This is a genomic window from Tractidigestivibacter sp. (assembly GCF_057241865.1).
The window spans coordinates 1-110,288 of sequence record NZ_DBHHPX010000002.1 but is presented as its reverse complement, the minus strand read 5'-3'; the positions used below and the strand labels follow the sequence as shown (position 1 = coordinate 110,288).

Annotated in this window: 91 protein-coding genes, 1 tRNA gene, 3 rRNA genes and 1 CRISPR repeat array; of the genes, 23 read left to right on the top strand and 72 right to left on the bottom strand. The window is 62.5% G+C overall.

Annotated elements, in window-relative coordinates; all coding sequences use genetic code 11:
* Positions 1–56: 56 nt before the first annotated feature.
* From rrf to ACO59D_RS01280, 28 genes are all read right to left on the bottom strand, one after another.
* Positions 57–172 (bottom strand): 5S ribosomal RNA (gene rrf, locus ACO59D_RS01415).
* Between the two features lie 101 nt (positions 173–273).
* A 23S ribosomal RNA gene (locus tag ACO59D_RS01410) occupies positions 274–3,210 on the bottom strand.
* 230 nt (positions 3,211–3,440) lie between these two features.
* A 16S ribosomal RNA gene (locus ACO59D_RS01405) occupies positions 3,441–4,954 on the bottom strand.
* Together the 16S, 23S and 5S rRNA genes form the textbook arrangement of a ribosomal RNA operon.
* A 294-nt stretch (positions 4,955–5,248) precedes the next feature.
* Positions 5,249–6,652: a phosphohexomutase domain-containing protein gene (locus ACO59D_RS01400; RefSeq protein WP_485125451.1), complete on the bottom strand. Its 1,404-nt coding sequence runs from the start codon at positions 6,650–6,652 to the stop codon at positions 5,249–5,251.
* The gene (locus ACO59D_RS01395; RefSeq protein WP_130811615.1) at positions 6,645–7,541 is read right to left on the bottom strand and encodes a UTP--glucose-1-phosphate uridylyltransferase; all 897 of its coding nucleotides are present in this window, start codon (positions 7,539–7,541) and stop codon (positions 6,645–6,647) included. The genes ACO59D_RS01400 and ACO59D_RS01395 overlap by 8 nt, the downstream gene beginning before the upstream one ends.
* A 181-nt stretch (positions 7,542–7,722) precedes the next feature.
* Positions 7,723–8,151: a metal-dependent transcriptional regulator gene (locus ACO59D_RS01390; protein ID WP_130811614.1), complete on the bottom strand. Its 429-nt coding sequence runs from the start codon at positions 8,149–8,151 to the stop codon at positions 7,723–7,725.
* 113 nt (positions 8,152–8,264) lie between these two features.
* Complete coding sequence (locus ACO59D_RS01385; protein ID WP_130811613.1) at positions 8,265–9,431, bottom strand: LCP family protein; 1,167 nt, start codon at positions 9,429–9,431, stop codon at positions 8,265–8,267.
* A 31-nt stretch (positions 9,432–9,462) separates the two neighbouring features.
* Entirely contained in the window at positions 9,463–10,749 is a 1,287-nt protein-coding gene (gene murA / locus ACO59D_RS01380; protein ID WP_130811612.1) for a UDP-N-acetylglucosamine 1-carboxyvinyltransferase, read from the bottom strand.
* A 51-nt stretch (positions 10,750–10,800) separates the two neighbouring features.
* On the bottom strand, positions 10,801–11,226 hold the full coding sequence (gene atpC, locus ACO59D_RS01375) for an ATP synthase F1 subunit epsilon (RefSeq protein ID WP_130811611.1): 426 nt from the start codon (positions 11,224–11,226) through the stop codon (positions 10,801–10,803).
* A gap of 8 nt (positions 11,227–11,234) precedes the next feature.
* Positions 11,235–12,725 carry a F0F1 ATP synthase subunit beta gene (gene atpD, locus ACO59D_RS01370; protein ID WP_130811610.1) on the bottom strand — a complete coding sequence of 497 codons (1,491 nt, stop codon included), beginning with the start codon at positions 12,723–12,725 and terminating at the stop codon, positions 11,235–11,237.
* Positions 12,725–13,642 carry an ATP synthase F1 subunit gamma gene (gene atpG, locus ACO59D_RS01365; RefSeq protein ID WP_130811609.1) on the bottom strand — a complete coding sequence of 306 codons (918 nt, stop codon included), beginning with the start codon at positions 13,640–13,642 and terminating at the stop codon, positions 12,725–12,727. The genes atpD and atpG overlap by 1 nt, the downstream gene beginning before the upstream one ends.
* 6 nt (positions 13,643–13,648) lie before the next feature.
* Positions 13,649–15,289 (bottom strand): F0F1 ATP synthase subunit alpha, encoded by a 1,641-nt coding sequence (gene atpA, locus ACO59D_RS01360; protein ID WP_371683379.1) that lies wholly within the window; start codon positions 15,287–15,289, stop codon positions 13,649–13,651.
* Positions 15,290–15,339: 50 nt separating this feature from the next.
* On the bottom strand, positions 15,340–15,813 hold the full coding sequence (locus ACO59D_RS01355) for a F0F1 ATP synthase subunit delta (RefSeq protein WP_130811608.1): 474 nt from the start codon (positions 15,811–15,813) through the stop codon (positions 15,340–15,342).
* Positions 15,803–16,414 carry a F0F1 ATP synthase subunit B gene (atpF, locus tag ACO59D_RS01350; RefSeq protein WP_130811607.1) on the bottom strand — a complete coding sequence of 204 codons (612 nt, stop codon included), beginning with the start codon at positions 16,412–16,414 and terminating at the stop codon, positions 15,803–15,805. The genes ACO59D_RS01355 and atpF overlap by 11 nt, the downstream gene beginning before the upstream one ends.
* A gap of 40 nt (positions 16,415–16,454) precedes the next feature.
* On the bottom strand, positions 16,455–16,649 hold the full coding sequence (atpE, locus tag ACO59D_RS01345) for an ATP synthase F0 subunit C (RefSeq protein WP_091005940.1): 195 nt from the start codon (positions 16,647–16,649) through the stop codon (positions 16,455–16,457).
* A gap of 88 nt (positions 16,650–16,737) precedes the next feature.
* Positions 16,738–17,538, bottom strand: coding sequence for a F0F1 ATP synthase subunit A (gene atpB / locus ACO59D_RS01340; protein WP_130811694.1), 801 nt, complete (start codon positions 17,536–17,538; stop codon positions 16,738–16,740).
* 426 nt (positions 17,539–17,964) lie between these two features.
* Positions 17,965–18,219, bottom strand: a complete 255-nt coding sequence (locus ACO59D_RS01335) for a hypothetical protein (protein WP_485125450.1) — start codon at positions 18,217–18,219, stop codon at positions 17,965–17,967.
* A gap of 25 nt (positions 18,220–18,244) precedes the next feature.
* A complete protein-coding gene (upp, locus tag ACO59D_RS01330; protein WP_485125449.1) occupies positions 18,245–18,889 on the bottom strand; it encodes a uracil phosphoribosyltransferase in 645 nt (214 codons plus the stop codon).
* Between the two features lie 61 nt (positions 18,890–18,950).
* Positions 18,951–20,204, bottom strand: a complete 1,254-nt coding sequence (gene glyA, locus ACO59D_RS01325) for a serine hydroxymethyltransferase (protein WP_130811605.1) — start codon at positions 20,202–20,204, stop codon at positions 18,951–18,953.
* Between the two features lie 66 nt (positions 20,205–20,270).
* Positions 20,271–20,744, bottom strand: coding sequence for a ribose 5-phosphate isomerase B (rpiB, locus tag ACO59D_RS01320; RefSeq protein WP_130811604.1), 474 nt, complete (start codon positions 20,742–20,744; stop codon positions 20,271–20,273).
* A gap of 157 nt (positions 20,745–20,901) precedes the next feature.
* Positions 20,902–21,537, bottom strand: coding sequence for an L-threonylcarbamoyladenylate synthase (locus ACO59D_RS01315; protein WP_485125448.1), 636 nt, complete (start codon positions 21,535–21,537; stop codon positions 20,902–20,904).
* Between the two features lie 113 nt (positions 21,538–21,650).
* Positions 21,651–22,670, bottom strand: coding sequence for a N5-glutamine methyltransferase family protein (locus ACO59D_RS01310; RefSeq protein ID WP_485125447.1), 1,020 nt, complete (start codon positions 22,668–22,670; stop codon positions 21,651–21,653).
* A 9-nt stretch (positions 22,671–22,679) separates the two neighbouring features.
* Complete coding sequence (gene prfA, locus ACO59D_RS01305; protein WP_485125446.1) at positions 22,680–23,747, bottom strand: peptide chain release factor 1; 1,068 nt, start codon at positions 23,745–23,747, stop codon at positions 22,680–22,682.
* Positions 23,748–23,928: 181 nt separating this feature from the next.
* Positions 23,929–25,542, bottom strand: coding sequence for a hypothetical protein (locus ACO59D_RS01300; protein WP_485125445.1), 1,614 nt, complete (start codon positions 25,540–25,542; stop codon positions 23,929–23,931).
* Positions 25,543–25,699: 157 nt separating this feature from the next.
* Positions 25,700–25,822, bottom strand: coding sequence for a hypothetical protein (locus ACO59D_RS01295; protein ID WP_485125444.1), 123 nt, complete (start codon positions 25,820–25,822; stop codon positions 25,700–25,702).
* Positions 25,809–26,699 carry an ABC transporter ATP-binding protein gene (locus ACO59D_RS01290; protein WP_485125443.1) on the bottom strand — a complete coding sequence of 297 codons (891 nt, stop codon included), beginning with the start codon at positions 26,697–26,699 and terminating at the stop codon, positions 25,809–25,811. The genes ACO59D_RS01295 and ACO59D_RS01290 overlap by 14 nt, the downstream gene beginning before the upstream one ends.
* A complete protein-coding gene (locus ACO59D_RS01285) occupies positions 26,699–27,058 on the bottom strand; it encodes a GntR family transcriptional regulator (RefSeq protein ID WP_485125442.1) in 360 nt (119 codons plus the stop codon). Before ACO59D_RS01285 ends, ACO59D_RS01290 begins: the two co-directional genes overlap by 1 nt.
* Positions 27,059–27,239: 181 nt before the next feature.
* Entirely contained in the window at positions 27,240–28,658 is a 1,419-nt protein-coding gene (locus tag ACO59D_RS01280) for an NAD(P)/FAD-dependent oxidoreductase (protein WP_485125441.1), read from the bottom strand.
* Between the two features lie 269 nt (positions 28,659–28,927).
* On the opposite strand from ACO59D_RS01280, the gene cas9 reads away from it, so the two are divergent.
* Complete coding sequence (gene cas9 / locus ACO59D_RS01275; RefSeq protein WP_485125440.1) at positions 28,928–31,948, top strand: type II CRISPR RNA-guided endonuclease Cas9; 3,021 nt, start codon at positions 28,928–28,930, stop codon at positions 31,946–31,948.
* Between the two features lie 48 nt (positions 31,949–31,996).
* Here cas9 and ACO59D_RS01270 read toward each other — a convergent pair whose 3' ends face one another.
* Genes ACO59D_RS01270 through cas1 form a run of 4 tightly spaced genes read right to left on the bottom strand, consistent with a single transcriptional unit; the run spans position 31,997 to position 33,795 of the window.
* The gene (locus ACO59D_RS01270; protein WP_485125439.1) at positions 31,997–32,215 is read right to left on the bottom strand and encodes a type II toxin-antitoxin system RelE family toxin; all 219 of its coding nucleotides are present in this window, start codon (positions 32,213–32,215) and stop codon (positions 31,997–31,999) included.
* Positions 32,215–32,511: a type II toxin-antitoxin system RelB family antitoxin gene (gene relB, locus ACO59D_RS01265; protein ID WP_485125438.1), complete on the bottom strand. Its 297-nt coding sequence runs from the start codon at positions 32,509–32,511 to the stop codon at positions 32,215–32,217. Before relB ends, ACO59D_RS01270 begins: the two co-directional genes overlap by 1 nt.
* A 57-nt stretch (positions 32,512–32,568) precedes the next feature.
* Positions 32,569–32,892, bottom strand: coding sequence for a CRISPR-associated endonuclease Cas2 (cas2, locus tag ACO59D_RS01260; RefSeq protein WP_485125437.1), 324 nt, complete (start codon positions 32,890–32,892; stop codon positions 32,569–32,571).
* Positions 32,893–32,901: 9 nt separating this feature from the next.
* Positions 32,902–33,795: a type II CRISPR-associated endonuclease Cas1 gene (gene cas1, locus ACO59D_RS01255; protein WP_485125436.1), complete on the bottom strand. Its 894-nt coding sequence runs from the start codon at positions 33,793–33,795 to the stop codon at positions 32,902–32,904.
* A gap of 278 nt (positions 33,796–34,073) precedes the next feature.
* Positions 34,074–35,693: a CRISPR direct-repeat array (repeat unit 36 nt; unit sequence ATTGTACCAACTGGGGAGTTGGAGGGCCGGCAAGAC).
* Between the two features lie 150 nt (positions 35,694–35,843).
* Here cas1 and ACO59D_RS01250 point away from each other — a divergent pair.
* Entirely contained in the window at positions 35,844–36,689 is an 846-nt protein-coding gene (locus tag ACO59D_RS01250; protein WP_485125435.1) for a trigger factor, read from the top strand.
* A gap of 107 nt (positions 36,690–36,796) precedes the next feature.
* Here the strand turns inward: ACO59D_RS01250 and rpmE are convergent, their stop codons facing one another.
* Positions 36,797–37,234 (bottom strand): 50S ribosomal protein L31, encoded by a 438-nt coding sequence (gene rpmE, locus ACO59D_RS01245; RefSeq protein WP_485125434.1) that lies wholly within the window; start codon positions 37,232–37,234, stop codon positions 36,797–36,799.
* A 529-nt stretch (positions 37,235–37,763) separates the two neighbouring features.
* On the opposite strand from rpmE, the gene ACO59D_RS01240 reads away from it, so the two are divergent.
* Positions 37,764–38,537 carry a type III pantothenate kinase gene (locus ACO59D_RS01240; protein ID WP_130811594.1) on the top strand — a complete coding sequence of 258 codons (774 nt, stop codon included), beginning with the start codon at positions 37,764–37,766 and terminating at the stop codon, positions 38,535–38,537.
* A gap of 81 nt (positions 38,538–38,618) precedes the next feature.
* On the opposite strand, the gene arcC is transcribed toward ACO59D_RS01240, so the two are convergent.
* The 5 genes from arcC to ACO59D_RS01215 form a co-directional block, all read right to left on the bottom strand.
* On the bottom strand, positions 38,619–39,584 hold the full coding sequence (arcC, locus tag ACO59D_RS01235) for a carbamate kinase (protein ID WP_485125433.1): 966 nt from the start codon (positions 39,582–39,584) through the stop codon (positions 38,619–38,621).
* A gap of 115 nt (positions 39,585–39,699) precedes the next feature.
* A complete protein-coding gene (locus tag ACO59D_RS01230) occupies positions 39,700–40,947 on the bottom strand; it encodes a dicarboxylate/amino acid:cation symporter (protein WP_485125432.1) in 1,248 nt (415 codons plus the stop codon).
* A 100-nt stretch (positions 40,948–41,047) separates the two neighbouring features.
* Positions 41,048–42,301 (bottom strand): dicarboxylate/amino acid:cation symporter, encoded by a 1,254-nt coding sequence (locus ACO59D_RS01225; protein WP_485125431.1) that lies wholly within the window; start codon positions 42,299–42,301, stop codon positions 41,048–41,050.
* Between the two features lie 40 nt (positions 42,302–42,341).
* On the bottom strand, positions 42,342–43,202 hold the full coding sequence (locus tag ACO59D_RS01220; RefSeq protein WP_485125430.1) for an oxamate carbamoyltransferase subunit AllH family protein: 861 nt from the start codon (positions 43,200–43,202) through the stop codon (positions 42,342–42,344).
* Between the two features lie 3 nt (positions 43,203–43,205).
* Positions 43,206–46,244 carry a bifunctional FdrA/YlbE family protein gene (locus ACO59D_RS01215; RefSeq protein WP_485125429.1) on the bottom strand — a complete coding sequence of 1,013 codons (3,039 nt, stop codon included), beginning with the start codon at positions 46,242–46,244 and terminating at the stop codon, positions 43,206–43,208.
* Between the two features lie 236 nt (positions 46,245–46,480).
* On the opposite strand from ACO59D_RS01215, the gene ACO59D_RS01210 reads away from it, so the two are divergent.
* On the top strand, positions 46,481–48,088 hold the full coding sequence (locus ACO59D_RS01210; protein WP_165443573.1) for a PucR family transcriptional regulator: 1,608 nt from the start codon (positions 46,481–46,483) through the stop codon (positions 48,086–48,088).
* A gap of 36 nt (positions 48,089–48,124) precedes the next feature.
* A complete protein-coding gene (locus ACO59D_RS01205) occupies positions 48,125–49,009 on the top strand; it encodes an alpha/beta hydrolase (protein ID WP_130811587.1) in 885 nt (294 codons plus the stop codon).
* A 35-nt stretch (positions 49,010–49,044) separates the two neighbouring features.
* On the opposite strand, the gene ACO59D_RS01200 is transcribed toward ACO59D_RS01205, so the two are convergent.
* From ACO59D_RS01200 to ACO59D_RS01190, 3 genes are all read right to left on the bottom strand, one after another.
* Positions 49,045–49,698: a hypothetical protein gene (locus ACO59D_RS01200; RefSeq protein ID WP_485125428.1), complete on the bottom strand. Its 654-nt coding sequence runs from the start codon at positions 49,696–49,698 to the stop codon at positions 49,045–49,047.
* A complete protein-coding gene (gene folK, locus ACO59D_RS01195) occupies positions 49,689–51,125 on the bottom strand; it encodes a 2-amino-4-hydroxy-6-hydroxymethyldihydropteridine diphosphokinase (RefSeq protein ID WP_485125452.1) in 1,437 nt (478 codons plus the stop codon). The genes ACO59D_RS01200 and folK overlap by 10 nt, the downstream gene beginning before the upstream one ends.
* Positions 51,126–51,287: 162 nt before the next feature.
* Positions 51,288–52,016 carry an NAD-dependent protein deacylase gene (locus tag ACO59D_RS01190; RefSeq protein WP_485125427.1) on the bottom strand — a complete coding sequence of 243 codons (729 nt, stop codon included), beginning with the start codon at positions 52,014–52,016 and terminating at the stop codon, positions 51,288–51,290.
* 81 nt (positions 52,017–52,097) lie between these two features.
* Between ACO59D_RS01190 and ACO59D_RS01185 the strand changes: the two genes are divergently transcribed.
* Positions 52,098–53,156, top strand: coding sequence for a patatin-like phospholipase family protein (locus ACO59D_RS01185; RefSeq protein WP_485125426.1), 1,059 nt, complete (start codon positions 52,098–52,100; stop codon positions 53,154–53,156).
* 69 nt (positions 53,157–53,225) lie between these two features.
* Here the strand turns inward: ACO59D_RS01185 and ACO59D_RS01180 are convergent, their stop codons facing one another.
* Both ACO59D_RS01180 and ACO59D_RS01175 read right to left on the bottom strand, forming a co-directional pair.
* Positions 53,226–56,276: an FtsX-like permease family protein gene (locus ACO59D_RS01180; protein ID WP_485125425.1), complete on the bottom strand. Its 3,051-nt coding sequence runs from the start codon at positions 56,274–56,276 to the stop codon at positions 53,226–53,228.
* Between the two features lie 9 nt (positions 56,277–56,285).
* Positions 56,286–56,990, bottom strand: coding sequence for an ABC transporter ATP-binding protein (locus ACO59D_RS01175; RefSeq protein WP_485125424.1), 705 nt, complete (start codon positions 56,988–56,990; stop codon positions 56,286–56,288).
* Between the two features lie 183 nt (positions 56,991–57,173).
* Here ACO59D_RS01175 and ACO59D_RS01170 point away from each other — a divergent pair, with 183 nt between their 5' ends.
* Complete coding sequence (locus tag ACO59D_RS01170) at positions 57,174–58,064, top strand: patatin-like phospholipase family protein (RefSeq protein WP_130811582.1); 891 nt, start codon at positions 57,174–57,176, stop codon at positions 58,062–58,064.
* A gap of 61 nt (positions 58,065–58,125) precedes the next feature.
* On the opposite strand, the gene ACO59D_RS01165 is transcribed toward ACO59D_RS01170, so the two are convergent.
* Complete coding sequence (locus ACO59D_RS01165; RefSeq protein ID WP_485125423.1) at positions 58,126–58,623, bottom strand: type II toxin-antitoxin system VapC family toxin; 498 nt, start codon at positions 58,621–58,623, stop codon at positions 58,126–58,128.
* Positions 58,620–59,000, bottom strand: coding sequence for a hypothetical protein (locus tag ACO59D_RS01160; RefSeq protein ID WP_165443571.1), 381 nt, complete (start codon positions 58,998–59,000; stop codon positions 58,620–58,622). Before ACO59D_RS01160 ends, ACO59D_RS01165 begins: the two co-directional genes overlap by 4 nt.
* Before the next feature lie 154 nt (positions 59,001–59,154).
* Here ACO59D_RS01160 and ACO59D_RS01155 point away from each other — a divergent pair, with 154 nt between their 5' ends.
* Entirely contained in the window at positions 59,155–59,937 is a 783-nt protein-coding gene (locus ACO59D_RS01155; RefSeq protein ID WP_485125422.1) for an exodeoxyribonuclease III, read from the top strand.
* A 19-nt stretch (positions 59,938–59,956) separates the two neighbouring features.
* Here the strand turns inward: ACO59D_RS01155 and feoB are convergent, their stop codons facing one another.
* The 6 genes from feoB to tilS form a co-directional block, all read right to left on the bottom strand.
* Positions 59,957–62,314: a ferrous iron transport protein B gene (feoB, locus tag ACO59D_RS01150; protein ID WP_485125421.1), complete on the bottom strand. Its 2,358-nt coding sequence runs from the start codon at positions 62,312–62,314 to the stop codon at positions 59,957–59,959.
* 185 nt (positions 62,315–62,499) lie between these two features.
* Positions 62,500–63,543, bottom strand: a complete 1,044-nt coding sequence (locus ACO59D_RS01145) for a phosphatase (protein ID WP_242622140.1) — start codon at positions 63,541–63,543, stop codon at positions 62,500–62,502.
* 12 nt (positions 63,544–63,555) lie between these two features.
* Positions 63,556–64,740: a pyridoxal phosphate-dependent aminotransferase gene (locus ACO59D_RS01140; RefSeq protein ID WP_130811578.1), complete on the bottom strand. Its 1,185-nt coding sequence runs from the start codon at positions 64,738–64,740 to the stop codon at positions 63,556–63,558.
* Positions 64,730–66,787, bottom strand: coding sequence for an ATP-dependent zinc metalloprotease FtsH (gene ftsH / locus ACO59D_RS01135; RefSeq protein ID WP_485125420.1), 2,058 nt, complete (start codon positions 66,785–66,787; stop codon positions 64,730–64,732). The genes ACO59D_RS01140 and ftsH overlap by 11 nt, the downstream gene beginning before the upstream one ends.
* Positions 66,788–66,820: 33 nt before the next feature.
* Positions 66,821–67,372 carry a hypoxanthine phosphoribosyltransferase gene (gene hpt, locus ACO59D_RS01130; RefSeq protein ID WP_485125419.1) on the bottom strand — a complete coding sequence of 184 codons (552 nt, stop codon included), beginning with the start codon at positions 67,370–67,372 and terminating at the stop codon, positions 66,821–66,823.
* Positions 67,373–67,427: 55 nt separating this feature from the next.
* On the bottom strand, positions 67,428–68,948 hold the full coding sequence (tilS, locus tag ACO59D_RS01125) for a tRNA lysidine(34) synthetase TilS (RefSeq protein ID WP_485125418.1): 1,521 nt from the start codon (positions 68,946–68,948) through the stop codon (positions 67,428–67,430).
* Between the two features lie 712 nt (positions 68,949–69,660).
* Between tilS and ACO59D_RS01120 the strand changes: the two genes are divergently transcribed.
* The 6 genes from ACO59D_RS01120 (at position 69,661) to ACO59D_RS01095 (ending at position 77,535) form a co-directional block, all read left to right on the top strand.
* Entirely contained in the window at positions 69,661–70,839 is a 1,179-nt protein-coding gene (locus ACO59D_RS01120; RefSeq protein WP_485125417.1) for a hypothetical protein, read from the top strand.
* 427 nt (positions 70,840–71,266) lie between these two features.
* Positions 71,267–72,091 (top strand): MBL fold metallo-hydrolase, encoded by an 825-nt coding sequence (locus ACO59D_RS01115; protein ID WP_485125416.1) that lies wholly within the window; start codon positions 71,267–71,269, stop codon positions 72,089–72,091.
* Positions 72,092–72,184: 93 nt separating this feature from the next.
* Positions 72,185–72,862 (top strand): response regulator transcription factor, encoded by a 678-nt coding sequence (locus ACO59D_RS01110; protein WP_130811572.1) that lies wholly within the window; start codon positions 72,185–72,187, stop codon positions 72,860–72,862.
* Positions 72,863–72,866: 4 nt separating this feature from the next.
* Entirely contained in the window at positions 72,867–73,898 is a 1,032-nt protein-coding gene (locus ACO59D_RS01105) for a sensor histidine kinase (protein ID WP_485125415.1), read from the top strand.
* A gap of 74 nt (positions 73,899–73,972) precedes the next feature.
* On the top strand, positions 73,973–74,653 hold the full coding sequence (locus tag ACO59D_RS01100; protein WP_130811570.1) for an ABC transporter ATP-binding protein: 681 nt from the start codon (positions 73,973–73,975) through the stop codon (positions 74,651–74,653).
* Between the two features lie 5 nt (positions 74,654–74,658).
* Positions 74,659–77,535, top strand: a complete 2,877-nt coding sequence (locus ACO59D_RS01095; RefSeq protein ID WP_485125414.1) for an ABC transporter permease — start codon at positions 74,659–74,661, stop codon at positions 77,533–77,535.
* A gap of 107 nt (positions 77,536–77,642) precedes the next feature.
* On the opposite strand, the gene ACO59D_RS01090 is transcribed toward ACO59D_RS01095, so the two are convergent.
* Entirely contained in the window at positions 77,643–78,068 is a 426-nt protein-coding gene (locus ACO59D_RS01090) for an Hsp20/alpha crystallin family protein (protein ID WP_485125413.1), read from the bottom strand.
* Positions 78,069–78,388: 320 nt separating this feature from the next.
* Between ACO59D_RS01090 and ACO59D_RS01085 the strand changes: the two genes are divergently transcribed.
* Positions 78,389–78,883, top strand: coding sequence for a hypothetical protein (locus tag ACO59D_RS01085; protein WP_485125412.1), 495 nt, complete (start codon positions 78,389–78,391; stop codon positions 78,881–78,883).
* A 53-nt stretch (positions 78,884–78,936) separates the two neighbouring features.
* Here the strand turns inward: ACO59D_RS01085 and ACO59D_RS01080 are convergent, their stop codons facing one another.
* The 7 genes from ACO59D_RS01080 to dnaK form a co-directional block, all read right to left on the bottom strand.
* On the bottom strand, positions 78,937–79,146 hold the full coding sequence (locus tag ACO59D_RS01080; protein ID WP_485125411.1) for a hypothetical protein: 210 nt from the start codon (positions 79,144–79,146) through the stop codon (positions 78,937–78,939).
* 5 nt (positions 79,147–79,151) lie between these two features.
* The gene (locus ACO59D_RS01075) at positions 79,152–80,762 is read right to left on the bottom strand and encodes a PASTA domain-containing protein (protein WP_485125410.1); all 1,611 of its coding nucleotides are present in this window, start codon (positions 80,760–80,762) and stop codon (positions 79,152–79,154) included.
* 446 nt (positions 80,763–81,208) lie between these two features.
* Positions 81,209–83,899, bottom strand: coding sequence for an ATP-dependent chaperone ClpB (clpB, locus tag ACO59D_RS01070; protein WP_485125409.1), 2,691 nt, complete (start codon positions 83,897–83,899; stop codon positions 81,209–81,211).
* A 230-nt stretch (positions 83,900–84,129) separates the two neighbouring features.
* On the bottom strand, positions 84,130–84,558 hold the full coding sequence (locus ACO59D_RS01065; protein WP_485125408.1) for a heat shock protein transcriptional repressor HspR: 429 nt from the start codon (positions 84,556–84,558) through the stop codon (positions 84,130–84,132).
* The gene (locus ACO59D_RS01060) at positions 84,548–85,510 is read right to left on the bottom strand and encodes a DnaJ C-terminal domain-containing protein (protein ID WP_485125407.1); all 963 of its coding nucleotides are present in this window, start codon (positions 85,508–85,510) and stop codon (positions 84,548–84,550) included. The genes ACO59D_RS01065 and ACO59D_RS01060 overlap by 11 nt, the downstream gene beginning before the upstream one ends.
* 63 nt (positions 85,511–85,573) lie before the next feature.
* A complete protein-coding gene (locus ACO59D_RS01055; protein WP_485125406.1) occupies positions 85,574–86,425 on the bottom strand; it encodes a nucleotide exchange factor GrpE in 852 nt (283 codons plus the stop codon).
* Positions 86,426–86,535: 110 nt separating this feature from the next.
* Positions 86,536–88,443 (bottom strand): molecular chaperone DnaK, encoded by a 1,908-nt coding sequence (gene dnaK, locus ACO59D_RS01050; RefSeq protein WP_485125405.1) that lies wholly within the window; start codon positions 88,441–88,443, stop codon positions 86,536–86,538.
* A gap of 602 nt (positions 88,444–89,045) precedes the next feature.
* Between dnaK and yfcE the strand changes: the two genes are divergently transcribed.
* Positions 89,046–89,606, top strand: coding sequence for a phosphodiesterase (gene yfcE / locus ACO59D_RS01045; protein ID WP_485125404.1), 561 nt, complete (start codon positions 89,046–89,048; stop codon positions 89,604–89,606).
* 290 nt (positions 89,607–89,896) lie between these two features.
* Here yfcE and ACO59D_RS01040 read toward each other — a convergent pair whose 3' ends face one another.
* The 5 genes from ACO59D_RS01040 to ACO59D_RS01020 form a co-directional block, all read right to left on the bottom strand.
* Complete coding sequence (locus ACO59D_RS01040) at positions 89,897–90,436, bottom strand: Ltp family lipoprotein (RefSeq protein WP_485125403.1); 540 nt, start codon at positions 90,434–90,436, stop codon at positions 89,897–89,899.
* A gap of 89 nt (positions 90,437–90,525) precedes the next feature.
* Positions 90,526–90,975: an XRE family transcriptional regulator gene (locus tag ACO59D_RS01035; protein WP_130811558.1), complete on the bottom strand. Its 450-nt coding sequence runs from the start codon at positions 90,973–90,975 to the stop codon at positions 90,526–90,528.
* Positions 90,976–91,071: 96 nt separating this feature from the next.
* Positions 91,072–92,310 carry a serine/threonine-protein kinase gene (locus ACO59D_RS01030; RefSeq protein ID WP_485125402.1) on the bottom strand — a complete coding sequence of 413 codons (1,239 nt, stop codon included), beginning with the start codon at positions 92,308–92,310 and terminating at the stop codon, positions 91,072–91,074.
* Entirely contained in the window at positions 92,311–92,763 is a 453-nt protein-coding gene (locus tag ACO59D_RS01025; protein ID WP_130811556.1) for an XRE family transcriptional regulator, read from the bottom strand.
* Positions 92,763–93,728 (bottom strand): homoserine O-succinyltransferase, encoded by a 966-nt coding sequence (locus ACO59D_RS01020; RefSeq protein WP_130811555.1) that lies wholly within the window; start codon positions 93,726–93,728, stop codon positions 92,763–92,765. Before ACO59D_RS01020 ends, ACO59D_RS01025 begins: the two co-directional genes overlap by 1 nt.
* Before the next feature lie 244 nt (positions 93,729–93,972).
* Between ACO59D_RS01020 and ACO59D_RS01015 the strand changes: the two genes are divergently transcribed.
* The 3 genes from ACO59D_RS01015 (at position 93,973) to ACO59D_RS01005 (ending at position 97,089) form a co-directional block, all read left to right on the top strand.
* Positions 93,973–95,241 (top strand): DEAD/DEAH box helicase, encoded by a 1,269-nt coding sequence (locus ACO59D_RS01015; protein WP_485125401.1) that lies wholly within the window; start codon positions 93,973–93,975, stop codon positions 95,239–95,241.
* Between the two features lie 171 nt (positions 95,242–95,412).
* The gene (locus ACO59D_RS01010) at positions 95,413–95,541 is read left to right on the top strand and encodes a hypothetical protein (protein WP_485125400.1); all 129 of its coding nucleotides are present in this window, start codon (positions 95,413–95,415) and stop codon (positions 95,539–95,541) included.
* 258 nt (positions 95,542–95,799) lie between these two features.
* On the top strand, positions 95,800–97,089 hold the full coding sequence (locus ACO59D_RS01005; RefSeq protein ID WP_485125399.1) for a class I SAM-dependent rRNA methyltransferase: 1,290 nt from the start codon (positions 95,800–95,802) through the stop codon (positions 97,087–97,089).
* 19 nt (positions 97,090–97,108) lie between these two features.
* Here ACO59D_RS01005 and ACO59D_RS01000 read toward each other — a convergent pair whose 3' ends face one another.
* Both ACO59D_RS01000 and tadA read right to left on the bottom strand, forming a co-directional pair.
* A complete protein-coding gene (locus ACO59D_RS01000) occupies positions 97,109–98,239 on the bottom strand; it encodes an AAA family ATPase (protein WP_485125398.1) in 1,131 nt (376 codons plus the stop codon).
* Between the two features lie 133 nt (positions 98,240–98,372).
* The gene (gene tadA / locus ACO59D_RS00995) at positions 98,373–98,870 is read right to left on the bottom strand and encodes a tRNA adenosine(34) deaminase TadA (RefSeq protein WP_485125397.1); all 498 of its coding nucleotides are present in this window, start codon (positions 98,868–98,870) and stop codon (positions 98,373–98,375) included.
* Positions 98,871–98,942: 72 nt separating this feature from the next.
* On the opposite strand from tadA, the gene ACO59D_RS00990 reads away from it, so the two are divergent.
* The 4 genes from ACO59D_RS00990 to ACO59D_RS00975 all read left to right on the top strand — a co-directional run bounded on the left by ACO59D_RS00990 (position 98,943) and on the right by ACO59D_RS00975 (position 103,174).
* A tRNA-Ser gene (locus ACO59D_RS00990) sits at positions 98,943–99,028 on the top strand.
* Between the two features lie 85 nt (positions 99,029–99,113).
* The gene (locus tag ACO59D_RS00985; RefSeq protein ID WP_485125396.1) at positions 99,114–99,665 is read left to right on the top strand and encodes a LemA family protein; all 552 of its coding nucleotides are present in this window, start codon (positions 99,114–99,116) and stop codon (positions 99,663–99,665) included.
* Positions 99,666–100,053: 388 nt separating this feature from the next.
* On the top strand, positions 100,054–101,907 hold the full coding sequence (locus ACO59D_RS00980; protein WP_485125395.1) for a magnesium transporter: 1,854 nt from the start codon (positions 100,054–100,056) through the stop codon (positions 101,905–101,907).
* Positions 101,908–101,914: 7 nt separating this feature from the next.
* The gene (locus tag ACO59D_RS00975) at positions 101,915–103,174 is read left to right on the top strand and encodes an Nramp family divalent metal transporter (protein WP_485125394.1); all 1,260 of its coding nucleotides are present in this window, start codon (positions 101,915–101,917) and stop codon (positions 103,172–103,174) included.
* Between the two features lie 66 nt (positions 103,175–103,240).
* On the opposite strand, the gene mtnA is transcribed toward ACO59D_RS00975, so the two are convergent.
* The 6 genes from mtnA to ACO59D_RS00945 all read right to left on the bottom strand — a co-directional run bounded on the left by mtnA (position 103,241) and on the right by ACO59D_RS00945 (position 109,806).
* Positions 103,241–104,314 (bottom strand): S-methyl-5-thioribose-1-phosphate isomerase, encoded by a 1,074-nt coding sequence (mtnA, locus tag ACO59D_RS00970; RefSeq protein ID WP_485125393.1) that lies wholly within the window; start codon positions 104,312–104,314, stop codon positions 103,241–103,243.
* A gap of 82 nt (positions 104,315–104,396) precedes the next feature.
* Positions 104,397–105,506 carry a PRC-barrel domain-containing protein gene (locus tag ACO59D_RS00965; protein ID WP_485125392.1) on the bottom strand — a complete coding sequence of 370 codons (1,110 nt, stop codon included), beginning with the start codon at positions 105,504–105,506 and terminating at the stop codon, positions 104,397–104,399.
* A 155-nt stretch (positions 105,507–105,661) separates the two neighbouring features.
* Complete coding sequence (locus ACO59D_RS00960; RefSeq protein ID WP_130811545.1) at positions 105,662–106,108, bottom strand: YtxH domain-containing protein; 447 nt, start codon at positions 106,106–106,108, stop codon at positions 105,662–105,664.
* A 99-nt stretch (positions 106,109–106,207) separates the two neighbouring features.
* The gene (locus tag ACO59D_RS00955) at positions 106,208–107,026 is read right to left on the bottom strand and encodes a cyanophycin synthetase family protein (protein ID WP_485125391.1); all 819 of its coding nucleotides are present in this window, start codon (positions 107,024–107,026) and stop codon (positions 106,208–106,210) included.
* A gap of 161 nt (positions 107,027–107,187) precedes the next feature.
* Positions 107,188–108,690 carry a hemolysin family protein gene (locus ACO59D_RS00950; RefSeq protein ID WP_485125390.1) on the bottom strand — a complete coding sequence of 501 codons (1,503 nt, stop codon included), beginning with the start codon at positions 108,688–108,690 and terminating at the stop codon, positions 107,188–107,190.
* Positions 108,691–109,245: 555 nt separating this feature from the next.
* A complete protein-coding gene (locus ACO59D_RS00945) occupies positions 109,246–109,806 on the bottom strand; it encodes a DUF559 domain-containing protein (RefSeq protein ID WP_485125389.1) in 561 nt (186 codons plus the stop codon).
* Positions 109,807–110,288: the final 482 nt, after the last annotated feature.

Genomic DNA, 110,288 nt, shown 5'->3' with positions numbered 1-110,288 from the left:
AAGAGGGCCCCCGCGCGTCGCGCGGGGGCCCTCCCCTGGCGGAAACGCCCCCTGCCGGCCGGCGACGACCTGGTCTCCCACGGGCTCTCCCCGCAGTACGCTCGGCGCTCGGGGGCTTAACTTCCGGGTTCGGGATGGGACCGGGTGTGCCCCCCCTGCCATGGCCGCCGGCCGGCACGGGGCGTTTCGCCTCCGGGGGGAGCCCGTGCCGGGCCCTCAGGGCCGCACAGCGCGCGCAGGCGTGCTCTCCGGCGGACCGCCCTGCGAGGGGCAATGCGGAGGAGCTCGGCCGATTAGTGCCGCTCGGCTGAGGCGGTCGCCCGCCTTGCACCTGCGGCCTATCGAACTCGTGGTCTACGAGTGGCCTTACCGAAGGGAGATCTCATCTCGGGACGGGCTTCCCGCTTAGATGCCTTCAGCGGTTATCCCGACCGGACTCGGCTACCGGGCAGTGCCATTGGTTGACAACCCGCGCACCGGAGGTCCGTCCACCCCGGTCCTCTCGTACTGGGGGCAGCCTCCCTCAGATCTCCTGCGCCCGCAGAGGATAGGGACCGAACTGTCTCACGACGTTCTGAACCCAGCTCGCGTACCGCTTTGAATGGCGAACAGCCATACCCTTGGGACCTGCTCCAGCCCCAGGATGCGATGAGCCGACATCGAGGTGCCAAACCTTCCCGTCGATGTGGACTCTTGGGGAAGATCAGCCTGTTATCCCCGGAGTACCTTTTATCCGTTGAGCGACGGCCGTCCCACGCCGGGCCGCCGGATCACTAGAGCCTGGTTTCCCACCTGCTCGACCTGTCCGTCTCGCAGTCAGGCCTGCTTGCGCTCTTGCACTCTCGCGGGCGGTTGCCGACCGCCCAGAGCAGACCTTCGCGCGCCTCCGTTACTCTTTGGGAGGCGACCGCCCCAGTCAAACTACCCACCTGGCACGGTCCCCGCGCCGGCTCACGGCCGCGGGTTAGGACGCCAGCTCGTCGGGGGTGGTATTCCAAGGGCGACTCCCCCGGGACTGGCGTCCCGGGCTCACGGTCTCCCACCTATCCTCTACGCGACGGACCGGCGGCCAATGCCAAGCTGCAGTAAAGGTTCACGGGGTCTCTCCGTCCTTCTGCGGGTAAGTCGCATCTTCACGACTAGTGCAATTTCGCCGGGGCCATGGTTGAGACAGCGTCCAAGTCGTTGCGCCTTTCGTGCAGGTCGGAACTTACCCGACAAGGAATTTCGCTACCTTAGGACCGTTATAGTTACGGCCGCCGTTTACCGGGGCTTGGATTCGCCGCTTCGCCGGAGCTGACGGCTCCTCGTGACCTTCCGGCACCGGGCAGGCGTCAGACCCTATGCGTCGCCTTACGGCTTCGGCAGGGTCCTGTGTTTTTGGTAAACAGTCGCTTGGACCGTTCCGCTGCGGCCGCCCCGGGCTCCGGGAGCCGGTCCCATCACCCGAGGCGGCACCCCTTCTCCCGAAGTTACGGGGTGGTTTTGCCGAGTTCCTTAACCATGGTTCTCCCGATCGCCTTGGTATTCTCTACCCACCCACCTGTGTCGGTCTGCGGTACGGGCCCCGGGCGGCTGCCTAGGGGTTTTTCTCGGGAGCATGGGCTCACTCGCTTCGCTCGGTCGCTTCGTCCGGCGCCTCGGGCACCCGGCACCCGCGCTTCGCCGGGTGCCGCCCTACGCGCCATCGCGGGGACGTCCAGAACCCCGCCGAGCTACCCTCCTCCGTCGCCCCATCGGTCGTAGCGCCACCACGGGGGTGCAGGAATGTCGGCCTGCTGTGCGTCGGCTACGCCTCCCGGCCTCGCCTTAGCCCCCGACTGACCCTGGGAGGACTAGCCTCGCCCAGGAAACCTTGGGTTCACGGCGGCGGCGTTTCGCCACGCCGCTCTCGCTACTCATGCCAGCATCCTCACTCCCGGCGGGTCCACCGGGCGTCGTCGCCCGGCTTCGCCCCCGACGGGAAGCTCCCCTACCGCCGGACTCGGTCCGGCCCGCCGCTTCGGCGCCGTGCTTAGCCCCGTGTATTGTCGGCGCGTGTCCACTCGACCAGTGAGCTGTTACGCACTCTTCGAATGGGTGGCTGCCTCTGAGCCAACATCCTGGTTGTCTGGGCAGACGCACATCCTTTGCCACTCGGCACGGACTTGGGGGCCTTGGCGGGCGGTCTGGGCTGTTTCCCTCTCGAGCGCGCGGCTTAGCCCACGCGCTCTGACTCCCGGGCTCCGGGCCCTGGGTATTCGGAGTTCGGTTGGCTTTGGCAGGCGGTGAGGCCCCCGCGGCCATCCGGTGCTCTACCCCCCAGGGTGAGCGCCCGAGGCTAGCCCTAAAGCTATTTCGGGGAGAACGAGATATCTCCGGGTCTGATAGGCCTTTCACCCCTACCCGCGGGTCATCCCCCCAGTTTTCAACCTAGGTGGGTTCGGCCCTCCACGGGGTCTTACCCCCGCTTCAGCCTGCCCGTGGGTAGCTCACCCGGCTTCGCGTCTGCGGCGCGCGACTGCTCGCCCTGTTCGGACTCGCTCTCGCTACGGCTCGCTTCGCGGCTTGGCCTCGCCGCGCACCGCAACTCGCTGGCTCATTCTACAAAAGGCACGCCGTCACGGCCGCGAGCGGCCGCTCCGACTGCTTGTGGGCACGCGGTTTCAGGTGCTGTTTCACTCCCCTCCCGGGGTGCTTTTCACCTTTCCCTCGCGGTACTGGTCCACTATCGGTCACAGGAGAGTGTTCAGGCTTGGAGGGTGGTCCCCCCGGCTTCCCACCGGGTCTCACGTGCCCGGCGGTACTCGGGTGCCCACCGGCAGGGCGCGGGGCTTCGCGTACGGGGCTGTGACCCTGTCTCGCCGGCCCTCCCAGGCCGTTCCGCTGCCTCTCGCCTTTCTGACTGCCGTGTGGCGGGCCCCACAACCCCGGCGGCGGCCTCCCGCGCGCCGGTTTGGCCTGGTCCCCTTTCGCTCGCCGCTACTCGGGGAATCTCGTTTGATTTCTCTTCCTCGGGGTACTTAGATGTTTCAGTTCCCCCGGTCGCCCCCCGCCACCATATGTGTTCCGGAGGCGGGCGCCGGGCCTCAAGTCCCGGCGGGTTCTCCCATTCGGAGACCCACGGCTCGTGCGGGCATGTGCCCCTGGCCGTGGACTATCGCGGCTTGTCGCGTCCTTCGTCGGCTTCCTGTGCCAAGGCATCCACCTCGTGCCCTTGGTATCCTTCGCGCCGGCACTCGGCCGGCGCCCCTCTTTCACGTATCCAATCGTGCATGATGCGATCCACTAATGGAGAATCTTCTTGCTTGCGTCACGCTATGCGGCTCTCAGGGTGCGGCGGGGGCTGGCCCCGGGGACCGGACGCCGTGCGCCTCGCGGCGCGGCGAAGGTGGCAGGCCGGCGGGCGTGGTCGGCGGGACCCGTCCGTCTCTGTCTTTCTCTCTGGGGTGTCTCCCTAGAAAGGAGGTGATCCAGCCGCACCTTCCGGTACGGCTACCTTGTTACGACTTCACCCCCCTCACCCTCCACACCTTCGACGCCTCCCCCCCTTACGGGTTGGGCCGGCGACTTCGGGTGCAGACGACTCGGGTGGTGTGACGGGCGGTGTGTACAAGGCCCGGGAACGCATTCACCGCGGCGTGCTGATCCGCGATTACTAGCAACTCCGGCTTCGCGGGGGCGGGTTGCAGCCCCCGGTCCGAACTGGGGCCGGCTTTGGGGATTCGCTCGGCGTCGCCGCCTGGCAGCCCGCTGTGCCGGCCATTGTAGCACGTGTGCAGCCCAGGGCATGGGGGGCATGATGACTTGACGTCGTCCCCGCCCTCCTCCGGCTTGGCGCCGGCGGTCTCGCATGGGTGCCCGGCCGGACCGCTGGCAACATGCGACGGGGGTTGCGCTCGTTGCGGGACTTAACCCAACATCTCACGACACGAGCTGACGACAGCCATGCACCACCTGTCCCGGCTCCTCTCGGCCACGGCGTCTCCGCCGCTTCACCGGGATGTCAAGCCCTGGTAAGGTTCTTCGCGTTGCTTCGAATTGAGCCACATGCTCCGCTGCTTGTGCGGGCCCCCGTCAATTCCTTTGAGTTTCAGCCTTGCGGCCGTACTCCCCAGGCGGGACACTTAATGCGTTGGCTGCGGCACGGAGGGGCGTCCCCCCCACACCTAGTGTCCATCGTTTACGGCTGGGACTACCAGGGTATCTAATCCTGTTCGCTCCCCCAGCTTTCGCTCCTCAGCGTCAGTGGTGGCCCAGAAGGCCGCCTTCGCCACCGGTGTTCCTCCCGATATCTGCGCATTCCACCGCTACACCGGGAGTTCCGCCTTCCCCTACCACACTCAAGCCCGCCGGTATCGGGAGCGGCCGGGGGTTGGGCCCCCGCATTTGACTCCCGACCAGACGGGCCGCCTACGAGCGCTTTACGCCCAATGAATCCGGATAACGCTCGCCCCCTACGTGTTACCGCGGCTGCTGGCACGTAGTTAGCCGGGGCTTCTTCTGCAGGTACCGTCACCTCGCGGCCTCGTCCCTGCTGAAAGCGGTTTACGACCCGAAGGCCTCCTTCCCGCACGCGGCGTCGCTGCGTCAGGCTTCCGCCCATTGCGCAAGATTCCCCACTGCTGCCTCCCGTAGGAGTCTGGGCCGTGTCTCAGTCCCAATCTGGCTGGTCGGTCTCTCAACCCAGCTACCCATGATCGCCTTGGTGGGCCGTTGCCCCGCCAACTGGCTAACAGGCCGCGGGCCCATCCCCCCCCGCCGGAGCTTTCCCGCCCCTCCCATGCGGAGGGGGCGGCCCATCCGGTATCACCCACGGTTTCCCGAGGCTGTCCCGGGGAGGGGGGCAGGTTGCCCACGTGTTACTCAGCCGTTCGCCACTGCCTCGCCCCCCGGGGGGGTCCGGCCGTTCGACTTGCATGTGTTAGGCGCGCCGCCAGCGTTCATCCTGAGCCAGGATCGAACTCTCCGTTCGGAGCGCCGCCCGGGGGCGGCGTCTGTCTCCTTCGCGACGGATGTCCGGGTCCCGCTCCAAGACCACGCCGGTCTCGGACTTCACTGGAATCGACTCGGCGCCGGGGTCGCCCCCGGCATTCGAGCATCGCTAGTCTGTCCTTCGTCGTCCGATCTCTCGGACACGGTATCCGGTTCTCAGGGTGCCCCGCGGCGCCTCCCGCTTGGGGCGCGCCGCGCGAGGAAGTAATATACGCCCCCCGCGGGGCGGGGGGAAGGGGGAGGGGGGACATCCATGGTTTGCACACAAACGGACTCAAGCGCCGGCGCGGACAATTCCACACGAGGCGTCAAGCAGCCTGTCGCGCTCCCCTTCTGTAGGTGCCTCCGAGTAAACCCTCACCACGGGATCGGACCTCGAAGGGCGTATGAGAACCCATGAACCATCGTCGAACTGAAGGCGTAACCCATCGGCATGGCTGACCTCAACGGGGAGGCGACCTGCGACGGACTCCGGGTTGAGTCCCGGCAGCACATTACGGAACGCCTGGGTTGCGGCCGGGTCGAGACGCACATCCCGACGGGTGTAGCGCATATGGCCGATCTTGTCGCCCATGTCGCGCACCAGCTGGCGAACTGTCCTGCCGCTCTTTGCCACAAGCTCGGCTACCAAAAGACAGGACAGGAGGCCATCTCGCTCGAGGAGGTGAGACGGGAACGCAAGGCCGCCGTACTCCTCTGCGCCCAGCACTACATCACCTTCACGCATTTCTCTATATATGCGTGAAAAACCAACGGGAACGGAAGTGAGCTGGCAGCCAAGGCGCTCTGCCTGACGCGCGATTCGCGCAGAGCACGTGAGCGTGACCACAACGCGGCCGGTTTCGTTGCGATTCTCAACAAGGTGGCCCAGCACCAGCGGAGACAATTCGTGTGGCAGCAGTATGTTGCCGTCCTCGTCGACAACGCCCGCACGGTCGCCATCGCAATCGAGAAGGAAACCAAGGCTGGCCCTCGTGGAGGAGACCCTCTCTTCGCACTCGTCTGCCCAGGGGTCAGCTGGCTCGGGGTGAAGCCCGCAGAAGTCCTCGCGGACATCTGCGTGAATCTCGGTCACCTCGCAGCCAAGACGTTCAAGCGCCTGGGCGAGCACGCCCGCACCGGCACCGTACATGGGATCAACCACAACGCTGAGCCCGGCACCCGCAATCGCGACACCGTCCACCAACGTGACGAGGTCATCGAGATAGGGCGCGATGAAGTTCTCCACCTGGTACTCACCGGTGTCAGACGTTGGCTCAAGCGAGATGTGCTGCTCGACGGCATCAAGAAACTCACGTGAAACCGGTCCGCCGTCCGCACCGCGCACGATAAGGCCACCGTACTCGCAGGAGCGCTCGCTTGCCGTAAGCATGACGACACCGATGGCGTCGCTCCTTCTCGAGCAGAACCACGAAGCGACAGGCGTGGGACAGGGCCTGTCCGAGACAACAGCCCGCAGGCCAAAGGATGCGAGCACGCCCGCTGCGACACATGCGTAGTCGGCAGAGTTGTGACGAGTGTCATAACCGACAACGACCTCAGCACCAGGATGGGCATCCGCCCAAAGAAGACCTAACGCATCAGCCGCGCGCCTGACGCCGGCTTCGTCAAAACCATCGTCCAGACGTGCCTGCCAGCCATCGGCGCCAAAGCGGATTATGTTGGGACGCCTATCCAAGGACCTTGTCACCAAACGCCTCGCGGAAGGCCTCGGCAGTATGGGGGTTCTTGAGCGCCATACGTGCGTTAGTCGCAGCCCAGGCAGCGGGAGTACCAGTATCACACCCCTCAGCGGGGTCCACTACCAGCGCGTACATCTCTTCCTCGTCAAGCAGGCGCTGCATTGCGTCGGTAAGCTGAATTTCGCTGCCAGCACCCGGCGCCTGGGTGGCCAGAAGCTCCATGATGCGGGGCGAGAGGAGATAGCGGCCAACAATAAAGAGGTGCGAGGGCGCGTCCTCGGGCTTGGGCTTCTCGACAAGGCCCGCCACCTTCCACACGGCACCCTCGTCCTCCTCGCCTCCCGCGGCACCATCGAGATGTCCCATGCACTGGCCGGCGATGATGCCGTAGCGGCTCACCTGGTCGGCAGGAACCGGAGCAACGGCGATAACGGAAGCGCCGTTGTGCTCGCGCGATACCTGCGCCATGCGCACGCACATCTGCTTGTCGGGAACGAAGTAGTCACCGAGAAGCACGAAGAACGGCTCCCCGCCAATCTTGTCTGCAGCGCAATGGACGGCATGGCCGAGGCCGCGCGGACTGTCCTGATAGACGAAAGAGACCGGAAGCGTTGAGGCCTCGTGGACAAGGCTTGCCGCCTCACCCTTGCCACGTGTGCGAAGCATGCCCTCGAATTCCTCGTCCACCGAGAAGTACTGCTCTATCTGCGGCTTCTCGTGCGAGTTCACAATCACTACGCCATCGACGCCCTCGGGCTCAAGTGCCTCCTCGACAACGTATTGGAGAATGGGCTTGTCCAGAACGGGCAGGAGCTCCTTGGGCATGCATCTCGTTGCGGGCAGAAAACGCGTACCAAGACCTGCTGCCGGGATAATTGCCTTCATTGTGCTTGTGTTCCCTTCAATAGTGGGCAGTTGCGGCATGAGGATGCCAGACACACCATACCCCCGTGCATGCACCATCTACCCCGCCTTCTCCTAGCGGCAGACCTCCACCGGTCGCACGGCCACAAACCCTGCCGTCATCACATGGCGCACACACGGGACGCATCAAACGGCCATGAGCCTAATCCGGAATGGTTACGCCCTGCGTCGCAAGGTAATCGATAAGACGCGACATCGTGTCGGCAGAGAGGACATGTTCCATGAGACATGCCTCCTCGTCGGCACGCTCGGCATTTACGCCCAGGTCGGTCTCGAGGAATGCCCGTAGGGCACGATGCGCGCGCCACACAATCGCGGCATACTCCTTGCCCTCGGGAGTCAGGGTCACACGGCCATAGCGGCTCTGGTTGACCATGCCCTCTTCCTTGAGCATCGAGAGCGCCTTGTTGACGCTTGCCTTCGATACATCGAGCTGCTCGGCAACGTCAACGGAGCGCACGCTCCCGCCAGGTTCATCTGATGCCACAGACAGCCTATAGATAGATTCGAGGTAGTCCTCGCCTGCCCTTGTTAGGGCGTGATCGTGATTTCCGTCACTCGTAAGAGTCATGAGCAGTCTCCAAATCCTGCAATGCACCTTTGGCGCGTGTCCTGGAATCATTATCCCCAAGTCGGGGGCCCTGTGACCCCCGGCACCAACGCGGAAGACGTGGATTTGGCAGATTACGTGGCAGATTTCGGCGACGAAGCGCTCACCGTGCCGGCAGAGCTCGTGGCATCTGCGGAGGTGGGGCCTGCATTCTCGGACGAAGAGCCTCCGTCCGTGTAGCCATGCTGGTCGGCATTGAACGACGAAGGGTCCTTGCCTGCATCGATGACCTTCATCACCTCGGCGAGGGCATCCCAGTCTGCCACGACATACGAGACGCCGTTGACGTCCTTTGGCTCGGAGGGGGCATAGGCAGCGTAGATGTCATTCTCCGTATCCATGCCTACCATCTCTGAGGCCAAGGAGACAATCTCAGAGACCGAAAGATCGGTGGTGATAACGTCTGCGGTAGCGTCGACCAGGTTGACGATCTTGGTTGGATCGTTGGTCGAAAGCAATTGGTTGAGCATGGCCTTAATGAAGGAGCGCTGATGGTGCATGCGCGTGTAGTCGCCATCCGGGAAGTGGCGGCATCTGCAGTAGAAGAGCGCCTCTTCGCCATCGAGCGTCTGAACCCCCGGCTGAAGCTCCGTGACTACATCGAAGTTCTCGGTATCCTTCATGGACTGGTCAACGTCGACCGTCACGCCACCCATAGCGTTGGTGAGAGTCGCAAGGCCATCGAAGGAAATCTCGGCATAGTGCGAAATGGGAACGCCGCACTTCTCGCTCACGATTTGCACCATACCGGCAGCCCCATCATACGTGTGGACGCCGTTGATCTTCATGGTCGTACCCTTCCATTCGACCATGGTGTCACGCGGTATCGAGAGAAGCGTCACACGCTTGTTGGGCGGGTCGATGCGAGCAAGGATGATGGTGTCAGCACGGTAGTCCGTCTCGCCAGGGCGGCCGTCGGTACCAAGGAGCAGCACGTAGTAAGGGTCATTCGGCGTGGAGGGCTCGTTGCCATCCGTCGCGGCAGACAGGCTCTGCTCAAGCTCGGGGGTGATGACCTGGCCGTTGTTCATGCGACTCTGCACGCTGCTGATCCAGCGCGCAAATGCCACGCCACCGCCGACAAGCATCACCACCAGGGCGGCAACGACACCACGCGCCACACTTCGGCGCAGCCTGTGCCTGCGGCACCTCTTGCTGTAGCGCTCGACGTTGTTGCGGCTGTACTTGTCAGACGCATCGATATCGGAGCCACTACCCTCGGCTTTCATATGCTTGCTCATCGGCTACCCTACATCCCATCCGCGCGAGGGGCTAGTCCCTAATCGCATCCTCATCATCAGGAACCGTGTCGCGCTCTGCCTTGGCACCAAGCGAGACGAGCTTGCTCACGAAGCCCTCGTAGCCACGTTCGATGTGGTGGATGGCAGACACCGTGGTAACGCCATCAGCCACAAGGCCAGCTATGACAAGAGCCGCGCCACCACGTAGGTCCGGGGACTTTACCTGCGTGCCCGAGAAGCCCGGCACGCCATGCACGATGGCGTGGTGCCCCTCGATGGTAATGTCTGCACCCATGCGCTGCAGCTCGCTTGCAAACATGAAGCGGTTCTCAAAGACGTTCTCGGTAATCACACACGAGCCCTTAGCCAAGGCGAGGAGGCACATGACCTGTGCCTGCATGTCAGTGGGAAAGCCGGGGAACGGGAGCGTCTGGATGTCGGTGGGAAGGATTGGGCCTTCGCGCCAGACGGTGCAGCCACGCGAACCACGCTGGACGGAGATGCCCATCTTCTCGAGCTTCTTGAGAACAAGTCCCAGATGAATGGGGTCGAAACCGTTAACCGTTACCGGCTCGCCGCAGAGCCCGCCAATGGCGAGGAAGGTTCCGGCCTCGATGCGGTCGCCTACGACGCTGTGCGTGACGGGATGGAGCTCTTCCACGCCCTCGATCTCAATAACGGGAGAGCCCGCACCGCAGACCTTGGCACCCATCTCGTTGAGCATCATTGCCAAGTCGACAATTTCGGGCTCGCGCGCCGCATTGTCGATGATGGTCGTGCCCTTGGCGTGCACGGAGGCCATCATGAGGTTCTCGGTGGCTCCGACGCTTGCGAAGGCCAATGTGACCGTGTTGCCCGTAATGCCATTGGGAGTAGTGGCGTGAATGTTGCCATGCTTGACGTCAAACTGGACACCCAGCTCTTCAAGACCAAGGATGTGCATGTCAATCTTACGGGCACCAATGTTGCACCCGCCAGGCATGGCAACAACGGCCTTGCCAAAGCGCGAGATAAGCGGGCCAAGCACGGCCGTGGAGGCGCGCATCTGAGCAACCAGCTCGTAGGGCGTCTCCCACTTGTCGACGTTCGAGGTGTCGATGACCAGCGTGTGCTTGTCCAACACGTCGATGGTTGCACCAAGGCGCTTGAGCACCTTGCCCATGACGTGGACGTCAGCGATGTTGGGGACGTTCCTCAAGGTAGTGACACCTGGCGCCATGATGGTTGCCGCCATGAGCTTGAGCGCCGAGTTCTTGGCTCCCTCGACGGTGACCTCACCCGTAATGGGATGCCCGCCCTCAATTTTGATGACGTCCATGTTCCTCCTGCATACAGCAGGCGACCCCGCTTTCGCGGGGCCACCTGGGTCTTAGCTCTGCTTGTGCTCCGCCGCTTGTCTGAGCAGTAGATTACACCACTTTACCTTGTTCTCCCAGTATGCACGGCGCCCGTCGGACTCGCCGAGCGAATCCAAGGTGTCGAGGGCGGTGTCGCGGGTCTCGCGCACCACGTCCGGCTCGATATCGTTAACGGAACGGGCGTGGTCGGCAAGGATGATGACGCCCTTGTCATCAATCTGGGCATAGCCGCCTGAGATGACGACCCTGCCAACGCCACCGCCATCCTCCTCGCGGAGGTTGAGACGAACCACGCCATCGCCAAGCGAGCAGATCTCGGGTGCGTGGCCAGGCCACACACCCAGCTCACCCGAGTGGGCAACCAGGACGAGGCTCGCAACGGGCCCCTCGTAGAGAAGCCTGTCCGGACGGACGAACTGACAATTGAGCTCGGCCATATGACTTCCTAGCCCTCGGACTTCTCGCCAGCGTCCTGCTGCATCTTCTTAGCGCGAGCACGAACGTCGTCGATGTTGCCTGCAAAGCGGAATGCCTGCTCGGGAATCTCATCGCACTTGCCATCAATGATCTGCGCAAAGGAGCGCACGGTCTCGTCGACGGTGCAGTACACGCCGGGGACGCCGGTGAACTTCTGCGCCACGTGGAAGTTCTGCGAGAGGAACTGCTGGACCTTGCGGGCACGAGCAACCGTAAGCTGCTGCTCCTCGGAAAGCTCGTCCATGCCCAGAATGGCAATGATGTCCTGGAGGTCGGAGTACTCCTGCAAAATCTCCTGCACCTTCATGGCCACACGGTAGTGCTCCTCGCCCACGATTGACGGGTCAAGGGCGGAGCTAGAGCTTGCCAGCGGGTCAACGGCCGGGTAGATACCCAGCTCGGTGATGGCGCGGGAAAGAACCGTGGTGGCGTCGAGGTGCGTAAACGTGGTTGCAGGGGCTGGGTCGGTGAGGTCGTCGGCAGGGACGTAGACGGCCTGGACCGAGGTGATGGAACCCTCCTTGGTGGAGGTGATGCGCTCCTGCAGCTCGCCCATCTCGGTTGCCAGCGTGGGCTGGTAACCAACGGCAGACGGCATGCGGCCGAGAAGGGCCGAAACCTCGGAACCTGCCTGTGAGAAGCGGAAGATGTTGTCGATGAAGAGCAGGACGTCCTGGCCCTGGTCGCGGAAATACTCGGCGGTGGTGAGGCCGGCGAGGGCGACACGCATGCGTGCTCCAGGCGGCTCGTTCATCTGACCGTAGACGAGGCAGGTCTTGCTGATGACGCCAGACTCGCTCATCTCGAGATAGAGGTCGGTGCCCTCGCGGGTGCGCTCGCCAACGCCCGTGAACACGGAAGTGCCGCCATGCTGCTGGGCGAGGTTGTTGATGAGCTCCTGGATGAGGACCGTCTTGCCGACGCCAGCACCGCCAAAGAGGCCAGTCTTGCCACCGCGGACGTATGGCTCGAGAAGATCGATGGCCTTGATGCCGGTCTCGAAGATCTCGGTTTGAGTGGTGAGCTCGTCAAATGCCGGCGCAGGATGGTGGATGGGGTAATACAGCACGTCGTTGGGAATGGGCTTGCCGTCGACCGGCTCGCCCATGACGTTCCAGACGCGGCCCAGAGTCGAAGGACCCGCCGGCATCATCATGGGGTGGCCGGTATCCTTGACGCGCAGCCCGCGCTGTAGCCCATCGGTCGAGGACATGGCGACGGTACGGACGACGCCACCAGTGAGCTGGGACTCGACCTCGAGAACCGTCTTCACGCGACCAATCGGCGTCTCGTCGTCGACGGTAAGCGCCGTGTAGATCGCAGGGACCTGATCGTCGAACTTGACGTCGACAACAGGACCAACAATACGGACGATGCGCCCTTCGCCGACGCTCTTGTTGATTTTGTTGTAGGCGGCCTCCTCGAGAGGGGTGCGCACCTGTTCGGTGGTTTCTGCCATTAGTAGCTGTCCTCCAATGCAGCCGCACCGCCAATAATCTCGGTCAGCTCGGTGGTGATGGCGCCCTGGCGCTCGCGGTTATAGGTGCGGCCGAGCGAGCTCAGGACCTCTTTCGCGTTATCGGTGGCCGACTGCATAGCACGACGACGGGCGGCGTGCTCGGCGGCAGCCGAATCGAGAAGCGCGTGGAAGATGACTGTCTTGATATAGGCGGGCATCAGATACCCCAAGACCTCCTGCGCAGAGGGCTCGAAGGTGTAGTCGGAATAGTGCTTGTGACCGACCTCAGAGAGGGCCTCCTTGGTGCGCGGGGCATTGGGCATTATGAGCCTTTCCTGCGAGACGGGCAGGAGCTGCTCTGTGACTTGGGTCTGATCGACGCGGTTCTTAGCGTGCCAGTAGCACAGTACGGCGCGGTCGATGCGACCCGAGGAGTAGGCGTCCATCACGTACGTGGCGATGCGGTCGGCCTCGTCATGGTTGGGCTCGGACGAGATGCCCACGAAAGACATTACCGGCTTCACCTTGCGGAAGGTGAAGTACTCAGTGGGCTTCCTGCCACAGGTGATGATCTCGGACGAGATGCCCCTCTCTTTAAGGGCGGCCATCTCGTGCTCGACAGCACGCTGCTGCAGCAGGTTGAAGCCGCCCGCAAGGCCGCGGTCAGACGCCACGAGAATGAACAGGACGTTCTTCTCGGTAGTGCGCCCACGGAGCAGGGGCTGAGAGTCATCAAACCCTGCCGATGCAACGTTGGCGAGCATGTTGGTGATGGCGTCCTTGTATGGGGTGGCCTCCTCGGCCCTCTGGAGCGCCGAGCGGATGCGCGCAGTGGAGATCATCTCCATGGTACGCGTGATCTGCATGGTGCTCTTGATGGAGGACATGCGCCGCTGTATTTCCCGAAGGTTGGCCATAGGTTGCTACTCCTGGCCCTTCTCCGCACCGTCACCGCTCTTGCCATCGCCCTCCGGGACCTCGGTCTTCTCCGCGGCGTGCTCGACGTCGTGCGCCTTGGCCCTGTTGGGGTGCTCCAGCATGAACTGTGCCTTGTAGTGTTCGATGTGCTCCTTGAGGCGGCGCTCCTGGTCATCGGAGATCTTGCCCTCGAGCAGCAAGGCACGCAGCGCGGGGTGCTTCTCGGCCATGTACTTTGCAAGCCCGTCGCGGAACAGGCCCACGTGGTCGAGGTCGATGTCCTCAAGGAAATCCTCCTTGCCGGCAAAGACCGAGATGATCTCGTCGGGTGCAGCAAGTGCCGAGAAGCGGCCCTGCTTGAGGAGCTCCATCATGTGCGCACCGTGACTGAGCTGGTACTGCGTGGTGGCGTCAAGATCTGAGCCAAACTGCGCGAACGCCTGCTTGTCACGGTAGGCGGCGAGGTCTAGGCGCAGCGTACCGGCAACCTGCTTCATTGCCTTGTACTGCGCGTCTCCGCCAACCCGCGAAACCGAGATGCCAACGTCGACAGCGGGGCGCTGACCCTGGAAGAAGAGGTTTGTCTGCAGGTAGATCTGGCCGTCAGTGATCGAAATCACGTTGGTCGGGATGTATGCAGAGACGTCGCCTTCCTGCGTCTCGATGATGGGGAGCGCCGTGAGCGAACCACCGCCGTTCTCGTCGGACAGCTTGCATGCACGTTCGAGGAGGCGAGAGTGCAGGTAGAAGATGTCGCCAGGGTATGCCTCGCGTCCAGGCGGGCGGTGCAGCGTCAGCGACATCTGACGGTAGGCCACGGCCTGCTTGGAGAGGTCATCGTAGACCACAAGCACGTGCGCGCCGGGGTGCGTAGCGTCTGCGGGATTGCCGTTGGCATCGTTGTACATGAAGTACTCGCCGATGGCCGCGCCGGCCATGGGGGCGATGTACTGCAGCGGCGCGGCGTCTGCAGCGGTGGCGGCAACAATGACCGTCTTGTCGAGGACACCGCGCTTGGCCAGGGACTCCCTAATCGCGGCGACCGTCGAGGCCTTCTGGCCGATGGCCACGTAGATGCAGAGCATGTCCGTGTCGCGCTGGTTCACGATGGTATCGATCGCAATGGCGGTCTTGCCCGTCTTGCGGTCACCAATGATGAGCTCGCGCTGGCCGCGGCCAATGGGGACCATGGCGTCGATGGCGAGGAGACCCGTGAGCACGGGCTCGCAGACCGGCTGGCGCGCCATGATGCCAGGGGCCTTGAACTCGATGGGGCGACGGTGTGAGGAATCGATGGGGCCAAGGCCGTCGATGGGCTGGCCCAGAGGGTTCACCACGCGACCGAGCATTGCGTGACCCACGGGGATGTCCATGACGCGGCCGGTTGTACGGCACTCGTCACCCTCCTTGATGGAGCCAACGTCGCCGAAGAGGACGGCACCAACCCTGTCCTCCTCGAGGTTCTGCGCAAGGCCATAGACGCTGCGGCCCGTTGCGGAGCTCGTGAACTGCAGGAGCTCGCCGGCCATGGCGGTCCTGAGGCCGGAGATATATGCGATGCCATCGCCCACCTGCGTAACGACCGACGCCTCCTGGCGGTCGACCGTAGCGTTGATGGCGGAAAGCTGCTCACGCAGCGTGCTCATGATGCGCTCGGAGTTGATTGGCGCGTCGATGGTAGCATGCTCGTTCTCTGTCACTGCTCTTCACCTCCGATGAATGCTGAGGAGAGCGTCTTCCTGATGTGCGCAAGCTGGGCACGCACCGAGGCGTCCATGCGCTTCCCACGCGCCTCGAGAAGAATGCCGCCCAGGATGCTGGGGTCAACGCGCTCAACGAGATAGACGGGTGCGTTCAGCAGCTGCTCAGTCCGGCTGCGAATCTTGCCACGCAGCTCGTCGTCTAGAGGGACGGCCGTCGTGACAGTAACCGAGACGGTTCTGTCTTCGCTGTCAAGGAGCTTCTTGTACTGCTTGGCGACTTGGTCGATAAGGCCAGCATCGTCCTCGGCCTGCATGGCGGAAAGAGTCTCCAGCACCTCAGGTGAGAACTTCTTGGCATGCTGCCACTGCACCAGGTCTGCGTTCTCGCGGCCCTCTTGACGGGCAGCCTCGAGCAGGGCCCTGGTGTAGGCCTCCACCTTCTCTTCGCCGGCTCGCTTATTGCTCATTGGGGGCGCTCACTTCCGCGAGGTATTTCTCAGCAAGCTTGCGCTGCTGCCCCTCGGTAAGGTCGTTGCCAATGATCTTGCTCGCAATCTCGACGGAGAGGTCGACCACAGAGCTCGAGAGCTCGATCGTGGCCTTGCGGCGCTCGGACTCCACGGCACCATGAGCCTTGGCGATGATGTCGGACGCCTCGGTCTGTGCCTTTGCGAGAATCTGGGAGCGCTCCTCCTCGGCCTCCTTCTTGGCCGCAGAGATAATCTCCTCTGCCTGCCGATTTGCATCGACAAGCCTGTCCTCGTAGCTCTGTGCCTCGGCGGCAGCCCTTGCCTTGGACTTCTCGGCGGAGTCGAGGTCGTCTTGGATCTTCTGCTGGCGCTTCTCCATCATCCCGAGAACCGAAGGCCAAGCGAGCTTGGCCATGACAAACCAGATGACGAGGAAGGCGATGAGCGCGGGGATGAACTCCGCGGGCTTGGGCAGCAGGATGTCCGGGCCGCTGATGGACGACGCCGCCAGAGCCTGGGTGGGCACGGCGAGGGCCGCCCCGCCGACCGCGAGCGCCGCAGCCAGCTTATTGCCAAGCTCCTCAGTGTTCCTGTTCATATTGCCTCCAACTCGGTGTTCGCTGTGAGTGCCGCGCCCACTAGGATGCGATCAGCGTCACGACGAAGCCGATGAGGGCGAGTGCCTCGACGAATGCGGAGCCCAGGATGAAGACAGTGAACAGACGACCCTGGACCTCGGGCTGACGGGCCATCGAAGTGGTTGCGCCGTAAGCGGCGAGGCCGATGCCGATGCCGGCGCCGATAACACCGAGACCATAACCAATGACTCCCACGATTCCTCCTTTGTCACTCGCCTGACCTTCAGGCGATTTTGACGTCACACTATGCAGAAGCGGCGCTCGCCGCTAGTTGCCCTGTTTGCTACTCTTTCTCTTCGACGAGCTGGATGTAGACGGCAGAGAGCAGCGTGAAGACGTACGCCTGGATGACCGCGACCAGAATCTCGACCAGGTAGATGACTATGAGGATGAGAACCCAGAAGATAGACGCGCCGGCGCTGCCGATCGCCGCGAGCGAGATGCCCTGCAGCAGCGGCTCGAAGAAGAGCGACGCGAGGATGGCGAAGGTGCCCATGACCACGTGGCCGGCGAACATGTTGCAGAAAAGACGGACGGCCAACGTGATGAGGCGCAGGAACGTGGAGAACAGCTCAATGACCCACACCATGGCGGCCATGACCGGGTTCAGGCCCTTGGGCGCCAGGCTCTTGAGGTAGCCCAGGACGCCCATACGCTTGATGCCCACGGCGATGAAGTAGACGAAGGAGCACAGGGCGAGGGCGCCCGTCACGCCCATGGTGCCGGTGCCGGGGTGGCAGCCGGGGATGATGCCCACGATGTTGTTGAAGAGGATGAAGAAGAAGAGCGCTGCGATGAACGGGAAGTGCTTCTTCCAGGTGTCGCCCAAGATTGACTTGCACATGTCGTCGCGGGCGAACTCGACGAGGGACTCCATGCCGTTCACGAAGAAGCCCTGCGGGACGAGGCTCTTCGCCTGCTTCTTCTTGAAGACGAACATCACGATGCAGAGCAGCGCGATGGCGACGAGCATCCAGAAGATGTACTGGGTGAGGCCGACTGTGGTATCCCCGACGACCGCATGAGACATGAAGCCATCGAGCAGCTCATCCATCGCGTCGGGCAACTTGGAAAGCGCGTCCACTATTCGTCCTTCCTTCCACACTTCGCCTCCACGTGACCGAGAGGCAGTCCCTCTGCGGGTGCCCGCAGATGCGCGCACGGGTCCTATTCTACCCGCTCCATGCCAAAGGCCATTCGTGGCTCTTTTGCACGGCAACAGTCGGGAGCCCGCACTTGCTGCAGCCACGATCACGTCTTCCCAAGGCGAGAGGCCGGATGACCGAAATGCAAAAAGGGATGTTAGCACTTTGGTGGGACGCAAAGGCCAAATTCGTACCAATTTTTGAACATGGTTCAACAGGCAACAATGATACCCTATTTTAACTGGTAAAACGATGACAATCGCGGCAACACCCGCGATGCTCGCGCCACCGCGCCACCTCACCAAATTCGCATGGTTGACACATTTCAGACATGCTTGAAGACGGGCAGCGTTGGGAGCAGCGCCCTAGCCTCGAGACTGCCATCTCCATGCGTTGACCCCCGCGACGGTCGCTACGGCGAGAAAAGAAGATGCAGACGCCACGCCAAACGACAGGGTAACGGTTGAATCCATCAGGTGAACGGCAAGGATGAGGAGCTGGATGCCCAAGAATGACGCAAGGATGCTGCCCAGCCCTGCGGCCAGGGACGGCCTGTTCCCTCTCGCCGCGTGCCAGAGAACATATAGAACGGGCGTGGCAGCGAGGAGTCCTGCTGCCACGCCCAAGGCAATCCAGAGTGCCATGTTACTTGGTGCCGTAGATGCGGTCACCCGCGTCGCCCAGGCCCGGCAGGATGTAGGCATTCTCGTTAAGGCACCTATCGACCGAGCAGGTGTAGAGACGCACCTCGGGATCGTAGTCCAGAACCGTCTTGACGCCCTCCGGGCAGGACACGATCGTGAGGCAACGGATGTCCTTCACGCCGGCATCACGCAGGAACTGGATTGCCGCAGTGAGCGAACCGCCCGTGGCGAGCATGGGGTCAACCACGAGGCAGGTGCGGTTCTCGACGTCAGACGGGAACTTGCAGTAGTACTGATGGGGAACGTGGGTTTCGGGGTCGCGGTACATGCCCACGTGTCCCACGCGCGCAGACGGGACGAGCGTCAGGATGCCATCGACCATGCCCAGGCCAGCACGGAGGATGGGGATTATGGCAACCTTCTTGCCGGCAATCCGCTTGCAGGTGGTCTTCTCAAGCGGGGTCTCGACCTCGACGTCCTCGAGGGGAAAGTCGCGCATGGCCTCGTAGCCCTCAAAGATTGCCAGTTCCGTCACGAGCTCGCGGAACTGCTTGGTGCCCGTGTCCTTGTCCCTCAGGATGCTGAGCTTGTGCTGGACCAGGGGATGGTCGACGACCGTGAGCCTGCTCTCGTCATAATCCGCCATGTGCTTCCCTTCTCGCTAGCCATTCTGATCAAGGCCTTCCCGCAGGGCCTACTCCCATAGCTTAAAGCTCGGGGTAGAGGGGGTGTATCTGAAGGAGCTCCTTCACCTCGCCGGCAACGCGCTCCTGAATGGCATCATCGCCGAGGTTGGTCACAACATCGCCAATGAGCTCGCCGACGCGCTCGCACTCCGACTCGCCAAAGCCACGCGTCGTGGCTGCCGCGGAACCCACGCGAATGCCGCTTGTCACAAAGGGCGAGCGCCGCTCGCCGGGGATGGTGTTCTTGTTGACGGTGATGCCAACGGCGTCGAGAGCAGCCTCGGCATCGCGGCCGGTCACGTCACCGACGGGTGTGAGATCGACGAGCAGCAGGTGGTTATCGGTGCCACCGGTCACGAGCCTCAGGCCGCGCGACTCCATGCCGCGGCCGAGCGCCTTGGCGTTGGCGAGGATGGCGTCGGTGTAGGTGGCAAACTCGGGGCGCAGCGCCTCGCCGAAGGCGACGGCCTTGCCGGCAATAACGTGCTCGAGCGGACCACCCTGTGAGCCCGGGAAGACCGCGGAGTTGACCTTCTTGGAGACGGCGGGGTCATTGGTGAGGATGATGCCCCCGCGGGGACCGCGCAGGGTCTTGTGCGTGGTGGAGGTGACCGCGTCGGCGTAGGGGACAGGCGAGGGGTGACGGCCCGTGGCCACGAGGCCAGCGATGTGGGCCATATCGACCATGAGCGCGGCGCCGTTATCGTGCGCGATCTGAGCAAAGCGCTCGAAGTCGATGACGCGCGGATAGGCCGAGGCACCCGCAATGATGAGCTTGGGCTGGTGCTTTTCGGCCTTTGCCGCAACGTCGTCGAAGTCGATGCGCTCGGTCTCGGGGTCAAGGCCGTAGGAGACCGCGTTGTAGAGCTTACCCGAGAAGTTCGCAGGCGAGCCGTGGGTGAGGTGGCCGCCGTTGTCAAGGGCCATGCCCATGACGGTGTCGCCGGGTCTTACGAAGGCTGCCTCGGCAGCGTAGTTGGCCTGGGCTCCCGAATGGGGCTGGACGTTGGCGAAGGCCGCGCCAAAGAGCTTCTTCACGCGGTCGAGCGCGAGGTTCTCCACCTCGTCGACGGCCCAGCACCCACCGTAGTAGCGGTGTCCCGGAAGACCCTCGGCGTACTTGTTGGTGAGTGGGGACCCCACGGCCTCCATCACAGAAAGCGAGACGAAGTTCTCTGAGGCGATGAGCTCGATGGAGTTGCGCTCTCGCGTGAGCTCGTCGCCAATGGCGGAGGCGACCGCGGGATCGGTGTCGCTCAAGTGCTCAAGGTACATTGCATTCTCCTTTTTGGGCCCGCTCGGCAGCCCGTGGTGACGCTGACAGGATGGTGTGCTGGCGCATTACAAGCCGAACTCCTCGGGGACGCCGACAAACGACGGATCGTCCTCGCGCATGATCTTCTCGACACGGCCTTCATGGCGGCCGCCGGCAAACTCCGTGGTGAGGAAGGTGTCGACGATCTGCTCGTTTGTCTCGAGAGGCACAAACCGGCCCGAGAGGCCAATGACATTGGCGTTGTTGTGCTCACGCGCGAGCTGGGCAAACTGGACCGTCTGGACGGGAGTCGCGCGGATGCCGGGAACCTTGTCGGCGGTCATCGAAATGCCAAGGCCGGTTCCGCAAATGACAACGCCGCGGTCGGCCTTGCCGGACGCGACGTAGCGACCAACCTTGTCGCCAAAATCGGGATAATCGCAGCGTTCGCCCGAAACGGGACCCAGGTCGACAACGTCATAGCCCTCTTCGCGAAGATGCTTGACGATAGGACCCTTCTGGTCGAAACCGGCGTGGTCCGAGGCGATGGCAACGCGCATGTGGGCTCCTCTCTGCTTGGTGCGGGCGCCTGCGTCAGCACCCTATCAAGAGGATAGCGCGTGAGGGCGTGCGTTGCGGTTACCATTCGCTCATGCGGGCGTGTCTTTGCGAAACGGCAACCAAAAAGGCAACCTCTCAGTGCTCTGGCGAGAAGAGCTAGGCAGCGGCTATGCGCTTGATGTCCCGCTCGGTTATGGCACCCTCACGCAGGATGCGCGGGGTGGGGCCGGTACAGTCCACGATGGTGGAGGCAATGGCTATGGGCGCAGGGCCGCCATCCAGCGTGAGGTCAACGGCATCGACAATGTGGGAATCGACCGACACGCCCGTGGTTGCCGAGGGCTTGCCGTGCGTGTTTGCGCTGGTCTGGGCCAGAGGCCCCACACGACGCGCCAGCTCTCGGACGAGCTCCGAGTTGGGGCAGCGCAGCGCCACGGTTCCCGTGGGCGCGAGGTACTCGGCGGGAAGCGCAGCCGTGGCGGTAACAACCAGCGTGAGCGCACCGGGCCAGTACGTGCGGACAAGGGCGTGTGCCCAGGCGGGGACACCCGCTGCGTAGCGGGGGAGGTCCTCCGGGTCTGCTACGAAGAGGGGCAGCGTCTGGGTGCGGGGGCGCTGCTTGATGGCGAAGATGCTCTGGTGGGCGGGGTTTCCCGACGTTGCCGCGCACACGAGGCCATAGACGGAGTCCGTGGGCGAGACGATGACGCCGCCGGACTTGAGGACCTCGGCTGCTGCGTCGAGTGCCTCCGGCGATGGGCTGTCCTGATTCACGTGCATCACACGAGCCATGGTTCCTCCCATGAACGCTGGTGCGGGATCCCTGGGTTCTATCATGGGCTGCTGAGGCGTCTTCGGAGACCACAGCACCGCCCAGGGAGCAAAGGGTGTCCGAAAACGTCTCGTCAGCCCATGGCGCGTATGGCAACAAGGACGCGCGGGCGGTGCGTGAGGTCTTCTCGTACCTCGGCGCTGGCCCAACCGCCCTGTGCATGCACGAGCTCCGCGGCAGCCCCCACATTGTCCTCGAAAAGCTCGCAGCAGAGCATGCCCCCCGGCGCAAGCGCCTGGGGCGCCAGCTCGAGGATGCGGCGAAAGACGTCCAGTCCGTCCTCCCCACCATCGAGCGCCAAGCCCGGCTCGTAGCCAGTGACCTCCTGTGGCAGGGTGGGCACTACCGCCGAAGGGATGTAGGGCGGATTGGAGACAAGCACCGAGAACGTGCCCATGAGCTCCGGGTCCACGGCAGAGGCAAGATCCCCCTCGACCACGGCGACCGCATGCCCAAGTCCCAACGCGTCACGGTTGCGCGTGGCGAGTGCCACGGCCTGTGGCGAGAGGTCCGTTGCCACCACGCGAGTCCCGGGACGCTCGCTTGCGATAGAAAGCGCAATGCAGCCGGTACCGGTGCCAACCTCCAGCACGCGGCAGCCGGGCCCCACCAATACGGGCGGCTCCTCCGGCTCGGCGGCCTTCTCGCCAGGTCCTTCGCCCTCGGGCGAGTCGTCCTGATCGGAAGGTCTGGCTCTCTCCGCGGGCCCGGGCGCTTCGCCCAGAATGGCCGGGAAGCTGAGAGGGGCTGCGCCCACGCCCTCGAGGGCAGCGTCGACCAGCACTTCTGTCTCGGGCCGGGGGATGAGTACGCCTCGCTCGCAGTGCAGGACGATGTGGCGAAAGGGCATCTCGCCGGTCACGTACTGCAGGGGCTCGCCGCGACCACGGCGCACCACCACATCGTGCATGGCATCAAGCTCTGACGGCGCAAGCGGCTTGTCGAAGTTCGTGTAGACCTGGACCCTGGAGAGCCCGGTGACATTGCTCAACAGCCACTCCGCAGAGAGCCGCGGATGCTCGTCACCCTTGCGCTCGAGGTAGCCACGGGTCCAGTCGAGAATGCGCTTGATGGTCCATGTTTGGTTGGACATGCCGCCCGCCTACACCGCCTGCGCAAGCTTCTCGGCGCGATCTGCCGCAGCCAAGGCGTCAATCACGGTACCCAGCTGGTCGCCGAGAAGCACGCCGTTGTACGTGGAATTGAAGCCGATGCGGTGATCCGTAACGCGATCCTGCGGCTGGTTGTACGTGCGAATCTTCTCAGAGCGGTTGCCGTGACCGATCTGCGAGAGGCGCTCGGCGCCCTGCTCGGCCTGCTGCTTCTCGAGCTCGGCCTCGTAGAGGCGAGCGCGCAGCATCTGCATGCAGACCTCGCGGTTCTGGATCTGGGAGCGCTGCTCCTGCGACTGCACCACCGTGTTGGTGGGAATGTGGGTGATGCGCACGGCAGAGTAGGTCGTGTTGACGCCCTGGCCGCCGGGACCGGAGGAGCAGTACGTATCGATGCGCAGGTCCTCGGGCTTAATTTCGATATCGATCTCATCGGCCTCGGGCAGCACCGCGACGGTGGCCGTGGAGGTCTGGATGCGACCCTGGCTCTCGGTCTTGGGCACGCGCTGGACGCGATGAACGCCGCTCTCGTACTTCATGACGGAGTAGACCTTCTCGCCCGTGACCTTGAACTCGATGGTCTTGAAGCCGCCGGCCTCGCCGGGGCTGGCATCAAGCACCTCGGTCTTCCAGCCGCGCAACTGCGCAAAGCGCTGGTACATGTTGAAGAGGTCGCCGGCAAAGATGGCGGCCTCATCGCCGCCCACACCGGCGCGAATCTCGACGATGGTGTCCTTCTCGTCGTTGGGGTCACCGGGGATGAGCATGTACTTGACGTCTTCCTCGAGGGCGGGGACCTTGGCCTCGTTCTCGGAGATGTCGGCCTGGAGCATCTCCTTCTCCTCGGCGTCGGACGCCTCGTGGAGCATCTCCTTGGCTGCCTCGATGTCATCGAGGGCCTGGAGGTACTCGCGGGCCTTGGCCACGAGGGCGGCCTGGTCGGCGTGTTCCTTGGCGATGCGCGCGTACTCCTTGGGGTCGGAGACAACGGCCGGATCGACCATCTTCTGCTCCAGCTCCTCGTACGCGGCAATGATCTTCTCGAGCTTGTCGCGCATAGCAGTTCTCCTTGCGAGTGGGCCGCGGCGTACGGAATGCCGTGCGGTGACGCGGCATGACTAGTCAGCATTGCAAAGTCTACCACCGCAGGGGTGTTTCGACTCAGGCGGCAGCGCCCCACACGCGCGGTCCACGTAACCGCACGTGCGGGGCGCTATGCGAGACGAGAGTTTGAGTTGCTCACCACTCGGCAAACTCGAGGCCGTAGCGGGAGCGCAGCCAGGCAACGGTGTGGGGCGTCGCGCCCTCGCTGAGGTAGATGGTCGTGCCAACGGAGTCCTCGTCGGGCGTCGCCGTTGGGTAGAGGCTAACGTTGGCGAGGTAGGGGGTCTCAACCGAAGTCCCCAAGAGGTCTCCCGTGGCTGTCTGGTACCGAAAAGCGCCAGCGGAGTCATAGAAGCCGGCCGTCAACTGATATAGCGGCACCACGCACGCTGCACCATGCTCGTCGATGTCTTGGTTGAGCGCCTCGCGGAGGGCCTCGTAATCCCCAGAGGAGATTGCTTCGCTATGCCAGGGTGCATCATCCTGGGGGTCTTTCGAATACTCCTGGTAGTCCAGCATCACGTACGATGAGCTTGCGTCGAGAAGAGCGGCGTCGACCTGGGCGCGAAGCGTCCTCTCGGTTGCGGGGTCGTCAACGAAGTCCTCGAGGGCCTGCGTCACTTCGCTGCTGACAACCAGCTCGCCATCATCGTTGAGGGGGATGACGTATTGGCGGGATAGGCTGGTACCGTCCTTTATCCAGTACGTAATCGTTTCTGTGCTGGTGCTCGTTGAGACAGGCTTGTCGCCAGCGGGAGCAGAACTCATCAACACGCGGTGCAGCTGGCACACGCGCCCTACATTCTCCTCACCCTCAAAGGGCATGGCAACGTAGGAGATAGTTGCGCGCTGAACGTCTGTGGGGTTGGGCACGTAGGTCGCAGCATCTACGGCAGACCCCACGCAGGCAACGCTCGCCACAAGGGCGACGCCCGCTGTTGCCGCAATTGCCGGGAGGCGCCTGTGCAGCGCTTTGATGCCGCGGCCTATAATTACTTCAGCAATCGCAAAGACCAGCACCGAGAAGGCAACCGGCAACAGGCACGCCAGCTGAGGGGAGACGCCATAGAGCATCGAGGCCACATGAGCGGGAATGCCATAGCCATTCGAGAGTGACATCGCGAGCACAAGGTCAGTGGCAGCAAACCCAATGAGGACGCTGACAAGCGCATTCACCACGGTACGCACGACGGGGCTCACGTATGCGTCGCCAGCCCGCTCCAAGTTGCGGCGGGAAAAGGCAAGCACCCCCAGCGCCGTGCAGGCAAGACCGACGACTGCGTAGATGACAAGGACCTGCGTCAGAGCGACTTCAAGTTTGGGGACGGGAAAGGGATAGGTGCTTGCCCACATGGCGACAGCCTGCATGAGCCGCACGAACGGACTTGCCCAGTCAATTTCCTCGATGGACGCCCACGACACCGATGGCGCAACGATGCTGTAGAGGGTCTCAGCAAACTGCCGCGCCGCATACGCGTAGAAGTTTGCAAGGAGATAACACAGCAGGGCAAAGGCAGGCCGGCCCGCCAACTGCAGACACAGGGCAGAAATGCCACCAAAGGCCACGATGAGCAGGGCATGTCTTGTCATCCAAGGCAGTATCGCGGCCGCGTCCTGCCCAAAGCCGAGTATCGCGGCAAACACAAAGCCCGAAATGCCCACCGCGACGAGGAGAGGAATCACACCCGCCAGGGCAACTGCCAGGAAGACCGCCTCTCTCCGCACCGGAAGCATGCCATAGAGCTGCACCGCCCTGCGGTCAAAGATCCACGAGAAGGCTCCATTTTTCAGCCGCGAACGAGACGGCTGCGGAGAGAACCAGTACACCCACGCCGGACTGCGCAAGCTCCTGCGTGGGGTCTGCGGGCGGTGTATGCCCAGCAATTCTCAGCGCCAGACCGACCAGTCAGAAGAGCCAGACGATAAGGTAGCCCACCCCCAAGTATGCATACCGCTGGCAGGTGTCGAGAAAGAGCCCGACCACCGGTGAGGGAGCGCGATGCCCCTCGTACATCTCACATGATGCCATCATCATCGCCTCCAAGCTCGCAGATGAACCGCTCCTCAAGCGAGAGCGGAAGAACCTCGAGATAGGGCGGGTGCAGGGCGGCAAGCGCCTCTCGCACCTCGCCCGCGCTTCCGTGGACGAGCAGCGTGAGTACGCGCCCCTCGTTGGACTTCTTGATAACGTTGAAGCCGGCAGGCAGGGATGCGCCTCCGGGTAGAACCACCTGCACCTTTGCGACGCTCTCCGAAGGCTGGGAGAGGTCGACCTCCTCGCGCATGGAGCCTTTGTCCATGATGCCCAGGTGGTCGCAGATGCCCTCGAGCTCGCGCAGGTTGTGGCTGGTCACGAGCACCGTAAGGCCTCGCTCGGCAACGTCGTCGAGCACCAGGCGCCACATGCGCCTCCTGGCGAGGGGGTCGATGCCATCCATGGGCTCGTCAAGAAGCAGGACGTCCGCGCGAATGGAGAGCGCAAGCCAGATGGCTGCCCGCGCGCGCATGCCACGGCTGAGCTTGCGGAGCGGCTTTTTGTGGTCGACCTCGAAGTTCTTCTCCAGCTTAAAGTAGCGCGCGAGGTCAAAGCTAGGAAAGACCGCACGACAGAAGTCCGCCATGCCGTCCGCGCTCTCGGAGCCTATGAAGTAGGGCTCACTGGGGACGCAGGCGACGCGCGCCTTGACCACGGGGTTCTCAAAGACCTTCTCGCCCAGGACAAGAACGTCGCCAGAGGTAGGACGCATGACGCCGCACAGGTGCGAGATGAGCGTGGACTTGCCGCAGCCGTTTGGCCCCACAAGCCCATAGACCGCGCCCTCGGGAACAGTGAGGCTCACCCCGTCGAGTGCGGGCGTGCCGTCGAAGACCTTCCGCAGGTTTCTGACCTCAATGGCCGATGCCATCACCTCTCGCCTCCCCCGACTCTTTGCCCAAGCTCCTCGGGCGTCACGCCCAGAGACTCGAGCTCTTGGACAAGCTGGTCGAACTGTTCCAGAAGCTCTCGGCGACGTGCCTCCGCGACGCCCGAGACGTCTGCGACGAAGCTTCCCTTGCCCCGCACCGACGAGATGCAGCCCTCCTGCTCCAATTCGCGGTAAGCACGTTGGATGGTGTTTGGGTTCACGGCGAGACGCGACGAGAGTTCGCGGACCGAGGGAAGCTGATCTCCCGGCGCGAGCACGCCGGCGAGGATCTGCTGGCGGTACGCGTCGCGCACCTGCTCGTAGATGGAACGTGGGTCCTGGTAGCTTATCTGGATCACGACACCTCCCACCCCTTGGTGAACGGCCGGGCCTGCTGCCCGGATGGCTGGATAGCGATTATCCGTCCTAACTGTACCATTTAGTTTAATACAGTTAAGACAGAGAGAAAACCTGCCGCGTTGTCCGTCGGCAAGCGGTAGCAACGTGGCGGCGAATACAGCGAGGGCCCTACGCCCTACCCTACTTGCCCCTGTCGGTAAGCCTCTCGCCCATGAGCAGGCCCATCACCGAAGCCATCATGAGGCCGCGGGTCCAGCCGGAAGAGTCGCCCAGGCAGTGGAGGTGCTGTACGTTGGTGTCGAAGTTTTCGTCCATCTGGACGCGGTTGCTGTAGAACTTGACCTCGGGTGCGTAGAGCAGCGTCTCGTAGGAGGCAAATCCCGGAACCACGCGGTCGACGGCCTTGATGAACTCGATGATCTCGACCATGGGGCGCATGGGCATGGCGGCGGTGATGTCTCCGGCCTCGGCATCGGGCAGGGTGGGCACCACGTTGGATTGCGAGAGCTCCTTGGGCCAGGTACGCTTGCCGTCGAGAATGTCGCCGAAGCGCTGCACCAGGATGTGGCCGGCCCCCAGCATGTTGACGAGTTCGCTCACGCGCTGCGCGTAGAGGATGGGCTTGTCGAAGGGGCTTTTGAAGTTGAGCGTGCAGAGCACGGCCACGTTGGTGTTGGGGCTCTTGCGGTCCTTGAACGAATGGCCGTTCACCACCGCAAGGCCTTCGTCGTAGTTCTCCTGGCTCACAAAGCCACCGGGGTTCTGGCAGAACGTGCGAACCTTGTTCTTGTAGGGATTGGGGTAGCCGATGAGCTTGGACTCGTAGAGCACGTCGTTCATACGCTCCATGACCTCGTTGCGCACCTCCACGCGCACGCCCACGTCCACAGGGCCGGCCACGTGACCAATGCCGTGCTCGTCACACATGGTGCCAAACCAGCTCGCGCCACGGCGCCCCGTGGCGACGATCGTCTCGCCAGCCACAATGCGCCGTTCTCCGTCGCGACTACGCACCACAAGGCCATGGCATACGCCGCCCTCGACCACGACCTCCTCGCACTCGGTCTCGAAGAGGACGTTCACGCCGGCATCGAGCAGGTGCTTCTCGATGCGTGCGTAGAGCTGCTGGGCCTTCTCGGTGCCAAGGTGGCGGATGGGGCAGTCCACGAGCTTGAGGCCCGCGCTTATCGTGCGGCGACGAATCTCGACAACGTCATCTGCATGTCCGAGGCCCTCGACGTGCGGATCGGCGCCAAAGTCGAGGTACATCTGGTCGACGCGATCGATGGTGTCCTGCGCGAACTGGTGACCGATAAGGTCGGGCAGGTCGCCGCCCACCTCGCGCGAGAGCGAGAGCTTGCCGTCCGAGAAGGCGCCGGCACCCGAGAAGCCCGTGGTGATGCGGCACGGCTGACAGTGGACGCAGTGGCCCACCTTGGCCTTGGGACAGCTGCGCTTCTCGACGGGCAGTCCCTTCTCGACGATGGTAATGGAGCGCGTGTCCCCTTTGCCGATAAGTCCCAGCGCCGTGAATATGCCCGCCGGTCCCGCGCCGACAATCGCAACGTCCGTGTGGATGGTGGTGGTTGTGTCTGCCATGCTCCCCTTGTTCCTCTCCGCGAGGTGCGCCGCACCGTGGGCGCGTCCTTCTCGCGTGCTTCATTGTGCCCCATTTTTGTGCGAGAAGTCTTCGCGGTGGCGCCGTTCTGGCGAACCGCGGCTTCGCTCGGCAACTCCACCTCTTCCAAAGCGAAGTCTCCCGCCAATGGGCCATCTGCCGAGAAGCCCGAATTAATGTCTGGTGCGCTTTTATACTTTTCAATCGTCAAGCATACTTTTCCAATCGTCAAACTATCAGAGGAGCGCCCATGGAAACCAGCCGTCCCTATTTGGTTCTCGGCCTTGATCCCGGCATTGCCAGCTGTGGTTTTTGCCTCCTGGACATGACGAACCACAAGATTCTCGAGATGGGCTCCCACCTCTTTGACGCACCGCAAGAGGCTAAAACCAAGACGAGCCTTGCCGTCACGCGGCGCAACGCCCGCAGCGCCAGGCGCAACACGCTTCGCACCGCAATGCGCATGAAGCACTGCCTGGCACTTCTTGAGGGCGCAGGCCTCATTCCGGAGGGCGCAGATAAAACCTGGCTCCAAAGCAAGAAGGGCGACAAGCCCATCCTCAAGCTCCGTGCCAACGGCCTCGACCGCCAGCTCACGGACCGGGAGTTTGCCCAAGTGCTTTATTCGCTCTGCGGACGCCGTGGATACATCCCACACGGCGAGGGGCGCCTGGGCGAGACAGACGACGGAGAAGGCAAGAAGGTCCTCAGTGCCATCAAGGCAAACGAGGCAACCATGAAGAGGGGGAACTACCGCACCGTCGGCGAGATGCTCTATACCAACGACGGAAAGTCGCGCAACCGTGGCGGTGACTATTCCCTCTGCGTCTACAACTCGCAAATCAAAGACGAAGTTCGTAAGCTCTTTGCCGCGCAACGCGCCCTGGGGAACTCCAAGGCTTCGGAAACCTTTGAACGGAACTACGTCAACTGCCTCGAATGGGAGAAGAAGACCGTCGATCACGACGCTCGCGTCTATGAGCTTGTCGGGTCTTGCTCCTACTTCCCCGAAGAGAAGCGTGCTGCCGACACGGACGTCTCTTCCGAGCTCTGTCGCGCTTACGAGAGGCTGGGGCACCTTGTTATCGTGCATGAGGACGGCTCCGAGCAGAGCCTCACCGCCAACCAGATTGACGGCTACCTCAACGTGCTCTTCTCCCCCTCACCGCTCAAGGGAAACAAGGGGTGCAAGGTCACGTACGGCACGATTCGCAAGGACCTTGACCTCAGCGGGAAGGACGTCTTCAAAGGCGTATCACAGGACAAGGAGAAGGACGAGCCATTCTCCCCAAAATCCTGGCGCTGCCTGCGCGAGGCGCTGTGCGAGGACCACGAGAACCTGCTCGCCCGAATGCTCGAGGACCGCGAGTTGGGAGATGACATCTGCGAGGCGCTGACCTTCGCCAGCACCGAGGCGAGCCTCAACGAGCGACTTGACCAACTTGACATTACCGAGGAGGAACGCACGGCACTGTGTAGCAGCGTGCCGTTTACGAGCAAGTTCTTCAAGGGCTACGGAAGCCGCAGCCGCAAAGCCCTGGGAATACTCCTCGGCGCCTTCGAGGAGCCGGAGATTCGAATCCTCACGGACGCGGAGAAGGCAACTGGCCTTCTCGACCTGCGCCTTGCCGACCGGGGCATTCGCGCCGAGCTGCTCCCTCCCTACAACAAGTATGACCCGACTTGCCGCAACCCCGTAGTCCTGCGCGCCATGGGTCGCATGCGCCACATAGTCAATGCAGTCATTCGCATCCACGGCGTACCAGACGAGATTCACATTGAGCTCGGACGTGACCTCAAGATGTCCAAACGGGAGAAGCTCACCGTCAGCAAGAACCAGCGCGCAAACGAGGCGGCCAACAAGAAGTGGGCCGCAAAGGCCGCAGGCATTCTTGGCTGCTCCCCTGAGGAAGTTCCGGGACGCATCGTGCGAAAGCTCGCCATGCGAGAAGACCAGGGCGAGAAGGATGCATACACCGGGGCGACCATCGATCTTGAGCACCTCGTACGCGACGACCGCTACTGCGAGATTGACCACATCCTCCCCTACTCGAGGACGTGCGATGACAGCCGGGCCAACAAGGTTCTCGTGCTCTCCAAGAGCAACCAGGACAAGCGCGGGCGCACACCGTACGAGTGGATGACATCCGGAGAGCCAAGCGCGCCGGATTGGGACGAGTATCGCAATCGAGTCATGGCCACGGTCAAGTACGCACGCAAGCGTGCCAACCTTCTCAACACCGACCTCGGCCCTGAGGTGCAGGCTCAGTTCCTTGCCCGCAACCTCAACGACGACCGCTACATGTCCGTAGCCGTGAAGAACTATCTGGAAGACTGCCTTCTGTTCCCCGAGGACGGTCGCAAGAAGCACGTCACTGCCGTCGCCGGGGGCGCGACCGGCAACCTTCGCTGGGTCTGGGGCCTCAACTTTGGACAAGGAAACACCAAAGACCGAGACGACGACAGGCACCACGCCGTCGACGCGGCGATAATAGCCGCCTGCTCGGAGGGCACCGTCAAGAAAGTCGCCGAGGCAAGCTCAAAGGGTCGCGAGACGTTCAAGCAGCTGCGCAAGTCTCGCCTTGCTGACACCCAGCCTTGGCCCACCTTCGCCGAAGAGGTCATCGCGCGTCGTACCTTCGTAGTACCCGTTCGTATGGCCAACCACAGTGTCACCGGACGCGTCTTTGAGGACACACTCTACCACCTGGAGGGCTTTACCGATGACAAGGGCAGATATCCGCTAGTCAGGGCAGGCGAAAAGACCGTCAAGAAAGGTAACGTCCGCATCAGCCCCGACGGTTCGGTCAAGCTCATCGACGGAATGGCCTTCCTGCGGCTTTGGCTTGATCCGGACGCCCGGCCCAACGGCAAGGTCAAGGGCAAGTGGTACGCAGAGCCAGTCTACTATGCGGATATTCCTGCTATAAAGGCAGGGACGCATGTGCCGAGGGCATGCACCATCCATGTGGCGAGAAACGCGTGGGAGCCGGTACCGGGATCAGCGATGCGACAGAGGCCGGTAGTTCTGTTCTTCGGTGACGTGTTGATTGCAGGCGGGCATGTCGGTAGGTTCGCGGGAATCAACATCAACAGTTGTCGACTATGTATCACCAGTCTATTGACCAAAGACGAAGTGACCGATTGGCCCTCTCTTGGTTCCTGGGGTCAAGACACCCAAGTTCGCGTCCTCCAAGAGGATTGCCTCGGCCACTGCTATGACGGCCTTGTCATCAATCCGGACGATTCAACATTCCGTCTGCGCGAATAAACCAAACGAGTCGGGGGCTATGCCCAACCAGGCACGGCTCCCGACTCGTCACATTTCCTTAGGCAGATTCTTGTACACGCCCTGCCTATACCCCACCCGAACGACCTCGATGAGCAGCTTGCCCTCGTTGATTGTCGCTAGAATCCTGTAGCTACCGACCCTGTATCTCCACCCGTTCTTAGTTCCCTTGAGCGCTTTGGAGCCAGGAATGGACTTGGGATTCTCCTCGCTATTCGCGAGGTTCTCTTCCACCCATTTGAGAATCATCAACCGTTGCTTCTTCTCGATGGAAAGCAGCTCTTTTGTCGCAGCGCGCGACCATTCGACCTCGTAGCTCGTTCGGCTTCCATTGCCATGTGCTTGACTTCATCCATCGAGTAGCGTACGCCGTCGTCTACGGCCAAGGTGTCCTCGTACTCCTGACGGTCAGCTGCGTCTTCGACCATTTCGAGCGCAGCCTCACGGACCACATCGGAGAACGTCCTACCAACGAAGTCGGCATATGCCTGAATCCAGGACTTCTCCTCCAGCTCGAAGCGGATGGTCGTTGCTTCCATCGCCATTATCGTTCTCCTCAAATCGTATTTCGTCGTAATACGATTATACTCAGATGCACTTTTCTAAAACGCGAGAGTGAGCTGAGGCCCAGGGTCGTTTGCCCGGCTGGCATTCGGCCGACTATCTACGAGCACCTCTCGCCCCTCATATTGCTTCTCGGTGAGCGTAAGGACGGTAACCGCGCCGGCGATGGGCAGGTTGGCCTTCAGCCTCTTGAGATGGGCGTCAGCGCTGTCGCGAGAGAGCAGCACGCGAGAGTAGACACTGAACTGCTCCATGTGGTAACCGTCCTTGATGAGAAACTTCCGGAACTCCGCATATGACTTGCGCTCCTTCTTGCTGCCCGTAGGCAGGTCAAACAGCACTAGCATTCTCATGATTCTCATCATCGCCCCCTATTCCAGACCCGCCTTCTCAAGCGGGATCACCGCAGGTAGCTCAAGTAGAGACACATCGTTTGCCTTCACCGCTGCCTTAAGCGCCTCAAGTTCGTTCTCTATGGCAACTTGAACGGGAACTCTTCCCAGCGGAATTCTGACGAGGTACTCAAAAACCGATGCGAGTTCCCTCTTGCTCTCTGACGTCAAGGTCCCGCCGAGGCCCTTCTGGATAACGAGCAGATCAACGACTGGCCGGAACGGCTCGATAAGGTCGTCAACCAAATTGAAGGCGTTGAGATTGTTGCAATGGTGGATGCCCCGCGAAACGAGCCATCCTCCACTCACGGCCGTACGGCCAATGCCCGCTCTAAGGACTGTGTAGCCATAGTCAAGAGCTGCGGTAAAGGGGCCGTTACGACGACCACCTTCCGTAAGAGCCTTTTTGAAATAGGCGCTTGCGGCAACGGATTCCCTGTTTGACGTATCTCCCGAGAGGACGTCCTTGGCTATTGCCCTAACGGAAGAGCCATCCAGACCCAAAAGATCGAGAACCGCTGCCTGATTCAATATCTTCGCTTGAACGATTCTCTGCCAAAGGCGCTTCTGTATTGGCTTTGAGATGGCCAGCTGGTCATCAACAATCGCTGCGTGCCTTGAATGCGCGCCCAGCGGGAGAAGGAGTCCGTTGGGCATATGGTCGTCGCCGCAAAACATGACACCAATGCCAGCATCCGAGAACTTGGAGAGTGCAGCCGTGGTTATCTGGGCCTGGTGGGTTTCTATGACAAGGACCCAGATGTCTTCGAGAGGTATAAGCCCGCGAAGCTCTCCATGCTGGCAAATTGCAAGTGCATCATTTTTTATGGAGAGTGACGCAGCGTTCTGAATACAAACAGTCCTCTTTGGCATGGATTCTCACCTCACCGTTGAGCTATAATGTCCTCGTCTAGCAAGGTTTGTATCAACTGGGGAGTTGGAAGGAATCACGGCTAGACAAGGGAATCGCTTTTCCGATTACCCGCAAGGTAAGCCCGTCAGCATCTCTGGTGCCGGCGGGCGATCCTTTTTTTCTGCGAACGGTTTTCAGAAAAAGGTCTTCGGAGGAAGCATTTGACTACTCCAAACGCCATTTTTATTTCACCCCAAACCAAAACACCCCCTGCTCACAGGGGGTGTTTTGGTTTGGAATTGTACCAACTGGGGAGTTGGAGGGCCGGCAAGACTCGAGCTGCTCCAGCTTGTCTATGAGCACAATTGTACCAACTGGGGAGTTGGAGGGCCGGCAAGACTACCTGCCGGGCACCATGTCGAGCCTGTTCATTGTACCAACTGGGGAGTTGGAGGGCCGGCAAGACCCGCCCTGTCTCGCTCTAGCGCATCGACCAATTGTACCAACTGGGGAGTTGGAGGGCCGGCAAGACTGTGCTCCCGGATGGCCCGCTGGCGCTCCGATTGTACCAACTGGGGAGTTGGAGGGCCGGCAAGACCTGTCTGGTGCGCGGACGGCTTCATGACGCATTGTACCAACTGGGGAGTTGGAGGGCCGGCAAGACCGTCAAGCGGTGGGAGTCCGCGGCGTACCCATTGTACCAACTGGGGAGTTGGAGGGCCGGCAAGACTTCACGTCGTCATGCCTTCTCCGTCTCGTTATTGTACCAACTGGGGAGTTGGAGGGCCGGCAAGACCGAGGGGAAGTGGGGGTTGTACGGGACCAAATTGTACCAACTGGGGAGTTGGAGGGCCGGCAAGACTGATTAATGTATCCACTAATTGGTGACTTAATTGTACCAACTGGGGAGTTGGAGGGCCGGCAAGACCACCCACGTTCACAATGCCAGACGAGCTCGATTGTACCAACTGGGGAGTTGGAGGGCCGGCAAGACTGCCGCGCTTGAACTGTGCAAGTGGGTTAGATTGTACCAACTGGGGAGTTGGAGGGCCGGCAAGACCGCCACCCCTCGCGGTCCCACACGTCGCGGATTGTACCAACTGGGGAGTTGGAGGGCCGGCAAGACCTCCTCGCAGAGCTCTATCGTGACGCCGAAATTGTACCAACTGGGGAGTTGGAGGGCCGGCAAGACTCCCTCACCGTCGCGCTGCTGGACGGCGTGATTGTACCAACTGGGGAGTTGGAGGGCCGGCAAGACGGTCCTGTGCACGCCGATGAGGGCACGGCGATTGTACCAACTGGGGAGTTGGAGGGCCGGCAAGACCTGTGCGCCTGCTACGGGCTCGGCCGGCCTATTGTACCAACTGGGGAGTTGGAGGGCCGGCAAGACTGAGGCAGCGCGAGGCTGACGAGAGGGCCGATTGTACCAACTGGGGAGTTGGAGGGCCGGCAAGACTCTTGATACACATACTATAGTCCCCACTGGATTGTACCAACTGGGGAGTTGGAGGGCCGGCAAGACTCTTGATACACATACTATAGTCCCCACTGGATTGTACCAACTGGGGAGTTGGAGGGCCGGCAAGACCTCTGGTCCTCGTACTCGCCAATGAGCACGATTGTACCAACTGGGGAGTTGGAGGGCCGGCAAGACTGGCAGTATTGCAGTGATGGGCGAATCCCAATTGTACCAACTGGGGAGTTGGAGGGCCGGCAAGACCTCCGCGATGCTCTGCTGGATGAGCCACCAATTGTACCAACTGGGAAGTTGGAGGGCCGGCAAGACTAGAGGACATGGACATCACGCGCGTCTCGGATTGTACCAACTGGGGAGTTGGAGGGCCGGCAAGACCTCCGCCGCGCGCTCCCTTGCCTGCGCCGAATTGTACCAACTGGGGAGTTGGAGGGCCGGCAAGACCTGTCTGGCTTTACAGGCGAGTATGACGAAATTGTACCAACTGGGGAGTTGGAGCTCGATGGCGCATTATCGCAGCGGCACCCAAGAAGTTGGGCATACTGCCCTGAAGTCAGTTGCGCGCATGAGCCAGCCGCGCAGTCAGGAGGATTCATGACCATCCAGAAGCCCGAGCCGCTTGTCATTGGGAACAGGGCGTTCTACACCCTCACCTCGTATGGACCGGTTGACGTGCAGGTGCACGTTGTCCACACCACGGACGAGGAGGTCGAGCTTGCCGTACGAAGCCTGGTGCGAGAGGCCGGCGGAACCGAGAAGGACCTCGCCGATCCCGCATGGGTAGCCGACAAGTTCGATGGCATCGAGAACGAGCAGCGCCTGCGCGAGCAGACCCGCGCGTATCTCAGCTCCCTGAGCGAGGACTCTGCCGAGGAGCAGAAGGCCGACGCGTGTCTCGACGCGCTCGCCGAGCGCCTGTGCCAGTCGGTCCCGGCATCCCAGGTGGCGCAGGTGAAAGACACGCTGTTCCAGGACATCGCGCAGAAAATCGCCACGACCGGCCAGCCCATGGAAGCCGTTCTCGCGCAGATGGGCGTGCGGTCCGACCAGCTCGATGCGATGCTCCAGGCCGAGGCCACGAAGGAGGTCGAGCACGAGGCGGCGCTTGACGCCTATGCAAGCGAGAAGAACATCAAGGTCGACGAGACCGAGCTGCCACACCTGCTGCAGCTCTCCCCCACCGACGCGCAGGCCCTCATCGCCCGCGCGAAGGCGGTGAGCCAGATGGATCAGCTGTTTGAGGCGGCCCGTCGTACGAAGGCTCTCGAGGCAGTGGTTGCCGAGTGCAACTGCACCTACGTGCAGGAGACCGAAGACGAGGCCAAGAAGCGCATGGAGGAGGTCGTGGAGGTCATGCGCAAGGCTGCGAACGCAGCGGCTTCTGGCGGAACTGACGCTGGCGTCGATGCCGGCACGGATTCGGGCCTCAAACTGGTCTGACAGCCTTGTGTAGGATGCAGCGGGCGCCATCGCACAGGACGACAACGCAACGGGGAGGCCGACCGGTGTCGACCTCCCCGTTTTTGTGCCTTTTCTATGAGCGAGCGTTACTCGGCTGCGGGAGTCTCGGCTACGGCCTCGGTGGCCTCGGGCTCAGCGGGAGCCTCGGCGGCCTTCTCGGCAACCTTAGCAGCCTTTGCCTCGGCCTTCTTGGCGTACTCGGCGGCACGCTTGGCCTTCTCGGCAGCCTTGGCCTCCTTGGTGGCCTTGCGGGCGGCCTCCTGCTCTGCGGCCTTAGCGGCCTTGGCAGCCTTCTCGGCCTTGGCTGCATCGAGCCTGGCCTGAGCGGCGCCACCGAACTTGTTGGCGAAGCGCTGGACGCGGCCGCCAGTGTCGACGAGCTTCTGCTGGCCAGTGTAGAACGGGTGGCACTTGTCGCAGAGATCGATGACAAGCTCGGGCTTGGTGGAACGCGTCTTGAACGTGTTCCCGCAGGTGCAGCGGACGGTGCACTCCACGTAGTTAGGGTGAATTCCTTGCTTCATTGCAGGGCTCCTTTTGTCGGTCCTGGTTTCCGACCAGGACAGGGGTGGTGATGTCTTGGCGTGGGTTGCCCCACCCCAAGACGGTCAAGCTCTCGGAGTATAGCAAATTGGCTGCAGGCGGTGTGTGGAGAATCGCTAGGTGTGTCGAGACGTGCACGGGAACGATGCGGAGCGACCCCGCCACGGGTCCGACCGGCCCCGAGCGACCCCGGGCCAGCTCCGAGACCAATCCAAAAAGTGAACACGTTTTCAATCGGGGCAGCCATCTTGGCCACGTTTTCCAAGCAGCTGGTTGCTACCAGTCGAATTCGTGTTCACTTTTGTGCGTGGGGACAGGTGGTTCGCAGCCCAGACGACACGGGCGAGAAGCCCGACGGCCCGTGACGAGCGTCCACCCGACGTACCACGAACGTCCACGGATGTCGCCTGCGCACCAGCGGCGCGTATGTTCTAATGAACACGCGGGTCGCGGGCGAGCCAAGCGCGCTTCCGTCCTATCCCCCGTTTTCTCGACATGGAAGGATCGCCCATGTTTCTCGCTGTAGACGTTGGCAACACCCAAACCACGCTCGGCCTCTTCGATGAGGACGGTAGCGTAGCGCATGGATGGCGCATGGCGACAAACCGCACGGACACCCCCGACATGATCGATGCCCGCCTGCACGGCTACTTCAACAAGGACGGTTTTGACCAGGCGCGCGTCACGACTGCGGGAATCGCCTGCGTGGTACCCGTGCTTACGCAGGCATGGCACAGGTGCCTGCTCGACCGCACCGGCACAGAGCCCCTGGTAATAACCCCGCAGGCAGACTCCGGGATACGCATCGACATGCCCAATCCCACCCAGGTGGGCGCAGACCGCATTGCCAACGCCGTGGCCGCACGGCACTCCTACGGCGCGCCGGTCATCGTCGTTGACTTTGGGACCGCAACCAACATCGACGTCATCGACGCCACGGGCGCCTACCGCGGCGGCGCAATCTCCCCCGGCCTCATGCTCTCGGCGTCGGCGCTCTTCTCGAGGGCGGCAAAGCTCGCAAGCGTGCCCATCGAAGCCCCAGCCCACGCGCTAGGCGAGACAACCGAGGAGGCCGTACAGTCTGGCATTGTCATAGGAGCGGCAGCTCAGGCGGAAGGCCTTGTCGCCCGTATCAAGCGCGAGCTGGGCATAGAGAATGCGCCTGTGGTGGGAACTGGTGGCCTCGCCCGTACCGTGAGCGCGGCAACCGACCTCTTCTGTACTGTGGACCCCGGCCTCACGCTGCGTGGCATCCGTGAAATCTGGCTGCACCAGCAGTGCTAATGATGAATAGAGCGCTCGTGGGAGCTCATATCCCGCGAGCGCTCATGCTCCCAAGATGGCTAAAACGGAGGTGGGATCAGCCTATGCGTGAATGCGAGTGCCAGACAAGCCTGCCATTGCCTCTGCGGCGTGCTCGAGCGAACCGATAATGCAAGTTCGACCCTGCCTGCTCTCTGCAAACTTTACTGCAGCGCGTACCTTAGGCTCCATTGAACCCTTGCCAAACTGCCCTTTCTCGAGGTATCGATTTGCCTCTTCGACAGAGATGTCAACAAGGTCTTCCTGGTTAGGCTTACCAAAGTTGATTGCCACGTGGTCCACGGCAGTCAGCAAGACCAACCTGTCTGCATGGCAATCCTCAGCAAGCAGCTCGCCGCCCATATCCTTGTCGATAACCGCCGCAACACCCTTGTAGGCGCCCTTGTCGGAATAGTCCCTGACAACGGGGATGCCGCCACCCCCGCAGGCAATCACGATGAACTCATTATCCAGCAGGTTCAGAATGCTCTCACTCTCGACGATCTTCTTCGGAACGGGAGAGGCAACCACCCTTCGCCAACCACGCCCTGAGTCCTCGATAAACGTCCAGTCCGGATGTTTCGCATTTTCGGCCACGGCCTCCTCACGGGTGAGGAATGCGCCGATGGGCTTAGTTGGATTCTCGAAAGCCGGGTCCTCGGGATCGACCTCTATTTGGGTGACGACCGTCGCAACATGCCATCGCTTGTACGCTTTGTGCATCGCGGCGCCAATTGCCTGCTGAAGCTGATACCCAATGTAACCCTGACTCATTGCGCCGCACTCTGGCAGATCCATGTCTGGAATCTTCTGCGGATTGACCTTGTGTGCCAGCTCGAACGCGCTCTCTATCATCCCGACTTGAGGACCGTTCCCGTGGGTGATAATGATTTCGTTTCCCTGTTCAATTACACGAAGCAGCGTTGGTGCGGCATCGCGAAGGCGAGTCATCTGTTCTTCTGGCGTATTGCCAAGCGCGTTGCCACCCAATGCAATGACTACACGGTTGACCGGCAGGTTCCAATTCATCTCAATCCTTCCCTTCCGGGACGCCCGTCTGAAGATCCCACCCCCCGATGGACTCCTCCGGGACAAATGCTGTATTTGCAAACTAATGAACTAAAGCTAGATGCCAGCCTGAGACTCAGTTGTCAGCATCGAAAATGGCGCGGTCTATGCCGTCGCTATAGTCAGCCGCAACCATCAGAGCGCAGTACACGTCCGAGTTCACGTTGAGAATCGTACGTATGGCACCCACCGGGTAGGTAAGGCCCGCAAAGATTCCAATGCTGTTGAGCGGCAGCCCGAGCTGCGGAACAATCATAGTCAGCGAGACAAGGTCGGCACCAGGCGCAACGGCATTGGCAAGCGAGAGGAGCGTGCAGATCACCGTCAGCGAAACCAATTCTGCTCCAGCATAGGTGACCCCATAAATCTGCGCGATTGTTAGCGACGTCACAGCAAGATGGATGGAAGCGCCATTGGAGTTGAGCGGCATACCAAGCGGAAGCACGAGGTCAGCGATGTCTTCGCGCAGACCGAGTCTCTCCTTGGCATCCTGCATCTCAACGGGAAGGGTCACAGCGCTCGACGTGGTAGAGAGCGCCATCACGCTCATGCGCCACATCTTGCGAATCAGGCGCGCGGGGTACAGCCCGCAGCGCACGCACACGACAACAATCCATAGAACCATGAACAAGAGAACTGTGCTGCCGAGAACGAGCAGGTACTTCAAGAGTGGCACGACGACCTCGGCGCCCATGGAACCAACCGTCGCGGAGACATAGCAGAAGATGCCGACGGGAGCGACCTTCATGACCGCACGGATGATATTGAGGATAAGCGCCGCAAGCTCAACGCAGAAATCGTAGACCACGCACTTGTTGTCATACGCCTGCCTCCAACCAGAGCAGACCAGACCCAGGACGATTGCAAAGACGATACAGGGGACTATGGCACCGGCGCTCATCGATGCCACGATGTTTGAACCAAAGAAGCCCAAGACGGTATCCTGCCAAATCCCATTCGATACCTCCACCGTTGTTGTTGCGTTCTGCACGAGAACAGAGTTGGCGAGGCCGACACCGGGCTGAAAGACGAGAGTGCAAACGATGCCGAAGGCGGACGCGAGAATTGAGGACGCGGCAAACCAGATGATACCCTTGATTCCGATGTTAGAGAGGTCCTTAGCAGTAAGGCCACCAATGGCCTCGATGATGGTGCACATGACAAATGGCACGATGCCCATCTGAACCAGGTGGAAGAAGATGTCACCGATGAACTTAACGTTGTTCGTCGACTCACCAACAGTGGCACCCACAATGAAACCCGCAACCATTGAGATAACGATGAGCATTGTCGGGGATGTATTCCTGGTCTTTCCTGCAGTCATGTTTCACTCCTTCTTGGAATTGAAGGAAAGGGGTGCGATGCCCCATCGCACCCCTCCGCAACACGTTTCCTTCCGTCCTCGCAGAACCCCTTGGGCCCGTCTATGCTTCGACCTCGGGCTTGGGGGTCTCTTTGTCGTAGAAAACCTCCGAATGGAGCTTGCCCTCGCTTGCAGAGACCATCAGACAGGTGTACACGTCGCCATCGACGTTGAGGATGGTACGGAGCGCACCGGTGGGATACTCGAGGCCGGCAAAGATGGCGATGGACTCCATGGGCAGACCGAGCTGGGGAACGATCATGGTCATAGAGACCAGCGACGCGCCAGGCGAAACGGCGTTGGCCAGGGAGAGCAGGAAGGAGATGATCCACACGTAGACGAGCTGGCCACCACTGAAGGCGACACCGTAAATCTGAGCAATCGTCAGAGCCGTCACGGCAAGGTGGATGGCAGCACCGTTGGAATTGAGTGGCATGCCGAGGACCATGAGAAGGTCAGCGATTTCGGGGTCAGCGCCGAGCTTGGACTTGGTGTCCTCAAGGGCGGTCGGCAGCGTAACGGCGGAGGAGATGGTGCCCAGCGCAAGAGCACTCATCGGCCACATCTTCCGAATCAGGCGGATGGGGTTGTACTTACAGCGCACCGACACAAGGGCAATCCAGATGACAAACATTATCGCAACGGCAATGGCCATAACGACAAGGTACATTGCGACAGGGATAAGGACCGCAAGGCCAAGGCTGCCAATCATTGCGCTCACATAGCAAAAAATGCCAATGGGGGCAATCTTCATCACCGCACGGATGATGTTGAGGATGAGCTTGGAGAGCTGGCTGCAGAAGTCATAGACGAGGCACTCGTTGTCATGGGTCCTGCGCCAAGCGGAGCAGGCGAGGCCAAGTGCGATAGCGAACACGATGCACTGAACCATTGATCCATTGCTCATGGAAGAAACGATGTTCGAGCCGAAGAATCCGCTGATTGTATCCTGGAAGGTAACGCTGGTGGATTGGTAATCGACAGAGGCCGTTGAGGCTTCGATGCCTGCGCCGGGCTGAATGTTGACCGCAAGAACAAGGCCGATGCCGGCAGCAAGCAGAGACGATGCCGCAAACCAGCCAATACCTTTCAGGCCGTACCCGGAGAACGCCTTTGCATCAAGGGCGCCGACCGCTTCAATGATGGTGCACATAACAAAGGGAATGATGCCCATCTGTACGAGATGGAAGAAAATGTCGCCAATGAACTTAACGTTATTCATGGGCTCACCGACAATGAAACCGACAACGACCCCGAGCACCATGGAGATGACAATCAGCGTCGTTGAACTTACTCCCTTTTTCTTATCTGTCATTTGTCTCACTTTCCCTTTCATCCGGCCTGTCGTACTTGCCTTATGTGCCAAATGCGCCTTTGTGCCGGACACTCTCCCCCCCCAGCTCGAATCTCAACGCAAGGCTCAGACCCCAAAGCCCATCTGCACCAGAAGTGTGTCCAACTGCAAGGAGCCTCCTGAGCGCTCCATCGACCAGCTCTCCGTTCCTCAGCCCATCGGTCAAGTCGACAAAGCCTCGGTTCGCGTATCCCTTACTCATCGCGCCAAGATAAGCCGCACTGACATCCGTCGTTATCTCGAGATTCTCCTTGGCTATCGCATCGCAAAACTCTGTGCCAACCCCTCCCATTTGAAGGCCGATGCCATAACCCACAAGCACGTCATCCCCCGAAGGAGTGAGCCCGATTCCACGTCCAAGCAGATACGAGATGCAGGCCTTGCGGCACTCGCTTGTATCCAACCCCCTCGACATGAGTTCTGCCACACGTTCCAGCGCCCCATCCGCGGGCAAGCCGAGCCGTCCCTCGAGCGAAAGCCCGTCCAGCATGCAGAGAAGATCGCCCCTCTGACAGGCATTCAGACGTGGAATGCCACAGGCGGAAATCCGAAACGCACCAAGATGCACCTGGATGACAAGCCCCACCCCATACACCCGAAGAACACCGTCACGGACCTGTGCCCTGCCGCCAACCCGCACGCTTTCCAGCAGGGGCCGCAGACAATCCTCTGGCAAAGCGATGCCAAGAACCGACAGCCCGTCCCCCTCAAGCCCGATGTGCAGAAGCACACTCGGCAACCGCACGTTGAGGCTCGAAGAGAACACACTGTGGACAACTCCCGTGGCGTTGCCTCTCGTGCGGGCGAGGGCGAAATCGCTAATGACGCCCCCGCCCGTCCAGTCTATAAGCCCACCACCCACGCGCTACTCGATGCCAAGCTTGACGCAATATGTCTCGAGTGCCTTCTCGAAGCACGCGAGAGGGGCCCTCACGGTACCCGCGCCAACCTGTCCGACGCCGGCCTTCTTGTGGGCAATGCCCGTGTTGATAAGAGGAGTAATCCCGGTCGCAACGACCTTTCGGATGTCAATGCCGAGGCACGTGCCCTTGAAGTCCCAAGTGGGAATCGTCCAGTTGGGGTTGTGGGTCACGCAGATGCGCTCCATCTCGTTAGAGATGTTCAGCGCGTCCTCAAACCCGCCTGCACCAACGAACCGGGTCACGCCTGGCGCAGCAACCATTGCCATACCGCCCACACCCACGGTCTCGGTAATCGACGAGTCACCGTTGTCAGGGCAGCCGTCTTCCTCGCTAAACCCGGCAAAGTAGAGACCGCGCGGCGTATTGACCGGCGCCGTGAACCACTCGTCGCCACATGCGCCAATGCGCACACCGAACTCGTAGCCATTGCGAGTCATCGTAGTGACAATGCAACTCTCCTCATCCTTGCGTGCGTAATCCACGATGGCCTTGCCGGTGGCCATCATCACGTTGAGGAAGAACTGGTCCGTATCCGCAAGGAACTGAATCACTCGCTCTTTGGCGCCCTCGGAAGCGTCGGTCCTGACGATGAGCGGCGCCACTTCCTTTAGGAAGTTAAGGGATGCCGCCATATTGCGCTGATGGAACTCGTCTCCCTGCGTAATGGCGCGCGCGATAAGAGCGCTTAGGTTGATGCCGCCGTCCTTGAGCTTGAGCGCCTTGGAGAGAACCGGGCCAAGCTCATCCGCCATCCAGTGGAGCCTGTCGACAACCTCCTGACTATACGCGCCAAAGCGGAGAACCTTGCCTATGCCCTCGTTCATGGTGCAGTATGCAACCGTGTCATCAACCACGTTGCGGACGACGAGGACAGCCATATTCGCTGAGGTGATACCGCCCATCGGGCCAACGGCGTGAACGTGATGGCAGGGCATGAACTCAACCTCACCGGACTCGAGGAGTCTGAGCACCTCGTCCTCGGTCTGCGCCCAGCCCTCGAACAGCGCCGCACCGATGCAGGAGCCCCTCATCGGCCCCATCATGTGCTCCCAGGTGATGGGAGGACCGGAGTGCAGCAGTGTCTTCTTCTCTCGGTTTAGCTCCGGTATCACAGTCTTAGCGGGGACTACGTCTACGAGGAACGGTTGAGAGTTCTTGAACCTCTCGACCATACGAGCGTTCGCTGCGTCAATCTCATCGCGACGCTTGTCGAGTTCATCGAGCAGATGGATCATTCGCTTGTTTCCGCCGGCGAGAGGCTTCCAGTCAAACTGCACCGTCTTCGCGCCATACGCACGCAGCGATTCGTTGAAGCTCTTGACGCCAACGTTGATAATGCGAGGGGTGGTGTTGAGAAGCTCGGTCACTTGAGCGCTGGGCTGTGGCAAGGGTGACTGGTCCTTGATTTCATAGGGAATGACGTCACGGTCCTTCTCGGCGAAATGAATGCCCTTGAGCTCAAGGGCCAGACGAATGGCGCGCGCATTCGAGGTCTCCATGATGGCGCCGGCATCGCGGAGTTCCTCGAATGACTTGTGGTAATCCTGCGGGTCGTTCTCGGTCCCAGTGACAGAGCCCACGAAGTAGAACTCTCTACCCTCAGCCTTTGCCTTCTCCAACTGCTCGCTAATCACAGGAGCGAGAGCGCCTGCCATGTCCGGATGGCATCCATAGCCAAGCATGCAATCGAAGAGGATGACGCCGGTGGACTCCATGGGGGCGTACTTGCGAATGTAATTGATGCGAACCTCGGGGTCAATCATGGGATGTGGCTTGCCCTGCGTATAGATGTCGTCACCGAGGTCAATAACATCATAACCCTTGGCGTGCAGTATGTAGCCATCCTCTTTGACGACGCCGCCCAGGTCAAGCGCCTCGGAAACGAGCATGCCTGCCTCGTTCGCAAGGGTTCCGCCAGAGTAGAGGCCGATGACCGTCTTGTCTTCGGGAAGGGGCTTGTCGCACGTAAAGTCCAGAGGCTCGAGGTAGTTCTTCTTTACGGGGTTGCCGTTTGCAAGGTCAACCGCAATGCGGGCGGTCTCCTCGAGTGTGTGGGCGAGATAGACTTTGCCGAGATGATGCTCAGGCTTCTCGCCAAGGAAGATGGCCACAACGGGCTTCGTGCACTTCTCCAAAAGGTCAATGACTTCGTCGCGGACCTCTGGCGCAGGCGGCTTCGAGATGACGCAGATGACATCGGTAGGCTCGTGGTTCTCGAGGCCCACGACGGCGTCCTTCACCGTAGTTGCCCCAACCTCAGCGCTAAGGTCACGGCCACCGGTGCCAATGGCGTGGATGAGGCCTCCGCCAAGGCGATCGATGATGGCAGCGACCTCCTGGATGCCAGTCCCCGACGCCCCCACGATACCGATGTTGCCCGGCTTGGAGACGTTAGTGAATGCGACAGGAATAGATGAGATGACACCCGTGCCGCAATCCGGCCCCATGAGCATGAGGCCCTTCTCATGTGCCTTGTGCTTGAGACGCACCTCATCGTCAAGTGAGATGTTGTCCGAGAACGAGAACACGTTGAGTCCGCGGTCAAGTGCCTTCTCAATCTCAGGCGTGGTGTACTCACCAGGCGTAGAGAAGAGGGCGAGGTTAGCGTCGGGAAGCGCCTTCAGGGCATCATCCCAGTTGGTAACCTCCTTCAAATCGGGCTCGCTCTTCTTGACGGACAAATCCGATAGGAACTCCTCCGTCTTTGCGAGAACCGCATCGAGAACGTTTGGGTCCTCGGAGTCGACCACGACAACCATATCGCTCGGGCTGGCAGCTTCGGCCTCCGGCGTGAGCAAACCGGCGTTTCTAAAAATGTCTTTGTTGGCTTCCGTCCCCATCATGATCTGACTCTTCGTCACACCTTCAAGGGCATTAATCCTGTTGGTAAGGAGCATCAGGTTGATGGAATCCTGATAGCTGTTCTTCTTGACCACCGTTTGGAGCATGAGGACCTCCCTGAAATAGCGGTTCTTCATCATGCTGAGGTCATGGCCCGGCCGGAACCCATAACCTCCCTTGACGTGATGGCTCAAGTTTCTCGTTGGCAGTCATAATGGTCTTGTGCTATGGGGGATAAGTTTTTGCGGTTTCTTTTTTCATATTTGGAAAAGCTCTGATAAACACCCCCGACTATTCTGCACATAAGAAGAACTAGCCCAACTGTTTACCGGGAGGCTATATGGCGGAATCCGCCCTGCCACAGAGTGAACGACAGATGATTATGAAGGATATCCTGTGTCTACCTTCTCTGGAGGGAGCCGTGGTCCTCGCCGGTGCTTCTGGACTAGACCGCGAGGTCACAAACGCGATGGTCATGGAAGGCCCTGATGTTGAGAAGTGGGGAAGGCCGGGCCTCGTCCTCGTTACGAGCCTCTTCGCTCTCATTCCTTTGGGCCCCAGCGATCGCCTCGAGTTCTATGACAAAGTCGCCGGCATCGGCATAGCCGGAATAATCTACAAGCCGGGCAGAACGCCAGCAGAGTTACTCCAGCCTTCTCTCGATGCCTGCGAGGCGCGGTCGATACCATTTGTTCAGATGAAATCTACGATCAACTTCGAGGCAGTCCTCATGGATGTCATGGGCACCGTAATCGATTCCAATGCACAACTCCTCGACAGTTTCTATGAGACCCACCGGAAGACCATGCGCTTGGCACTGCAGCAGCCGAGCATCTACGAAGTGGTTTCCCAGTTGAAGGAGCGCATGGGATGCGAGGTCAGCTTCTTCGACAGGGCAGACGATGCCCACGTGGGAACTGACGAAGATGCAAGCGCGTTCGAGTCGGCAACGCTCTCGGAATTTCGCTACCAGAAATACCAGACAAACCACTACTACAATGCAACGCTTCGTTACTGGGACACGCATTCCGAGCCAGCACTGGCGGTCAACATTCCAAGCCAGTCGCATGGCTCTTGTTATCTCATTGTGCATACCATTCCAGAGGATGTATCGGCCTTCCAGCGCATGACAATAGACAACTACGTGAACCTCCTCTCGATCGAGCTCCTCAAGCAGGAGGCAATAGACCAACAGCTATACAACCGGAACAACATGCTCGTCCACGACCTCCTCCAAGGTCGCTATGTTTCGAATGAGGAGGTCGATGAGGCCATAGATGAGCTTAGCATTGGAGCCCACGCCCTCTACCAGGTAATGCTGCTGAGATTTTCGGTGCTTGACCCCTCTCAGACGGACAGGGTGCGGGACCTGCTTAATACTTTCCAGCGCAGGGTCCGCCGATTGTATCCCAATTCCGTTTTCTTCGAGAGCAACAACCGCCTCTCGTTCCTTCGCAACCACACATCCGGTTCTATTGGATTTGACAAAGACGAGATGGCGACCATTCTTGACAACATGCATGGTGATGACTCTCTGCCGCGCTTTTCTCATCTGTTAGTGCTCTCAAGCCATGTCAGCCGCTACGACATCCCCCGGGCAAACACGGAGGTTCTCTCCATCTACAAGTTGTTCGATGCGAGCCAGCTCGCCGACCGCTACATCAGATACGAGGACCTTGGACTCTTGAAGTTCTTCATTGACATCGGGGACTCCTCGAAGCTCGCGTCGTATCTCGATCCGCGATTGGATCGGCTCAGGCAAGAGAACCCGGAGGGCTTCCGGACTCTTGCAACGCTCTGCGCTAATGAATGCAGCTACAGTGCGGCGGCAAGCCAACTCTACGTGCATCCCAAGACGGTCCGCTATCGCGTCGAGCGCATACGCGATGAGTACGGGGTTGACGTTCACAACACCGATGATCTGATGCAGGTACTACTTGCAGAGAAAATCTTCGCGCTGCTTGGCCCCAACTGGAAGTCGTAAGTGGAAAGTCTCGGACTAAATTGATTGGAAGTTCTCATGACTCGTGAGGAAGTATTCACATGGGACGGGATTCGTGCTGGGATTACGATTCACGAGCCCGGCGAAGGTTTAGACGGTTCACGGTCTCTCCCCCTCTCCCGCTCGCTCACCCTTTACCTTCACGGCGGAGGGCTACTTTATGGCGAGCGAGATGACTTGCCCAAGCCATACGTAGACGCCTTCGTCGCACGTGGATGCAAGCTTATGCTTGCGGACTATCCTCTTGCGCCCGAGACCCCCATCAGGGGCATCAATGCCTTTGTCGATGGACTCTGGCAGTGGGTGGCGGGCACCATGGCATCACTTCTTGGGGCAGAACGGATTTTCGTATTTGGGAGGTCCGCAGGAGCATACCTTGCGCTCACTCTCTCTTCTCGGATAGCGCAGTCTGGGTCGCCCGTTCGACCAACGGGAGTCATCGATTTCTATGGCTACGGTGACATGTGCGATGAGCGGCTTACCGTTGCCTCAAAGCACTACCAGCAGTATTCGCCAGTTTCGTCAGATTCAATTCGTGACATTGTGAGCGACGCGCCCGTAACGTCCGGCCCCATGAGCGAACGGTACTCACTCTACGTATACGCGAGACAGAACGGATGCTGGCAATCCATGCTTGGCCTTCAGCCGGATGAAAGGGATCCGAATGCACTCACCCCATCCAGACAGTCCGGCATGCCCCCGGTCTTCTACGCCGCATCCACCGCTGACGAGGATGTGCCATACGCTGTATCTAAGTCACTCGCACGGGCGCTTCACGCAAAAATGTTCACTGCATATGGCCTTGAGCACGATTTTGATCGGGATATCGATAACCCCGCAGGACTCGAAGCCTATGAGAAGTGTCTGGACTGGATGGAAGGGCTAGTACAAGACAAGGCGTAGGCGTGCGGACTCACGTCCGGCCGAGAAGCCCGCACCTACTTCGCCGCGCGGATCGACGCCTGCTCGGGCGAGACCTCAACCTCGCCGCCCAGCTCGTTTCTCACCGTGGCGCGACCCCACACGTCAACGCCCGCAAGGGTGCCTCGCATGGCCACACGACCGTTGGGATACACCAGCTCGACCGGCTTGCCTATAAGCACCATGCGGTCAAAGTAGTCCGAGAGGATTGGCGCAAGCGGACCCGCCATGGTGCCACCCGCCCCCACGGCTCTCGCCCACGCATCGACGCGGGCGAGAATGGCGCCGCACACGGCATCTGCGACCCGATCGCCTCCGGGCAACTCCGCAGCGTGCGCACCGCCCTCCACGTCAAACGCCAGCGAGCAGACCACGAACATCCCCCCAGCGTAACCGGCGCTCGCGCGCACGCGTGCCACCAGCCCCGTGCCGTCTTCGCTCACGACATCCGCTGGCCAGCCCACGCCCACACCAGAGGCGCCAAGCTGCTCGAGGCCCTCGCAGGCACCAAGGGCAGCAACGTAGGGCACGCCCGAGAGGCTCCCCATGCCCACCTGCGGCCGCAGTATGCAGGCAAGCTCAAGCTCCCCATCCTCGCGATGCGAGAAGAGCCCGCCGTGCGCGCCTCCCTCTCGCGCACGCTCGATGGCCCACTCAGCAGCTACTCCCATACGATCTCTCCGAGGTCGGCCATGACGTGGCCAACACGATCATCCGGGTCGACCACGTTCACGCCGGAGTGCCGCAGGAAGCGCACGGGGTCGTGCATGAGGTCCTCCATGGGCACCAGCACAAAGTCGCGCTCGCCAAGACCCGGGTGGGGCAGCGTAAGGCGTCTGCCCGCGTGGGCCTCGTCCTCAACCCATGCCAGGTCGCAGTCGATGGTGCGCGGACCGTGGCCAGCCTGTCCGGGGTCACGCTCTCGACCCAGCGCATCCTCCACGGCAAGCAGCTGTCCCAGGAGCACCAGGGGGTGAAGCTCGGTGCGAATCTCGGCTACGGCGTCGGCAACCGGCGTCACAATGCCGTAGGCAGGCTCTGTCTCGTACGCGTGGCTCACCGAGACCACACAGGTAAGCGGGATGTCGTCAATCATCTGGACGGCGCGCGTGATGTTGGCGAGGCGGTCGCCCACGTTGGAGCCAAGCGCCACGAAACCTTGGCGAGAGTCCTTGTGCGAGACGGCCCAGAAGGCGTTCACGGCCTGCGCTGTGCCAGCGACGTTGTGAACGCGCAGGATGCGGGCACCGTTTTGGATCGAGGAGATGCATGCGCCATACGCAGCGGGGTCCGCCTCGCCCGCCGTACCCACGCCCGCGACAGCACCCACGAAGCCCCTACGCGAGACGGCTGCCAGCAGCGGATATCCCATCGAAGCCATGGAGCGCGTGGCGCGCTGGATGACCACGTCCTCATCGGCATACTTGTCGAAGCCCGCCCCGGGATCGAGACAGATGCGATTGTGCGCAACGCCGGCCTGCATGAGGGTGCGTGCCTGGTCACCGAGAAAGCCCATCACCTGGCGCATGATGGGTGCCTCGTCAGGCAGCGTGAAGCGGTGCTGAGAAGTCATGGGGCGCGCTGCCGGCGAGCGCGTAGGGCGGGAGTCGTCAAGAAGAACCTCTCGCCTGGGCGTGTGGGAGCCAAGCCCCTCATGCTCCCAGTGCATGACCACGCAACCACAGCCCGTATCGGCAGCGACCTCGACCATTTTGGGGTTGGTAAAGCCGGCGGCGTCGTTCACGATGGAGGCCCCAAGGCGCACGCACATCTTGGCAACGTCCGGGTGGGACGTGTTCACCGAGACAATCGCGCCCTCGGCAACCAGGGCACGGATCACAGGCACCACGCGCTCGGCCTCCTCGTTGGAGGCAAGGGGCTCCCGGCCGGGCGCCACGGGCACGGCACACACGTCGATGATGTCTGCGCCCTCGTCGAGCATCTCAAGGCCGCGCTCGGCAGCGGCTTTGGTGTCGATGCCACCCTTGCCATCCGGGAAGGCCTCCGGCATCACTTCGAGGATGCCCATGATGCGGGGCCGCGCGAGCGAGAGCTCGTGCGAGCCGACGAGCCAGGTTGCGTAGTTCTCTCGGAGCACAGACATCGACCTCCCGTTGACGGTGCCACGCGCAGGCGCGGCGGGGGACGGCATGTGCCCGCCCCGGATTCTGAACATTGTAGCGTGTGCCCTTGGGACCTAGCGGTCGAGCCGCCCAGACGCAACCGAGCGTCCCGCCGTACGACCCGAACGCGCCGGCGACTAGAAGGCGAACGCTTTCGCGATGTCGCAGGCGCACACGAGATCGGCGGCGCTGTCCTGCGGCGTGGGCAGCCTGTTGACAATCACGAGGTCATCGCCCTGGAAGTACCGCACGAGACCTGCCGCCGGGTAGACCACGAGCGAAGTCCCGCCGATGATGAGCATGTCGCAGGACTGGATGGCTTCCGCCGCGCCAGCCAAGGTCTTCTCGTCCAGCGATTCCCCATAGAGCACGACGTCTGGCTTGATGCGCCCGCCGCACTTCTCGCAGCGCGGAATGCCGGTCGTGCCCATAATCCACTCCGCCGGGTACACGTGTCCGCAGCGCTGGCATATGTTGCGATGCACCGAGCCATGCAGCTCAAAGACGCACTTCGAGCCCGCCGCCTGGTGCAGCCCATCGATGTTCTGCGTCACAACGGCAGCGAGCTTGCCCTCGCGTTCGAGCTCTGCCAGCTTGTGGTGGGCCTGATTGGGCTTGGCCCCAAGGGCAATCATCCGCGTGCGGTAGAAGTCGAAGAACTCCTCCGCGTGGGTGAGATAGAACTCGTGGCTCAGCATCTCCTCGGGTGGATATTTGAACTTTTGGTGATACAGGCCATCCTCGCTCCGGAAGTCCGGAATGCCGCTGGCCGTTGAGACGCCCGCCCCGCCAAAGAAAACCACACTCTTGGCGCACCCGACTCTCTCGGCAAGCTCTCGTGCCGCTTCAGGCGCGTCCGAGACCACCTTCGCACCAGATATGGCGCACCCCCTCGACGAATGGGTAAAAGAACTATTCCGATGCTAGCACCGAGAGGAGTGGTTTCCATGACCGACCAGTCCCAGCGCAAGGACGACATGACCGAGCACATGGACGAGAAGCCCAACGCCACCCAACCCGAGAGCACGTCCGAAGAGACCAGGGAGACGGCGAGCGAGGAGAGCCCAGAGAACTCGCAGGCCCCGGCGACACCGCAGGCCCAGCCGGCCCCCATTGCACCACTCGAGAACAACGTGCACGGCTGCGCCCTGGTCATTGAGGGCGGCGCCATGCGCGCAAGCTACGTCTCGGGCCTGGTGAACGTCCTGCTCGAGCAAGGCATCTACTTTGACTACGTCTGCGGCATCTCCGCGGGGTCGGTCATCGCTACGAACTACGTCTCACGCGACATGGCGCGCACCAAGCGCTCCTTCGTCGACTCTGCCGCAAACCTCCAGGCAGGCGGTGTGAAGACGCTTCTCAACAGGCGTGGCCTTTTCAACGCCGGCTACGATTACCTGGGCTGCATCGAAGACGACTCGACGCCCTTTGACTGGGAGGCCTTCCAGGCCAACCCGGCGCGCGTGCGCATCCAGGCGTTCCAGCGCGACACCGGGCGCACCGTTGTATGGGGACGCGACCACATGCAGACGCCCGAGGATCTCATGACTTGCGTGCGGGCAAGCTCGGCTATGCCAGGCATCGTGGAGCCCATCGAGGTGGATGGTCAGCTCATGATTGACGGGTCTTTGGGCGCGGGCGCGGGCCTTCCCAACCACATTGCCGAGGATGACGGCGTTGAGCGGCTCTTCGTGATCACCTCTCGACCTGCGGGCTACCGCAAACAGGAACTCTCGGCCATGAGGCGTCGCGCCGTCATCCGCATGATGAAGGACTTCCCTTACGCGAGAAATGCCATGCTCACGCGGCCCGAGCGCTACAACGAGGAACTTCTGCGCCTGGAGGAGCTCGAGGAGTCTGGCAGGGCACTCGTGGTGAGGCCACGCGAGATGCCCGTCACAAATACCACCCGCGACGTCAAAGAGCTTGAGCATGCCTTCCTGCTTGGGCACGAGCAGGGCATCGCCGAGCTGCCAAGGTGGCGCGAGTTCCTGTTTGGCGCATAGGGCACGCGACGAGCGCAAGAGACGGGGCAGCCGACTGACGCCGGTTGCCCCCAACGTTTCACGCGTGCCCTACTCCTGCGCCTTGAGGGCAAGCGAAAGCGGGACCCGGCTGATGCGGCGCATGTGGAGCAGCGCGACGACAACGTAGGTAGCGAAGCCTATGGCAAGGTCCTCCACGATAACCTGCGGCGTGTAGGTGACGACGAAGTTGCCCGGATAGGAGAGCATCATCGCCTCGAAGGTCGCGCTGGCGCCCCACATTGCCAGGGGCAACCCCACGACAAGCGAAATGGCGACGGCCAGCGTGACCGAGGAGAGATAGAGCCTTCGGACCTCGCGGTTGCGGTACCCGAACACCTTCATGAGCGAGATGGACCGAGCGCTGCGGTCGAGGACGGTCTTTGTGAGCAGGTACATCACGACAAAGAAGACGAGCGCAGCAGCCACGAGGATGAGCTGCACCGTATCCGAGAACGTGTCGATCATCTGGTTTGCAAGGTCCCGCATGTCCTGTGGCGTAATGTCCGACGAGAGGTAGTCGGGGTCGATGGCGAGCTCCTCGTTGCTCGCATAGGCGTTAAACCAGTCGTCGGCATAGCCAAACGCCTCCTGGAAGGTGCCGCGAGCCATGTACACGTTCAGGTCTGCGCTGTCCCCCGTCGCCGCGTCAATCGTGAAGGCGTAGCTCTTGTCGGAAAACTTGTCGTAGAGCACGATGGTGTCGCCAACCTGGAGTCCGCACTTGTCGAGAAGACCGCAGCCAACCAGGACGCGACCGTCCGAGACATCAAGGCCATCCCAGTAGCGTGAGCCTTCCTGGATGCCATAGACCGAGACGTCCTCCTCCCCCTTGCCCGTCTTGCGCGCGGCCTCCAGCGAGGCGACGCAGACCTTCTCCGCCTGACCGATGGTCTCCTGGGAGAAGGTCCCCTCCTCGGCTACGGGATGGATGTCCGAGACGAGGTCCTCGGCCATGTCCGAGAGCCCCAGCTCGCTGGCGGCGTCGAGAAGCTCGTCGACGCCCGTCGAGTAGTCCTCGATTCCGCCCGAGAGCCTCGCGTAGCCGTCCTCGAACTCGCCCATGCCAGAGCTGAGCGCGCCCGCCCCCGATGAGAGCGCGTCCACGCCTTCTGCCAGGCTACTTGTGCCATCCAGGAGCTGCTGGTAGCTCGTCCGTGCCTGCTCGAGTGCGGTTGCCGCGCCAAGGCAGCCGCCCTTCTCGCCCGCTGCCTGGAGCAGCGAGGTGAGACTCGCGGCAAGGGCCTGCTGGGCCTCAAGAACATCGGGGTCCTGCGAAATATGGGCGGTGACCAGCGACGGATCCCCGCCCGAGGACAGGTGGCCCTGGTAGGCCGCAAGGCAGGCCGCAACATAGGCCTCGAGCGAGCTTTGGTAGGCAGCCTGAAGCGCGTCAAGGTCAACGGCATCTGCCGCGGACCTCTGCCCCGAAGCGGCGGAGGTGAGACCGTCCGAGTATGTCTGCGACCCCGAAGCCAGGGCATCCGCTCCGCCCGCAAGCTCACTCGCCCCGTCAGCAAGCTGGCTTGCCCCACTGGCCGCCGAGTCCACGCCGTCCCCGAGCGTGCCAGCCCCCTCGCGCAACCCCTCGCTTGCTCCCCCCAGCGCCTCGGCACCGCAGTCGATGCCCACGAGTCGCGCGAGCTGGTCGCGCAGCTCCTGCTGGTGGTCGGTCATCTCCAACTCGTAGGGCGCCTTCAAGACGTAGACGTGTTCGGCGGGCATCAGGTTGGCCATGCGGTCGGCGTAGTCCTTGAACGTGGGCAGTGTGTCCAGCGAAAACAGCACAAGGAAGCTGCCTGCAAGAACTCCGACGAACAGCGTGACGAAGGTCGAGGCGTTCCGCACAAGAAAGCGCAGGCGGAAGCACGCCACATAGCCAAGCCGTTCCGGCAGGCGCAGGTTGTGGCGCCTCTTCCCGCGAGTGACCTCGTGGCGCAGGAACGCAAGCGGAGTCGCACCGAGCTTGCGCGCCAGCCCGACGAGCGTGATGCCCACAAGCAGGGCGTACGGGAGGACCGAGGTGAGCAGGAACGTCTCGACATCGAACGTCGCATGGAAGGGCGGGAGGCTGTAGGAGTCATAGTAGAGACCCTGCGCAACCTCCGAAACCACGGTGTATCCCAAGACGTTGCCAACCACGACACCGACAAGCCCGGCGAAGGCCGGCAGGAACAGGTAGTGGCGGACAATCTCGCCCTTGCGCCATCCAGACGCCCGCAGCGTGCCGATGACCGAGGACTCCTGCTCGACCGTCGCGTTGGTGAGAACGACGAAGATGAACGCCATGATGGCTACGAGCACGTAGAGGAGGACCATGTACATGGAGCTGTCGCGATCCACGTCGGCCGCAAGGTAGCTCATGCACTGGTTCTGCTCGCGGTCCAGCAGGTTGGTGACCGTGGCTCCGTGCTCGTCAAGCGCCTTGGCGACGTCCGTCTCCTTCTCGACGCGCCCCGAGAGGGAGAGCGCGCTGTCGTCGAAGGCGAGGGAGTAGGTGTACGCCGTCGAGAGGCCCGAGAGCCTCTCGAATCCCTCGTCGCTCGCCAGGGCCACAGAGAAGGCTTGGACGTCCATCACGAAGTCGGAGTTCGAGCGCAAGAGCGTGTTGTAGTCCGGCAGGACCATGATGCCGCAGATGACGAAGGACTTCCCGTCCAGGTCGATGGAGTCCCCCACCGAGAGGCCGTGGTACGAGCAGAACGTATCGTCGAGGGCTATCTCATCATCGGCCTCGGGCGCACGCCCGGAGAAGTAGCTCGGGATGTCCACGCTCGTGCGATTGCGATAGGTGCGGATGGTCGCTTCCGTCCCGTCTACCGTGGAGCTGGCGTCACGGCTCCAGTTGTCGTAGAGCGTCGCGCCAAGGTCCTCGGCCGCTCGCCTTGCGTCGTCGTCGATCGGCTCAGAGGTCTCGACACGCGCGTCCTCGATGGCACTCGATGCCTGCTGCTCGGCGAGAACCCCCTGAATGGACGAGATGGTGGCGAGAAACCCCGAGGTCACGGATATCGTGACCACCAGCAGGACGAAGATGCCAATGTAGCGGCCCGCATCGTGGACGAGCTGGCGGGCGTAGCGCTTGTGCAGGGGGTTGTGCATCGCGGCCCCCTACCACTCGAGCTCTGAGGCGGGGACGGGATTGGCATTGACCTCGTTCTCGACGAGCGCCCCCTCGCGCAACCTGAGCCGTCGCGTCGCCATTTGGCCGATGGCGTTGTTGTGGGTCACGATGATGGTCGTGCACCCGTGGTCGCGGCAGACCCGCTCGATGAGGGCGAGTATCTCCTTGGACGTCTCGTAGTCCAGGGCGCCCGTGGGCTCGTCGCAGAGCAGAAGGCGCGGCTTCTTCACGAGGGCGCGCCCGATGGAGCAGCGCTGCTGCTGGCCGCCGGAGACCTGCGCGGGGAACTTGTCGCGCTGCTCCCAGAGGCCGAGCGAGCACAGGAGGTCGTCCACGTCGAGCGGGTCTCCCGCCAGGTAGGCGCAGACCTCGATGTTCTCCCGGATCGTGAGGTCTTCCACGAGGTTGTAGAACTGGAAGACGAAGCCGAGTGAGTCGCGCCGGTACTCGTCGAGGCCGCGGCCCGAGAGCTCGGTGAGACTCGTACCGCCGACCTCTATCGTGCCGCCGTCCGGCTGCTCGAGCCCGCCCACCAGGTTGAGGAAGGTGGACTTGCCCGAGCCGGACGGGCCGAGCAGCGCGCACAGCTCGCCGGCACCAACGTCGATGTCAATCCCCTCGAGGACCTCGATGCGGGCACCCCCTTCCCCGTAGCCCTTCCGAAGATCGCGCACCCTGAGGAAGTCGTCCATGAAGGCCTCCGCCGTCTGGTATCTATCAGTAAGGAAAGGCTAACACTTTTATGGGCCCGTGTTAGCCTTTCATAACTTTAGGTGGTCAAAATTTGCCTCGAAGTACTTGCTTCACCAGGGGACATATAATTTCAATGTCGGCCACGCGGGATACGAGGCACATGCGCCAGTCGGGGGGCTTCCATGGAGCTTGAGAGCAACGTCTTCGATTGTGCGCTGTGCTTCGAGGGAGGTGGCTACCGCGCAAGCTACACGGCGGGCTTCGCCAACGTCCTGCTCGAGAATGGCGTGTACTTCGACTTTGTCTGCGGCATCTCGGCGGGCGCAAGCCACACCGCCGACTACCTGAGTCGCGACCAGGCACGCGTTCGCAACGCCTTTACCGCCTTGGCAGACCAGCGCCCCCAGGCAGGCGGCATGCGCTCGCTCCTCACGGGGCATGGCTACTTCAATGCCGACTATGACTACGTGGGTGCGGCGCTCGACGGCTACATGCCCTTCGACTTTGCCACCTTCGCAGCAAACCCCGCACGCCTGGCAATCCAGGGCTTCGAGGCGGACACCGGCAAAACCGTTGTCTGGGACAAGGCTGTCATGGGTGCCACCATCCCCATGATGGAGCATATTCGCGCCAGCTCCACGCTTCCTGGCATCATGAAGCCCATCAAGGTTGACGGCCACGTGATGTACGACGGTGGCCTGGGCGAGGGCGCGGGGCTCCCCACGCACATGGCCGAGGACGCAGGCTTTGGTCGGCTGGTTGTGGTGTGCACGAGGCCGGCGGGCTACCGCAAGACGGCACCAACGGGCCGAGACCTCAGAATCTATCACGCCGTCTCCCGCGGCAACGAGGCAGTGGAGGCCGCGCTCGCCACGCGCTGGGAGCGCTACAACGACGCGATGGGCCACCTGGATAGCTTGGAGCGGGAGGGTCGTGCGTGGGTCTTCCGGCCCGACGTGATGCCCGTGCGCTCCACCACCATCGACAGGCCCAAGCTCGAGGAGTCCTACGCCATGGGTTACGAGCAGGCCGAGAGGGACTTCCCGCGCATGATGGAATGGCTCCACGGGTAGCGTGGCTCGTTGGCGCAGAGCGTGATCCGCCGGCACTGCGGGTCCGTCCGCACAAGCGGCCTTAGGCGCCCTCCGCGCCGACCAGGGCGAGCAGGTCTGACGGACACAGTGCGGGCATAGGGGCATGACGGAGCAGCGCCTCGTCCGAGGTCACCAGCCAGTCCGCCTTCGAACGGGCTGCCGCTGCCATGACCAGGCAGTCCTCGACGTCGTGATGTACGCGCAGGTAGCGCTCGGCGAGCCAGAGATCGGACTCGTCCGCTCCCACCGCAGTGGCAATAACCCGCAGGTTGGCTAGGCAGTCCAGCGAGAAGTCCCTGGCCACCGCTGCCACCTGCTGGTCCACCTGCCTGCCTAGGCGTCTGAACTCCTCCTTTGCGCTTGCCCGCAGGGCGTAGGCAAGGCCCTGGCAAGAACCCATGGCGTAAAGCAGACGGACATCAGACTTCTGCGCATATTCGAGCAGATGCGTGGCCGCGTCATGGCCCACCCTAAATGGCAGGTAGTTGTCGAGCCAGACGTTGGTGTCCAGCAGCAGCGCATGTGGCGTTACGCTCATCGATGCCCGCCCCCAAAGCGCGCAAGAAGCTCGCGCTCGAGCAGCTCCGCGTCCGAGCCACCCGGGACGGAGGCAGCGTCCCTCTCGGCAGCGCTCGCATCGAGACCCAGGCGATCGCATGCGGCCGAGAAGAGATCCCATCCCTGACGGAGGGGGTTCTCGTCAGAGCTTGCATCTGCCCCAGAAGCCGGTACGTCCGCAGCGAAGAGCCGCTCAAGGGCATCGATGCCCGCCGGACCTGCCGCCGCAAGCCGCCATACGGCACGCACGGCCTGGGTTGGACTCACACCCATAGCGGCAAGACCGGCATCGCCAGCGTCTCTCAGCGCCTTGTCCATACGAACATTTACCTGCACGGATGCCGGAGCGTTTGGCATGTGCCACCTCCTCGCTCTATGTTGCTATACAGTATAGCACAATCGAGGCGGACGTTGCCTGGCCTCCATATGTGCTACGCTCTGAGAAGCAATTACGACTACCAGGCAACCCGCGCGACCGGAGCGCCGCGCATTTCAAGAAGAGGGGCGCATCATGGCAGACACTACCCGCAGCCTGCGCTTTATTTCGTGGAACGTAAACGGACTGCGTGCCGTTCTCAAAAAGGAGCCGAGTTTCACCCAGATTTTTGACACGCTGAACGCCGACGTCTTTGCCCTGCAGGAGACCAAACTACAGGAGGGGCAGGTGGAGCTCGACCTTCCTGGCTACCACCAGTACTGGAGCTGCGCCGAGCGCAAGGGCTACTCTGGCACGGCCGTGTTTACGCGAGAGAAGCCGCTGCAGGTCGTACGCACGATCGGCTCGTCCGTCGCTGACAACGAGGGCCGCATATGCGCGCTCGAGTTTCCCGGCTTCTGGTTCGTCGACGTGTACACGCCCAACTCGAAGGCAGGCCTTACGCGCCTGGACGAGCGCATGGTGTGGGACGAGCGCTACCGCGACTTCCTAGCTGGGCTTGCCTGCGAAAAGCCGATTGTGACCTGCGGCGATTTCAATGTGGCGCACGAGGAGATCGATCTTGCCCGCCCGGATGACAACCACGAGAGCGCAGGCTTCTCGGACGAGGAGCGCGAGAGCTTCACCAGGCTGCTGGAGAGCGGCCTGGTGGACACGTTCCGCGAGCGCCATCCCGACCTTGGCGGGGCGTACAGCTGGTGGAGCTACCGTATGCGCGCCCGCGAGCGGGGCATCGGCTGGCGCATCGACTACTTCCTGGTTTCTCCGCAACTCATGCCCAAGGTGACCGGCACGGCGATTCTCGATGACGTGTACGGCTCCGACCACTGCCCGGTCGAGCTGGAACTGGAGCTGTAGTCGCGCGAGGGGACCGCACCTATGCCAACCCGAACAGCATCCCTACGGCGTGTACAATAAACGCGACCACCCAGGCCACGCCGCACTGGAGCAGCACGATGCCAAGCGCGTATCGGCTGTTGAGTTCGTTGCGCACGGCGGTGATTGCCGCCACGCACGGCGTGTAGAGCAGCACAAACACCAGAAACACGAAGGCCGTAAACGGAGTGAAGGCCGTAGCCAGCGCGGCGGGCGTGTCGCCCACGAGCACGGTGAGCGTAGCCACGACGGATTCCTTGGCGGCAAACCCGGTCACGAGGGCCGTCGAGGCGCGCCAATCGCCAAAGCCCAGGGGCGCAAAGACAGGCGAGATGGCCGAGCCCATGATGGCAAGCAGGCTCTGCGACTGGTCAGACACCATGTCGAGGCGCACGTCGAAGGTCTGCAGGAACCAGATGGCCACGCTCGCCAGAAAGATGATCGTAAACGCCCTGGTGAGAAAGTCTTTGGCCTTGTCCCACGCCAGCCGCATCGTGGTGCCCGCGCTGGGCATGCGGTAGTTCGGCAGCTCCATCACAAAGGGCACCGGCTCGCCCCTGAACGCCGTGTGCTTCAGGACCAGCGCCACCAGCACGCCCACGACCATGCCAATCACGTAGAGCGACACCATCACGAGCGGCGCCTCCTTAGCGAAGAACGCGGCGCACAGCAGCGTGTAGACGGGAAGCTTGGCCGAGCAGCTCATGAACGGCGTGAGCATGATGGTCATCTTGCGGTCGTGCTCCGACGGCAGCGTACGCGTTGCCATGATGGCCGGCACCGAGCAGCCAAAGCCCACCAGCATGGGGACAAAGCTCCGACCCGAAAGGCCAATCTTTCTCAGCAGCTTGTCCATCACAAATGCCACACGGGCCATGTAGCCGGAGTCCTCAAGTATGGAGAGCAGGATGAACAGCGTCACGATGATGGGCAAAAACGAGATAACCGTTCCTACACCGGCTAGGATACCGTCGATGACCAGCGAGTGAACAACCGGATTAACGTCTGAAGCGGTGAGCGCGGCGTCAATTGCTCCGGAGGCTGCCTCCACCCCCATGGCCATGAGGTTCGAGAGGTTGCCACCCACAAGGTCGAAGGTGAGCCAAAAGACCACGGCCATGATGCCGAGAAAGCACGGGATGGCCGTAAAGCGCCCGGTGAGCACGCGATCGATGCGCATCGAGCGCTCGTGCTCGCGGCTCTCTTGTGGCTTCTTGACGCAACGGGCGCATATGGCCTCGATGAACGAGAAGCGCATGTCGGCAAGGGCGGCAAGGCGGTCGGAGCCAGACTCCTCCTCCATCTGGGAGATGATGTGCTCGACGGCGTCGAGCTCGTTCTTCTCGAGGCCGAGGGCATTGATGACCAGCTCGTCGCCCTCGATGAGCTTGGTTGCGGCATAGCGGCCGGGCAGGCCCGCGCGCTTGGCGTGGTCGGCAATGAGCTCGCCGATACCGTGGATGCAGCGGTGCACGGCGCCACCGTCGGGTCCGTCCGCGCGGCAAAAGTCGATGCGGCCGGGACGCTCGCGATAGCGAGCCACGTGGATGGCGTGCTCCACAAGCTCGTCCACGCCCTCGTCCTTTGCGGCCGAGATGGGCACCACCGGCACGCCCAGAAAGGACTCCAGGCCGTTGACATCGACCGACCCGCCATTCTTCGTGACCTCGTCCATCATGTTAAGGGCGACGACCATGGGGACGTCCAGCTCCATGAGCTGCGTGGTGAGGTACAGGTTGCGCTCGATGTTGGTGGCGTCGACGATGTCGATGATCGCATCGGGCTTGGCGTCGATGATGAACTGGCGGCTCACGACCTCCTCGCCCGTATAGGGCGAGAGCGAATAGATGCCCGGCAGGTCGGTGACCGTGGCCTCGGGGTGGCTGCGCATCTGGCCGTCCTTGCGGTCCACCGTGACGCCGGGGAAGTTACCCACGTGCTGGTTGGAGCCCGTAAGCTGGTTGAAGAGTGTGGTCTTGCCGCTGTTCTGGTTGCCGGCAAGGGCAAACGAGAGGGGCTGGCCCGCAGGCACGACACCACCCGCCGCGCGGGGGCGCAGCTTGCTCTCGCCAATGGCCGGATGCCTCGTGACACCCGAGGGCACCTGCAGGCGGACCTTCTCGTGCTCGTTGTGGACGTTCTCGAGCGATATCTGGGCGGCGTCCGCGGCGCGAATTGTAAGCTCGTAGCCACGCAGGCGAATCTCGAGTGGGTCGCCCATGGGTGCGTACTTGACCATGGTGACCTCGGTACCGGAAGTGAGACCCATATCAAAGATGTGCTGGCGCAGTGACTTCTCCTCGCAGTCCACCGAGCTTACGACCGCGTCCTTGCCAATCTCGAGCCTGTTGAGCGTCATGTCTCTCCTCATGGGTCCGTGGGTGCGGCGGGCTGGTACCCCGCGACCGATTGGGTTAATTAGTCTATTTGGGCTAACTTTACCCCGTTTGGAGGACGCGTGCACCGTGCGGTTACGGCAAGCCCTGCGGCTCGGTACCACCCAGGATGACAAGCACAAGTACTAAAGTGCCGCACGGCTCGACCCTACTCGGCCATGGGACCGATGACAGACTCGACAACACCCACAAACGTGTCGGCATCACGGCAGGCCACAAGCTCCTGGGGGAAGTGCACCTCGTCGAGCAGGGCATCCACCGCCTCATGATGGCCCACCAGAGAAGCCACGTGGGCATCGGACCCAAACGAGATGCTCACGCCCAGCTCGGCGCAGCGCGAGACAATCTCGCGGCAGCGGTCGTAGGAACCCGCGCGCTTCTGGGCAATGAGGCTCGACTCGTTGACCTCGATGAGCTTTCCGCGCTCCTTGGCGGCACCAAGCACCGTGTCCATATCAAAGTCGAGCCCGGTGCGACCAACGTGGCCAAGGATCAGGACCTTGGGGTCCTCCAGAACGCGCAGGTACATCCGTGTGATCTGCTCGCGAGAGGCATCCTTGGTGAACCCCTTGCCATGGACGCTTGCTATCACGTAGTCGCACTGCTTGAACGCCATCTTCTTGAGGTTGTAGGGACGGCGGTGCTTGCCGCCGGAAATCTCGTTCTCGAAGAAGATGTCGTGCCCAAAGATGTTCCCATCGAGGTCCACGATGTCTGCCTCGCATCCGCGCAGGAGACGCACCCCATGCCACCTGCGCGGCCATGCCCACAGGTTGAGGAAGTACTGCCAGTTCTGGACGGTCTGTTCGGCGTACAGCATGCTGGAGTAGTGGTCTGTGACGCCGAGGAGCTCCATGCCCTGCGCGGCCGCAGCGCGCACATCCTCCTCGAGCGTAGAGTACGCATGGCGCGAGAAGAGCGTGTGGCAGTGCGTGTCGCAGAGGACTTGGCGCCCGGGGGTGCACTGCAGGCCAAGTGCCGCCGCGGCCGGAGCGACGGCGCCTCTCTCGCCCACGCCCGCGGCACATCCCAACCCAAACGACGCCCTCGGAGAGACTTGGAAAGAGCCACAGGCAGCCTCGGTCTTCTCGACCGCGCGAAGCCTCCCGCCGGGTAGCTCGCACACGTTACGCGTGCGCACAATGCCTATGCGCTCCCCAAAGAAGATGCAGTCTCCGCAGGTACGCTCCACGAACCCAGCCCCCTAGCGATAGCTCTCGGCGAGCTTTTCCCACGCAGGCATCGAGTTCACGATGGTCTCGTGGCTCACGCAGTAGCCAATGCGCACCCAGCCCGTGCAGCCAAAGCTGTCGGACGGGACGGGCAGAAGCTCGAGGGACTTTGCGCGCTCGAAGAAGGCGTTGGCGTCGGGTTCCAGCGCCTTTACCCACAGGTAGAAGGCACCCTGCGGCTCGATGTAGCGGTAGCCCAGCCCGGAGAGGCCGCGCGTGAGCGCCTCGCGGTTGCGCGCGTAGGCCTCGACATCCGAGGGCACGTCGCAGCAATCGGCAACCACACGCTGGAAGAGCGCAGGAGCACAGACAAAGCCCAGCGAGCGACCCGCACCCGCGACAGCGGGAATCAGGCGGTCGTGGTCGGGGTTGGTGGGCGGCACCAGCACCCAACCTATACGCTCGCCGGGAAGCGAGAGGCTCTTGGAGTACGAGTAGCACACCAGCGTGCGGTCGTAGACGGCCGGAACCCACGGCACCTCCACGCCGTAGGAGATCTCGCGGTAGGGCTCGTCGGCAACGAGGTAGATGGCAGTGCCCAAGGCGTCCTCGCGCTCGCACAGGACGTCTGCCAGCGCGGCGAGGTTCTGCGCCGAGTAGACCGAACCCACGGGGTTGTTGGGCGAGTTGATCACGACAGCCTTCGTGCGCGACGTGACGGCTGCGCGCACGGCCTCGGTATCGATCTGGAACGTCTCCGCGTCTGCCATGACCTCGACGCAGGCGGCACCTGCGGTCTCGATCCAGACGCGGTACTCGGGGAAGTACGGGGCTATCACGATGACCTCGTCACCGGGGTTTACCACCGCATGGAAGCTGATGGAGAGCGACGCCGCCGCACCGCAGGTAAGGTAGAGGTCGCCGGCGGTTGCGGCGTTCTCGCCGAAGCGGCGGCAGAGCGACGCGGCCAGCTTCTCTCGGACAAAGGGCAGGCCAGAGGCCGGGGTGTAGCTGTGCAGCTGCGTGGGCGGGAGCCGGAGCGAGCGCTCGATGGACTCGCGGACCGCATCCGGTGCAGGAATCGAGGGGTTGCCCAGGCTGAAGTCAAAGACGTTCTCGGCACCAACCTGCGCCTTCCGCGCGGCGCCGTAGGCGGCAATCTCGCGAATGGACGACTTCGACGCCCCATAGGCGTAGCTCAGCTCGTTAATCGACATGGGAGCTCCTCTCGGTGGACTCTTGTGTGGGGGCGTCGCCTGCGGGCGCGGCTTCGGGCGCAGCGTCGTCCACGGACTCGGCGGCGCTCGGCGTCTCGGCGGCGTTGGCTGCGGACTTCTCGGCTTCCTCGGGGTGCTCGGCCAGGTACTGGTCCCACGTGCCGTCGAGCAGTGCGTTTACCGCGTCGCCCTCGACCGTCTCGCGCTGGAGCAGGACCTCGGCCATGGTCCCCATCTGGACGCGCCTCGCCTCGAGGACCTCGCAGGCGCGGGCGTGCGCCTCGCGCATGATGCGTTCGACCTCGTCGTCGATGCGCTTGGCCGTCTCAGCTGCGTAGTCGTTGTGCTGAGCGTAGTCACGACCCAAGAAGACCTCGTGCTGCGCCTCGCCGAAGACCTGCGCGCCGAGCTCCTCACTCATACCGTAGCGCGTGACCATCTCGCGGGCCAGCTTGGTGGCACGCTCGAGGTCGTTGCTCGCACCGGTGGTGATGTCCCCGCAGAAGAGCTCCTCGGCGGTACGGCCGGCGAGCAGCACCGCGATCTGGTCCAGCATGCCGTCGCGCGTCTCGAGGAAGTGGTCCTCCTCGGGCATCTGCAGCGTGTAGCCCAGCGCCTGCCCGCGGCTCACAATCGAGATCTTGTGCACCGGGTCCGAGTTCTCGAGCACGTGGCCGACAAGCGCGTGTCCGCTCTCGTGGAACGCGATCACGCGGCGCTCCCTCTCGGTAATCACGCGACTCTTGCGCTCGGGACCAGCGATAACACGCTCCATGGCCTCCTCGACCTCTTCCTGGCCGATACGCTCCTTGTGCCTGCGCGCGGCAAGAAGGGCAGACTCGTTCATGAGGTTGGAGAGATCCGCGCCCGTGAAGCCGGGCGTGATCTTGGCGATGGCCGCAAAGTCGACGTTCTCGTCGAACGGCTTGTTGCGGGCATGAACGCGCAGGATCTTCTCGCGGCCCTTGACGTCGGGGCGGTCGACGGTCACGCGGCGGTCAAAGCGGCCAGGGCGCAGCAGCGCCGGGTCAAGGACGTCCGGGCGGTTGGTCGCGGCAACGAGAATGACGGCCGAGTTATCCTCGAAGCCGTCCATCTCCACCAGCAGCTGGTTAAGGGTCTGCTCGCGCTCGTCGTGACCGCCGCCCAAGCCTGTGCCGCGCTGACGCCCGACGGCGTCGATCTCGTCGATGAAGACGATGCAGGGCGCGGCGGCCTTGGCCTGCTTGAAGAGGTCGCGCACACGGCTTGCGCCCACGCCCACGAACATCTCGACAAAGTCGGAGCCAGATATCGAGAAGAACGGAACACCCGCCTCGCCAGCCACGGCCTTGGCCAGCAGCGTCTTGCCCGTGCCCGGGGGTCCCACCAGGAGCACGCCATGCGGAATCTTGGCGCCCATCTTCTGGTAGCGCTCCGACTCGCGCAGGAAGTCGCGGACCTCCTTGAGCTCCTCCACGGCCTCGTCGATACCGGCAACGTCGGAGAACTTGACCTTGGGCCGCTCTTCCTCGGTGGTCTGCGCCTTGGTCTTGGCGAAGTCCATCGTGCGGCCGTTTTGCTCGTTCATGCGGCGCATGTAGTAGATGAAGACCCCCACAAGGAGCAGCATGGGCACCACCGAGAACAGGATGGTATTCCACACGCTGCTGTCCGAGGTGTCGATGGTGAACGCGGTCTCCGAGTGCTTGGCCATAAGCTCGTCCAAGGAATCCGCACCCACGTAGTAGCTCTTGAACTTGCGGAGCTTGGACCCGTCGCCCCTGTCGTCCTTGTTCTGCCAGTAGTCACCCGAAACGCTTCCGTCCGAGATCTTAAAGGTCACCGAGTTCACGCGGTCTTCCTTGACCGCGGTCACAAACTCGTTGGTTGCCAGCGTGATCGTGGCATCCGAGGAGGCAGGCGGGTTTGTGCCCGCAGAGAAGGCGAGATAAGCCACGATTGCCGCAATGATGAGCAGCGTAACAGTGAAGTTGCGCTGGTTCTGCGGGCCACGGCTATCACCCCCCGGAGTTGGGAGCTTGTCGAACGGATTTTTCTCTGACACGAAAACGTCTCCTTGCGGTAGCTTCCTGGAGTGTTACTTCGAGTAGACCTCGGGCTTGAGGATGCCCACGTAGGGCAGGTTGCGGTAGCGCTCGGCGTAGTCGAGGCCGTAGCCCACCACAAAGGCGTCGGGCACGTGCGCACCCACGTACCGTGGGGTGACGGCCGGCGTGTGGTTGGGGATGTCCTTTACCGAGAAGGCCGCAATCTCGATGGAGGCGGGCCTTCTCGACTGCAGGAGCTTCACCAGGTAGGACAGGGTGAGACCGGAGTCGAGGATGTCCTCGGCCACAATCACGTGACGTCCCTCGACCTTGGTATCGAGGTCTTTCACGATGCGCACCACGCCGGAGCTCTTGACGCCGTCCCCGTAGCTGCTCACGGCCATGAAATCGACCGAGCAAGGCACGGTGATTGCGCGCATGAGGTCTGCGGTAAAGATGAAGGCACCACGCAGGACGGCCACGATGAGGGGGTTCTTGCCCACGTAGTCCTCAGAGATCTGGCTTCCCATGCGGGACACGATTCGGTGAATGTCCTCCTCGCTCAGGACGACGCTCTCCACGTCCGGATGCATCTCTGCCATTGCGATCCTCCACTTCCTGGCGGGAGCCGGTCGCGCTTCTCGGCCCATGCGCCACCTATGCTGTTCGGAGACTTAATTCTAGCAAGTGTGAGGTGCGTGGCGTGCAACGCATGCGCTCGTCGGCCCTGATTCCCGCAACCCACACCACCGGCCCGGTTGGCGAGGTGCGCACAATGGGCACGAGCGGGCGCTCGACCGTGGGGACGCGGACCTCGTTGAGCAGGTCGGAGACCTTCTTCGACTGGCCATGCATGCCCAAAGGGCAGAGGACGTCTCCCGCGTGCGGCGAGTCGACCCAGAGCCGGCCGCCCAGGCTGGCATCAACGCCGCAGGCAGAAGCGTCGAGAAGGACCGACGTCCCTGCCCACTCGCGGCCGTGCGAGAGGGCAAGCTCGGGTATGCCCGCGCCGGCCGGGGCCAGAAGGAGGCGCGCCGTGAGCCGTGCGGGCACACGGCCGGGACGCGAGCCTCCCAGCGCCAGCTCGCCGGGGACCTCGAGCCAGCCGGCAAAGTCGTGAGCTTCCGGTGCGTGGGCGCGCAGGAAGAGCAGGCCGTACTCCACACGGGCGTCGGCGCCCATGGGGATGGACGCAGAGCCAGTACCCGCGGCGACAAGGGCCAACACCTGTGCGATGTGGCGCGCTTCAAGACGGGCCTCGGGGCACACCGTGAGGATTGCCGAGCGTGCCACACGGCGGGCAATGGCCACCTCGCAGGCAGCAAGACGTGCCGCGTCCAGGGCAAGGGTCCCCTCTCCGGTGCGTCGCGTCAGATCGCGCAGGGTGCGTGCGGCGACAGCCGTGAAATAGGCGTCCTCGTCCGAGAGGATGTCGCAGGTGGTCGAAATGCTTGCCACGACGCGCGGGTTTCTCTGCTCGAGAACCGGCATGACTTCGTGGCGCACATATGCGCGCAGGTAGCGGGTATCGGCGTTGGTGTCATCCTCACGCCACACGATGCCGCGCATGCGCAAGAACTCGCAGAGCTCGTCGTGGGTGCGGTCGAGCAGCGGGCGCACCACGCGGTTGCGACGGCGCGGAATGGACGAGAGGCCCGAGGCGCCGGTGCCGCGGATGGCGTTCATCACAAAGGTCTCGGCTCGGTCGTTGGCCGTGTGAGCCGTAAGGATGCGGGCGGCCGAGCGGGGCGTGCCCACCTTGGCCGAGAGTTCGTTGGCCAGACGGGTGGCCTCGCTGTAGCGCACCTCTCGGCCGGCGTTTTCGATGTTGCCATCCGGGGAGGCAGCGGCCAGCGCGGCAACGTCTACGCGACGGATGGTGCAGGGGATGCCGTAGCGCGCGGCGAGGTCGCGGACGAACTCCTCGTCCTCATCGGCGTCGATGCCGCGCAGGCGGTGGTTGACGTGGAGCACGTGGAGGCGCTCGCGGGCGATGTGTGCGTGGCCGCGGCCGTCTTCGATATCAAGTGCAGAGGTCGCCGCCAGCACCAGAAGGGCGGTGGAGTCCGCACCACCGGAGACCATGAGGACGACAGGGGCACGCAGGGCGTCATCGGTGCTGTAGCTGAGGTTGCGGCCGGGACCTTTCGAGCCGTATCTGCGAGCAACGCTTGGCATGTGCGGCTTCCTCCCTTCGTGTGCGCGGCACGGTTGCACGGGCACGATTTTACCCGCAGCGCCCGGTGCCCATCCCGGCCAGACCACCGGGGCCGCCCGAACGCTCCAGCGGCGTAGCCCACCCAGAAAAGTGAACACGTTTTCAATCGCGGCCACTAGGGGCTTCTCGGCAACTGCGGTTTTCTCGCCAGCAACTTCCTCGGATTGGATTCGTGTTCACTTTTCCCGGACCGGGACCCGCGCTCGGGCGCCCCGGGCAAGACCTCGTGCGCCTGAGAAGCCACCCCATTGTGCAGGGCACCAAAATCCCTTAGATGTGAAGAAACGATGCTATTTCTCGACGCACTCGCAAGCGTCACCGGCGGCGAGAAATCGCTCGACAGGGCACCCCAGCAGCGTCTGGACGCCGCGTTTTTCTGACGGCTTTCGGCATCTTGGCTCCCTGCGGCGCATTCATGACGTCATTCCGCGCCAAAACCAGCAATTGGAGCAGCCACGTACCCCCTTTAATCTGACGCCGAGAAGTGCGCACGTTTTCAATCGCGCATCTCTGCTCACGCCACACAACAGGGCTTTCTTGTTGCATCGGGAAAGCCAATTGAAATCGTGTTCACTTCCCCAAGGCCCGGATGGCGTACCCTCTCGGCATGCGCTCGTACCGCTGCGCGACAATTTATAGGCGCCAATCGCTCGCTATTCGTGGGGAACCAGCATGAGAATCACGTTCAACAAGCTCACCGCCCTGCATGTCCTGCGCGCATGGCGAAGTTCGGGCCGTGTGCTCACGACGGACCGAAAGGGCCTTGAGACCTCCGTGGTCGGCCCGCACAAGTACTGGACGCGGCGGCGCATCGACGCGTGCCTGGCATCCGTGGGGGTGAGGCTCTCCGACGTGCGCGACAAGGCCCAGGTGATGGTGCCGCGGCCAGGCGCGCGCATTCGCTCGCGAACGGCGCGGAACACCGTGTACGTGCGCGGGCTGCCAAAAGACTCGACGGTCGAGTTGGTCGATGGTGTCCGAATCCCCTGTCCCGAACTGCTCTTTATTGAGATGGGCACCATCATGTCTCCCGCCGTCCAGCTGCTAGTAGGCCTGGAGTTGTGCGGTCGGTTCTCGCGCGACGCCTGCGACCCGCGGGATGGCAGAACGGTTTACGGCATCAAACCAGTAACAACCGCTGATAAAATCAGGTCGTACATCTCCCAGGCGCGCGACCTCGCCGGACTTGAACAGAGCAGCATGGTAGCCGAGTGGCTCATGGATGAGGCGTGGTCTCCTCAGGAGGCCCTCTTCAATGGCCTTGCTCGCATGCCTCTCCACCAACTTGGCTATGAACTCGGTGAACTGCAGCTTAACCCTAGGTTTATCGCAAGAGGGGAGCTTCTCTCGCTTGTAGACAAGGCAAGCCGAGTCCCGGACTCCCTTGTGAGGGGTTCCAACGTTGGTTTCAACTATGATGGCAGTCCCCACTTCGGGGAAGACGCCACGACAACGTCTTGCGCAGATTTTCTCGACAATACGTCATTCGCTTCCATGCGTGCGTCGGTCGTGGCCGACAAGCGACGCGACCGCGACCTGCTAGTGCAGGGGCTTTCGATTTTGCCCGTCACCAAAGAGGACTTCTACGAACGCGGCGGCATCGACCACGTAATGCTGCAGGCCATGTCACTTCTCGAGCAAACGGGTCAGCGAGACTTCTCGAAGCAAAGACGCGCGCTGAGAAGGCCACGGCTTGCCGAGGAGCGGCAACAACTCATTTGGTCTCTTTTGCCCGGCAGGCGCGGAAGAGAGCTGAGCCGGGAGCTCGCTCGGTTTGCCGAACCTGACGTGACGATCGAGGACTACGACATTACGTTTGACGAGCAGGTTGTTACGACACTGCATGTGTAACCTGGTCTAGCAGGCAGGCCGAGGCAGGCTGCGCATGCTGTGGCAGACCCACCGACAGCAGGTCCTTCGGCAGCAGAAACCCAATGGCCACGAGTCCCTGTGTGCCGAATCCCACCGCCGAATCCCACCGCCGTGAGCCCTTCTATGTCCCTCAAAAGTGAACACGAATTCAATACCGAAAGGCGAGAGCCGAAAAATGCCCAGTTGGCGAGAATCCCGTGAGCATCTCGATTGAATTCGTGTTCACTTTCTAGAGGGTAGAGGGGAGGCGGGCCGGACTCGGGGCCCCCGGCACCGGAGCCCCCCGGCAACACGGGATGGCACCGGTTTGGTGCGCACGTGAAGCCACGGCCCGCTCGGAAATACTGTCGTGCGGGGCTGCTACGCTGTCCGTTGCGCATCGACCACAGCCGAGAGGAACCGCCGCATGACCCCACAGATCCACCTGCACGTCCTAGCCTCGGGCTCGAAGGGCAACGCCGCTGTTATCGAAGGCCCCGCGGGCTCCGTGCTCGTCGACGACGGCATCACTCGACGCGCGCTGCTCGCACGCGCCCGTGAGCTGGGCGTCAACGTGGACAACATCCGCGCGATCCTGCTCACGCACGAACACACGGACCACATCGCTGGCCTACCGGCCTTCGCCAACCACTTCGGCGGCCCGCTCTACGCAACGGCTGGCACCGTCGCCGCGCGAGAGCGCCTGTCGCAACTCCCGTTCGAGGTCATCAGCCGCATGGATTCGCTCGAGCTGGGCGGCATGCTCGTAAATGTCTTCCCCACCAGCCATGACGTCGCAGACCCGGTTGGCTTCCGTTTCGCGTCGATAGACGAGAACGGCGAGGTGGCGGACGCGCTGGGCTACTGCACCGACACCGGCATGCTCACCGACGAGGCCGGCCAGGCGCTCACGGGCTGCCGCGTGCTTGCGCTCGAGGCCAACCACGACGAACGCATGCTCGCCACGGGTCCCTACCCCGGCTACCTCAAGCAACGCATCCACGGTCGGCGCGGGCATCTTTCGAATGCCCAGGCGGCCGACGCCCTCCCCGACCTCGTAACCAAAGAGACCGAGGTCATCGTGGGCATGCATCTCTCGCACGAGAACAACCGGCCCAGCGTGGCCGTGCGCGCGCTTGCCGCCGCCGTGGGCGCCGAAGCAGCAAACGAGACCTTCACTGAGGCCCGCACGCCCGACGGTCACCTGACCGTCTGCGTTTCCGCACAGGACGCGCCGCTCTCGGTGTGGTAAGTGTGGTGTGGTGACGTCCGCGCGCACGCCGCGACGCGCGCCACGAACGCCGCACGCGCATCACAACAGCACCGCACAACCGGGGAGGCACCAATGCGCATACTGCTCGTCGAAGACAACGCGGACATCGTCCGCACGCTCACGGAGCTCCTGCGCTCCGAGGGCTACGACGTTGAGGCGACCCCCAGCCAGCATAGCGCCATCGAGCTTGGCATACGCGCCAACAAGTCCTTTGACCTCGTGCTCCTCGACGTCACGCTCGAGCAGGGCAACGGGTTTGCCGTGTGCGGGGCGCTCAAGGAGGCTCGCCCGCAGCTGCCCGTGATCTTCCTCACTGCCTCGGACGACGAGTTCAACACCGTCGCGGGCCTCTCGATGGGTGCTGATGACTACATCGCCAAGCCGTTCCGACCGCGCGAGCTGCTTGCGCGCATCCGCACCGTGCTCAGGCGCATGCGACCCGCCGAGCGTGTCCTCCACCTGGGTAACGTCACGGTCGACCCCTCCCGCGCCCGCGCGACCAAAGACGGCCGCGAACTGGACCTCTCGGCCGTCGAGTATCGCCTGTTGCTGCTCTTTGCAAGCAAGGCCGGCAGCATCGTGACACGCGATATGATGCGCGAGGCGCTATGGGAGGACTCCGGTGCCTACGTCGAGGAGAACACCCTCTCGGTCTACATTCGCCGCCTGCGCGACAAGATCGAGGACGACCCCGCAAGCCCACAGCTCATCCGGACCGTTCGCGGCATGGGCTATCGCGCGGCGGAGTAGCGCCATGCCACGTGACCGCGATTTCTGGGGACTGGCGGGCATTGGCGCCGCGACAACAGCCATTTGCACTATCGCGGCGGCGCTCGCGGCAGGTCCAGTGGCAGCGGCGTGGGTGGCGCTCTGCGGCGTCGTGCTCCTAGCGCTCTTCTCGGCCACAACCGCACGAAGGCTCCGCCGCATAGCGCAGCTCTCGGCACTTCTCGACCGCGCACTCTCCGGCGAGCGCAATATCGACTTCAAGGGCATGAGCGAAGGCGAGCTTGCCATTCTCGCCAGCCAGCTCGACAAGACCGTCACGCGCCTCGTCATGGCAAACGAAGAGCTTGAGGCCGAGAAGCGCGCCCTGGCCGATGCCCTTGCGGACATATCGCACCAGCTCCGCACACCGCTCACGTCACTGGGCATCGAACTCGAGCTCATGCGCAAGGAGGCGCCTACGCCGGAGGGCGCGAGCCGGGTGCGCGACTGTGGGCGCATGTTGGAGCAGCTGCAGTGGCTTGTCTCGTCCCTGCTCAAGCTCGCGCGTCTCGACGCGGGCGCGGTGCGGCTCGAACGCCATCGCGTGGACGTGGCGCAGCTGGTCAAGGCAGCTGAGGCGCCACTCGCCGTAACCGCAGACCTCGCAGGCGTGACGTTTGAGTCGAACGTAGAGCCGGGCTGCTCGTTCATGGGTGATGCCACGTGGACACGCGAGGCCCTTGCCAATGTGCTCAAGAACTGTGTGGAGCACACGCCTGCAGGCGGCATGGTGCGCGTGACAGCCAGCGAGGATGCCATTGCCTGCCGCATTCGCGTAGAAGACACGGGCCCAGGCATTGCCGAGAAGGACCTGTCCCACGTGTTCGATCGCTTCTACCACGGCTCGGGCGGCGCGGCTCGACCCGGCGAGGACGCCGCCAACCCCGCGGGCGTGGGGATAGGCCTCTCGCTCACACGGGCCCTCGTGGTGGCACAGGGCGGCCAGGTCACGGCATCAAACGCGAGCCTCCGTGGAGGCGCACGCTTCGACCTCGTCTTCTTTAAAGTGACGGTTTAGTCACGTGTGCGTCACAGCCGCGTGGGCGCGCTCTCGCACCATAGAGGGAGGATCGGCCGACAGAGAGGAGCACCATGGACATCCTCAGCGTAGAGCACCTCACCAAGGTCTATGGCAGCGGGCCCACGGCCACGAAGGCCCTCGATGACGTAAGCCTCACCATTCGAGCCGGCGAGTTCGTGGCCATTGTGGGCTCCTCCGGCTCGGGAAAGTCGACGCTCATGCACCTGATGGGCGGCGTCGACAGACCCACCTCGGGCACGGTGCGCATGAACGGCGAGGACATCTACCAGCGCTCGGACGAGCAGCTGGCGGTCTTTCGCCGTCGCGAGGTGGGGCTGGTCTACCAGTTCTACAACCTGATCCCCGTGCTGGACGTGCAGGAGAACATCACGCTGCCCGTGCGCATGGACGGACGTGCCCTGAACGAGAAGCGCCTGCGCTCCCTCATCAAGTCCCTGGGGCTCCACGGGGTCGAACACCACCTGCCCAACCAGCTGTCCGGCGGCCAGCAGCAGCGCGTCGCCATAGGGCGCGCGCTCATGAACTCGCCTGCCATCGTGCTGGCCGACGAGCCCACCGGCAACCTCGACACCAAGAACTCCGCGGAAATCATGGGGCTTCTCTGCGCATCCAACCGGGACCTGCACCAGACCCTCGTGGTCATAACGCACGACGAGGACGTGGCCCTGATGGCGCATCGCGTCATAGCCATAGAGGACGGCCGCATCGTCTCCGACGAGCGCAGGGCGTGATGACCATGGGAGTATTCACCAGCTTTACGCTGCGCTCCCTGGAGCGCAACCGTACGCGCACCATCGTGACCATTGTGGGCGTGATGCTCTCGACGGCGCTTCTGACTGGCGTCATTGCCACCGCCACCAGCGTGGCCGCGGCGCTGGCGCAGCGCACGGCCCAGACCGAGGGCTCCTGGCAGGTCTACGACACGCTGACGGATGCGCAGCAGGACACGCAGGGCACCCTCGACGCCCTGGCCGAGGACTCCCACGTATCGGCTGCGATGTCCGCCCAGGTGGCGGGCTATGCCAGCTACAATGTGGGCGACGCGGACGACTCGATACTCGTGGTGCTGGGCATGCCCACGGCGCTGCGCGGCACGGAAGGCCAGGCGCGAGCCCTGACGGTGATGCCCACCGTTCGAGCCGGCCGAGAGCCGCAGAGCGCGGGCGAGGTCATGCTGCCCGTGTCGTTTGCCGGCGTGACCCTGGGCGCCACGAGCAACGCCGCGACGCAGGCCAAAAGCGACGTGCCCATCGACCTGGGCACCACCATCTCGCTGCCCGTGGGGGCTGGCCTCAGCGGATCGGTGGAGAAGGGCACCGACCCCATGGTGGGCACCGCCAGCGGCACGCGCACGTTCACCGTGGTGGGCTTCTATGTGCCCCAGAACTACCTGAGAAACGACTTCAGCGCCACCTTGGACACCTCGGCTGCGGCCATTGTCTCGACCTCGGACGTTACCGCGCCGCTCGAGACGCGAATCTGGCTCTCCACCAGCGGCTTTACGACGAGAGAATCACTTAAGGACTGGGCCGCGAGCATCTTTGGCGAAGAGTCCTACTGGCTCCATGGCAGTCTTCTCACGTTCCAGGGCCTTGGCAACGAGGACAACTCTGCGCTCCAGAGCCTCTATGGCATGGTAGCTGTCGTCGGCTTCGTGGTGGTCGTGGCGGCCGTATCCATGATTGGCAACTCGTTCTCCATCTCGGTGGCGGAGCGCACCAGGCAGTTCGGTCTGCTGTCGTCGCTGGGCGCCTCGAGGCGGCAGCTCAGGCACGCCGTGCTCCTGGAGGCGGCCATCATTGGCCTTGCGGGCATACCCCTGGGCGTGGCGTGCGGGCTCGCTGGCGTCGCGGCCATGCTGAGGGTGTCCGCGCGGGCGTTCGACGCCATGCTCAGGGGCACCCTCTCGAGCACCGCGCAGGGCATCCCGCTGGTGGTGAGCCCCCTGGTAGTGTCCATCATCGTCGCTCTCTCCTTTGCTGTGGTGCTGATAAGCGCCTGGACGCCGTCATGGCGAGCAAGCAGGGTCTCTGCCATCGACGCCATTCGGCAGCAACGGGACGTGCGCCTCTCGCCCAGGGCCCAGCGCAAGATGTGGCACCAGATTGACTCCGGCACGCGCGCCAAGAGCCCATTCCTGGAACGCATCGCGGGAGTGCCAGGGCTTCTCGCCAGCCGCAACCTCACGAGGACCAGTTCGCGTGGACGCACCGTAGTCATGTCGCTGGCCCTCTCGATTATCCTCGTGGTCCTGGCGGGCACCATCTCGCTCTACATGGAGCGCGCGGTCTTGCTGGGCGGGAGCACGGGCGCCATAAACGGGGCCGACATGACAGTGCGCCTCACCCACAACCAGACCAAAGGCCTGGGGACTGGGGCCACGCTTTCCCTGGCGGATCGGACGCAGACGCTCACGGGCGCCGTTGACGGCCTCACGGGGGGCACGCCCATCATCACGGGCACCATCGAGGCATCGCTGGCACCAGGCTCGATCTCAGCGCAAGGGAGAGAGATGCTTGCCTGGTACGACCCCAACCAGACTTCCACAAACGCCGACGGGGCCTATGCGGGCATGCTGCAGGCTGCGTTTGTCGATGACGCAACGTGGGAGGCGCTCTGCGAACGGGCCGGCGCGTCCAGTGCAGGGGCTGGCGGAGGAGACGGGATCTCCGCCCTTGCGCTCAACGTGTCCCTCATGCAGGGTGCGGCCGGGGGTGTGAAGACGCTGGCTCCCTTTGACCACCCCTCAACCGGTACCGCATACGCGCTGCAGGAAGTCAACGGCGATGCGACCTCGCTTGCCCTATCCTCAGACGGCGCGACCGTCGCCACGTACTGGGACAGCGGCTCTGCAACTGGTACGAGCTCTGCCCTCAAGACCGTGCCCCTCGACAAGGCCGTGACGAGAAGCGCCTCGCTCAACGTGATTGGCTCGCTTGACTCCACCCCAGACGCGCTTGCGGATGTCGCCACCATGATGGGCACGAGCCTCTCCCTCGTAATGCCCCGCTCCGCGCTGGAAGCCAACCCCGACATCCTCCTGGCAGACATGGTGACCGTGCCCTTCACGCTCAACGAGGGCGCAGATCCCTACGACACCAGCACCGCTCTCACGGACGCGGCCGATGCCGTTGCCGGCACCACGGCCACCGCGAACGTTGCCAACAACGTTCTCGAACGGGAATACTCGAAATCGGTTCTCGGCCTCTTCCAGCTGCTTGTGACGATCTTCTCAGTCATCTGCCTGCTCATCGCCATTGCCAACGTCTTCAACACGCTCTCGACAAGCATCATCCTGCGCACCAAGGAGTTCGCGGTGCTCGAGAGCGTGGGGATGGGGCCCAGGGACTTCCGTCGCATGCTGGTCGCCGAGTGCGCGAGCTATGCCGCCCGCGGCCTTGCGATGGGGCTCATCGTCTCAACTGGCGTTGTCTGGGCCTTTTGGATGTTCTTCACGCGCATGGCCGAGGGCCTCCCGTTTGTGCTGCCATGGGGCCACGTCGCTGCAGCGTGCGCGGGGGTGGTCGGAGTGCTTGCGGTGTCGGTGGCCTACGCGCTGCGACGCAGCCATGCGCTGAACATCGTTGAGGCGCTGCGTGCCGAGGCAATTTAGCGGCGAGGTGAGGTGCCGCCGAGAAGGCCCCATACACAGCGTGGCACCCGCCGCACATGCGACGGGTGCCACGCTTTCTTGGTTCCTCGGCTTGAGACGTCAAGTGGCTAGTCGATGCTGACCTTGGTGACGTTTGCCTTCTCGGCCTGCTTGGGAACGCTCACCGTAAGAACACCGTCCTCGAGCTTTGCGGCAAGGCCGGCGGTGGCAGCGTCCTTCAGGTACACGCCACGCGTTGCGCTCCACTCCAAGCTCTCCTTGTGGAGGTAGTTCTTGCCCTTCTCCTCATCGGAGTCCTTCTTATCGACGCTGATGGAAAGCCTGCCCTCGTTGAGCTCGACGTCCACTTGGTCCTTCTTGACGCCTGGAAGCTCTGCCGAGACCACATAGCGATCGCCCGCGTCCTCAACGTCCATCTTGAAGGCTGCGTTGCCATCAATGGCTGCCAGCGGCGCGAAGAAGTCATCAAAGCTGCCGAACGGCCAGCTGCTCAGCGCCCTTGCGTACCTGTCATACGGAACCATGCCTGCCATGACCATCAACTCCCCTTGTCGTGTGGGCACCTTCTCTTGATGCCCTTGATATTCGGTGATATATATTCCCGACATTCGATTTATTAAACGTCTAAGTAAAGATTTTCTTAGTCTGTTTGACTTAGATTTTGAGTTTACGCACGTCATCGCCACAATGGCATGTTCGCGGGCAGCACACGGCCCTATGTGCTCTATGATGGGGAGACTGCCGTGCAAACCGCAACCGGAGGCACGAACACATGAGCAATTACAACGACCCGGGCAATTCAGGCAGCGTTTCTCCTAACCCGCAGGTAGCGCCTGGGGGATCGCACTTTTCCATGCCGGAGGACGCACAGGAGCCGCAGGCGGCATCACCTGACGAGACGTCCATGGCAGACTACTCTGGCGAGAACTCCCCTGCCACTGGTCTCGACGGCGCACCCGAGCCGCAGCAGCCAACACCTAGGCCGCAGCGCTACATGCGCGCACGTACGCCACACAAGACCGTTGCACCCATCAACGACTATGACAACCAAGAGAGCAGCGACGGCTTCGACGGCTTCACACACGACTCCGACTACGCCAACAGGGGGTCCATGTTCTCGGGACGCTCCTATCGCAAGTCGCGCTCCGAGATGCCGCAGCTGCGCCGCGACCTCCACTATGGCCAGTACCTCGAGATTCCCAAGGGTCGTCGTGACATCTTCGCCTCACGCGAACGCAAGATGCACATCCGCTCGGTGGTTGCCCTTGTCGCCGTGATTGTGGTGCTGTGCGTAATCGTGTTCTTCGTGTGGCAGTACATGCAGGTCAACTGGGGTGCGACGGGCTAGGCCTCCACTGGCTCTGGTTTTCGCGTCGTGCATGCGGTCCAGGAGCCGCGGGCCTAGTCCCACGGGTCGCGCTCGAAGAGTGGCTCGGGGCAGGGACGGCGGTCCGAGTACGGGTCGTATCCGTCATCGTCCTCATTTTCCGCACGCATGAAGGGCCCATCAGCGGAGTCGATCTTCCCGGGCGCGCACTTTGTCGTAGGCGCCGAGATGGGCTTTGGAGCCGGCGGCGCAATGGGCCTTGCCGCAGCGTTCTTGTCGGCCATGTGTGTCACTTCCCGTAGTAGCTGGTAAGGGCAACGTAGCTCGCGAGGTCGTTACCGTATTTGCTTAGGTCTATACCGTCGTAGTGGCTCTTGGGCGCGATGGTCACGACCACGTGGGCTGTCGAGCCGCTGGGGCTCCCTATGAGCACAGTCCATACGTAGCCGTCCTGCTCGCCGTAGCCGCATATGAATGAGAGCCTGGCCTTGTCGATGTTGCGCGAGGTCTGCGCCGTATCCGAGGTGCAGGAGGAGACGAGATTGGTGATGCCACAGGCGTCCATCACAGCCGAGAGACCGCTTGCGCTGATGCTGGCGTCCGAGGAGACCGTAGAGGCCGCCGCTTGGAGGCGCACTCCGCCCACGGGTTTGCCGGCGGCAAGCGCGTTCGTACCCGCGCCCGCTCCGGCGGCATCGGAAGACTCAGGCGAGTCGGTGATGGTGATGGTTGCCGAGCCGTTGGTGTAGACCGCATATGCATCGCCGTTCGAGAACGACCCGGTAGACGAGACGGAATAGCCCTGCTTGGCGAGATATGCATCGAGGTCTGCCGGCTTGATGTTGAAGTACTCGGCGACATGGTAGGCGTCGGTCAGCTTGGGCGTCGGCACATAGAGCGTGACCGTGGAACCCTCAGACACCTCGGTGCCCGCATCGGGCGAGGTGGAGAGCACAACGTTCTCCTCGCCCGTCTCGTCTGCATACGAGACGGAATACGTAAGGCCCGCAGCCTTGATGGCACTCTCGGCGTCGGAGAGGCTCACGCCCGTCACGTCAGGCACCTTGAAGGGCTGGGCTAGCGTGAGCGTAATCTGGTCCGTCGAGACAAACTTCTGGCCTTCGTCGGGGCTCACCGAGAGTACCGTCCCCTCGGGTTGGTTTGAGTTCTGATAGGCAAGGGTGATGTTCTCGGCACCTTCGTTGAGCAGGGCCTCCCTTGCGTCCTCCAAGCTTTGTCCCACGACAGAGGGAACCGTGCGAGCCACTGCCACGGTGATGGTCACCGAGAGGTCTTCGCCCGTGCGCGTACCCGCGGCGGGGTCCATCAAGATGACCTTGCCCACGTTGTCGTCGGAGAGGGCCTCGTTGACGGTTATGTTAAAGCCAAGCGGCGAGAGGGTCGAGCGCGCCTCGGTCTCGGACTTACCCACAACGTCAGGCACGGTCTTGCCGCCCCAGTACTCGTTCTCGTAGGTGTACTTCACCACGAAAGCAGCGGCGGCGAGAAGTGCAACCGCCACGATGATCACGGCCAAGGGCCGCACGCGGCTGCGATGCTTGCCGTCTGCGGTGACCGGGGAATCTATAGCCACGGGTGCGTAGGGGGTCACCCGCGTAAAGTCGGCATCGTTGATGGGTGCGTAGGGGTCATCCATCGCGTCGATGCCGTCGGGGCCCTCCTGCCCGGCCGAGACGGCATGGGGAACGACAATGGTGGGCGTCTCGTCTTGGGCGACGTCTAGGGTGACGCTCGCGGCGTCATCTTGGGCGGCGGTGCCAGCGTCATCTTGGGCGGCGGTGCCAACGAGCTGCGTTGCGTCCGAGTCAGCCAGCACCGTGGCGTCCGGGTCGTCCTGCCCCGCATGTGTGACGTTGCCGTGAAGCTCTGGATCGTCCATGTCGCAACCTCCCCGGACCACCGAAGGCACTCTGCCAGTACCTCCCCATTGTGCCCCAACAGAGAAATCTGCGTCACGGAAACCCATGCGGCAGCAATGAGCTGTTGTGCGTACGCACAGGGGCGGTTTTCTGACAGTTCGATCCCCCTGGACCCATGGCTTGTCGACAAAGCCGCATCGTGCGTACGCACAACCCCCACTCGCTGACATGACCCTCTCAGCCAACTGGGAAAACGTTGGAGTTCTGTCATAAATCCTCCGGTGTGCGTACGCATAAGGGTGACTTCTCGCCCACAACCATTCCGAAACCGCCCCGCATGCCAGAGAAATTCCCTCGTGCGTACGCACAACCACAGCTATCTGCCAGCCCGCACCGCCGAGAAGCCCGAGCGGCAAAGCGGCCCCGGAGCACAGGCTCCGAGGCCGCAACGAAGGCGTCGCTCGTCCTATTCTACCGAGTCGGGTTCGACGGGCTCGTCTGCCGAGGAGGACCCGCCGTCACCGGCGTCGGCCGCGGCGGCACGGCGACGGCCCTTCTCGCTCGCCGCGTCGTCGCGGGCTGCGAAGAGCCTGCCGTCGTCGCCCACGTCCACCTTGACGGTGTCGCCCTCGCCCACCTTGCCATCGATGATGAGGTTGGCGACGTTGTCGATCACCTGACGCTGGATGAGGCGCTTGAGCGGACGCGCGCCGTAGACCGGGTCCAGGCCGTCAAGGGCGAGCGACTGCTTGGCCGCCGGCCTGAGCTCGAGCGAGATGCGCTCGCGTGCGAGGCGCTCACGCACGTCCTTGAGCTGGATGTCCACAATCTTCTCGATGTCGGAGAGACCCAGCGCGTGGAAGACCACCACGTCGTCGATCCTGTTGAGAAACTCCGGCTTGAAGGTCTGACGCAGGGCGTCATTGACCTTGCGCTGGACCTCCTCGGGGTCGTTCTGCGCGTTGGCCCCGGCGATGAACTGGGACCCGACATTGGACGTCATGATGATGATCGTGTTCTTGAAGCTCACGACTCGGCCCTGGCCATCGGTGAGGCGCCCGTCATCAAGCACCTGCAGCAGGATGTTGAAGACGTCGGGGTGCGCCTTCTCCATCTCGTCGAGCAGGATCACGCTGTAGGGGTGCCTGCGTACGGCCTCGGTGAGCTGGCCGCCCTCGTCGTAGCCAACGTATCCCGGGGGCGCGCCGATGAGGCGCTGGACGCTGAACTTCTCCATATACTCGGACATGTCGATACGCACCAGCGCCTTATCGTCATCGAACAGGCACTCGGCCAGCGCCTTGGCCAGCTCTGTCTTGCCCACGCCCGTGGGACCAAGGAAGAAGAAGCTGCCAATGGGCCTGTTTGGGTCGGAGAGACCCGCTCGGCTGCGACGCACGGCGGCAGCCACAGCAGAGACGGCCTCATCCTGCCCCACGACACGCTTGTGGAGCTCGGTCTCGAGGTTCTTGAGCTTGTCCATCTCGCCCTGCATCATCTTGGACACAGGCACGCCCGTCCACTCGGAAACCACGTCGGCGATCTCTTCGGACGTGACCTCCTCCTTCAAGATGCCGCCAGACTCCTGTCTCTCCGAAAGCGCCTTCGACGCGTCATCGTACTGGCGTTGGAGCGAGGGGATGGTCGAGTAGCGCAGCTCGGAGGCCCTGGCAAGGTCTCCGTCGCGCGTGGCACGCTCAACCTCGCCCTTGGCGTCCTCGATCTGGGACTTGAGGTCCTGGACGTGGTCGATGGCCTGCTTCTCGTTTTGCCAGTCGGCCTTCATGCCATCGAGCTTCTCGCGGGTGGTGGCTATCTCGCCGCGCAACTTCTTGAGGCGCTCGCGAGAGACCTCGTCCTCCTCCTTCATGAGGGCCTGCTCCTCGATCTGCATCTGCGTGAGCTGGCGGTCAACGGCATCGATGTCGGCCGGCATGGAGTCGAGTTCCATGCGCAGGCGGCTCGCCGCCTCGTCCACAAGGTCGATGGCCTTGTCGGGCAGGAAGCGGTCGGAGATGTAGCGGTTCGAGAGGTCGGCTGCCGAGACAAGTGCGGCGTCCGTGATGCGCACGCGGTGGTGCTGCTCGTACTTGTCCTTGATGCCACGCAGAATCGAGATGGTCTCCTCGACGCTGGGCTCAGACACCATGACCGGCTGGAACCTGCGCGCAAGGGCCTGGTCCTTCTCGATGTACTTGCGGTACTCGTCAAGCGTGGTGGCGCCAATGGCGTGTAGTGCGCCACGGGCAAGGGCCGGCTTCAGGATGTTGCCGGCGTCCATGGAGCCCTCGGTGGCACCTGCGCCCACGATGGTATGCAGCTCATCGATGAAGAGGATGATGCGGCCGTCGGACTTCTCGACCTCCTTGAGCACGGACTTCAGACGATCCTCAAACTCGCCGCGGTACTTGGCGCCGGCGACGAGCGCGCTCATGTCGAGCTCAATGACGTCCTTGTCGCGGATGGTGGAGGGCACGTCACCCGAGACGATGCGCTCTGCCAGGCCCTCGACGATAGCGGTCTTGCCTACACCAGGCTCGCCGATAAGCACGGGGTTGTTCTTGGTGCGACGGCTCAGCACCTGAATGGTGCGGCGAATCTCTTCCACGCGCCCGACGACCGGGTCGAGCTTTCCCTGGCGGGCAAGGTCGGTGATGTTGCGGCCGTACTTGGAGAGGGCCTCGAACTCCGGCTTGGAATCCTGGCTGGTCACGCGCTCGTCTCCGCGCAGAGCCTCGTAGGCCTCCTGCACACGCCTGCCCGTGACGCCAGCGGACTTGAGGATGCCGCCCGCTTCAGAGCGGTCATCTGCAAGCGCGCAGAACAAGTGCTCGCTTGTCACGTAGGAGTCGCCCATCTTGGTGGCGAGCTTCTCAGCGGCGTCTGCTACGCGCACAAAGTTGGTGCCGGCACCCATTTGCGAGTTGTCACCCGTCACCTTGGGCGCGTTGGCAATGGCGCGATCGACCTGTGCCTCGATGGATGCGGGGTCTGCGCCCACGCGCTCAACGATGGCGCGAATGTTCTGCTCGCCCGAGCTGAGCAGGGCCTTAAGCAGGTGGATTGGCTCCACCTGGCCCGCCTCGGCATCCGTCGCAATGCCCACGGCAGATTGCAACGCCTCCTGGGCCGTTACGGCCCACTTGTCTATTCTCATCTTGGTCACTCCCCCTACCCCATCGCGGGGCCTCATTGTCCATCGAGCTTATTGTTCCCAGGGCCAGCGCTGACTATGCAGAATCTAAGCGCGTTTATATTAGATTTTCGTATGTGCCCACACGCAAGGTTTGACCAGGCATCTGCATGTGGCTGCCGACAAAACAGGGCGCCGGATGCCCAGCGCACCCGGCGCCCCACCCCTCCCAAAGGAGCCTGCGTCTTGCCCGGTTACTCGAGAAGGCCACGCATGACCTGCTCGGGGCTCTGCCCGTCATAGCGCGCAAGAGCCGTGATCTTCTCCTGCATGCGGAACTCGTGGACCTCGTCCTCGAGCTCGCGCACGCGTGCGTGCAGGCGGCCAATCTCCTCATCCTTCTCGCGGGCGCGCTCGCGCATGTCCATGATTCTCACCACGCCCGCGAGGTTGATTCCCTCGTCGGTGAGCTTCGAGATGAAGTTGAGCCGATCGATGTCGGCCTGCGAGTAGAGCCGCGTGTTGCCTCGAGACCGGCCCGGGGTCACAAGGCCCTTCTGCTCGTAGACGCGCAGCGTCTGCGGGTGCATGCCGGTGAGCTCGGCTGCCACGCTAATCATGTACAGAGGCTTGTTCCTGTCGCGCGGGCCGTGTGTCTCGCGGTTTTCGTCGTTACGAGCCATAGCGCTCTACATCCCTTCTGTAGTCGCGCTTGTCGGCCTCCATGAGGGCACCCAAGCTGTCTCGCTCCTTCTTGCCGAGCGACGTGGGGACCTTCACGCGGATTGTCACGTAGAGCGCGCCACGCGTGCCCTTGCGCTTGACATTTGGGGCCCCCAAGTCACGGAAGCGGAAGCACTTGCCGTCCTGAGTGCCAGCGGGCACCTTGAGACGAACCTCGGCTCCGTCGGGCGTTGGGACGTCGACCGTTGAGCCAAGGGCGGCCTCGTACATGCTTACCGGCAGCTCCATGCGGATATCTGCGCCATCGCGCTTGAAGAGCGGGTGCTCCTCGACGTGCGTGGTGACCACAAGGTCACCGCGCTGGCCGCCGTTTACGCCGTACTCTCCGCGGCCACGGTAATGAAGCTTGCCACCGTCCACGGCACCCGCAGGAATCTTGACGGTAAGGGTCTGCTCCTCGCCCGTCGAAGGCACGCGGTAGGACACCTTGCGCGTAGCGCCATGGAGCGCCTCGTCAAAGGTGACGTCGATCCGCATGGTGAGGTCGCCGCCCTTGGCAGGCCGTTGGGCCTGCTGGCGGGCTGCGCCGCCAAAGATTGACGAGAAGTCAAACCCGCCAAAGCCATCGCCGCCCATGCCGCCGAAGATGTCGGACCAGTCGGCGTTGCCGCCAACGTTGGTGTGCGTGTACGTGCTCCTCGGGCCACCCGATCCACCGAAGTCAGCGCCAGGGATGCCTCCAAACATGAGCAGCTGGTCGTACTCCTTGCGCTTCTTCTCGTCGGAGAGCGTGGTGTAGGCCTCCGAGACCTCCTTGAACTTCTTCTCATCACCACCTGCGTCGGGGTGATACTTGGCCGCAAGCTTGCGAAAAGCCTTCCGGATCTCATCTTGGGTGGCATCGCGCTTCACGCCCAAGATGTCGTAGTATGTCTTCTTGCCATTGGCCATGGTTTCGCACGAGCCCCCTCTCATATCAATGCGCCCGGACCGAGCAGCCCGGGCGCCCTTATACTACTTTTCCTTCGCGGTGCCGTCGCCCGAGCCGGGATTCTTGTCGCCGCTGTCCTTGGCCTTGGCGTCCTTGTCGGACATGCCGTCGGCTGTTGGACGCTTGGGCCCACCGTAGGTGACGGTCACCATCGCTGTGCGGATGACCTTTTTGCCCATGCGATAACCCTTCTGATAGACCTGGTCGACCGTCTCGTCATAGGCATCCTTGTCCTCTCGACGGCCAACAGCCTGGTGCTCGAGCGGGTTGAACGGCTCGCCAGCGGGATCGATTGCCTCGACACCCTCCTTCGAGAGGACGCCCACCATCTTGTCGTGAACGGCCGATACGCCATTGACGAACTGCTCGAGCTGCTCGGACGCAGCGTCATGCTCAACGCCGGAGGCGTGCTCGATGGCGCGCTCCATATCATCGATGACCGGAAGCAGGCTTACCACGAGCTTCTCGGCAGCACGCTCGCGCTCGTCCAAGCGCTCCTGGGCGGTGCGGCGGCGATAGTTGTCCCAGTCCGCCTGGAGGCGAACGAGACGCTCGCTGGACTCGGTGGCCTCCCTCTTGGCCTTCTCGATGTCCTCCGTCATGTCGCCGAGTTTCTTCTGCAGCTCGTCTCGCTCGGAGCGGAGCTTCTTCGCGTCCTCAACGGCCTCCTGCTCAAGCACCTCGTCTGCGGCCTTCCTGGCGGCGGCGCGCATGGCCGCGTCGTCTTCCGGGTCGATGTCACCGGGGGCAGAGCTGGGGGCGGTCGACGCCGCACCCTCCGCGGCAGCCGATGCACCCTTGGGCGAGGCGGCCACCCCGCCCGGCTGCTTGGCGCCGGGCTTCTTCTCGTCTGCATCCTCGATTGGCACTTTCACGTCACCCTCCTCATGCGTACCAGAAGGAGCGGCCTTGTCGGCCGCCCCTTTGACGTGCGGTCCTTGCGGAGATGGCGCCATGGATTGCGCACCACGGCAACCGCCTCCCGCTAGTCCTTCTTCTTGTCGTCATCGACGACCTCATAGTCTGCATCTACCACGTCATCAGAGGAACCGCCGTCGGACGAGCCGGAAGCGCCATCCGCGGTCTGCTCCTGCGTGTTGGAGTACACGACCTCCGCCAGCTTGTGGCTGGCCTCCTGGAGCTTCTCGCCAGCAGCCTTGATGGCGTCGATGTCGCTGCCCTCGAGCGCCTTCTTGGCGGCGTCGACCGCCTCCTGGACATTCTTGCGCTGGTCTTCGGGCACCTTGTCGCCAAGGTCCTTCAAGGTCTGCTCGGTGGAGTAGCACAGGGAGTCGGTCTGGTTGCGAACCTCGATCTCATCCTTGTGCTTCTTGTCCTCCTCGGCGTGGGACTCGGCATCCTTGACCATGCGGTCGACCTCGTCGTCGGAAAGGGCAGTGGAGCCGGAGATGGTGATCTGCTGGGACTTGCCAGTCGCCTTGTCCTTGGCGGTAACCTTCACGATGCCGTTGGCGTCGATGTCGAACGTGACCTCAACCTGGGGCACGCCGCGCGGCGCGGCGGGGATGCCGGTAAGCGTGAACTTGCCGAGCGACTTGTTGTCGGCGGCCATCTCACGCTCGCCCTGCAGGACGTTGATCTCGACGGACGTCTGGTTGTCGGCAGCCGTGGAGTAGACCTCGGTCTTGCTTGTGGGGATCGTGGTGTTGCGGTCGATCATCTTGGTCATGACGCCACCCATGGTCTCGACGCCGAGCGACAGCGGCGTGACGTCGAGCAGCAGGATGCCAGAGACATCACCGGTGAGAACGCCAGCCTGGACGGCAGCGCCATCGGCAACGACCTCGTCGGGGTTCACAGACATGTTGGGCTGCTTGCCGGTCATCTGCTTGACGAGCTCCTGCACGGCAGGCATACGGCTGGAGCCACCGACGAGAATGACCTCGTCAACGTCGGAGATCTGCATGCTGGCGTCATGGAGGGCCTTGGTCACAGGGGCCTTGCAGCGATCGAGGAGGTCACGCGTAATGCGCTCGAACTCGGCACGGGTCAGGGTGTAGTTGAGGTGCTTGGGGCCGGTGGCATCGGCGGTGATGAAGGGCAGGTTGATGCCAGCCTGCTGCGCTGCGGAGAGCTCCTTCTTGGCGTTCTCGGCGGCCTCCTTCAGACGCTGAAGCGCCATGGGGTCCTTGCGCAGGTCGATGCCGCTCTCCTTCTGGAACTTGTCAGCGGCCCAGTCGATGACGCGCTGGTCCCAGTCATCGCCACCCAGGTGGTTGTCACCATTGGTGGCGAGAACCTCAACGACTCCGTCGGCGAGGTCCAGAAGCGACACATCAAAGGTGCCGCCGCCCAGGTCGAAGACGAGGACCTTCTGGTCCTTGTTCTTCTTGTCCAGGCCATATGCCAGAGCCGCAGCCGTAGGCTCGTTGACAATGCGCTTGACGTCGAGACCGGCAATCTTGCCGGCATCCTTGGTAGCCTGGCGCTGGGCATCGTTGAAGTATGCGGGGACGGTGATGACGGCCTCGGTGACGGGCTCGCCGAGATACTTCTCCGCGTCGGCCTTCATCTTGCCGAGAATCATGGCACTGATCTGCTCGGGCGTGAAGTCCTCGCCATCGATCTCGACAACGGCGCGCTCGCCAGTGCCGGACTTGACGGTGTATGGAACGGTCTTCAGCTCGGAGCTAACCTCGCTGTACTTGCGGCCCATAAAACGCTTGATGGAGAACACGGTGTTCTTGGGGTTGGTAACAGCCTGGTTCTTTGCAGCCTTGCCCACGATGCGGTCGCCGTCGGCGCGGAAGCCGACGACGGACGGGGTGGTTCGGTCGCCCTCCGCGTTCACGATGATGGTGGGCTCGCCGCCCTCGAGGACTGCCATTGCAGAGTTGGTTGTACCAAGGTCAATACCGAGAATCTTGCCCATGGCGTGCGTTCCTTTCCTTCTGCGCCGCTGCGGCGTTTGCCACGCTCAGCGCTTTGTTCGCTCTTGTACGTTGTGTCTTATGCCCCCTGTGATCCGACTTTATACATTATCTAAGTCTCAATGCATGAGATTTTTTGACGCTATGGCGCATAGGGGGATTGCGGGGGCTTTGGGCAGCGGCTTGCGGTGGTGAGAAGGCCCAGGCATCGCGGGTAGCGCACCAGGCCGGTTTCTAACTTTACGGTTGGTGGCAGTTTTGGCGCAATTCTTTATATGTCTCTAGTTCAATAGCAGATCTCTGACCTGCACTTCATCACCAATCGAACCGTTTTCTACTCGGGGATACCTCGAAAAACTGCCACCAACCGTCAATTCGTGCCATTTGGAGCTACTGGATGCCCCCACCGGCAATCTGGGCTCCCGCACAGCCGCTGTAACGCTACCGCTTCGGTGCTACTGAGGCGCTTTCGAGACGGACGGACCTCTGAAACGCCGCTGTGCGTCCAGGGTCGCTTCAACGCCCCCCGGCACGCGCACCGGGTTAAACTTCCATACTCCACGTCTACAATCACGAGGTAAGACACGACTACGGGAGGTACCCCATGAAGCTTCTCATCGCATCCGACATCCACGGCGCTGCGGATTGGTGCGCCCGTCTCATGGACGCCATTGACGCCGAGAACCCCAATCGCGTGATTCTTCTCGGCGATTTGCTCTATCACGGTCCTCGAAACGATCTGCCCTCAGACTACGCACCAAAGAAGGTCGTTGGCATGCTCAACGGCATCGCTGAGAAGGTCATTGCCGTGAGAGGCAACTGTGAGGCCGAGGTCGACCAGATGGTGCTCGACTTCCCCTGCATGGCGCAGTACAACGTCCTACTTGATCCCGATGCCAACGGCGGTGCCGGGATGACGATCTTTCTCACGCACGGGCATGTGTGGGGGCCCGGCATCCACAACTCGGTAGATGCGTGGCCCGAGCTGCCGCAGGGCTCGGCACTTGTGTACGGACACACGCACAAGAAGGTCAACCAGATGAGCAACACTCATCCCGGGATCACGGTTTTCAATCCAGGCTCGGTTGGCATTCCCAAGGACGGAACCCACAGCTACGGTGTCTACGAGGACGGCCGCTTCGAGTTTCGCGTGTGGGACGAGTAGGGCGAGAACCTAAGCGCATACGCAAGAGGGCCCGGGGCAGATTTGTCCCGGGCCCATCATCTATCGAGTCGGTTACACCCTCTGTGTTGAGAGACGCGTCGCCACGATTCCTTGTACGCAATCAGCGGGCTGGATGCCACCCAGGCAAGAACGGCCATCGAGACGACGCCAATCGCGATGTAGAAGAACGCCATTGCCGCCTGTGCGTTTGCGGTGGCTCTCTGGTAGGCATCCGTGGTCGAGTAATTGGTTACCGCGCTGGTAGTAACGCTGGTAAGTCAGGCGAACCCCTACAGGTTGTCTATGGCGTACTGCGCCTCATCGGCGGTGAACTGCTCGCCGTTCTCGGAGGTCAGCTGATCGTAGACCCCCTGCTTGGACATGTGCATTTTGTCGGAATAGCTCTCTGCCTTTGCGAGCGCATTGGCGTTCCAATCCGTCTGCACGTTATCGATTGCGTACTGAGCGGCCTCGGCCGAGAACTGACCGCCGTATTCAGAGGTCAGCTGATCGTAGACCCCCTGCTTGGACATGTGCATCCGATTTGCGTAAGACGTTGCCTGCGCCAGCGCGGAAGTATATTCCGCCGGAACATCGTTTTTCGGCGCCGCTGCTGTCGTGGACGTCTGAGAATCGGCCTTCGAGGAGTCACCCCCATCCGTGCCAGACGTCTGCGTCGCCTTTTCCTGAGTCGTCTCCGAGGCAGGCGCTGACGAACTGCTGGACGATGACCCCTTTGAGCCTCTGCCGGCAATAGCGGAAATGACAATCAGTGCAACGACGACGATGAGAACGACCTTGAGCTTGCTCTTCTTCTTTCCTTCTGCCATGGCTACTCCTACCCACGTGTGACAACCTTCAAGAACGCTGAGACGATGCTATGACTGGCCGTCAGAGCTCTCATTAGCTCTCAGCTAAATCACCGCTCGCGGTCGTGCGAGTGGCGCTCGCCCCGGGGATTTTCGGGCATGATGGTCCGCTCGCCGTGCGCCCAGAGGAGGTCGTCACACTGCTCGACGCCCATGCCGCGATGGAGTGCGAACGCAACGATGAGGTCACGCCGGCAATCAGGCCGCAAGCGGCATGCGCCACCGCGTTCAAGCAGCTCAGAGGCATCGCGAATCCCCAGCTGCATCCCAAAGGCAAGCTGCAGCAGCTTGTCGCGCGAGGCACGCCTGGTTCCCGCGAGAATCTGGTACGCAAAGGTCTGGTTGAGACGGCTTCGATGGATGGCGTCGTTTCTCGGCACGCCGGTTGAGGACAGGCGATCGCACGCCCAGGCCGAGAGGTCTTTCTCGTCAAAGGCCGCACGCGACAGCACCTCGTCAAGGTCCGCGCCGTGCGCTATGGCATACCACGAGTCTTCCACGTCTGCCTCCATCCGCAATGGATGGTGACAAAACGCAGGACGTCTTTCATTAGCTTGCTGCTAAAAGACGCGGCAGGCACCGGCAAGAAGCTCGGGCTAGCCCGCGGGAGTCATCGCCACGACCAGCGAAAGGAGCACGCAGAGCACAGCAAGCGCACCCAGGCCCATGAGTGTGCGCTTCACCAGGAGGCCAACACGGGAAAAGCCACGCTTGAACCTCATGGCAGCATACGGGCCCGCACCCAGCAGCGCCGCCGGCAGCTCCTCCATCGCGAGAAGCACCAGATAGGCGCCAACCCCCAGGATGAGCAGCGCAGACTCAACGGGATGGTTGCCCACCATGGCATTGCCGGTATAGAACGCCGAGTATGCAAAGAGGAGACCGACGAGCAATCCGAGAACCACAAGGGCCCCCGCGAGCAGCCGCGGCCCCGCGCCCGCCGAAAGGAACGCCTCCCGCATCTGCGCTGGCTTGACCAGCTGACGGGGGACCTTCTCGTGCCTCTCGGCCTTGCCACCGGAGACGTCGGCGGCGCTCGCCAGAGCCGCGCCCGGAACCACCGAGAGCACGGCTTCCCTGAGCGCTCGTGCGCTCTGATAGCGGTCACTCGGCTCGAAGCGGCAGGCTTTCTCAACAATGCGCCGCAGCTCGGGCCGCACGACACCGTCGTCAGCAAGCGCGGCGGCGTATCCGTCGGCGTCCGGCGTGAGGCCCGTGAGCATGTAGCCGAGAAGGCAACCCACCGAGTAGACGTCGGAGCGGCCGTCGGTCTGCGCGAAGCCGTACTGCTCGGGAGACGCAAAGCCCCAGGTGCCCAGCCGCGTGGTGTCGCGCTGGGCACCCTCGACGTAGGTCCTGGCTATGCCCAGGTCGATGAGGACGGCCCCTCGAGGGGAGAGAATCACGTTCTTTGGCGACACGTCGCGGTGAACGATGCCCCGCTCGTGGAGGGCGGCAACCGCGTCGCACACGTCGGCGACCGTGCGGGCGGCCGCGGTCTCGCCCATGCGCCCCGCCTCGGCCACGCATGCCGCGAGCGAGGCCCCATAGACGTACTCGCGAACAACAACCAGCTGGTCGGGTAGGTCGTATGTCTCGACCACGCGCGGGAGGTGCACATCGCCGACGGATTGGAGATGCGAGAAGACCTCCGCGTTCGCGACCCCGCGCTTGATGCGCTTGCGCACCAGGGGGTCCTCACCCGCGTGGCCGGCGCCCGTCCGGCTCACGACCTCGGTCGACCCAGCCTCCGAGCTCGCGAGCACGCGCTCCACGCGGTATGCCTCGTCCTTCTCGAGTGCGGCCATGAGCCGCTCGTCTGCAGGCGCGCCCACCTAGGCCTCCCCGTCGAGCAGGGTCTTCTCGCCTAGACGCCACAGCTCGTCATCAGTCTGGGCGCGGCCCATGCCATGCTCGAGGCAGAAGATGATGATGGCATCGCGACGGTTACGCGACCACAGCTCGGAGGCACCGGAAAGTCGCAGCAGGCGCTGCGTCTCCACGAGCGAGCAGCCCAGCCCAAACGCCAGCATGATCGCGCTGTCGCGTCCGGGGCGACGCGAGCCCTCGAAGATCTGGTAGCAGAACGTGGGATTGAGTCCGGACGCACGTATGACCTGCGACTTCTTGAGGCCGTGCAACTCCCGCATGGTCTCAGCGTACTCCGAGAGCGAGCGCTCCTCCAGGTTTGCGCGCGCAAGGTACTGCTCGGGCGTCGCCGACGCCAGCAGCTGCTCGAGGAGCTCTGCCGTGAGGCGCACCTGTCCCACCTCCTTCTCCTCCGACATCAGAACTTGTCGACCATGCCGTCAGAGTCCGCATGGAGCTGGCGGATGGTCTGGGGGATGAGGTCGAGGTCGTAGGGGGTCATCTGGTAGACCCAGTTGAGCCAGTTGCGGTAGAGCAGGTTTGCGTGCGCACGCCACGTGAAGATGGGCTGGCCCTCGGGGTTGTCATCCGGGAAGTAGTTCTCGGGCAGGCGGATGGGCAGCCCCTTGTGGAAGTCGCGCCAGAACTCGTCGGAGAGCGTGTCACGGCCATACTCGAAGTGACCCGTCACGTAGATCTCGTGGAAGTCGGCGGCGGCGATGAGGGCCGGACCGCTGGTGAACCCCTCCGAGAGCACGCGCAGCTCGGGGTGGCGGGCAAGCTCATTGGTATCGATGGCCGCGTGGCGCGAGTGCGGCATGTAGTGCACCTCGTCAAAGCCGTTTGTGAGAAAGTTGTACTCGTCGCACAGGCGCTGTGGAAAGACGCCAAAGATCTTGGCGCCGAGTTGCTTCTTGGGGATGCGATACAGGTGCCAGAGGCCGGCCATCGCGCCCCAGCACAGATACATGGTTGAGAGCACGTGCTCCTGTGACCAGTCGATGATCTTGCAGAGCTCGTCCCAGTAGTCGACGTCTTCGAAGTCCATCTGCTCGACCGGGGCGCCCGTGATGATAAAACCGTCGTAGTTCTTATCGGCAAACGAATCAAAGGTGTCGTAGAACTTCACGAGATGGTTCTGCGAGACATGCGTGGCCTTATGGGTGGAGACGCGCATAAAGTCACAGCTCACCTGTAGCGGGGACTTGGAGATGAGGCGCAGAATCTGGGTCTCGGTCTCGATCTTGGTGGGCATGAGGTTGAGGATTGCCACCCTCAGTGGACGAATCTCCTGTCGCTCGGCGACCTCTTCCTCGAGGGCAAAGATGCGCTCCTCGTGCAGGATTTTCTTGGCTGGAAGGCCGTCTGGAATGTTAATGGGCATGTGCGTCTCCTTGGCTGGTGATGATGGGCGTGAAGCAAGCGGCGCGCGCCGCTAACGCATTCGCCGCATCAGCGATACCGTTAGCACACCCTGTTTCCAGCCATTGCCCACGCAGAATCCCTCCGACACCCACTCGCAAGCCAACAGTATACCCGCATGAGACAAGGGGACAGTCCCCTCGTCTCATGCGGCAATATTGTTGTGATGGTGGAAAAGCGCACGTACATGCCCCATACTGAGCACCATGAATACGCCATTTGCCGAGCTCGGGCTAAACGAGCAGATTCTTGCCGGGGTAGACGCCCTTGGCTTTAAGACCCCCACCCCTGTCCAGGCGCAGGCTATCCCCATTGTCCTCGAGGGACGCGATGTGGTTGCGTCCGCGCAGACGGGAACCGGTAAGACCGCGGCCTTCGCCCTGCCCACGCTCCAGCTCATCCAGGGTCAGAAGGCCCCCAGCAAGGAGCCGCTCGCCCTGGTAGTGACCCCCACGCGCGAGCTTGCCGCACAGGTTGACAGCGTGGCGGGCGAGGTGTGCAAGAAGACGGGCCAGCGCGCAGTCATCGTGATGGGTGGTGCCAAGTTCAACCGGCAGATCGTCCAGCTCGAGAAGGGCTGTGACCTTCTGGTTGCCACGCCCGGGCGCCTGCTTGACCTTATGGAGCACAATCACGTGAGCCTCTCGAAGGTGCAGGTGCTCGTACTCGACGAGGCCGACCGGATGCTCGACATGGGCTTCTGGCCCAGCGTGCGCCGCATCATGCACGCCCTGCCCGAGAGGCACCAGACGCTGCTCTTCTCGGCAACCATCCCGCCAAGCATCAAGAGCACCATCGACGCCTTGCTGAGAGACCCTGCCCACGTGGAGATCGCACGCGTGGGCCAGACCGCTGACACCGTGGAGGAGCATCTCTGCCCGGTGACGCAGGGGCAGAAGACCCAGCTCCTCGAGGCACTCATCAAGACCGGCGGCGATGCCGGCGTGCAGCCGGAGCGCGTGTTGGTCTTCTGCCGCACCAAGCACCGCGTGGACGACGTCTCGAGGATTCTCAAGCACGCCGGGCTCAAGGTGGACGTGATGCATGCGGACCGCCCGCAGAAGGCGCGCGAGAAGGCCCTCGAGCGGTTCCGCGAGGGCAAGGTCCAGGTGCTTGTCGCCACAGACGTGATGAGCCGCGGCATCGATGTCGAGGGTATCGACGCGGTGGTCAACTTCGACGTTCCCATGGACCCCGAGGACTACGTACACCGCATTGGCCGCACCGGTCGCGCCGGGGCAACGGGGCATGCCTACACATTTATGGCACCCGACGAGGTAAGCCCCCTGCGCGAGATCGAATACTTCACCAAGAAGCTCGTGCCCACGTGGGACCTGCCCGACTTTGCCTATGACGAAGGCCGCATTATTCCCCAGCCCGGGCGCTCCACCACCAAGCCCACGCGAACGATGTTCTCTGGATCGAAGGCCCGTGGACGCGGCTTTGGCGGCGGACGATACGGGCGACACTTCTAGGCGCGGGGTTGCTTACGGAATAGTGCGCTTTTTTGAGGCAAGCCGTTAACGAGCGCGCGGGGGTACCGCCACCGACCGCCGCCTCTTGCACAGTTCCATATCTGAGATACTTTTTTATGCACCAGCGATGTCCGGATGTGGGCGGCGTCCCCAGAGATGGAGGCAACGCCTATGGACATGAGCTTCGTCCTTGAAGTCCTGCAAGCCCTCGCGCTTGTCGCGAGCATCGCCCAATCCGCCCTCAACATGGCCGGGGAGGTGAGGGAGATGGTAAAGGAGCATAAGCATCACAACGGATAGCGCAAGGTGATGAGGAAAGCCCGGCGGCAACCGGGCTTTCTAATCGAAACACCGGGCGCTGCCCGCCTCACCGTTCACCCGGAACGGACATCGCTGGTGCACTTATATTGTACCCACATAACCGACCAGCGATATGTGGAGAATCGAGGGTACCGCGACTCGGCCACGGTGACCATCAGGCATCCGCCCGCCCTTCTCGCCCGGCGTAGCCTGCGGGATAATGGGCGGGTCTGACCACAAGCCACAAGAGGGATCCCCATGAAGCAGCAGCGCCCATACCCGCAGGTCGTCATCACGAGAAAGGCAGCACGCGCCCTTGCCGGCGGACACCCCTGGGTCTTCGAGGGCGAGGTCCTCCGTGTTGAGCCGTCGCGCGCAGGCGGGAGGTCGACGCACAACGGTGACGTGGTGGACGTGGTCGAGGAGAACGGCACCTGGCAGGGAGTGGGCCTTCTCTCCGAGCGGAGCAAAATCCGCGTGCGCGTGGTGAGCCGAAACGCCAACGACCGCATCGACGAAGCATTCTGGGCCCGCAAGATCCAGTGGGCCTGGGACTATCGCAAGACCACCATGGGCCCGTGTTCGCTGCCCGGCTGCGAGCCAGACACCAACTGCTGCCGCATGCTCTTCTCGGAGGCGGACGGCTTCCCGGGTCTTGTTGTCGACCGCTACGAAGACGTGCTGGTCTCGCAGGTGGGAACCGTTGGCATGCAGCAGCTTCGCTCCACGCTCTACCCGCTGCTCCTTGATGTGCTGCGCACCGACGGCCAGGACATCCGTGGCATCTACGAGAGAAACGACGCCCCATCGCGCCTCAAGGAGGGGCTCGCGCAGGAGAAGGGCTGGTGGGTCGAGAACGGCTGTACCGCGCCAGAGGCCACCCGCGTGATTGCGCGCGAGAACGGCATTGCCTACGACCTCGACCTCGAGAACAGCCAGAAGACCGGCTTCTTTCTCGACCAGAAGTACAACAGGCGCGCCGTGCGCAGGCTGGCCTACGGCCGACGTGTGCTTGACTGCTTCTGCCACGTGGGCCCATTTGGCCTCAACGCAGCGGCAGGGGGTGCCGCGTTCGTGCGAGAGGTCGACGTAAGCCAGACGGCAATCGCCCTCGCACGCGAGAACGCCCGCCTCAACGGCTTTGATCCAAAGATGGACTTCACCTGCGCAAATGTACTGGAGTACCTGCCAGCGCTTGCCTCTGACAAGAAGCGCCTGCGCGAGGAGGGCGGACCCTTCGACCTTATCGTCCTAGACCCGCCGGCCTTCACCAAGAGCCGTGGCACCGTTGTCCATGCGGCCCGCGGCTACCGCGAGATCAACGAACTGGCCATGCGGCTCCTGCCGCGTGGTGGCTACCTCGCAACGTGCAGCTGCAGCCACTTCATGACGCGCGACCTTCTCGCCCGCGCCATCGCCGAGGCAGCGCACGACGCCAACGTCCAGCTGCGCCAGGTTGAGGAGCGCCAGCAGGCTCCAGACCACCCCATCCTTTGGGGTGTCCCCGAGACCCACTACCTGGACTTCTTTGTGTTCCAGGTAGTCTAGGGCACGGGGCTGGGCCCCGCTACCACGAGGACCCTCGAAGGTAGTCCGCCATATGTGGCGTCGACAGGCGCACATAGCCCTTGCCGGCAGCCTCGACAACGTGCTCCTTGATGAGGCTTGCCCGATATTTGCTCACCCAGCTTGAGCTCCTGTTACACCGGCGAGCAATGTCTGCCACGGCTGCAGGATCTGGCGAGTCGGCAGCAACCGCCTTCACAAACTCCCGCTGCGCTGGAGTGAGCCCATCCATGATTGGCGCACAAACCGCTTCGCCAAACGCTAGCACGGCGTCATCAGCCCCACGCTCGACATCGGATCGTTCGATGAGCGAGGAGCCCCTGCGCTCTGCAGACTGCCACATGTAGTAGCCAACGAGCTGGACCATATAGGGGTATCCAGCAGCCGCCCGCGCCGCGGCCAGTGCATCCTCCTGACTAATGTGCTTGCCGGATTCCCTGACCACATCCACATATGCGGCACGAACGTCGGCGAGAGGAACTTCTGCCAGCATCCGCTGCTGGCTGCGGCGCAAGAAGGTGAGGACCTTGTTGTTGAGCACCTCGTCTATCATCGAGGGCAGCGCGGCAAACACGAACGCCACACCGTGCTTCCTTGCATCTGGCACATCGCGCATGTCCTCGTCTCTCAGGACGTGCTGGATGGCCGTGGCCACAGCGACAAGGTCCTCCTCCGAAGCCGCCTGCGCCTCGTCGATGGTGAAAAGGACCCCCTTGCCGTCTGGCATGCGCTTGAGCTTGGCTTCTATTGCCTCTCTCAGCGTAAGGGCCGTGCTGTTGGGCGAGATGCTGATACTGCCCAGGCTTGCAGAGACCATTCCCCCAACCCCCACAGAGGGGTTGAGCGTGGCACCGCCAAACCGCGGACCACCCGAGGAAAGGGCAGCCACCAGCCGCTCACACAGGCCATCAGATGCAGTATCGGACACCACGGCCCAATCGTGCTTTTTCGCAATGCGGCCTAGCTCGGTGAGCATGACGGTCTTGCCAAACCCGCGTTGTCCAGAGATGAGCATCAGCCGCCCAGGCGCCCCGGCTCCGTTATCCAGGGCCTCCTCAAAGTCGCGGATGACTGACTCCCTACCAATAAGGATGGGCGGCATTTTGCCGGCAGTGGGTTTGAAGGGGTTCATTGGGACACGGCCTCTCTACGATTTCGCACCGTCTTGCACGAACTTGTACTGTCTCACACGATTTTATACCGTCTTGCACGAACTTGCACCGTCTTACACTTGCCGATGGCACAGCCGAGAATGACCGCCACACCTACCCCCTGCCCTTCCGCTGCGCCCGGAAGAACGAGCGCAGCCGTTCTGCCGCCTCGTCCGCAAGCACGCCCGACGTCACCTCAAACGCATGGTTGAGCCGTGCGTCGCGGCTCACGTCGAAGAGCGTGCCCAGCGCGCCTCCCTTGGGGTCAGGCGCGCCGTACACGCAGCGGTCAACACGGGCATTCACCATGAGGCCTGCGCACATGAGGCAGGGCTCAAGCGTCACGTAAACGGTGCACCCAGAGAGCCGCCAACGGCCCAGTGCGCGGGCAGCCTCCTCCATGGCGAGAAACTCGGCGTGCGCAGCAGGGTCTGCATCCTGCTCGCGACGGTTATGCGCACAAGAGACCACCTGACCGTCGCAGACCACCACGGCACCTATCGGTACCTCGCCATCATTTGCAGCGGCATCGGCCTCTTCAAGGGCAAGCCGCATGAAGCGGAGATCGTCCGTCGTGATATCAACCGTCCTGTCCTGATTGGCCTGGCCCATCGCTCGCCCTTCTCACCTACTCGTTGGCCCAACTTGCCCAGCGTATGCGTTAGGATATATCCACGCACCCACGGAGGGGTGGCAGAGTGGTTGAATGCAGCGGTCTTGAAAACCGCCGGGCGCATCGCGTCTCGAGGGTTCGAATCCCTCCCCCTCCGCCTCGTGCGTCCCGCATGGCGCATCGCATGCCGCTCGCGTCTTTGGGAAGTCCGCTACGGCCCGCCCGCTTGGAGGGAGCTCCACATGATCGTCGCTATTATCGTCATCGTTATCGTCGTCGTTCTCGTTGCCTGGTTTGTGAGCATCTACAACGGCATCGTCCGAAAGGACAACCGCTGCGACAATGCCTGGCAGACCATCGACGCGCAGCTGCAGCGCAGGAATGACCTCATTCCCAACCTGGTCGAGACCGTCAAGGGCTATGCGGCGCACGAGTCCGGCACGCTTGCGGCCGTCACCCAGGCACGCGCGGCCGTCATGTCTGCAAGGACGCCCGAGGAGAAGATGGCTGCCTCCAACGTGCTCTCCGACACGCTGAAGTCGCTCTTCGCTGTCTCTGAGGCCTACCCCGACCTCAAGGCAAACACCAACTTCCAGCAGCTGCAGTCCGAGCTGTCTGACACCGAGAACAAGATCAGCTACGCACGCATGAGCTTCAACGACTGCGTGCTCGAGTACAACAACGCCATCGAGACGTTCCCTGGCAACGTTGTGGCTGGCTCCAAGTTTAAGGAGCGCCAGGGCTTCGAGGTGCAGTCCGAGGCCACGCGTCAGGCGCCGCAGGTCAAGTTCTAGTCTCGCTGAGAAACGCGGGCTCTGGCGCCGGTGGGGTCACGCTGCCCCACCGGCGCCTTTCTCTCGCGGTGCGTTTGGCACGGCGTCCCAAGGCCCCTCTCCACCGTGGCATTTTCCCTAACATGGAGATAAGCGAATTGTTATGCAAACCCAGCGAACCCTGCGAACCCTTGCAGCAGGCCCTCGTGTACAATGGCCTGTGCGCGGGGGTGCGTATCACTCGCGTGGTCATCAAAGGTCAAAGAGAAAGGCTTCCATGAAACCCCGACCTCACAGTCGATGACCCCTCCGGCGTGCTACTGGCAGCCCGCCGCATGGGGTGCCGTTCCACCACATATGTCACGCGTGCAGTCTTTTCCTGGCACGCGCCGGCAGAAAAGGAGCACGCATGATTTATCTCTCCCAGCTTCTGGGAAACCCGGTTCTCGACCTCAACGGCGAGAAGATTGGTACCGTTTCTGACCTGGGCATCGCCACCGGCGAAGTCTTTCCTCGCGTCACCAGCCTTGCATTCATGGGTCCCGGCCACACGCCGTTCATGATCAGCTGGCGCAAGTACGTCGACACCTACGACGAGCACGAGGTTCACCTCAAGGTCGTCGCCACCGACATCCGCTTCTCCTACCTGCAGCCCAACGAGGTCCTTCTCGCGCGCGATATTCTCAACAAGCAGATTGTCGATACCCGCGGCATGCGTGTGGTGCGCGTAAACGACCTCAAGCTCTCGGATACCAACTCCACCCAGCTGCGACTCCTTGGCGCCGAGGTTGGCATTCGCGGCATCCTCCGTTCGCTCTCCCCCGGCATCGAGAGGCTCGCGTTGCGCATCACCCACACCTTCGGCAAGCAGCTGCCCGAGAAGATCATCGCCTGGAGCTACATGGACCTCGTGGAGCGCGACCTCTCCGACGTCAAGCTCTCGGTCTCGCACAAGACCCTCGATAACATGCACCCTGCCGACATCGCAGACATCATCGAGCGCCTTGACCCGCGCCTGCGCGGACAGGTCTTTGCCCAGCTGGATGACGAGCAGCGCGCCGGTGCCATGGCCGAGTTGGGCGACGACAAGATGGCGGCGCAGCTCATGGGCAGTATGGACGAGGCAGATGCGTCGCGCATCCTTTCCGAGATGGACCCGGACGATGCAGCCGAGCTTGTCTCGGAGCTTGACTACGACAAGGCTGAGAAGCTCCTCAAGCTCATGGGCGTCAATGAGGAGAAGGCCATTCGCCAGCTGCTTGGCTACCGCGAGAGCACCGCTGGCCGCATCATGACCTCCAAGGTCGTCTCGCTTCCCGAGGGCAAGACCGTATCCGACGCCGCCAAGCGCCTGCGCAATCTGGACGAGGACTTCGAGAGTGTGCGCTACGTCTATCTCACCGATGAAGATGACAAGCTCTCCGGTGTGGTCACGCTGGGCAGGCTCATTGTCTCTGACCCCGACACCCGCCTCGATGACATTGCCACCAAGGAACTCAAGACGGCGAAGCCCGAGGACGACCAGGAGGACGTCGCGCAGGACATCGCCAAGTATAACCTGCTTGCCATGCCCGTCGTCTCGGACGAGGGAAAGCTCCTGGGCATCGTAACCGTCGACGACGCACTGGACGTTTTGGAGGAGGAGCACGCCGAGGACCTGCAGATCGCAGGCGGTGCCAGCTCCGACGCGAATGGCACCGAGCATGCACACGACCTGGTGTGGCTCCTACGCCGCAACGCCTGGTTCTTCTTCTGGGTCCTCGCAACGGCGCTCATCTCCCTTGCGTTTAGGGCCGACAACGACACGTTCACCGCAGCGCTTCTCGCCTGCGCGGCAATGCCGCTCGCGCTCGTTGTGGCCGACGACTCCGTGAGCTACGTCACTAACTTCTTCCTGGAGAACGACCCGGACGATGAGGACGTGCCATCCGCGCTGGGGTTTGCCCTGCGCAGCATTGGTACCGGCTTTGTCTTTGCCCTTATCTGCACGCTTCTGGTGATGGCCTTTACGACCCTCGCGCTACCGGATGCGTCAGGGGCCGCGCTGGCGCACGCGCTCGGGCTTGGCTTTGGCGCGGCTGCAGTCTCGATGCTTGTCTCGTTTGCTCTTACGCCCATCTACCTTTCGGTCCTTCGCGCGCGAGACAAGCGCAACCAGGAGACCTCGGGCTTCGCGCTTGCCGTTGTCTCGATGATTGTCGCTGCCGTGGTATTTTCCATCGCCATCGCCGTGGCCGGGTCGACCGGAATCGTTTTGGGGTAGGCCGCCCATGGCAGAGGCAAAGAACGCTACGGCAAAGACCGCCAGGGGGGCTGGACGCCTTGCGATTCTCGCCGCCATGGGACCGGGGCTTCTCACCGCAATGGCCGGCAATGACGCCGGCGGCATCGCTACGTACTCCTCGACCGGTGCCACCTACGGCTACGGCATGCTTTGGACCGTGCCACTCATGTGCGTCCTGCTCATCGTGGCGCAGGAGACGGCCGCACGCATGGGGTGCGCCACGGGCAAGGGATTCGCGGCGCTCATCCGCGAGCAGTTTGGCGTGCGCGTCTCGGCCGTTGCCATGCTCGCTCTCATTGTCTCTAACTTTACCGTGACCCTCTCGGAGTTTGCCGGCATCGCGTCGAGCATGGAGCTCTTTGGCATTCCGCTGCAGGTGAGCGTACCTATCGCGGGCATTGCCACCTGGCTTCTCACGCAGAGCGGGTCATACCACCGCGTCGAGAAGATTCTATTGGCGCTCTCGTGCGTGTTTCTCACCTACATCGTGAGCGGCATCATCTCCAACCCCGATTGGGGTCTGGCGCTTAGGGACACGGTGGTCCCGCAGTTCTCGAACGACCCCGGCTATGTGTCGCTGCTGGTGGCCAACGTCGGCACCACCATCTCGCCGTACATGCTGTTCATGGTGAGTTCCAACGTAGTCGAGAAGAACCTCAAGGGCTCCGACATTCCCGGGCAGCGCGCCGACAACATCTCCGGCGTGATTGCCGCCGAGGTCACCACCTGGTTCATCGTCCTTACGACCGGCACCGTGCTCTACCCGGCAGGCGTCACCGTGAGCAGCGCGGCCGATGCGGCGCAGGCGCTCGTACCGCTTGCCGGCCAGTATGCGTCCGCGCTCTTCGCGGCCGGCCTTGCGGGCGCGTCGTTCCTGGCGGCGTGCGTGCTGCCCGGCATCACCGCGAGCGCCGTGTGCGAGGCCTTTGGCTGGGAGCGCGGCGTGGACCGCAGCTGGAACGAGGCGCCGGCGTATCATGGCATCATCACTGGCATCACGATCCTCTCCGCGGCAATCGTGCTCATCCCCAACGTTGACCTCTTTGGCGTCATGATGCTGGCACAGGTCATCAATGGCGTGCTGCTGCCGGTGCTCATGGTGTGCATGGTGCTCATCGCAAGCGACAAGCGCGTGATGGGGCAGTACGTGAACGGTCGCGTGTGGACGGGCCTCACGTGGTTCACCATTGTCGTGGTTATTGTGCTCACGGTCATCATGTTCGTGCTGCAGGCGATGGGCGTGTAGGGGCACCCGGATAAAGGATACGGCCGCGCGCGAAAAATGGCCCTTCGGTGTCGGTTGACACCGAGGCTACAGCTCGTACGGTGCCGTAAGCAGTCCGTTCTCGGTAATGATGCCCGTGATGAGACTGTGGTCGGTCACGTCGAACGCGGGGTTGAAGACGTCCACGCCCTTGGGTGCCATGCGCTCCTCGTACCACATCTCGGTGACCTCGTCTGGGTCGCGCATCTCGATGGGAATCTGTGCGCCGGTTGGAGTGTTGTGGTCGATGGTCGAGCTGGGGGCGCACACGTAGAAGGGCACGCCATAGTGCCTGGCGAGAATCGCGACGCCCGAGGTGCCAATCTTGTTCGCGGCGTCTCCGTTGGCGGCCACGCGGTCGCAGCCAACAAAGACCACGTCGATGCGCCCCTGTTGCATAAGCATCGAAACCATGTTGTCGCACTGGAGGGTGGTTGTGATGCCTGCGTTGTAGAGTTCGAAGGACGTGAGGCGCGCGCCCTGGAGAAGCGGCCTGGTCTCGTCGCAGTAGACGTGCATGTCGGTGCCGGCCCAGCCCTGCTCGAGCGCCATGTACATGGGGGCCGTGGCCGTGCCGTACTTGGCGGTGGCCAGCGTGCCTGCATTGCAGTGGGTGAGGATGCCCACAGGCTGACTGGGCTTTCTCACCTGCTGCATGACCTCGAAGCCGATGGAGCCGATGCTGCGGCTAATCTGCACGTCCTCCTCGCGAATGCGGAGGGACTCCTCGAAGAGCTCCTGCTTGAGCTGGTCAACAGGCAGGTCAAGGTGGGCGCGGCAGAACTCGTCCATGCGGTTGAGGGCCCAGAAGAGGTTAACAGCCGTGGGACGCGAGGATGCCAGGTAGTCCGAAATCTCCTTGAGCTGGCGATAGAACTCCTGCGGGTCTGAGGCATCGATCTTGTTGGCGAGAACAGCGAGGCCCTCGGCCGCGGCAACACCGATGGCAGGTGCCCCACGGACGCGGAGCTTCTTGATGGCTTCCCAGAGTTCCTCCTTGGTACGAAGACTGATGCGCTTCACGGTGCCGGGAAGCAGCGTCTGGTCGATGATGTCCAGGGACTCACGGTCCTCTGGCAGCCTCACCGATATGACGCGGTCGAAGAATTCCTCGACGCTCATGTAAGTCTGGTCTCCTCTCCCTTTGCAGACCCGACTACCGGTGGTAGTGGGGTTTTCGCAGCGGGCCGGCCCACGACAGCCCCTACTTGCTCGCCTTGTCGAACTCGTCCTTAAACGAGCCGAACATCTTTCCCATGCTGTTGAGGCCGCGGCCTAGGGCGCGCGCGGCCTCGTCCCCGGCCTTGCGTTCCGCGGCAGGCTTTTTGGCTTTGGCAGCAGCCGGCCTTGCAGCGGTCTTGGCAGCTGGCTTGGCCGAGCCGCCTGCAACGGATCTCTTTACGGCATAGGTCCTAGGCGTCGACGACGTGGCCGCTCGCTCCTCGGCGCTGGCATTGAGCGCGACCACAGGCTCCGAAACGCGAACGTCAGCGGCTTCGGTGGTGGGGAGCTGGTTCTTCTCGGCAGCCTTGCGTAGCTCCTCGGCTTCCTCGCGGGCGCGCTCTTCCTCGCCCTCGGCACGGGCATCGTCTATGGCACGCCTTGCCTTGCCAAGCGCTTTGCCCAGTGCAAACGAACCCTTGTCGACAGCCTCGCTGGTGGCTTTGCCGGCCTTCTCGCCAAGCTCTGCGCCGCGAATCTTGGCCTTTGCCGTGGCTTCGCCGGCCTTGGCAGCAAGCCCGCCGTTGAACCCCAGCCTGGCAGCCTCATCCCTCACGATCATATGGCCTTTGGAGTAGCCCACCAGCATGCTAGGCGGGATCTCGATGGAGCCCACGAGCGCGGTGGCCATGCCGCCGTCGCTCACCAGGAACTTGATTACCTTGCCTGTCTTCTCGTCGAACTCCACATCCCCCACGTATCCCAGCTCGCGACCCGACTCGGTGCGAGCATCCATGCCCGCCCACATGATGCAGGAGTCCCAGTCGACACCCAGGCGCTCACGCGCCTTGTCATCGAAGGCGCCCTCCTCGTCGACCGTGCGAAAGCCCCTCTCACAGGGGACGAGCGAGTCAAAGGCGACAAAGGCATCCTCGCGCTTGACCATGCCCGCGATGTCGGGACGGGCCACCAGATAGCCCACCATGGAGCGGCCGTCGGGCGCGAATACCGCCATGCGGATCTTGCCGAGCTTGGAGAGGCGCACCCCATTTCTTTCCCCTACGGAGGCCTTCTCGCTCTTTCTTGACTTCTTGGGACGGGCCTTCTTGGTGACGAAGACCTTCTTTCCCTGCATGTCGTTGATTTTAGTCACGGCATCTCCCCCCTACCGCTTTGGTGCGGAGCTCTCAGCGATCGCGCCACCCTGCCCGAAGGCGCATCAAGCAATGCAGCGGGGCACCGCTTGGCACCCCGCCGCAACATGCACCCTTAGCGACACCCTTGTGAAAACCACAGTGAGAAGGACGTTTACTCTGCGGGCTTCTCGGCGTTGTCGACGACCTCGACGTGCACGGATTGTGCTGCAGACTCGTTTGCTGCCGCGGCATTGCCAGCCATGCTCGAGACGCGGTCGGTCACGGTGCTCACGGCATCGGAGACCTGCGCGGACGTGGTGGAGACGGCATTGGAAAGCGAGTCACGGAGCTGGTCCATGCGCTCGCGGGCCAGATCGACCTTGGCACGGAGCTCGTCGGTCTTTGCATCGACGCCGGGACGCACGTCGCCGAGACGATCAGAGACACCGCGGGCGCCACGCTCGTAGGCGTCAACGGCAGAGTCCCACGTGTCGTTTAGCGCGTCGGCGGCCATGGCACGGCTCTCCGCGCCGGGGCGAGGGGCCAGCATCATGCCAGCGACGACGCCTGCAGCAGCACCGATGATGCTGCCAAGGACGAAACTAGCGGTCTTGCTCATGACATCCTCCTGTCGTTGCGGGACGCAGATGCGACCCTCTTGCTTCCACCTGCAAGTTTGGCCATTACGTGGCGCGAGCGAAACACCTACCTGAGAGAACTACCTCACCGGACGCGGACGCGGCATGTTCGTCATGTCCCAATCGCCGTCGTCGGGTACCGGGGCCTGGGAAACCCCTGGCCCTGGCTGGGAATCCTCGGCAACGTCATCTGGCTCGCCAAGACTCTCGTTTGCCACGGCAGACGCATCTTGCGCGGGTTTTTCGGCGGGCGATGCGGACGTGGGCTCGAGGCTTGCGGGGGGCGCAGGTGCCGTGGCGGCAGCCGGCTCTTCTGCAATCGGAGCCTCCTCGGCGAGTAGCGTGTCATTCTCGGCGACCGGCTCCCGCCGCTCCTCCTGAGTGACGCCCTGCTCGGTGGGCTCTTCTTCGCCTTGGACAGGCTCAGAGACGCTTTGGACCAGATCAACGATGCCGCCTACGATAGCGTCGACGTCGGGCTGAGGCTCGCCACCGCCCGTGAAGGCCCACTGCATGATCCATACGGCACTCGAAAGCGCCGAGGTCACCAAGACGTCGTCGGGGCACGGGAACACTACGTCAAAGGCGCGCTCGTTGTCGGCAACGGGATAGGTACGGCCGCAGGTGATGTCTCCGGCGATGTTTGTGCGGGCGAGAAGCTCGACCGTTATGTGCTCGAGCAGGTGCGCGAGCTCGGTGTGACCCATGGAATCGCGGAAGAGTCGGCCGGCATCACCCGTGCACACGTGATCTGCCAGCTCGGGCATGAGCCGGGCAATGCGCGCGGTTGCCTCGATGTCCTCGCTGGTCATAAGCGGGGCATTGGGGGCAATCTCCACGAGGGCGTCGAGGTCCTTCGGCCCTACCGTGACCTCTTTGATTTGCACGAGCTGGGCCATCGTACGGCTCCCCTTCTCTTCGCCCGCATACGCGGATGGCGGTCTGTTCTAGGTACCATTGTAGTTAAAACCCAGTTTGAACCTTTTGCGCGTAGCCAGACGGCACATACCGACAGCAGCGCGGAAAGAAGCGCGGGCGTGGCGCAGCCAAACATCGCTCCCTAGGCGCCTTGTTCCCCTTCTTTGCCGCGCGATTCGCCCGGGTCGTCTTTATGTTGCGACTCTTCACGCAATTTAACGATGTCGCCTTTTGTCGCGACGGGCTGACGGGACGCGGACGTACCCTGGCTCTCGGGGGGCATCTCGGGAGCTGCTGTGGCTTTGCCCTGCTCGTCTGCCTTGGGCTGGCTGTCACTGGCGGCAGGCTCCTCCTCGCTTGCAGGCTCCGGCGCCGTCACGCGCAGCATGGCCACACGGCGGCCGCGCATGGACTGCACGCGGAAGGTGTAGCCGTCCTTGGTGATTACGTCACCGGGACGCGGGAGCTTGTCGGCCATGTCGGTGATGAAGCCGGCAATGGTCTCGTATTCCTCGTTGTCCTCAACCGGCCAGCCAAGGTCGATGGCATCATCCAGCGAAAAGCGACCGTCGACCAGCCACTCGCGATCGGAGAGCTTGGTGAGGTACTTGTTGTCGGGGTCGAACTCGTCCTCGATTTCGCCGACGATCTCTTCAACGATGTCCTCAATCGTAATGACACCGGCCGTACCGCCATACTCGTCAACCACGATGACCATCTGGTCGTGGCTCGACTGCATCTCGGAGAGAAGCGGGATGATGTCTTTTGTGTCGGGCACGAAGTCCGGCGTGCGCATGTGGCGTGAGATTTTCTCGTTACCAAGGCCGTCGTCGATGATGGGCGAGATGAGGTCCTTGATGTGTGCGACACCCGCGATGCGGTCAACGTTGCCCCGATAGATGGGAATGCGGCTAAAGCCGGTGCGACGCATGACGGAGAGGACCTCGTTCAGGGTGGCGTCCTCGCGCATGGCGCACATGTCCACGCGAGGCACCATGACCTCGCGAGCAATGGTGTCACCCAGGTCGATGACCTCGTGAATCATCGACTTCTCCTCGTCGGAGAGCTCGTCGGAGTCCTTAACCATGTACTTGATCTCGTCCTCCGAGACCTCTTGGCGGTCCTCCGTGGACTTCACGTGCAGGAGACGCGCGAGTCCGTTGGCGCTAGCAGAGGTAAGCCAAACCAGCGGCTTAACGGCATGCGAGAAACCACGCAGAAAGCCCGCGACGCGCTTGGAGACGCCCTCGGCATCGGCCATGGCGATGCGCTTGGGCACGAGCTCGCCCACCACGATGGAGAAGTACGAGACTATGAGGGTAATGAGTACCGTTGCTAGGCCGTTTGCGAGACCAAGATCCATGCCAAAGCCGGATAGCCAGGTGCCGAACGGCTCGGAGAGGCTGATAGCGGCGAACGCAGACGAGAAGAACCCAACGAGTGTAATGGCAACCTGGATAGCGGCAAGAAACTGTGTGGGGTCCTCGATCATGCCTGCCGCAGTCACTGCCCGAGCGTCACCCTCTTCGGCATCGTGATCAAGCAGCACCTTCCGGGCGGTGGAAAGCGCCATCTCCGACATCGAGAAGTACCCGTTCACAACCGTGAGCAGAAACGTGACGAGAATCGATAAGGCTATGTCCATGCGCTGATGCGCAGCCTCCTTGGTAGAGTTCGGCATGTCGACGCGCGGCACCGGCATTCATCTGGTGGAGTAATTCTAATATGAAACGCGCCCGCACACGAGCGGGCCCGAGCTGTCGAAATCTCTCGGTCTCAAAACCCTGTTGTGGACCATCGACGCGCCCGTTGGCTGGGGCCACCGACAGCCGCAAAATCCCGCCTGGCGGCGTCAGCTTCAGTACGCTGCACAAAAACGCTCTATCGCTGGGAATTTGAGGTGGCCGTGCACAAAAACGGCCTATCGCGGGGTCTTATTGTGACCACAGAATCAACTATTGAACTAATATTTCATGTGTTTGCATATTAAATCATATATATTCGTTATTGTGGATAATATAGTTGCATCCTTGATGTTGATACCACGAAGTGCCCCGCAATAGGCCGTTTTTGTGCACGCGAGTCGAAATACCCCGTCGATAGAGCGTTTTTGTGCATCAGCTGGAACCCACGCACCCATGGAAGCGCAGCGAGGGAATCCCGACGGGTAACGGGACGGTGCGTCAGGACGAGGCCGTCGTTAGCGCGCGAACGCGCCGAACAGGCGCTCACGTAAATCGCCTCGCCGACGTAACATTCGCGCGTTCATGGACTGGCGGCGAATTCCAAGCTGCTGTTCAAGCTCGGCAGTAAAGGCATTGAGCGCCTCGTCGCTTTGCAAGATTCCATTGGTCAGCGTCATTACCTTGTAGCCCATGGCTTCCAACGTTACCCGGCGACGCTCGTCCTTGGTTTTCTGCCGGGAATTGAGGTGGTCCAAATCGCTGTCGTACTCACAGACCACCTTGACCTCCTGCCAGCAGAAATCCGGCTTTATTACCTGCTGGCCCGCCAGGGACCAGCACTCTCTGGGTACGGCAATCCTCTGGTTCATGGCAAACCCGCCAAGCCCAGCCCCACCCCTTGTCCTGCCAAGCAGGAAGTAGATGGCAATGTCGGTTTCTCGAGGAGAGTTGGAGCTGGGAGCCGCAATCGACAGCGCCTCGAAGGCGTTCGTAGCGCCGCGAACGCGAAGCGCCCGAGCCGCTGCTGCGTATTCGCTGCATTCCGCAATGCTTGTGATGGGGTCAACGTCCCACACTACGCCCTCGTCTGTCCAAGGTGCGAGACCATATGTCCCCATGAGCTCACATGCCGCCTGGGCCAAGGCAATAGCATCGAGGCTGCTACCCAGCTGAGCAATCGCCACGGCCGGCCGGCACATGTAGATGCCGTCCCCGACGTTAGCGAGCTGATTTGTGCCAAGCGGGGCACGCCACTTTTGGATACGCGTACGATCGGCGTAGCAGAATTCAAAAGCTCCACCACCCACCAAATCCAACGGTTCGTCGCCCTCGCAGCGACACAGGTTACGGGCCCTCGTCACCCTCTCGGCCTTTCCAATCGAACGCGCGCCAAAGGCCCATTCCGCATCATCCTTCGCAGCCTCACCCACAGAGCGCGTCAGACGCCAAAAACGAAGCGCAGAAGCAGCCCCTACGCAAATGGCTTCACTATCCATGATGTCTCCCCATTACAGTCTGGGTTGGCTCTTGAGGGCTGGGGCGCAGCCGACGACGGTCG

Excerpts from the sequence above, each read along its gene's own strand:
- ACO59D_RS01065 (WP_485125408.1), bottom strand. The coding sequence starts at position 84,558 with ATGGCTCGTAACGACGAAAACCGCGAGACACACGGCCCGCGCGACAGG.
- ACO59D_RS00985 (WP_485125396.1), top strand. The coding sequence starts at position 99,114 with ATGATCGTCGCTATTATCGTCATCGTTATCGTCGTCGTTCTCGTTGCC.
- glyA (WP_130811605.1), bottom strand. The coding sequence starts at position 20,204 with ATGTACCTTGAGCACTTGAGCGACACCGATCCCGCGGTCGCCTCCGCC.
- atpD (WP_130811610.1), bottom strand. The coding sequence starts at position 12,725 with ATGGCAGAAACCACCGAACAGGTGCGCACCCCTCTCGAGGAGGCCGCC.
- mtnA (WP_485125393.1), bottom strand. The coding sequence starts at position 104,314 with ATGAGCGTCGAGGAATTCTTCGACCGCGTCATATCGGTGAGGCTGCCA.
- ACO59D_RS00975 (WP_485125394.1), top strand. The coding sequence starts at position 101,915 with ATGGCAGAGGCAAAGAACGCTACGGCAAAGACCGCCAGGGGGGCTGGA.
- ACO59D_RS01025 (WP_130811556.1), bottom strand. The coding sequence starts at position 92,763 with ATGTCGGAGGAGAAGGAGGTGGGACAGGTGCGCCTCACGGCAGAGCTC.
- tadA (WP_485125397.1), bottom strand. The coding sequence starts at position 98,870 with ATGGGCCAGGCCAATCAGGACAGGACGGTTGATATCACGACGGACGAT.
- ACO59D_RS01100 (WP_130811570.1), top strand. The coding sequence starts at position 73,973 with ATGGACATCCTCAGCGTAGAGCACCTCACCAAGGTCTATGGCAGCGGG.
- ACO59D_RS01175 (WP_485125424.1), bottom strand. The coding sequence starts at position 56,990 with ATGGACGACTTCCTCAGGGTGCGCGATCTTCGGAAGGGCTACGGGGAA.
- ACO59D_RS01020 (WP_130811555.1), bottom strand. The coding sequence starts at position 93,728 with ATGCCCATTAACATTCCAGACGGCCTTCCAGCCAAGAAAATCCTGCAC.
- ACO59D_RS01280 (WP_485125441.1), bottom strand. The coding sequence starts at position 28,658 with ATGGCAGACACAACCACCACCATCCACACGGACGTTGCGATTGTCGGC.
- upp (WP_485125449.1), bottom strand. The coding sequence starts at position 18,889 with ATGGCGGATTATGACGAGAGCAGGCTCACGGTCGTCGACCATCCCCTG.
- ACO59D_RS01215 (WP_485125429.1), bottom strand. The coding sequence starts at position 46,244 with ATGATGAAGAACCGCTATTTCAGGGAGGTCCTCATGCTCCAAACGGTG.
- ACO59D_RS01115 (WP_485125416.1), top strand. The coding sequence starts at position 71,267 with ATGACCCCACAGATCCACCTGCACGTCCTAGCCTCGGGCTCGAAGGGC.
- ACO59D_RS01290 (WP_485125443.1), bottom strand. The coding sequence starts at position 26,699 with ATGGCATCGGCCATTGAGGTCAGAAACCTGCGGAAGGTCTTCGACGGC.
- ACO59D_RS01205 (WP_130811587.1), top strand. The coding sequence starts at position 48,125 with ATGACTCGTGAGGAAGTATTCACATGGGACGGGATTCGTGCTGGGATT.
- atpG (WP_130811609.1), bottom strand. The coding sequence starts at position 13,642 with ATGGCCAACCTTCGGGAAATACAGCGGCGCATGTCCTCCATCAAGAGC.
- atpA (WP_371683379.1), bottom strand. The coding sequence starts at position 15,289 with ATGAGCACGCTGCGTGAGCAGCTTTCCGCCATCAACGCTACGGTCGAC.
- ACO59D_RS01005 (WP_485125399.1), top strand. The coding sequence starts at position 95,800 with ATGAAGCAGCAGCGCCCATACCCGCAGGTCGTCATCACGAGAAAGGCA.
- ACO59D_RS01095 (WP_485125414.1), top strand. The coding sequence starts at position 74,659 with ATGGGAGTATTCACCAGCTTTACGCTGCGCTCCCTGGAGCGCAACCGT.
- ACO59D_RS01040 (WP_485125403.1), bottom strand. The coding sequence starts at position 90,436 with ATGGCAGAAGGAAAGAAGAAGAGCAAGCTCAAGGTCGTTCTCATCGTC.
- clpB (WP_485125409.1), bottom strand. The coding sequence starts at position 83,899 with ATGAGAATAGACAAGTGGGCCGTAACGGCCCAGGAGGCGTTGCAATCT.
- atpC (WP_130811611.1), bottom strand. The coding sequence starts at position 11,226 with ATGGCCGAGCTCAATTGTCAGTTCGTCCGTCCGGACAGGCTTCTCTAC.
- murA (WP_130811612.1), bottom strand. The coding sequence starts at position 10,749 with ATGGACGTCATCAAAATTGAGGGCGGGCATCCCATTACGGGTGAGGTC.
- hpt (WP_485125419.1), bottom strand. The coding sequence starts at position 67,372 with ATGGCAGAGATGCATCCGGACGTGGAGAGCGTCGTCCTGAGCGAGGAG.
- feoB (WP_485125421.1), bottom strand. The coding sequence starts at position 62,314 with ATGACGCTCAACAGGCTCGAGATTGGCAAGGACGCGGTCGTAAGCTCG.
- yfcE (WP_485125404.1), top strand. The coding sequence starts at position 89,046 with ATGAAGCTTCTCATCGCATCCGACATCCACGGCGCTGCGGATTGGTGC.
- ACO59D_RS01385 (WP_130811613.1), bottom strand. The coding sequence starts at position 9,431 with ATGAGCAAGCATATGAAAGCCGAGGGTAGTGGCTCCGATATCGATGCG.
- ACO59D_RS01200 (WP_485125428.1), bottom strand. The coding sequence starts at position 49,698 with ATGGGAGTAGCTGCTGAGTGGGCCATCGAGCGTGCGCGAGAGGGAGGC.
- ACO59D_RS01010 (WP_485125400.1), top strand. The coding sequence starts at position 95,413 with ATGGACATGAGCTTCGTCCTTGAAGTCCTGCAAGCCCTCGCGCTTGTC.
- ACO59D_RS01140 (WP_130811578.1), bottom strand. The coding sequence starts at position 64,740 with ATGTCGATTAACGAGCTGAGCTACGCCTATGGGGCGTCGAAGTCGTCC.
- ACO59D_RS01250 (WP_485125435.1), top strand. The coding sequence starts at position 35,844 with ATGACCATCCAGAAGCCCGAGCCGCTTGTCATTGGGAACAGGGCGTTC.
- ACO59D_RS01170 (WP_130811582.1), top strand. The coding sequence starts at position 57,174 with ATGGAGCTTGAGAGCAACGTCTTCGATTGTGCGCTGTGCTTCGAGGGA.
- ACO59D_RS00980 (WP_485125395.1), top strand. The coding sequence starts at position 100,054 with ATGATTTATCTCTCCCAGCTTCTGGGAAACCCGGTTCTCGACCTCAAC.
- ACO59D_RS01165 (WP_485125423.1), bottom strand. The coding sequence starts at position 58,623 with ATGAGCGTAACGCCACATGCGCTGCTGCTGGACACCAACGTCTGGCTC.
- dnaK (WP_485125405.1), bottom strand. The coding sequence starts at position 88,443 with ATGGGCAAGATTCTCGGTATTGACCTTGGTACAACCAACTCTGCAATG.
- tilS (WP_485125418.1), bottom strand. The coding sequence starts at position 68,948 with ATGCCAAGCGTTGCTCGCAGATACGGCTCGAAAGGTCCCGGCCGCAAC.
- ACO59D_RS01105 (WP_485125415.1), top strand. The coding sequence starts at position 72,867 with ATGCCACGTGACCGCGATTTCTGGGGACTGGCGGGCATTGGCGCCGCG.
- ACO59D_RS01230 (WP_485125432.1), bottom strand. The coding sequence starts at position 40,947 with ATGACTGCAGGAAAGACCAGGAATACATCCCCGACAATGCTCATCGTT.
- ACO59D_RS01000 (WP_485125398.1), bottom strand. The coding sequence starts at position 98,239 with ATGAACCCCTTCAAACCCACTGCCGGCAAAATGCCGCCCATCCTTATT.
- ACO59D_RS01240 (WP_130811594.1), top strand. The coding sequence starts at position 37,764 with ATGTTTCTCGCTGTAGACGTTGGCAACACCCAAACCACGCTCGGCCTC.
- ACO59D_RS00955 (WP_485125391.1), bottom strand. The coding sequence starts at position 107,026 with ATGGCCCAGCTCGTGCAAATCAAAGAGGTCACGGTAGGGCCGAAGGAC.
- ACO59D_RS01390 (WP_130811614.1), bottom strand. The coding sequence starts at position 8,151 with ATGACTCTTACGAGTGACGGAAATCACGATCACGCCCTAACAAGGGCA.
- ACO59D_RS01210 (WP_165443573.1), top strand. The coding sequence starts at position 46,481 with ATGATTATGAAGGATATCCTGTGTCTACCTTCTCTGGAGGGAGCCGTG.
- ACO59D_RS01270 (WP_485125439.1), bottom strand. The coding sequence starts at position 32,215 with ATGATTCTCAAATGGGTGGAAGAGAACCTCGCGAATAGCGAGGAGAAT.
- rpmE (WP_485125434.1), bottom strand. The coding sequence starts at position 37,234 with ATGAAGCAAGGAATTCACCCTAACTACGTGGAGTGCACCGTCCGCTGC.
- relB (WP_485125438.1), bottom strand. The coding sequence starts at position 32,511 with ATGGCGATGGAAGCAACGACCATCCGCTTCGAGCTGGAGGAGAAGTCC.
- ACO59D_RS01060 (WP_485125407.1), bottom strand. The coding sequence starts at position 85,510 with ATGGCCAATGGCAAGAAGACATACTACGACATCTTGGGCGTGAAGCGC.
- ACO59D_RS01295 (WP_485125444.1), bottom strand. The coding sequence starts at position 25,822 with ATGGCATCATGTGAGATGTACGAGGGGCATCGCGCTCCCTCACCGGTG.
- cas2 (WP_485125437.1), bottom strand. The coding sequence starts at position 32,892 with ATGAGAATCATGAGAATGCTAGTGCTGTTTGACCTGCCTACGGGCAGC.
- ACO59D_RS01160 (WP_165443571.1), bottom strand. The coding sequence starts at position 59,000 with ATGCCAAACGCTCCGGCATCCGTGCAGGTAAATGTTCGTATGGACAAG.
- ACO59D_RS01180 (WP_485125425.1), bottom strand. The coding sequence starts at position 56,276 with ATGCACAACCCCCTGCACAAGCGCTACGCCCGCCAGCTCGTCCACGAT.
- atpF (WP_130811607.1), bottom strand. The coding sequence starts at position 16,414 with ATGAACAGGAACACTGAGGAGCTTGGCAATAAGCTGGCTGCGGCGCTC.
- ACO59D_RS01310 (WP_485125447.1), bottom strand. The coding sequence starts at position 22,670 with ATGTCCAACCAAACATGGACCATCAAGCGCATTCTCGACTGGACCCGT.
- cas1 (WP_485125436.1), bottom strand. The coding sequence starts at position 33,795 with ATGCCAAAGAGGACTGTTTGTATTCAGAACGCTGCGTCACTCTCCATA.
- arcC (WP_485125433.1), bottom strand. The coding sequence starts at position 39,584 with ATGAATTGGAACCTGCCGGTCAACCGTGTAGTCATTGCATTGGGTGGC.
- ACO59D_RS00950 (WP_485125390.1), bottom strand. The coding sequence starts at position 108,690 with ATGGACATAGCCTTATCGATTCTCGTCACGTTTCTGCTCACGGTTGTG.
- ACO59D_RS01155 (WP_485125422.1), top strand. The coding sequence starts at position 59,155 with ATGGCAGACACTACCCGCAGCCTGCGCTTTATTTCGTGGAACGTAAAC.
- ACO59D_RS01120 (WP_485125417.1), top strand. The coding sequence starts at position 69,661 with ATGAGAATCACGTTCAACAAGCTCACCGCCCTGCATGTCCTGCGCGCA.
- ACO59D_RS01395 (WP_130811615.1), bottom strand. The coding sequence starts at position 7,541 with ATGAAGGCAATTATCCCGGCAGCAGGTCTTGGTACGCGTTTTCTGCCC.
- rpiB (WP_130811604.1), bottom strand. The coding sequence starts at position 20,744 with ATGCGCGTTGCCATCGCCTCGGACCACGCCGGTTTCGACCAGAAGGGT.
- prfA (WP_485125446.1), bottom strand. The coding sequence starts at position 23,747 with ATGCGCGACAAGCTCGAGAAGATCATTGCCGCGTACGAGGAGCTGGAG.
- ACO59D_RS01185 (WP_485125426.1), top strand. The coding sequence starts at position 52,098 with ATGACCGACCAGTCCCAGCGCAAGGACGACATGACCGAGCACATGGAC.
- cas9 (WP_485125440.1), top strand. The coding sequence starts at position 28,928 with ATGGAAACCAGCCGTCCCTATTTGGTTCTCGGCCTTGATCCCGGCATT.
- ACO59D_RS01110 (WP_130811572.1), top strand. The coding sequence starts at position 72,185 with ATGCGCATACTGCTCGTCGAAGACAACGCGGACATCGTCCGCACGCTC.
- ACO59D_RS01080 (WP_485125411.1), bottom strand. The coding sequence starts at position 79,146 with ATGGCCGACAAGAACGCTGCGGCAAGGCCCATTGCGCCGCCGGCTCCA.
- ACO59D_RS01015 (WP_485125401.1), top strand. The coding sequence starts at position 93,973 with ATGAATACGCCATTTGCCGAGCTCGGGCTAAACGAGCAGATTCTTGCC.
- ACO59D_RS00960 (WP_130811545.1), bottom strand. The coding sequence starts at position 106,108 with ATGAGCAAGACCGCTAGTTTCGTCCTTGGCAGCATCATCGGTGCTGCT.
- ACO59D_RS01355 (WP_130811608.1), bottom strand. The coding sequence starts at position 15,813 with ATGAGCAATAAGCGAGCCGGCGAAGAGAAGGTGGAGGCCTACACCAGG.
- ACO59D_RS01075 (WP_485125410.1), bottom strand. The coding sequence starts at position 80,762 with ATGGACGATCCAGAGCTTCACGGCAACGTCACACATGCGGGGCAGGAC.
- ACO59D_RS01085 (WP_485125412.1), top strand. The coding sequence starts at position 78,389 with ATGCCGGAGGACGCACAGGAGCCGCAGGCGGCATCACCTGACGAGACG.
- ACO59D_RS01315 (WP_485125448.1), bottom strand. The coding sequence starts at position 21,537 with ATGGCTCGTGTGATGCACGTGAATCAGGACAGCCCATCGCCGGAGGCA.
- ACO59D_RS01090 (WP_485125413.1), bottom strand. The coding sequence starts at position 78,068 with ATGGCAGGCATGGTTCCGTATGACAGGTACGCAAGGGCGCTGAGCAGC.
- ACO59D_RS01225 (WP_485125431.1), bottom strand. The coding sequence starts at position 42,301 with ATGACAGATAAGAAAAAGGGAGTAAGTTCAACGACGCTGATTGTCATC.